This is a genomic window from Latilactobacillus graminis DSM 20719, from assembly GCF_001436415.1.
Lineage (GTDB): Bacteria > Bacillota > Bacilli > Lactobacillales > Lactobacillaceae > Latilactobacillus > Latilactobacillus graminis.
The window spans coordinates 173,015-285,493 of record NZ_AYZB01000058.1 but is presented as its reverse complement, the minus strand read 5'-3'; the positions used below and the strand labels follow the sequence as shown (position 1 = coordinate 285,493).

120 protein-coding genes, 1 tRNA gene, 1 other RNA gene, 2 pseudogenes and 1 other annotated feature are annotated in these 112,479 nt (G+C 40.2%); of the genes and pseudogenes, 24 read left to right on the top strand and 100 right to left on the bottom strand.

Annotated features, from left to right (window positions below; genetic code table 11):
• The 3 genes and pseudogenes from FC90_RS09525 to FC90_RS08480 form a co-directional block, all read left to right on the top strand.
• Positions 1-105 (top strand): annotated as a pseudogene (locus tag FC90_RS09525) (UDP-glucose 4-epimerase GalE); the annotation flags it as partial.
• A 110-nt stretch (positions 106-215) separates the two neighbouring features.
• Positions 216-581 (top strand): DUF1304 domain-containing protein, encoded by a 366-nt coding sequence (locus tag FC90_RS08485; RefSeq protein WP_057908804.1) that lies wholly within the window; start codon positions 216-218, stop codon positions 579-581.
• Positions 582-594: 13 nt separating this feature from the next.
• Positions 595-921 carry a heavy metal-binding domain-containing protein gene (locus FC90_RS08480; protein WP_057908803.1) on the top strand — a complete coding sequence of 109 codons (327 nt, stop codon included), beginning with the start codon at positions 595-597 and terminating at the stop codon, positions 919-921.
• A gap of 160 nt (positions 922-1,081) precedes the next feature.
• Here FC90_RS08480 and FC90_RS08475 read toward each other — a convergent pair whose 3' ends face one another.
• Positions 1,082-1,591 (bottom strand): DinB family protein, encoded by a 510-nt coding sequence (locus FC90_RS08475; protein ID WP_057908802.1) that lies wholly within the window; start codon positions 1,589-1,591, stop codon positions 1,082-1,084.
• Positions 1,592-1,718: 127 nt separating this feature from the next.
• Between FC90_RS08475 and FC90_RS08470 the strand changes: the two genes are divergently transcribed.
• Complete coding sequence (locus FC90_RS08470; RefSeq protein WP_057908801.1) at positions 1,719-1,913, top strand: hypothetical protein; 195 nt, start codon at positions 1,719-1,721, stop codon at positions 1,911-1,913.
• Between the two features lie 84 nt (positions 1,914-1,997).
• Here FC90_RS08470 and FC90_RS09650 read toward each other — a convergent pair.
• The 15 genes and pseudogenes from FC90_RS09650 to FC90_RS08405 form a co-directional block, all read right to left on the bottom strand.
• Positions 1,998-2,096: pseudogene (locus FC90_RS09650) on the bottom strand (transposase); the annotation flags it as partial.
• A gap of 731 nt (positions 2,097-2,827) precedes the next feature.
• Positions 2,828-4,666: a translation elongation factor 4 gene (gene lepA / locus FC90_RS08465; protein ID WP_057908800.1), complete on the bottom strand. Its 1,839-nt coding sequence runs from the start codon at positions 4,664-4,666 to the stop codon at positions 2,828-2,830.
• A gap of 269 nt (positions 4,667-4,935) precedes the next feature.
• Positions 4,936-5,305, bottom strand: a transfer-messenger RNA (tmRNA) gene (gene ssrA, locus FC90_RS09125).
• A gap of 53 nt (positions 5,306-5,358) precedes the next feature.
• Positions 5,359-5,811: a hypothetical protein gene (locus tag FC90_RS08460; RefSeq protein ID WP_057908799.1), complete on the bottom strand. Its 453-nt coding sequence runs from the start codon at positions 5,809-5,811 to the stop codon at positions 5,359-5,361.
• Between the two features lie 59 nt (positions 5,812-5,870).
• On the bottom strand, positions 5,871-7,064 hold the full coding sequence (locus tag FC90_RS08455) for an acetate/propionate family kinase (protein ID WP_057908798.1): 1,194 nt from the start codon (positions 7,062-7,064) through the stop codon (positions 5,871-5,873).
• 21 nt (positions 7,065-7,085) lie between these two features.
• On the bottom strand, positions 7,086-8,105 hold the full coding sequence (locus tag FC90_RS08450) for a class I SAM-dependent methyltransferase (protein WP_226789480.1): 1,020 nt from the start codon (positions 8,103-8,105) through the stop codon (positions 7,086-7,088).
• Positions 8,106-8,225: 120 nt separating this feature from the next.
• Positions 8,226-8,549: a hypothetical protein gene (locus FC90_RS08445; protein ID WP_057908796.1), complete on the bottom strand. Its 324-nt coding sequence runs from the start codon at positions 8,547-8,549 to the stop codon at positions 8,226-8,228.
• Positions 8,527-9,012, bottom strand: a complete 486-nt coding sequence (locus FC90_RS08440) for a ComGF family competence protein (protein ID WP_162258691.1) — start codon at positions 9,010-9,012, stop codon at positions 8,527-8,529. Before FC90_RS08440 ends, FC90_RS08445 begins: the two co-directional genes overlap by 23 nt.
• Positions 8,978-9,283 (bottom strand): hypothetical protein, encoded by a 306-nt coding sequence (locus tag FC90_RS08435; protein WP_057908794.1) that lies wholly within the window; start codon positions 9,281-9,283, stop codon positions 8,978-8,980. The genes FC90_RS08440 and FC90_RS08435 overlap by 35 nt, the downstream gene beginning before the upstream one ends.
• Positions 9,270-9,713 carry a type II secretion system protein gene (locus FC90_RS08430; RefSeq protein WP_162258690.1) on the bottom strand — a complete coding sequence of 148 codons (444 nt, stop codon included), beginning with the start codon at positions 9,711-9,713 and terminating at the stop codon, positions 9,270-9,272. The genes FC90_RS08435 and FC90_RS08430 overlap by 14 nt, the downstream gene beginning before the upstream one ends.
• A complete protein-coding gene (gene comGC, locus FC90_RS08425) occupies positions 9,694-9,999 on the bottom strand; it encodes a competence type IV pilus major pilin ComGC (protein WP_057908792.1) in 306 nt (101 codons plus the stop codon). Before comGC ends, FC90_RS08430 begins: the two co-directional genes overlap by 20 nt.
• Entirely contained in the window at positions 9,996-10,997 is a 1,002-nt protein-coding gene (locus tag FC90_RS08420) for a type II secretion system F family protein (RefSeq protein ID WP_057908791.1), read from the bottom strand. Before FC90_RS08420 ends, comGC begins: the two co-directional genes overlap by 4 nt.
• Positions 10,969-11,865 (bottom strand): competence type IV pilus ATPase ComGA, encoded by an 897-nt coding sequence (gene comGA / locus FC90_RS08415; protein WP_057908790.1) that lies wholly within the window; start codon positions 11,863-11,865, stop codon positions 10,969-10,971. Before comGA ends, FC90_RS08420 begins: the two co-directional genes overlap by 29 nt.
• 103 nt (positions 11,866-11,968) lie before the next feature.
• A complete protein-coding gene (locus FC90_RS08410) occupies positions 11,969-12,700 on the bottom strand; it encodes a YebC/PmpR family DNA-binding transcriptional regulator (RefSeq protein WP_057908789.1) in 732 nt (243 codons plus the stop codon).
• Positions 12,701-12,789: 89 nt separating this feature from the next.
• Positions 12,790-13,290, bottom strand: coding sequence for a VanZ family protein (locus FC90_RS08405; protein WP_057908788.1), 501 nt, complete (start codon positions 13,288-13,290; stop codon positions 12,790-12,792).
• A gap of 101 nt (positions 13,291-13,391) precedes the next feature.
• Between FC90_RS08405 and FC90_RS08400 the strand changes: the two genes are divergently transcribed.
• Together FC90_RS08400 and FC90_RS08395 are read left to right on the top strand one after the other, a co-directional pair.
• Entirely contained in the window at positions 13,392-13,769 is a 378-nt protein-coding gene (locus tag FC90_RS08400) for a hypothetical protein (RefSeq protein WP_057908787.1), read from the top strand.
• Positions 13,770-13,820: 51 nt separating this feature from the next.
• A tRNA-Ala gene (locus tag FC90_RS08395) sits at positions 13,821-13,893 on the top strand.
• A gap of 407 nt (positions 13,894-14,300) precedes the next feature.
• Here FC90_RS08395 and FC90_RS08390 read toward each other — a convergent pair.
• From FC90_RS08390 to FC90_RS08310, 17 genes are all read right to left on the bottom strand, one after another.
• Positions 14,301-15,203 carry a hypothetical protein gene (locus FC90_RS08390; protein ID WP_057908786.1) on the bottom strand — a complete coding sequence of 301 codons (903 nt, stop codon included), beginning with the start codon at positions 15,201-15,203 and terminating at the stop codon, positions 14,301-14,303.
• The gene (locus FC90_RS08385; RefSeq protein ID WP_057908785.1) at positions 15,184-15,840 is read right to left on the bottom strand and encodes a helix-turn-helix domain-containing protein; all 657 of its coding nucleotides are present in this window, start codon (positions 15,838-15,840) and stop codon (positions 15,184-15,186) included. The genes FC90_RS08390 and FC90_RS08385 overlap by 20 nt, the downstream gene beginning before the upstream one ends.
• A 9-nt stretch (positions 15,841-15,849) precedes the next feature.
• On the bottom strand, positions 15,850-16,617 hold the full coding sequence (locus FC90_RS08380; protein WP_057908784.1) for an accessory Sec system protein Asp2: 768 nt from the start codon (positions 16,615-16,617) through the stop codon (positions 15,850-15,852).
• Positions 16,568-17,995: an O-antigen ligase family protein gene (locus tag FC90_RS08375; RefSeq protein ID WP_057908783.1), complete on the bottom strand. Its 1,428-nt coding sequence runs from the start codon at positions 17,993-17,995 to the stop codon at positions 16,568-16,570. The genes FC90_RS08380 and FC90_RS08375 overlap by 50 nt, the downstream gene beginning before the upstream one ends.
• On the bottom strand, positions 17,985-18,629 hold the full coding sequence (locus FC90_RS08370) for a P-loop NTPase family protein (protein ID WP_057908782.1): 645 nt from the start codon (positions 18,627-18,629) through the stop codon (positions 17,985-17,987). Before FC90_RS08370 ends, FC90_RS08375 begins: the two co-directional genes overlap by 11 nt.
• An 18-nt stretch (positions 18,630-18,647) precedes the next feature.
• The gene (locus FC90_RS08365) at positions 18,648-19,307 is read right to left on the bottom strand and encodes a YveK family protein (protein ID WP_057908781.1); all 660 of its coding nucleotides are present in this window, start codon (positions 19,305-19,307) and stop codon (positions 18,648-18,650) included.
• Between the two features lie 13 nt (positions 19,308-19,320).
• Positions 19,321-20,457, bottom strand: a complete 1,137-nt coding sequence (locus FC90_RS08360; protein ID WP_057908780.1) for a glycosyltransferase family 4 protein — start codon at positions 20,455-20,457, stop codon at positions 19,321-19,323.
• Positions 20,447-21,676: a glycosyltransferase gene (locus FC90_RS08355; protein ID WP_057908779.1), complete on the bottom strand. Its 1,230-nt coding sequence runs from the start codon at positions 21,674-21,676 to the stop codon at positions 20,447-20,449. Before FC90_RS08355 ends, FC90_RS08360 begins: the two co-directional genes overlap by 11 nt.
• A 192-nt stretch (positions 21,677-21,868) precedes the next feature.
• On the bottom strand, positions 21,869-22,066 hold the full coding sequence (locus tag FC90_RS08350; RefSeq protein WP_057908778.1) for a hypothetical protein: 198 nt from the start codon (positions 22,064-22,066) through the stop codon (positions 21,869-21,871).
• A complete protein-coding gene (gene murJ, locus FC90_RS08345) occupies positions 22,063-23,562 on the bottom strand; it encodes a murein biosynthesis integral membrane protein MurJ (protein WP_057908777.1) in 1,500 nt (499 codons plus the stop codon). The genes FC90_RS08350 and murJ overlap by 4 nt, the downstream gene beginning before the upstream one ends.
• The gene (locus FC90_RS08340; protein WP_083482039.1) at positions 23,559-24,251 is read right to left on the bottom strand and encodes an acetyltransferase; all 693 of its coding nucleotides are present in this window, start codon (positions 24,249-24,251) and stop codon (positions 23,559-23,561) included. The genes murJ and FC90_RS08340 overlap by 4 nt, the downstream gene beginning before the upstream one ends.
• Positions 24,208-24,807: a sugar transferase gene (locus tag FC90_RS08335; protein ID WP_057908775.1), complete on the bottom strand. Its 600-nt coding sequence runs from the start codon at positions 24,805-24,807 to the stop codon at positions 24,208-24,210. Before FC90_RS08335 ends, FC90_RS08340 begins: the two co-directional genes overlap by 44 nt.
• Positions 24,808-24,812: 5 nt before the next feature.
• Complete coding sequence (locus tag FC90_RS08330) at positions 24,813-26,102, bottom strand: UDP-glucose dehydrogenase family protein (protein ID WP_057908774.1); 1,290 nt, start codon at positions 26,100-26,102, stop codon at positions 24,813-24,815.
• A complete protein-coding gene (locus FC90_RS08325) occupies positions 26,092-27,336 on the bottom strand; it encodes a glycosyltransferase family 4 protein (RefSeq protein ID WP_057908773.1) in 1,245 nt (414 codons plus the stop codon). The genes FC90_RS08330 and FC90_RS08325 overlap by 11 nt, the downstream gene beginning before the upstream one ends.
• Positions 27,337-27,768: a hypothetical protein gene (locus FC90_RS08320; protein ID WP_057908772.1), complete on the bottom strand. Its 432-nt coding sequence runs from the start codon at positions 27,766-27,768 to the stop codon at positions 27,337-27,339. It lies immediately after the preceding gene.
• A 70-nt stretch (positions 27,769-27,838) separates the two neighbouring features.
• Positions 27,839-30,688, bottom strand: coding sequence for an immunoglobulin-like domain-containing protein (locus FC90_RS08315; RefSeq protein ID WP_057908771.1), 2,850 nt, complete (start codon positions 30,686-30,688; stop codon positions 27,839-27,841).
• Positions 30,689-31,008: 320 nt separating this feature from the next.
• Positions 31,009-32,022 (bottom strand): YeiH family protein, encoded by a 1,014-nt coding sequence (locus tag FC90_RS08310; protein ID WP_057908770.1) that lies wholly within the window; start codon positions 32,020-32,022, stop codon positions 31,009-31,011.
• Between the two features lie 87 nt (positions 32,023-32,109).
• Here FC90_RS08310 and FC90_RS08305 point away from each other — a divergent pair, with 87 nt between their 5' ends.
• Both FC90_RS08305 and FC90_RS08300 read left to right on the top strand, forming a co-directional pair.
• Positions 32,110-32,958 (top strand): LysR family transcriptional regulator, encoded by an 849-nt coding sequence (locus FC90_RS08305; RefSeq protein ID WP_226789479.1) that lies wholly within the window; start codon positions 32,110-32,112, stop codon positions 32,956-32,958.
• A 10-nt stretch (positions 32,959-32,968) separates the two neighbouring features.
• Positions 32,969-34,288, top strand: a complete 1,320-nt coding sequence (locus tag FC90_RS08300; RefSeq protein WP_057908768.1) for an MATE family efflux transporter — start codon at positions 32,969-32,971, stop codon at positions 34,286-34,288.
• 130 nt (positions 34,289-34,418) lie between these two features.
• Here the strand turns inward: FC90_RS08300 and FC90_RS08295 are convergent, their stop codons facing one another.
• Positions 34,419-35,312, bottom strand: coding sequence for an RluA family pseudouridine synthase (locus tag FC90_RS08295; protein ID WP_057908767.1), 894 nt, complete (start codon positions 35,310-35,312; stop codon positions 34,419-34,421).
• Positions 35,313-35,516: 204 nt separating this feature from the next.
• Between FC90_RS08295 and FC90_RS08290 the strand changes: the two genes are divergently transcribed.
• Positions 35,517-36,068, top strand: coding sequence for an NADPH-dependent FMN reductase (locus FC90_RS08290; RefSeq protein ID WP_057908766.1), 552 nt, complete (start codon positions 35,517-35,519; stop codon positions 36,066-36,068).
• Positions 36,069-36,123: 55 nt separating this feature from the next.
• On the opposite strand, the gene FC90_RS09430 is transcribed toward FC90_RS08290, so the two are convergent.
• The 8 genes from FC90_RS09430 to miaA all read right to left on the bottom strand — a co-directional run bounded on the left by FC90_RS09430 (position 36,124) and on the right by miaA (position 42,670).
• Complete coding sequence (locus FC90_RS09430; RefSeq protein ID WP_164477412.1) at positions 36,124-36,291, bottom strand: hypothetical protein; 168 nt, start codon at positions 36,289-36,291, stop codon at positions 36,124-36,126.
• Positions 36,291-36,986 carry an NAD(P)H-dependent oxidoreductase gene (locus FC90_RS08285; RefSeq protein WP_057908765.1) on the bottom strand — a complete coding sequence of 232 codons (696 nt, stop codon included), beginning with the start codon at positions 36,984-36,986 and terminating at the stop codon, positions 36,291-36,293. The genes FC90_RS09430 and FC90_RS08285 overlap by 1 nt, the downstream gene beginning before the upstream one ends.
• 59 nt (positions 36,987-37,045) lie before the next feature.
• Positions 37,046-38,389 (bottom strand): type I glutamate--ammonia ligase, encoded by a 1,344-nt coding sequence (gene glnA / locus FC90_RS08280; RefSeq protein WP_057908764.1) that lies wholly within the window; start codon positions 38,387-38,389, stop codon positions 37,046-37,048.
• Positions 38,390-38,403: 14 nt separating this feature from the next.
• Positions 38,404-38,775 (bottom strand): MerR family transcriptional regulator, encoded by a 372-nt coding sequence (locus FC90_RS08275; RefSeq protein ID WP_057908763.1) that lies wholly within the window; start codon positions 38,773-38,775, stop codon positions 38,404-38,406.
• Between the two features lie 121 nt (positions 38,776-38,896).
• Positions 38,897-39,442, bottom strand: a complete 546-nt coding sequence (locus tag FC90_RS08270) for a DNA-3-methyladenine glycosylase I (protein WP_057908762.1) — start codon at positions 39,440-39,442, stop codon at positions 38,897-38,899.
• Positions 39,436-40,293, bottom strand: a complete 858-nt coding sequence (locus FC90_RS08265) for a helix-turn-helix domain-containing protein (RefSeq protein ID WP_057908761.1) — start codon at positions 40,291-40,293, stop codon at positions 39,436-39,438. The genes FC90_RS08270 and FC90_RS08265 overlap by 7 nt, the downstream gene beginning before the upstream one ends.
• Positions 40,294-40,461: 168 nt before the next feature.
• Positions 40,462-41,718 (bottom strand): methionine gamma-lyase family protein, encoded by a 1,257-nt coding sequence (locus tag FC90_RS08260; RefSeq protein ID WP_057908760.1) that lies wholly within the window; start codon positions 41,716-41,718, stop codon positions 40,462-40,464.
• A gap of 19 nt (positions 41,719-41,737) precedes the next feature.
• Positions 41,738-42,670: a tRNA (adenosine(37)-N6)-dimethylallyltransferase MiaA gene (gene miaA / locus FC90_RS08255; protein ID WP_057908759.1), complete on the bottom strand. Its 933-nt coding sequence runs from the start codon at positions 42,668-42,670 to the stop codon at positions 41,738-41,740.
• 106 nt (positions 42,671-42,776) lie between these two features.
• Between miaA and FC90_RS08250 the strand changes: the two genes are divergently transcribed.
• Positions 42,777-42,956, top strand: coding sequence for a DUF3042 family protein (locus tag FC90_RS08250; RefSeq protein WP_004265196.1), 180 nt, complete (start codon positions 42,777-42,779; stop codon positions 42,954-42,956).
• Positions 42,957-43,159: 203 nt separating this feature from the next.
• Here the strand turns inward: FC90_RS08250 and FC90_RS08245 are convergent, their stop codons facing one another.
• From FC90_RS08245 to FC90_RS08215, 7 genes are all read right to left on the bottom strand, one after another.
• A complete protein-coding gene (locus FC90_RS08245; RefSeq protein ID WP_083482037.1) occupies positions 43,160-43,582 on the bottom strand; it encodes a rhodanese-like domain-containing protein in 423 nt (140 codons plus the stop codon).
• Between the two features lie 23 nt (positions 43,583-43,605).
• Positions 43,606-44,577: an ROK family glucokinase gene (locus FC90_RS08240; protein WP_057908758.1), complete on the bottom strand. Its 972-nt coding sequence runs from the start codon at positions 44,575-44,577 to the stop codon at positions 43,606-43,608.
• Entirely contained in the window at positions 44,574-44,807 is a 234-nt protein-coding gene (locus FC90_RS08235; protein WP_057908757.1) for a YqgQ family protein, read from the bottom strand. Before FC90_RS08235 ends, FC90_RS08240 begins: the two co-directional genes overlap by 4 nt.
• 32 nt (positions 44,808-44,839) lie before the next feature.
• A complete protein-coding gene (locus tag FC90_RS08230) occupies positions 44,840-45,499 on the bottom strand; it encodes a rhomboid family intramembrane serine protease (protein WP_057908756.1) in 660 nt (219 codons plus the stop codon).
• 10 nt (positions 45,500-45,509) lie between these two features.
• Positions 45,510-46,055, bottom strand: coding sequence for a 5-formyltetrahydrofolate cyclo-ligase (locus tag FC90_RS08225; RefSeq protein ID WP_057908755.1), 546 nt, complete (start codon positions 46,053-46,055; stop codon positions 45,510-45,512).
• A 66-nt stretch (positions 46,056-46,121) separates the two neighbouring features.
• Entirely contained in the window at positions 46,122-46,271 is a 150-nt protein-coding gene (gene rpmG, locus FC90_RS08220; protein WP_011375028.1) for a 50S ribosomal protein L33, read from the bottom strand.
• 108 nt (positions 46,272-46,379) lie between these two features.
• Entirely contained in the window at positions 46,380-48,485 is a 2,106-nt protein-coding gene (locus FC90_RS08215; RefSeq protein WP_057908754.1) for a peptidoglycan D,D-transpeptidase FtsI family protein, read from the bottom strand.
• A 276-nt stretch (positions 48,486-48,761) separates the two neighbouring features.
• Here FC90_RS08215 and FC90_RS08210 point away from each other — a divergent pair, with 276 nt between their 5' ends.
• Positions 48,762-51,374, top strand: coding sequence for a YfhO family protein (locus FC90_RS08210; protein ID WP_057908753.1), 2,613 nt, complete (start codon positions 48,762-48,764; stop codon positions 51,372-51,374).
• 56 nt (positions 51,375-51,430) lie between these two features.
• Here FC90_RS08210 and FC90_RS08205 read toward each other — a convergent pair whose 3' ends face one another.
• Together FC90_RS08205 and murB are read right to left on the bottom strand one after the other, a co-directional pair.
• Positions 51,431-53,548, bottom strand: coding sequence for a cation:proton antiporter (locus tag FC90_RS08205; RefSeq protein ID WP_057908752.1), 2,118 nt, complete (start codon positions 53,546-53,548; stop codon positions 51,431-51,433).
• An 84-nt stretch (positions 53,549-53,632) separates the two neighbouring features.
• Positions 53,633-54,547 (bottom strand): UDP-N-acetylmuramate dehydrogenase, encoded by a 915-nt coding sequence (gene murB / locus FC90_RS08200; RefSeq protein WP_083482036.1) that lies wholly within the window; start codon positions 54,545-54,547, stop codon positions 53,633-53,635.
• 131 nt (positions 54,548-54,678) lie between these two features.
• Between murB and FC90_RS08195 the strand changes: the two genes are divergently transcribed.
• Together FC90_RS08195 and FC90_RS08190 are read left to right on the top strand one after the other, a co-directional pair.
• Complete coding sequence (locus FC90_RS08195) at positions 54,679-55,443, top strand: exodeoxyribonuclease III (RefSeq protein ID WP_057908751.1); 765 nt, start codon at positions 54,679-54,681, stop codon at positions 55,441-55,443.
• A 36-nt stretch (positions 55,444-55,479) separates the two neighbouring features.
• The gene (locus FC90_RS08190; protein WP_057908750.1) at positions 55,480-56,016 is read left to right on the top strand and encodes a 3'-5' exonuclease; all 537 of its coding nucleotides are present in this window, start codon (positions 55,480-55,482) and stop codon (positions 56,014-56,016) included.
• 194 nt (positions 56,017-56,210) lie between these two features.
• On the opposite strand, the gene FC90_RS08185 is transcribed toward FC90_RS08190, so the two are convergent.
• From FC90_RS08185 to FC90_RS08170, 4 genes are all read right to left on the bottom strand, one after another.
• Positions 56,211-57,110, bottom strand: coding sequence for a DMT family transporter (locus FC90_RS08185; protein WP_057908749.1), 900 nt, complete (start codon positions 57,108-57,110; stop codon positions 56,211-56,213).
• 178 nt (positions 57,111-57,288) lie between these two features.
• The gene (gene tsaE, locus FC90_RS08180) at positions 57,289-57,753 is read right to left on the bottom strand and encodes a tRNA (adenosine(37)-N6)-threonylcarbamoyltransferase complex ATPase subunit type 1 TsaE (protein WP_057908748.1); all 465 of its coding nucleotides are present in this window, start codon (positions 57,751-57,753) and stop codon (positions 57,289-57,291) included.
• Positions 57,754-57,865: 112 nt separating this feature from the next.
• Positions 57,866-58,852: a phosphate acetyltransferase gene (gene pta, locus FC90_RS08175; protein WP_057908747.1), complete on the bottom strand. Its 987-nt coding sequence runs from the start codon at positions 58,850-58,852 to the stop codon at positions 57,866-57,868.
• Positions 58,853-58,942: 90 nt separating this feature from the next.
• A complete protein-coding gene (locus FC90_RS08170; protein ID WP_057908746.1) occupies positions 58,943-59,629 on the bottom strand; it encodes a uracil-DNA glycosylase in 687 nt (228 codons plus the stop codon).
• A gap of 115 nt (positions 59,630-59,744) precedes the next feature.
• Here FC90_RS08170 and FC90_RS08165 point away from each other — a divergent pair, with 115 nt between their 5' ends.
• The 3 genes from FC90_RS08165 to FC90_RS08155 all read left to right on the top strand — a co-directional run bounded on the left by FC90_RS08165 (position 59,745) and on the right by FC90_RS08155 (position 62,042).
• Positions 59,745-60,632 carry a Cof-type HAD-IIB family hydrolase gene (locus tag FC90_RS08165; protein ID WP_057908745.1) on the top strand — a complete coding sequence of 296 codons (888 nt, stop codon included), beginning with the start codon at positions 59,745-59,747 and terminating at the stop codon, positions 60,630-60,632.
• A gap of 6 nt (positions 60,633-60,638) precedes the next feature.
• Positions 60,639-61,154, top strand: coding sequence for an LURP-one-related/scramblase family protein (locus tag FC90_RS08160; RefSeq protein WP_057908744.1), 516 nt, complete (start codon positions 60,639-60,641; stop codon positions 61,152-61,154).
• A gap of 159 nt (positions 61,155-61,313) precedes the next feature.
• Positions 61,314-62,042 carry a DUF554 domain-containing protein gene (locus tag FC90_RS08155; protein WP_057908743.1) on the top strand — a complete coding sequence of 243 codons (729 nt, stop codon included), beginning with the start codon at positions 61,314-61,316 and terminating at the stop codon, positions 62,040-62,042.
• A gap of 45 nt (positions 62,043-62,087) precedes the next feature.
• Here FC90_RS08155 and FC90_RS08150 read toward each other — a convergent pair whose 3' ends face one another.
• The 3 genes from FC90_RS08150 to FC90_RS08140 all read right to left on the bottom strand — a co-directional run bounded on the left by FC90_RS08150 (position 62,088) and on the right by FC90_RS08140 (position 64,830).
• Positions 62,088-62,651 (bottom strand): GNAT family N-acetyltransferase, encoded by a 564-nt coding sequence (locus tag FC90_RS08150; protein ID WP_057908742.1) that lies wholly within the window; start codon positions 62,649-62,651, stop codon positions 62,088-62,090.
• 62 nt (positions 62,652-62,713) lie between these two features.
• Positions 62,714-63,385, bottom strand: coding sequence for a beta/alpha barrel domain-containing protein (locus FC90_RS08145; RefSeq protein ID WP_057908741.1), 672 nt, complete (start codon positions 63,383-63,385; stop codon positions 62,714-62,716).
• 20 nt (positions 63,386-63,405) lie between these two features.
• On the bottom strand, positions 63,406-64,830 hold the full coding sequence (locus FC90_RS08140; protein WP_057908740.1) for an aminotransferase-like domain-containing protein: 1,425 nt from the start codon (positions 64,828-64,830) through the stop codon (positions 63,406-63,408).
• A gap of 117 nt (positions 64,831-64,947) precedes the next feature.
• Between FC90_RS08140 and thiD the strand changes: the two genes are divergently transcribed.
• Genes thiD through FC90_RS08125 form a run of 3 tightly spaced genes read left to right on the top strand, consistent with a single transcriptional unit; the run spans position 64,948 to position 66,811 of the window.
• Positions 64,948-65,745 carry a bifunctional hydroxymethylpyrimidine kinase/phosphomethylpyrimidine kinase gene (gene thiD / locus FC90_RS08135; protein WP_057908739.1) on the top strand — a complete coding sequence of 266 codons (798 nt, stop codon included), beginning with the start codon at positions 64,948-64,950 and terminating at the stop codon, positions 65,743-65,745.
• A complete protein-coding gene (locus tag FC90_RS08130; protein WP_057908738.1) occupies positions 65,735-66,235 on the top strand; it encodes an ECF transporter S component in 501 nt (166 codons plus the stop codon). Before thiD ends, FC90_RS08130 begins: the two co-directional genes overlap by 11 nt.
• 12 nt (positions 66,236-66,247) lie before the next feature.
• Positions 66,248-66,811, top strand: a complete 564-nt coding sequence (locus tag FC90_RS08125) for a TIGR01440 family protein (protein ID WP_057908737.1) — start codon at positions 66,248-66,250, stop codon at positions 66,809-66,811.
• Between the two features lie 47 nt (positions 66,812-66,858).
• On the opposite strand, the gene glmS is transcribed toward FC90_RS08125, so the two are convergent.
• Positions 66,859-68,673 carry a glutamine--fructose-6-phosphate transaminase (isomerizing) gene (glmS, locus tag FC90_RS08120; RefSeq protein ID WP_057908736.1) on the bottom strand — a complete coding sequence of 605 codons (1,815 nt, stop codon included), beginning with the start codon at positions 68,671-68,673 and terminating at the stop codon, positions 66,859-66,861.
• Positions 68,674-68,880: 207 nt separating this feature from the next.
• Here glmS and FC90_RS08115 point away from each other — a divergent pair, with 207 nt between their 5' ends.
• On the top strand, positions 68,881-69,216 hold the full coding sequence (locus tag FC90_RS08115) for a hypothetical protein (protein ID WP_057908735.1): 336 nt from the start codon (positions 68,881-68,883) through the stop codon (positions 69,214-69,216).
• Between the two features lie 107 nt (positions 69,217-69,323).
• On the opposite strand, the gene glmM is transcribed toward FC90_RS08115, so the two are convergent.
• The 7 genes from glmM to FC90_RS08080 form a co-directional block, all read right to left on the bottom strand.
• Positions 69,324-70,676: a phosphoglucosamine mutase gene (glmM, locus tag FC90_RS08110; RefSeq protein WP_057908734.1), complete on the bottom strand. Its 1,353-nt coding sequence runs from the start codon at positions 70,674-70,676 to the stop codon at positions 69,324-69,326.
• Positions 70,677-70,719: 43 nt separating this feature from the next.
• Positions 70,720-71,835 carry a CdaR family protein gene (locus FC90_RS08105; RefSeq protein WP_057908733.1) on the bottom strand — a complete coding sequence of 372 codons (1,116 nt, stop codon included), beginning with the start codon at positions 71,833-71,835 and terminating at the stop codon, positions 70,720-70,722.
• Entirely contained in the window at positions 71,832-72,671 is an 840-nt protein-coding gene (cdaA, locus tag FC90_RS08100) for a diadenylate cyclase CdaA (protein ID WP_057908732.1), read from the bottom strand. Before cdaA ends, FC90_RS08105 begins: the two co-directional genes overlap by 4 nt.
• Positions 72,672-72,742: 71 nt before the next feature.
• Positions 72,743-73,810 carry an ABC transporter substrate-binding protein gene (locus tag FC90_RS08095; protein WP_057908731.1) on the bottom strand — a complete coding sequence of 356 codons (1,068 nt, stop codon included), beginning with the start codon at positions 73,808-73,810 and terminating at the stop codon, positions 72,743-72,745.
• A gap of 1 nt (position 73,811) precedes the next feature.
• Positions 73,812-74,621 carry an ABC transporter permease gene (locus tag FC90_RS08090; protein WP_057908730.1) on the bottom strand — a complete coding sequence of 270 codons (810 nt, stop codon included), beginning with the start codon at positions 74,619-74,621 and terminating at the stop codon, positions 73,812-73,814.
• Positions 74,618-75,433, bottom strand: coding sequence for an ABC transporter permease (locus FC90_RS08085; RefSeq protein ID WP_057908729.1), 816 nt, complete (start codon positions 75,431-75,433; stop codon positions 74,618-74,620). Before FC90_RS08085 ends, FC90_RS08090 begins: the two co-directional genes overlap by 4 nt.
• Before the next feature lie 5 nt (positions 75,434-75,438).
• Positions 75,439-76,530 carry an ABC transporter ATP-binding protein gene (locus FC90_RS08080; protein WP_057908728.1) on the bottom strand — a complete coding sequence of 364 codons (1,092 nt, stop codon included), beginning with the start codon at positions 76,528-76,530 and terminating at the stop codon, positions 75,439-75,441.
• 155 nt (positions 76,531-76,685) lie between these two features.
• Here FC90_RS08080 and FC90_RS08075 point away from each other — a divergent pair, with 155 nt between their 5' ends.
• The gene (locus FC90_RS08075) at positions 76,686-77,669 is read left to right on the top strand and encodes a YhdH/YhfP family quinone oxidoreductase (protein ID WP_057908727.1); all 984 of its coding nucleotides are present in this window, start codon (positions 76,686-76,688) and stop codon (positions 77,667-77,669) included.
• 58 nt (positions 77,670-77,727) lie between these two features.
• Here the strand turns inward: FC90_RS08075 and FC90_RS08070 are convergent, their stop codons facing one another.
• From FC90_RS08070 to FC90_RS08015, 12 genes are all read right to left on the bottom strand, one after another.
• Positions 77,728-78,021 carry a HesB/YadR/YfhF family protein gene (locus FC90_RS08070; RefSeq protein ID WP_057908726.1) on the bottom strand — a complete coding sequence of 98 codons (294 nt, stop codon included), beginning with the start codon at positions 78,019-78,021 and terminating at the stop codon, positions 77,728-77,730.
• Positions 78,022-78,044: 23 nt separating this feature from the next.
• On the bottom strand, positions 78,045-78,677 hold the full coding sequence (locus tag FC90_RS08065; protein WP_057908725.1) for a response regulator: 633 nt from the start codon (positions 78,675-78,677) through the stop codon (positions 78,045-78,047).
• The gene (locus FC90_RS08060; RefSeq protein ID WP_057908724.1) at positions 78,678-79,742 is read right to left on the bottom strand and encodes a sensor histidine kinase; all 1,065 of its coding nucleotides are present in this window, start codon (positions 79,740-79,742) and stop codon (positions 78,678-78,680) included. It lies immediately after the preceding gene.
• Positions 79,739-80,497 (bottom strand): cell wall-active antibiotics response protein LiaF, encoded by a 759-nt coding sequence (liaF, locus tag FC90_RS08055; protein WP_057908723.1) that lies wholly within the window; start codon positions 80,495-80,497, stop codon positions 79,739-79,741. The genes FC90_RS08060 and liaF overlap by 4 nt, the downstream gene beginning before the upstream one ends.
• A gap of 144 nt (positions 80,498-80,641) precedes the next feature.
• The gene (greA, locus tag FC90_RS08050; RefSeq protein WP_057908722.1) at positions 80,642-81,115 is read right to left on the bottom strand and encodes a transcription elongation factor GreA; all 474 of its coding nucleotides are present in this window, start codon (positions 81,113-81,115) and stop codon (positions 80,642-80,644) included.
• 81 nt (positions 81,116-81,196) lie between these two features.
• Positions 81,197-81,829, bottom strand: coding sequence for a uridine kinase (gene udk, locus FC90_RS08045; protein ID WP_057908721.1), 633 nt, complete (start codon positions 81,827-81,829; stop codon positions 81,197-81,199).
• Between the two features lie 87 nt (positions 81,830-81,916).
• Entirely contained in the window at positions 81,917-83,068 is a 1,152-nt protein-coding gene (mltG, locus tag FC90_RS08040; RefSeq protein ID WP_083482035.1) for an endolytic transglycosylase MltG, read from the bottom strand.
• An 84-nt stretch (positions 83,069-83,152) separates the two neighbouring features.
• On the bottom strand, positions 83,153-85,573 hold the full coding sequence (pheT, locus tag FC90_RS08035; protein ID WP_057908720.1) for a phenylalanine--tRNA ligase subunit beta: 2,421 nt from the start codon (positions 85,571-85,573) through the stop codon (positions 83,153-83,155).
• A gap of 3 nt (positions 85,574-85,576) precedes the next feature.
• A complete protein-coding gene (gene pheS, locus FC90_RS08030; protein WP_057908719.1) occupies positions 85,577-86,623 on the bottom strand; it encodes a phenylalanine--tRNA ligase subunit alpha in 1,047 nt (348 codons plus the stop codon).
• Between the two features lie 39 nt (positions 86,624-86,662).
• Positions 86,663-86,867, bottom strand: a binding site (T-box leader).
• Positions 86,868-86,901: 34 nt separating this feature from the next.
• Complete coding sequence (locus FC90_RS08025; protein WP_057908718.1) at positions 86,902-87,258, bottom strand: winged helix-turn-helix transcriptional regulator; 357 nt, start codon at positions 87,256-87,258, stop codon at positions 86,902-86,904.
• 77 nt (positions 87,259-87,335) lie between these two features.
• A complete protein-coding gene (locus FC90_RS08020) occupies positions 87,336-87,842 on the bottom strand; it encodes an HD domain-containing protein (RefSeq protein WP_057908717.1) in 507 nt (168 codons plus the stop codon).
• A 113-nt stretch (positions 87,843-87,955) separates the two neighbouring features.
• The gene (locus FC90_RS08015) at positions 87,956-88,717 is read right to left on the bottom strand and encodes a TrmH family RNA methyltransferase (RefSeq protein WP_057908716.1); all 762 of its coding nucleotides are present in this window, start codon (positions 88,715-88,717) and stop codon (positions 87,956-87,958) included.
• Between the two features lie 123 nt (positions 88,718-88,840).
• On the opposite strand from FC90_RS08015, the gene FC90_RS08010 reads away from it, so the two are divergent.
• A complete protein-coding gene (locus tag FC90_RS08010) occupies positions 88,841-89,119 on the top strand; it encodes an acylphosphatase (RefSeq protein WP_057908715.1) in 279 nt (92 codons plus the stop codon).
• A 62-nt stretch (positions 89,120-89,181) separates the two neighbouring features.
• Positions 89,182-90,177 carry a membrane protein insertase YidC gene (gene yidC, locus FC90_RS08005; RefSeq protein ID WP_057908714.1) on the top strand — a complete coding sequence of 332 codons (996 nt, stop codon included), beginning with the start codon at positions 89,182-89,184 and terminating at the stop codon, positions 90,175-90,177.
• A gap of 60 nt (positions 90,178-90,237) precedes the next feature.
• On the opposite strand, the gene FC90_RS08000 is transcribed toward yidC, so the two are convergent.
• From FC90_RS08000 to FC90_RS07945, 12 genes are all read right to left on the bottom strand, one after another.
• Positions 90,238-91,728, bottom strand: a complete 1,491-nt coding sequence (locus FC90_RS08000) for a HAMP domain-containing sensor histidine kinase (protein ID WP_057908713.1) — start codon at positions 91,726-91,728, stop codon at positions 90,238-90,240.
• Positions 91,728-92,414 carry a response regulator transcription factor gene (locus FC90_RS07995; RefSeq protein WP_057908712.1) on the bottom strand — a complete coding sequence of 229 codons (687 nt, stop codon included), beginning with the start codon at positions 92,412-92,414 and terminating at the stop codon, positions 91,728-91,730. Before FC90_RS07995 ends, FC90_RS08000 begins: the two co-directional genes overlap by 1 nt.
• A gap of 251 nt (positions 92,415-92,665) precedes the next feature.
• On the bottom strand, positions 92,666-94,087 hold the full coding sequence (gndA, locus tag FC90_RS07990) for an NADP-dependent phosphogluconate dehydrogenase (RefSeq protein WP_057908711.1): 1,422 nt from the start codon (positions 94,085-94,087) through the stop codon (positions 92,666-92,668).
• Positions 94,088-94,249: 162 nt separating this feature from the next.
• Complete coding sequence (locus FC90_RS07985; RefSeq protein ID WP_057908710.1) at positions 94,250-94,810, bottom strand: DUF177 domain-containing protein; 561 nt, start codon at positions 94,808-94,810, stop codon at positions 94,250-94,252.
• Positions 94,804-95,982 carry a nucleotidyltransferase gene (locus tag FC90_RS07980; RefSeq protein ID WP_057908709.1) on the bottom strand — a complete coding sequence of 393 codons (1,179 nt, stop codon included), beginning with the start codon at positions 95,980-95,982 and terminating at the stop codon, positions 94,804-94,806. The genes FC90_RS07985 and FC90_RS07980 overlap by 7 nt, the downstream gene beginning before the upstream one ends.
• Positions 95,983-95,993: 11 nt before the next feature.
• Positions 95,994-96,725, bottom strand: a complete 732-nt coding sequence (locus tag FC90_RS07975; RefSeq protein ID WP_057908708.1) for a class I SAM-dependent DNA methyltransferase — start codon at positions 96,723-96,725, stop codon at positions 95,994-95,996.
• Positions 96,722-97,066, bottom strand: a complete 345-nt coding sequence (gene rsfS, locus FC90_RS07970; protein ID WP_057908813.1) for a ribosome silencing factor — start codon at positions 97,064-97,066, stop codon at positions 96,722-96,724. The genes FC90_RS07975 and rsfS overlap by 4 nt, the downstream gene beginning before the upstream one ends.
• A gap of 27 nt (positions 97,067-97,093) precedes the next feature.
• A complete protein-coding gene (yqeK, locus tag FC90_RS07965; protein ID WP_057908707.1) occupies positions 97,094-97,696 on the bottom strand; it encodes a bis(5'-nucleosyl)-tetraphosphatase (symmetrical) YqeK in 603 nt (200 codons plus the stop codon).
• Positions 97,689-98,330 carry a nicotinate-nucleotide adenylyltransferase gene (locus tag FC90_RS07960; protein ID WP_057908706.1) on the bottom strand — a complete coding sequence of 214 codons (642 nt, stop codon included), beginning with the start codon at positions 98,328-98,330 and terminating at the stop codon, positions 97,689-97,691. Before FC90_RS07960 ends, yqeK begins: the two co-directional genes overlap by 8 nt.
• A gap of 15 nt (positions 98,331-98,345) precedes the next feature.
• Entirely contained in the window at positions 98,346-98,663 is a 318-nt protein-coding gene (locus FC90_RS07955) for a YhbY family RNA-binding protein (protein ID WP_057908705.1), read from the bottom strand.
• A gap of 21 nt (positions 98,664-98,684) precedes the next feature.
• On the bottom strand, positions 98,685-99,800 hold the full coding sequence (yqeH, locus tag FC90_RS07950; protein ID WP_057908812.1) for a ribosome biogenesis GTPase YqeH: 1,116 nt from the start codon (positions 99,798-99,800) through the stop codon (positions 98,685-98,687).
• A 10-nt stretch (positions 99,801-99,810) separates the two neighbouring features.
• Entirely contained in the window at positions 99,811-100,341 is a 531-nt protein-coding gene (locus tag FC90_RS07945; RefSeq protein ID WP_057908704.1) for a YqeG family HAD IIIA-type phosphatase, read from the bottom strand.
• A 256-nt stretch (positions 100,342-100,597) separates the two neighbouring features.
• On the opposite strand from FC90_RS07945, the gene FC90_RS07940 reads away from it, so the two are divergent.
• Positions 100,598-101,533: an NADP-dependent oxidoreductase gene (locus FC90_RS07940; RefSeq protein ID WP_057908703.1), complete on the top strand. Its 936-nt coding sequence runs from the start codon at positions 100,598-100,600 to the stop codon at positions 101,531-101,533.
• Between the two features lie 70 nt (positions 101,534-101,603).
• On the opposite strand, the gene rplT is transcribed toward FC90_RS07940, so the two are convergent.
• The 10 genes from rplT to polA form a co-directional block, all read right to left on the bottom strand.
• The gene (rplT, locus tag FC90_RS07935; protein ID WP_057908702.1) at positions 101,604-101,963 is read right to left on the bottom strand and encodes a 50S ribosomal protein L20; all 360 of its coding nucleotides are present in this window, start codon (positions 101,961-101,963) and stop codon (positions 101,604-101,606) included.
• A gap of 88 nt (positions 101,964-102,051) precedes the next feature.
• Positions 102,052-102,252, bottom strand: coding sequence for a 50S ribosomal protein L35 (gene rpmI / locus FC90_RS07930; RefSeq protein ID WP_057908701.1), 201 nt, complete (start codon positions 102,250-102,252; stop codon positions 102,052-102,054).
• Positions 102,253-102,285: 33 nt separating this feature from the next.
• Positions 102,286-102,789, bottom strand: coding sequence for a translation initiation factor IF-3 (gene infC, locus FC90_RS07925; RefSeq protein ID WP_057908700.1), 504 nt, complete (start codon positions 102,787-102,789; stop codon positions 102,286-102,288).
• A gap of 302 nt (positions 102,790-103,091) precedes the next feature.
• Complete coding sequence (gene thrS / locus FC90_RS07920) at positions 103,092-105,059, bottom strand: threonine--tRNA ligase (RefSeq protein WP_057908699.1); 1,968 nt, start codon at positions 105,057-105,059, stop codon at positions 103,092-103,094.
• A gap of 308 nt (positions 105,060-105,367) precedes the next feature.
• Entirely contained in the window at positions 105,368-106,291 is a 924-nt protein-coding gene (gene dnaI, locus FC90_RS07915; protein ID WP_057908698.1) for a primosomal protein DnaI, read from the bottom strand.
• A complete protein-coding gene (locus tag FC90_RS07910) occupies positions 106,291-107,673 on the bottom strand; it encodes a replication initiation and membrane attachment family protein (RefSeq protein ID WP_057908697.1) in 1,383 nt (460 codons plus the stop codon). Before FC90_RS07910 ends, dnaI begins: the two co-directional genes overlap by 1 nt.
• A 17-nt stretch (positions 107,674-107,690) precedes the next feature.
• The gene (gene nrdR / locus FC90_RS07905) at positions 107,691-108,164 is read right to left on the bottom strand and encodes a transcriptional regulator NrdR (protein ID WP_057908696.1); all 474 of its coding nucleotides are present in this window, start codon (positions 108,162-108,164) and stop codon (positions 107,691-107,693) included.
• Between the two features lie 145 nt (positions 108,165-108,309).
• A complete protein-coding gene (gene coaE / locus FC90_RS07900; RefSeq protein ID WP_057908695.1) occupies positions 108,310-108,900 on the bottom strand; it encodes a dephospho-CoA kinase in 591 nt (196 codons plus the stop codon).
• Entirely contained in the window at positions 108,897-109,736 is an 840-nt protein-coding gene (gene mutM, locus FC90_RS07895; protein ID WP_057908694.1) for a DNA-formamidopyrimidine glycosylase, read from the bottom strand. The genes coaE and mutM overlap by 4 nt, the downstream gene beginning before the upstream one ends.
• An 11-nt stretch (positions 109,737-109,747) precedes the next feature.
• Complete coding sequence (gene polA / locus FC90_RS07890; protein ID WP_057908693.1) at positions 109,748-112,408, bottom strand: DNA polymerase I; 2,661 nt, start codon at positions 112,406-112,408, stop codon at positions 109,748-109,750.
• Between the last annotated feature and the right edge of the window lie 71 nt (positions 112,409-112,479).

The window sequence follows — 112,479 nt, the reverse complement described above, 5'->3', positions numbered from 1 at the left end:
GAAATGCTCGGTTGGACCCCTGAATATGACAATATGGAAGCAATTATTGAAACCGCCTGGAATTGGCACTTAAATCATCCTGACGGGTATACCGACCGTAATTAATGAGGCTATATCGACACGCCAGATATCATCTGGCGTGTTTTTTGATTACCTAATTTGGACGAATCATGCTGTTTTTGTTACAATGAAGCCACTACTGAGGAGGATTACCTATGCGCACACTAATTGTAACATTATCTTATTTAATCGCCATCGAACATATTGGTATCATGGGCCTGGAAATGTTTGGTGACGACCAAACCAAAGCAAAAGCCTTTGACATGCCCTTGAATTTTGTCAAATTGCCAAACGCCCGGGTAGCACTTGCCAACCAAGGTATTTATAATGGGATGTTGGGGGCTGTAATTATTATGGTTAATCTTCTATTGGCCGGTCAAACACTTAATATAGTGCTCGCATTATTGATGCTTTACATCTTCATTGTTGCCCTTTATGGCACATTTACCGCAACCAAGAAAATTTTCTTTTTACAAGGTTTACCGGCTTTAATCACATTATTGTTAATCCTATTCTTCTAAAGGAGCTTTAATTATGACAAATCCAATTCTCATCACTACGACCGAAACCATTCCCGGCAAACATTATGAAGTGCTCGGTGAAGTATTTGGTCTAACCACTCAATCCAAGAACGTCTTCAAAAACATTGGCGCATCATTGAAAAATGTCGTCGGTGGCGAAATCAAAGCTTACACCGAAATGATGACTGAATCACGCGATGTCGCAATCGACCGACTGCGGCAAAACGCACTTGCTATGGGGGCTGATGCAGTTGTGATGATGCGCTTTGATTCTGGTGCCATCGGAACAGATATGCAATCAGTTGCTGCTTATGGCACCGCAGTTAAATATTACGATTAATAAAAAAAGGCTCACCTTGCGAGATTCCTAAAATAGTATTTAAATTTCTTTTCTAGATAGCATATGATTGAGCATCCATGATGCAATGTTCTGTATTGATTTCTGCCAATCAACTGAAAGAGCGCCGCTGAAAACAGATAATTTTCGGCAACGCTCTTATTTATTTTCCAATCACTATTCTTCTAGTATAAACAGCTTGTCCAGAATGCATAATTGCATCATCAACAATTGAAACTAATCGTGCTTCACGAGTAACTGCCGGTGTCCAATCTTCATCAATAATATCCGTTAAGGCATCTGCAGTGATTTCCGCCAGATAATCGGTTGTCAATTGCATTGCATCGGCCAAATAACCAACTAACAAAGCTTTATCAGCAACTACTACTTTCGCTGCCTCTTTTGGTGAATGTGACCAGTCTTGAGTATCATCTGGCAAATCTAGCGCGAATTTTTGCGTCCATCCAGCACTCAACCACAATGGCTTAGTTCCCTTTAAATCAGCAATCTGATAATCCAATTCACGAGCAGTATGCCATACCAACCAGGTAACTGATTTAATTAACGGCTGCGGCATTGTATTGGCCGCTTCGACTGTCATTGGGGCGAGTGTCTCCAATAAGCGCTCTTGCGCACGTATGACCGTTTTACTTAATAAGTGAGTTGCTTGCATCTTGTCATCCTCCATTTTCACTTTACTCCGGTCATTATAGCACTTCCATTTGATTAATCACTGTTTTCGCTTGGTGATTTCTTTGCTATACTGCTTCTTAGGACTATTCATTAAAAGGAGTCTCACCATGTCAACTGGTCAATATTTAGTGCTATCATGCATTGTGCTCGTCGCAGCCGTCGGCGTTTTAAGCTCATCGATTATCTTATTAATCGCTCAACAAAAAAAGGACCGTCACCTGCAGAAAAAATCCAATATTCTCTTCTGGGTCAGTATCATCCTGTTAATGATTTTCTTAAAGATCATTAGCCTGCTTCAATAGCTAAAAAAACAGTTTTCTGGGTTGTAAAAATTTGGTGTTTAACCGGAATTTTACAACCTGGTTTTGTTTTAATTCTTGAAAAATTACAATATAAAAAAAACTCTCTATTGATGCATTATCTAAACAAGTTGCTTTGCGAGACATACTCTGAGTCAAGGTATTTTCATTCAAACACTTTTGATAATCTGATGTTGATACAAGATTCCTTGATTGGCTGTGTAGGCTAGCTTTAATATTACTTGGCGATTTCATAAGTAACTGATTGATACATAATTGGTGAAGTTCGAATATCGTATGCCAATACTTCTTTACTGTACAAATCAATTATTGCTGCTAAATATATTTTAGTCCCTAGTATATTGATCTGAGTAACATCTCCCTGATGTTGCAAGTGATAATAAGAAGTCTTTCTATTTAAATTTACGTAGCTAAGTAAGCCTTCTAAAGAATATTTACGCCTTAACGATTGCACGACATTAGCTAATTCTTTATTTGTTTGTTTAGTATCGCTAAGGCCGCTAGTTTTTTGAAACAGCTAGTTTCATCCTTGTTAAATGAAGATCTTGCTTTAATTTTATCAGCCACTGGTAAACGGAACTAGGTACTAGTCCAAACCTTGCAGCAGTTGTATGAAAGCTTAAATTATTTAATTCAATTATATATAGGCTTTGCCCGGTTGAGCAATAAGGATTCTATGCTATGAAGGCTCACTCGATAGATTCAACTTCTGATAGCATTTCGATCAATATCATACTTTTTTCAAGTTTTCGGGAGCTAGTTGTTTTAGATGGGTATTCGGATACAATAGTTTTCTTTAATTCAAAAGAGTATTTAGACACAAAAAGGACCCCGAGAAAGTTAGATAACATCAAACTTTCTTGGGGTCCTTTAAGGTCATTTCAAGTACGTCTTTTTTATTTACCTTTAGTATCTTCATCATTCATCTTCAAAATGGACATGAAGGCTTCTTGTGGAACCTCTACTGATCCCACAGATTTCATTCGTTTCTTACCGGCTTTTTGCTTTTCTAATAACTTACGTTTTCGGGTAATATCTCCGCCATAACACTTGGCAAGCACGTTTTTTCGAAAGGCTTTAACTGTTGAACGGGCTATTACCTTATTACCAATGGCCGCTTGGATTGGCACTTCAAATTGTTGACGCGGAATAGTCTCTTTCAACTTGCTAACAATTGCTTTGCCCCGTTCAAAGGCAAAATCACGGTGCACAATGAAGCTCAAGGCATCGACGGATTCGCCGTTCAATAGAATATCCATCTTCACAAGATCACTTGGTCGATAACCTGTTACTTCATAATCGAATGAGGCGTAGCCCTTCGTATTTGATTTCAAGTCATCAAAGAAATCAAAAATGATTTCAGATAATGGCATATTATAGATAACATTAACCCGATAAGTATCTAAATAATCCATGGTAACGAACTCGCCCCGCTTGCGTTGCGCCAATTCCATGACGGCCCCAACGTAATCGTTGGGAACCATGATAGAGGCTTTAACATACGGTTCTTTAACCTCAGAAATATTTGATGTTTCTGGCATTTCTGATGGGTTATCAATTACGACTTCAGTTCCATCGGTTAAATCAACATGATAATCTACTGATGGTGCGGTCATGATTAAATCAAGGTTGAATTCCCGTTCTAACCGTTCTTGAACCACATCCATGTGTAACAGCCCTAAGAAACCACATCGGAACCCAAAGCCCAACGCTTGTGAAGATTCAGGCTCAAATTCTAAGGCCGCATCGTTTAATTGTAATTTTTCCAAGGCTTCGCGTAAGTCATTAAACTTCGCGTTATCCACGGGATACATCCCAGAATAAACCATTGGTTGAATGTGTCGGTAACCATCAAGGGCTTTTGCTGCTGGATTGTCAGCAAGTGTCACAGTATCCCCAACACGCGTATCTTGAATCGTCTTGATGCTGGCCGTAATGTACCCCACATCGCCAACCATTAAGAAGTCCCGTTTAACGGCTTTGGGCGACATCACACCGACTTCAGTGACTTCGAATTCTTTCCCATTATTCATTAAACGAATCTTATCGCCAACTTTAACCATTCCGTCAAAGACACGTACATTTAACACAACACCGCGATAACTATCGTAGATTGAATCGAAAATGAGCGCCTTCAATGGGGCCTTTAAATCACCAGTTGGGGCTGGCACGTCGGTTACCAGTTTTTCTAAGATTTCTTCAATGCCAATCCCACTCTTAGCGCTAGCCAGCACGGCTTCTGAAGCATCCAAGCCAATCATTTCTTCAATCTCTGCTTTAACAACGTCTGGTTGTGCGGACGGTAAATCAATTTTATTGATGACCGGCACGATTTCTAAATCATCATCAATTGCCAAGTATACATTGGCTAACGTTTGCGCTTCAACCCCTTGGGCCGCATCAACAACTAATAAAGCCCCTTCGCAAGCTGCTAAACTCCGTGACACTTCGTACGAAAAATCCACATGTCCTGGCGTATCAATTAGATGAAAAATATATGTTTCACCATCTTGAGCTTGATAATGTAATTCCACCGCGTTTAATTTAATGGTAATCCCACGCTCACGCTCTAATTCCATATCATCTAAGACTTGCGCTTGCATGTCGCGCTTGGCAATCGTATCCGTCATCTCAAGAATTCGATCAGCTAATGTTGATTTACCATGATCAATATGCGCGATGATCGAAAAGTTACGAATGTGTTTTTGCCGATCTAACATTTCTGCGTAATCCATTTATTGTCCCTACTTCCTCTAACTATCCTTTAAATTATAACAAGCCTGCTCCGTAAAAGCGAACGCATTTACTGGTCCCCATAAGAAAGACATTTAAAATACTTACTATGCAGTGAACGCCTCGAGTTGCAAAATCTAACTCAAGGCGTTCATTGCATTTGTCACAATCCGCTTTTGTTTTTTAGAGAAAATAAAAACGATTAACATCGTTACGGTAATGTTAATCGTCCTGGTTAAACAACAATTAATATTGCTTAACGTTTGTTATTTAATGGAGCCGGCGGGGGTTGAACCCGCGTCCATGCGCATCGCCACGTCAATCTCTACACTCATAGTCGCACAATTTAGAAGTTCGCTAGTCCAAAACGCCGTCCGACAAAGGCTCGGATGAACTAGCTAGTTTGTAAATCTCTTTTAAACATCTCAAACGGCAGTGTTTAACGTAACCCAATTAATTTGAGACCCGGATCTAACCCTTGGGTGAAGTCAGGCGGATCACGCTATGCTGGTGTTTAGGCAGCTACAGCGTAAGAATTGTTATTGTTTGCAGTTATAATAAACTGTAACGTTATTAACGTAGACGTAACCTACGAAGTGCAATTCACGCTCACCTACACATGTCGAATCCGTAACGGCCCCGATATGCAAATACTAGTTTAGCATATCAGCCAGTAATATGAAAGACTTTAACCCTATTTCACCACTAAGCGTTTCTTAGGAAACCGGTCTTTTAAAAAGGTTTGTAATTTTTCTACTGTCGTTTTAAAGCGCAACTTGGCAATCCGAATTTCACCGACATAAAAACAAGCTTCGACTAAGTCACCTTGCGTTAGTAATTCAATCTTAGAAATCGCTGCAAATTGACGAATAGTATTTAAGTTTGCAATCAAACTTGTTTTGGTTAAACCACGGGGCCAAAAAGCAATCACAATTAAAATTACAACCGAGCCGATACCTGTGATTTGATCGCTGAGCGTTCTGCCCATCACTAACGTTAAACCTAGTAAGAGGACTCCAGCACAACATAAAAAAATCGTCCATAGTCGATTCCGTTTTGCGCGCCAAACCATTTTCGTTTCAACAATCAGCCAGATAATGAGCAAGGCAATTGCCAATAAGCCATAAAATAATGTAAAACCTGTCATATTCCCATTCCCTCCACTAAAAAATGACCAGCCATACGCTGGTCATTTTAACTGATGCCTTAGACGTGGCCAATTTCAACAACGTCTCTGGCAATCATTACTTCTTCATTAGTTGGTACTAACAATACTTTAACGCGAGAATCGTCAGCACTGATGACGCGTTCTTGAGCCATTACATTATTGCGTTCTGGATCAACTTTAACGCCAAAGAAACTCAAGCGATCGGCAATGCGTTGGCGCATTAAGATGTCACCTTCACCCATGCCGGCTGTAATCACTAAGACATCAAGCCCCCCCATAATTGCAACGTATGAACCAACATACTTGATTAAACGGTTAACGAAGATATCAATTGCTAATTGTGATTCTGGTCGTTCTTCACGCGTTTTTTCAAGATCGCGCATATCAGGAGATAATCCAGAAATCCCATAAATACCTGATTTAGTATTCAAAATATCGATCATTTCTGCTGGATCTTTAATATTTAATTTTTCCATTAAAAATGCAACGAGTGATGCGTCAATATCCCCTGAACGCGTACTCATTGTCACCCCTGCAAGTGGTGTAAAGCCCATGGATGTATCCAACGATTTACCGTCTTTAATCGCGGTCACTGAAACACCACTACCAAGATGCATGGTGATCATCTTTAATTCTTCCAATGGTTTGCCTAATATTTCAGCAGCACGGTGGGAAACATAACGATGACTGGTCCCATGGGCCCCATATTTTCGTGCCCCATACTTACGGTAATATTCGAGTGGGAGACTGTAAAGATAATTTTCCGCCGGCATCGTTGTGTGAAAAGAGGTATCAAAAACTGCAACCTGTGGTACATCTGGTAAGATACTGCGAAATGCCCGAATGACCCCTGCTTCCGCTGGATTATGCAACGGTGCATATTCTGAAAGTTCCTCAATTCGATTTAATGATTGATCGTCAATCAATACCGAAGTCTTGAAATCTTCACCACCGGCAACAACCCGATGGCCAATCCCACTAATTTCATGATAGTTACTGATAATCTTAAATTCAATTAACTTTTCCAATAACAGATTAACCGCAACATCTTGGGTCTTAATGTCTTGGGTTATTGAAAATTTTTGCCCGCTACCATATTTAACGGTAAAAACCGAATCCGATAAACCGAGCCGATCAACCATCCCTTGGGCAATAACTTGTTCTTCAGGCATGATAAATAGCTTCCATTTAAGCGTAGAACTACCAGCATTAATTGCTAATACTTTTGTCATTCAATCACCTTTTCCATTCGATTATTGTAAGTTTTCTTTTTGCCAAGTCCGAATTTTCTGTAGATACGTTGCAAATGCCTTTTGATCATTAGAATTGGGGAACTCACCTAATAAAACTTGTTGGGCTTGTCTAGCATCAGAACCTTGTTTTTGAAGTACTAAAATCGCCTTTTGACCCGCTTTAGTCTTAAATAAGTTCGTTGGCAAACTCAAGAGCCCCTGTAAATAGACGTGCTTTGTCACCCATTTAATCAATTGCTTAGCTTCGTCCGTTTCCAAAATAACATTGGGGACTAAGAAAAAGCCATAACCACCATCTTTCACATAATGCATCGTTTGTTCAATCAGTAAATGATGGGCAAATGAATGACCCTTAACTGCATGCGTCTCAAAATCGGCAGCCCGTTCATCAATCGGATAAAATCCAATGGGTAAATCAGCCACTGCAATATCCACCGGTTTGATTAACAAGGGATCCAGCGCATCTTGGTGAAAGAAGGTTGCCTTATGCTTTTGCAACTCACTACTAATGCCTGCAATTTCCAACAGACTATCGTCATTATCCACACCAAAACCTTGAACCGAATTGCCAGTTAATTTCTGAATATGATTAATGACCGTTGCTAATAAATTCCCAGTCCCAACAACTGGGTCCAAAACAGTCTTAATTTGATTGGCACCACCGAAAACCTCTGCCAAATAGGCCACTAAATAGCCAATCGCATCCGGCGTCATCTGTTTATTTGGTTCTACTTTAACTTGACGTAGGCCCTTAAGCGTTGCCAGTTGTAATGCTTGGCGGATCTCTTCTGCATCAAATTGACTTAACTTAACCGCCGCATATAATGGTTCTAATTGGGCAATGGTCTGAACATCAGGTAGTCCTGCTTCAACTTTAACCCGACCACCATCCGCAATATTCGCAATTGTCTCGGTGAGTGCGTCCAAATAAGTTGTTTCTAAATTCTTTTCAATTAATTGTGCTGTTTGGTCTAATTGATCAAACAACGTTTCTACAGCACTCTTAGGCAAAATAGCCACCTACCTCTATTCATTAGATTCCTGTTATATTCTAGCGGTATTCTAATAGCAAAGCAAGTCATACAGGTGGTTATATCTAGCATTATAAATCACGGTAAGCGCTTTATCAAATGGTAAATCTTATAATTGATCTATTTCATACTCATCTGGAAACTGTTTCTGATAGCCGTTCCTTAATTCAATGATGATTTGTTTATGTTGGTGGTCAATCCGACTCTTGCCGGTATTGGCCCGAATTCCGTTAATCGGCTTTTTTTGTCGTTCCTGAAGCGTCAATTTAAGTAGCGTTTGTACTTGATAATAATTGCTTAGGCTTAGGTAACTACGTTGCTGTTGTTGATAACTATTAGTTATAATCAACAAAGCACTCGTCACTAAGCTTAACATCAAAACTGCATTCAACAACGCCACTGCCGGCTTTTTAGTTAGACTTTTTTGTTTCATGGTACGCCTCCAAAAAACATTCATGTTGATAAACGGCACCATCCCTTAAGTGAATTTCGAGTTGTATGAATGGTTCATGGTACGTCATTTTTAAACGTGTTACCCCATCTAACAAGGGCATGTAACCATTATCAGCACTCGAAACAACTAACTCTTTTTTGACTTTCGTCACGGTATACCTCCGTTTTGATTGTTTAACAATTGTTAATTGCTGTCCATACCCTACATATTCAAGCGACGCAAATTTTGCATCATCCAAGAAGCGATCAAGCTCAATCATACTGATGTGCCAATTGATATTTTGCCGTTCCATTTGCGTCAACTGGGTCGTCTGTCTCAATGTCTTGACTGTCGCTAATAGTAATTGACTGCTTAAAATAAGAATGGTCAAAGCCACAACCATTTCAATTAATGTAAAACCTGATCGTTTAGTAACAATGCCATTTAACCGCAACTTGCTCACCTGTTTCACTCGTGACATTAATTGTCTGGTTTTTAATTGCTACTTGATACGTTTGTCGGTGCAATTGCCATTGCGTTTGATCGGGTAGATGATGTACCAAACGATTAGCAGTCATGGCAATCACTGCTTGTTCAGCAGTATTCGTTCGTCGGCATACCTGATGTGCTTTAAACTGGCTCAGACTTGTCGTTAAAATGAATACTCCGACTATTAAAAGCCCTAACGCTACTGTTTGTTCAATTAATAAAAAAGCCGGTCTACGTCTTAACATGTAGCATCCCCCACATCATCTGGACCCGGTACTCATACCGATGGCCATCAATTTTAGACTGACAAATTAGCGTCTGTGGTTTTGTTCCTGAGTCATGATTGAATTTGATATTAAACCAAGCATTCGGATTCACACAGATAAGTGTTACTGGAATCGGAACATTCATATTCCGATATTGTGGATCAGCACTTGTATAACGCAAGGTATGCTCAGCTTGATTCCAAGATAAGCGTACATTGTGTGGCTCTACGGCAACATACTCCCGGGTCGCATGCCAGGTGGCTTCAAATCGTTCAAAGAACAATCGTTCAGCCTGTCGTGCTCGATAGTTATGCATTTGTTGCATCGCAAATAAACTGATTAAGCCGATAATAAATAAGACGACACAGGTTTCAATTAAGGTGAATGCCTTATTTTGAATTTTTAACAACTTCATGTCCTTTGATCGTTATCCCCCGTTTTTCTGCATGTTCAACTTGCCGTTCACTTAAATAATGACCCGCAGCCAAATCTTTCAAACTAGCAGCCGGCTGATTATCTTCTTCAGCCAATTCTACTTGTGTTTGAATGGTTGCAATAAGTGCAGTGTCTGTCTTATTTTCAGCACTACTTCTTTGGGACATTAAATTAGGGGCAATTAACAATACTAGGAGCGATATCACAGCTAGTACGACAACCATTTCAATTAATGTAAAAGCATTTCTTTTCTTCTTCATGAAATTCCCTCCATTGTATGATACAGCGGCAACAAAATACTGAGATACGTACAAATTATGATGATTCCAATTAAGATAAACAACAAAGGTTGCAACCAATTTACCTTCTGTTTAAGTTGTTGCTGAAGCTGATCGTATTTCAAAGCAGCCAGGAAAGTAACTTCTTTTGCCATCTGTTGTAGTGAACTTCCCTTTGCGATTACTAAGCGCAATTCAGCGGGATAAAAAGCTTGCGTCATTAAAGCGTTGAGTAACGTCCCCCCTTGGTTTAAGGTTGCTTCAAGTTGGCTCATTAATTCAACTAGCCATGAAGTTTTGTTTAATTGCTGTGCTAGTTGATTTATTGCGGCTAAATTTAAACCATTCGTCAAACAAGTTGCTAAATCAAAAAGTAGACAATATTGATAATAAGCTTGTAATGACTTACCAATAAATGGCCATTTAAAAGCAGTCGTCAATCGTTTTAATCGTGGTTGGCGATGCCAGTAAATTAAATAGCAACCTAGCGATCCACTAATGATCAAAATTAATAAGCCAATGAGCCTAAAAAATATTTGTAATAGTGATGGTCCAGTAGTAGTCGGATTAAATTGACTAATTTCTGGAAAAAGGTAGACCTGCATAATTCCAATTAGTGCCCCCAAAAAGAGGAGTAGAAAACACGGATAAGCGATGACTCCCATTAATTCTTTACGTCGCTTTTGTTGAATCTGCTGCAATTGCCCAAGATGTAATAAACACGCGCCTAGATTCCCTTGCAACTCTGTTAATTCAATTTGGGCAACAAGGTGCGCTGGAAATGCTACAGTTGCTAAACTCGGTGCTAATCGTTGGCCGGCTTCCAAACTAGTTTGGACTTGTTTAAACCACGTTGTTTTTTCTGGAAAAACGACCGGCATAAACCCGATTGCTTGTTGTAAAGAAAATCCATTTTGCAGTAGTTGACCTAGTAATAACATGAACGCGGTATTAAATTGAACCGTTAACCGTGGTTTCACATGTCTCCTCCTCCAATTGTTGACCTGTTGCCAATTCATAATGTGCCGCGACCTTTTGACCATCTACCACCAGTGATTGATAAGCAACACCAACTAGACACGCCATTAATTGCGCCCGGCTAATACCTAAATCCAATAGCCGATCAATTACCCCAATCGTACTCCGTGCATGAATTGTGCTTAAGACTAGATGGCCGCTTAAGGCAGCTGAAATAGCATGCTGCGCGGTCTGCAAATCACGAATTTCACCAATAATTAAAGTATCAGGGCGTAAGCGCAGACTAATTTTCAACAATGCCGCATAACTTAAACCAGCGGCCTCATTCACTTGTAGCTGTAAAAACGCTGGCTGTTGAATTTCAATGGGGTCTTCAATCGCAACAACCATCTTATCTGCCATCACCTGTTCGGCTAAATAATATAGGCTAGTCGTTTTCCCTGAACCAGTAGGACCCGCAAAAAGCAATAACCCTGGCTGCTGAATCAACCGATTTAAGTGTGTTAAAATCTGTGAATCATCACAATGATAAGTTGTGCCGATGGGATAAATAAACCGTACCACGAGACTTTCCCGATTTAAAAAATCGCCAACCGTTGCTAACCGTAAATAAATAATTGCCTTTTCGACTGTTAAAGACATCCGGCCAGTTTGTGGGCGACGTGTCTCACTAATGTCCATCCCAGCTTGATATTTCAGCTGATTGAGCCATTGATGCCCCTCAGATTCCGTTACAGTTTGTAGTGTCTGCAACCTAGTGGCCAAGCGCGCAATAACTACCCACCCAGTCGGTATCGGGCGAAAATAGAGATCCTGTGCTTTTTCTTGCACACATTTTTGCAAAAGTACTGTTAGTGTCTCATTGGTCATCTCTACACCTCCTTTCTAACTAACCAAAGATACGCAAAGTACCAAATATTTTTTGCAAAAAAAGAAACGTTGCAATTAATTGCAACGTTTCTTCTTAAACAGATTAATCTTCGTCCGGAAGTTCCCCAGCCGTATAAACCTCTTGAACATCGTCATTGTCTTCCAAAGCATCAACTAAATGTTGAAATTGTTCTACTTTTTCTGGATCAACTGGTGTCGTATTTTGTGGAATCATCGTTAATTCAGCATTCGCCAATGTGTATTTCTTTTCAAGAATATCACGGACATTTGCTAATTCCTTAGGATCTGTATAGATTTCAAATACATCATCGGCAGTTTGTAAATCATCTGCACCGGCTTCTAAAATATCTTCAAACATCTGATCTTCGTCAACATCTAGCCCTTCACGAGCAATCGCAATATAACCGCGACGATCAAACATGTAAGCCACTGAACCAGCAGCTCCCATTGTACCGCCATTTCGTGTAAATGCAACACGCACGTCAGAACTGGTCCGATTCTTATTATCTGTTAATGCATGTACTAAGACTGCCACACCACCTGGTGCATAACCTTCATAAGTAATTTCATCGTAGTTCGCGCCATCACTACCGTCAGCCTTATCAAGGGCCCGTTTGATATTATCTTTAGGCATGTTAGCCGAACGTGCTTTATCCATAATTAAACGTAATGCGGCGTTAGAACTTGGGTCAGGACCACCACTTCTCGCAGCCATGAAAAGCTCACGGGATAGTTTTTGGAAAATCTTGCCGCGCTTTGCATCTTGTGCGTTTTTACGGCCCTGAATATTATGCCATTTTGAATGTCCTGACATATCTAACTCCTCTTTTCGATTATAGAATTCTGGAACTAAGTCGTTTTCTATGATAGCAAATTAACCGGCTAAAAGCAATGGTAGTCAGGCTATCGTCTCTTTTTTAACTTAAAAATCCACAATAGTGCGCAAACAATCACAATCCCAGTCAATGCACCAATACTGTCTAACATGACATCTTGAAAAAGCGGTGTCCGATCACCAGTTAACATCTGATGAAACTCATCAAACGCCGCATAACCAGTGGTTGCTAACCAACTGAAAACAAACGTTAACCCACTCCCAATCACCCGGGGCCGTAATCCTAAGTAGCTAAAGACGGCTAATAAGCAATAGGTGCCAAAATGAGCACCTTTCCGGATAAAAAATTCAACAAATTTAAAATAACCGGCTGCTTTCACACTTTGTTGGCTGCCTGCATAATGAAATGAAAATTGACTTAACCAATCTTTAAACGGTTCATTTTTCAATAAGCGTGCCAAGGTTGGGACAGATGTTTGTTCATGGTATGTCATCGACGAGCTATAAAATAAAATTGCAATCATTACCAACGCACCAACTAAGAACCAGTCACTTTTACGTTTAACCATTATTAACCTCCGAAAAACTAATATTTTTATTATACCAAAGTAACTAGTTGTCGCACACATGATTATTCGCTATACTAATTTGAAGGAAGAAGGAAAATATCATGCCTGATCATGAACGCTTTTACCAACCACAAACCGTCAAAGACGCGATGCGTTTCGTTCAAAAACTATTCAATCAGTATAACCAAGCGCCATTAACAGAAGAACTGATTGCTTACCATCAAAAATTATTATCTTATCTCACTAATGATCTCACAAGTGAGATACAAGCACAGAACAATCCTGAACAAGCGCCAAAACTAACTGAAATGATTGAAACGATGCAAAATTGGTTAAAGATTCGCCTTAGCGGTCAACCCTATGCCGGTAAAATGCAACATTTCAAATTCGTCGCTGATCATCAAAAAACCGTTTTTAAAACCCGTACTCTTAAAGGTGGTCAAAAAGCAAAACAGCTTAGAACGTCAGCGCGCCATTAATGTCACTTGCTATTTTTACCAAAAGTGATAAAATACTTTCTGTGAGCATTTGGGCCCGTAGCTCAGTTGGGAGAGCGCCTGCTTCGCATGTAGGAGGTCGCCAGTTCGAATCTGGTCGGGTCCATCAACAGTCTTAAATCATTGATATAAGTTCAAAAAAAGACATCAAAATTAATTTTGGTGTCTTTTTTGGTATGATTAAAATTAAACATTTTTATACGATCTAGCTAAAAATATTAGCAATTATAATTATCCCTGTTATTAAATTTTTTAACATAGCGCCATTAACTGAAATCATAATCCTTTCCTTTTTAGCTGTAACGGCGATAGTACTGAATCGATCACATATTTCCCCACAGGCTTCTATTATTTTTTAAACATAGCCGAAACTAAATAATAATTGAAAACAAGCTTGTTTGTATAATGTAGTGCCTTAATAGCACTATCCGCAATACAATTATCAAGACTATTTTTTAAGCCGTTAGGTTTAATAGTTTCACATTTACATATAGTAGCTTGCTGTTGCTATTACTAATCTCCGCTAGCCAGGTCATTGTCACGATGTAGCAGCTCTTCACTTAACTGATTAATCTTATTGACTAGATGATTAATCATTTTAGTGTTTAATGGAAAGTCAATAAAAAAAACGGGGGGTTTTTCCGAATAACTTCTGGTATAGCTTTCAAAAAATATTCGATTTGTAATAATCAAATCATACTGTTGATTCGTATCGAAACTGGAAGAAAACTGAATTCGAATATTTGTTTTCCGTCTAATTTCTTCTTGAATCACATATTTTACCGACAAAAAACTATCCTGAAAAATACCAATTTTTAAGGATTTTTCATATTTTTTAATCGGTAAATAATAATTTAAAATTGGCAGCGATTGAATTAAAATCATCGTCAGTACTTGGTCTGCATCCAAGAACAACTCATTATGGGCCAATACTTGATTGATAATTTGCGAAAAAGCTAACACAAAATCCGGATAATCACGGCAGTATTGTTCTAAGCGATTGCAGCCCGAATCATCATTGTCTTCCACTAAAAAACCCGATAACGTAATTGTGCGCATTAATGCATAATAAATTTTAGGTTGATTAAGTAACTCTTTTTCATTGGGATAAGTGACCATTAATTGCTCAATGATCCGCTGAGCTAAATAATAGGGTTGAAAATGGATCCGCCGATAATCAGTTAGTTCATGTCCAATTGCAAAATCACTTTTATAAGGAAACAAAATGGTACTCATTAATATTGTAAAATAGACACTTTCACGGATAGCTATTTCGTTTTCAACACTGAATCCCAACGAGACATTTGCCCGAACTTCTTGATAAATACCGATTTTTGGAAACTGACTTAAATCAAAATTGGTAAAATTAACTTCTATGAAATGATGTTGTTTGATTCTAGTTTTGAAACACGGCATTATAATATGCCGCTCCTACCAGTTCAACTGGGTTTACTCTAGATTTTAAAGCTTGATCAATCTTGAAGACTTCATCTACAATAGTCTGCTGTCGTAATTTGCTAAAGGGCCATTTCACATCACGATATGTATCATAAAAGAAATGGTAAAAAAAATGGCGTAATTGTTTTTCAGGTCCAATCAGTTTTGCTTGACTGATGTTCAACGCTAATTGAAATTTAATAAGATAGGGTTTAATCCGATTTAGCTTACGTGTTAGCGTCGCTAGACTTAAATAATGATTCAAACAATACTCAACTGTTGAAAGTTGATTTTCCTCAAACAACGTTTTTATAAAATCAAAAGCTATCGATTGCTCTAAATAATTAATTAACAAAGATTGTTCGGAGATTAAGCCACTAGTCAGCCGATAGCCTGGCTGGCGATGTTCAATCGTCGCTTCCTGTGGTTGATAGATAGCAGCCAAATCCTGGTTTAGGCTGGTAACTATTGCAGGTAAGGTCTTAATACTACAGCCAATTTCCGTAGCTAATACACGACCATCTTGCCACTCATTACCAATTTCCAGCAAATGCTTCAGCAAGTGGAATTTACGCGCATCTTTTGATTCTAAGAATAATAATATTGACTCTTTCAATGACGTCCCTCACTTCTTTTTTGTTCCTAGTTGCAACGATAATAAACTAGTTTGTAGATAACGTGGAAAATAATGGCGAACCGCTTGATGATCATTATAATGTGCTACGTTTAAATTAAGCGGTTGCTCTTTTTTGGTTAGTAATTCGATCAAAGTTTGAATATGTTCATGGTACGTGTGTTCTTGATCCGAATAATGTAAATAAATCATCTTTAACGTCGGAGTCTGCGTAATTAAATCCGGTAATAAATGATTTAAAAAATCAATACTTGATTGACAACTATTCCCCATAACACCTTCCAGAATTGGCTTTTTTAAAGGTTGATCAGATAAGTAATTGCCTAAATAATACTGTGGTGCCCCAGCAATCACACATTCAGCCCCCATCAAATGTCCATAATACAAGGCAGCGTACCCACCTTTACTAGAACCAACACAAATCAAACGTTGAGTTCCGACTTGTATTTTAATATCCCTAATTAATTCCTGAACCATTGAACGCAAAGTAAAATCACCATTATTTGCTAGATAGTAAGTCCCACGCTTTTGTGCTCCGAAACGATCTAAAATATAAAGACGATGCGCCGGGATACCTTCTAGCGTTTTTAAATAGTTATAGGTTGCTTCATAACCGGTTCGCGGGAAAGCACTAAAAATAACAATTAATGGCGCATTAACCGCACTCGTTTTTTTTAGAATGTAATGTAATTTTAACTGTTTTCTTTTCTTAGTCCGACTTTGCATCTGAAAATAATACCGCATTAACATTTTTTTCATGACTTATCTCACTTTTTATAGTTTGCTGATTCATTAAAAGCGCCAACCCTAAGCTAAACGCTATCCAGAGTGTTCTCATCTCCAAAATACTGCTACTGCCCACTGAAGCACTAAAGAAACAGATTAATATTAGACAAGGCACACTCGCCAAGTAATCTGTGGTAGATTGCATTAATTTAATGGCTTGATACGTGTAATACGCTAAGAGCAAGCTAATCCCTAATACTCCCAAAACACCGGTCTCAAAGAAAACAGCCAACACAAAATTATGCATCCCCATACTTTGCTGGTTAAATTCGGGTAAATTCATATAGCCTTTCAATAAATAATAGACATGGCGTAACGAGCTGCCAGCACCATATCCATAAGGCTTTTCTAAAATCGCAAAAAATGCATACCGATAGATGCGCATTCGTTCATGTGTTGAATTCATTTTTCCCATAAATGTATTTTGTAACTTCAACAATAACAGACTAATCATGCTCAAATGGCCCCGCACCAACTGTAAAATAGCGACACAACTCGCTAGCAAAAGGGTTATCAAACGCATTTTTAATGAAACAATATGCCCCATTAACACTAATGTCACTAAGACCAATGCCACAAAACCACTGCGGGAGCTGGTCTGAATGATTAAAAAAAATAACGTAAGCCAGATACTAGTTACTTTCAGACTCAGTAATCGCTGGTTTTTTCCCCGGCCAATTCTGGTTAATTGCGGGATCAGCCAAATCACATAGTATAAAACAAGAAAGACCGCAAAATCATTGGTATTAACAAGCATCCCCGTGGGCCGCATATCATAGCTTGAAGCGTATGCTTTGGAGAAACGCAAATGCTGTCCTAAGATGTATTCAAAAATTAGACTATAGCTCAAAATAATGAAGTAATTCAGGCCCAGATAATGGGCAAACCGTCTAACACGGTCTAATGTATTTAAATAATAAATTGAAAAACATATGAAATAACTAATTTCAAATTCATAATATAAAGCGAGTAACGTGGTGTGGGGAAAATCACTCCATGATAAACTCAATACTGAAGTACCAACCCAAATACCTAAACCAATCAGCGGGATTTTCCCCTGATGTATAAGTTGCATATGCTTTTGGTGGCACAAGAAATAAATGAGATGTAGCGGCATCATCAAACGAAATAAAAATAATGGTTCCCACCCTGGAAGCGCAAGATACGGGCCCCAAAAAGCAGCCTGAACGCTTAATAAATACCAGCTAAAACCTGACATTTCCAAAGGCCAGCGATGTAAGATTAGCGATACTCCCCAAACTCCTAATATCAGTCCGGCAAATAGTGGCTGAAACATCCCCAATAAAATAACCCCAGCTGCTAAAAAAGCCACATTGATGTTACTTTTCATTAAGAATCGCTCCAACAAAGTTAATTTTATTACGTCTTAGTTCTTGGTTGAGCTGTTGCACATGATTACGCTCAGTTTTTCCTTTTTCAACAATCAAAACCGCAGCATCCAGATTCTCCAATATATAATGATTCATATAAAATTGTTGAGCATTAACTTGAATCAAGATGACATCAAATTGCTGCCGGTATTTCGTTAATATTGTAGACAACTGATTCGCATTCAAATTAAGCCGTTCAGTGTCAATCTGCGTCCCAATTGGTAGCAACGATAAAGCACTGTTTATTTGATACAATGGACTATCGTCACGATGCGGATAAATCAAGGCGTCACTAAGCCCCCACTTATTTTGTAATTGGAAGAATTGAGTCACTTTCGCGTTCTCCCAATCAGCATCAATTAATAGTGTCCGTTGCTCTTTTTGCTGGATAATTTGCGCAAATTGATTCAGAAAACTAGCAATCGCGATTGCATTGTCAAATAGAAAAAAAGTGATAATGGAACAGACCTTTTTCTTAGCAGCCGGTTGTCTCAATTGCCGATAAAGTTCTAGATAAATCAGTTGATCTTCTTCTAATTTGCTACTTGACTTGCGTTGACGGGTCCGTCGCATCAATTTAGAGTCTTTTATCATGCTAAGCCCTCCTAAATGCTATATTTTTTGGCGTCCTAAATAAGTAATCCCTAAACTGGTTAAATCTGCCTTAAAATCAATTTTTTGATTGCCTAAACTAATTGTTACAACATATAACAGACTGACTAATAACCCAATCAGCCCCGCCATGACAATTGATTCAACTGCCGACGCTCTTTGTGGTTCGGATGATTGTTCAATAATTGAAATCGCAACGTTCGGAAATAACTTGGGAATTTCATGTTTCACGACTTTAACCATTGCCGCGCTCACCAATGCCGTCTGGTGGGCATGTTCACTGGTATAATTAATATCAATGATTAATGAATTATTATTCGAAGTGACATTAGTCCTTTTTTGGATATCCTCAATAGATAAATGTTTAATTTTTACCTCTTGGCGAACCAGTTTGATCATCTTACTGCTCTTAATGATTTCAGAATAAGTATTCATCAACTGAATATTGGTTTTTAAATCATCAGTTGATAATCCCTGACCGGTTTGTTTAGCCTGTAAATTAACTAATATCCGTCCTTCAGATGTATATGCTGGTTTTTGAATTTGGGTTTTTAGTAAAAAGGTCCCACCGATTGACACAATGATAATCAGCAATACGATAATTAACTTTTGTTGCAAATTCTTAATTAGTTTTGCAATGAACAACTGCTCGTTTAGCAATTTGGGTCCTCCTTTATCTGTTATCCTGATAAATTGCCAATAATTTTTGTGCTTCGGATTCCCAATTAAAAACCTGTTCAAAGGCTTTTCGCCCAGTCTCACCATATTGTTTGCGGCGTTTGGGTGCTATCAGCATCGCTTTAATCAGATTAGCGACAACTTGTGCATCGTCCGGTTTAACAACAACCCCACATGGATATTGTTGAAATAAGCTTTTAAAATTTTGAAAATCACTAGCGACAATTGGTAAGCTGGCGGCCATATATTCAAAAAGCTTCGTTGAGACTGAATTAACATTATTCGGCGTTGGTGTCAGTAAACACAGACCAATATCTGCCGATTGATAAATCGCCTCCAACGCATCATAAGGTAATCGTCCGGTCAACTGGCAATTAGCGCCTAAATGCTTAGTGCTAATCAGCTTTGCCAAGCGCCGCTCATCATCATTAAGCGGACCGACTAATTTAAGTTGCACGTTAAGTGCCATTTGATTAACCAAAACATCCAATGCGTTCAACATGTTATCCAATCCTCTTTGAGCAGTTAATACGCCGACATACACAAGGATAAATGGCGCTTGTGGTTGTTTATCGCTAGGCTTGCGAGGCGTTTTTAGTGGATAATTTAAAACGTCCACTTTTTTTAGATTTAACGTTTGATAATACTGTTTATACGCGATTTCTGCGAAGATTACCGTGTGACAACTTTTCATTAGGCCTTTTTCAATTTTTGCAAAAAGTGATGCTGCTAATCGCCTTAATCCATGTGGTATCCAAGGCTTAGTTAAAATTGCAGCCGGTAAGTGTTCATGCATGTCATAAACAATATTTAATCGATCACCGAAACGCCACTTCAGTAACCACCCCACTACTAATAACTCTGGATCATGAATATGTAGCCAAGTCACTGGCTGTTGATCATAAGCGTGATACAATGTCCACCAATGCCGCCAACGCATGAACCGCCGCCGCTTTGGTAAATAGTGCATTTCAAGATTGACATCATCTGGCTTTGGACTTTTAAAATCTTGCGCATAAAATATAACTCGGTGGCCAGCCTGTGCTAACGACTGTGCTTCTTTAAAATAAATACGCGTATCTGTCCAAACATGCACAGCACTGATCATCATAATCGTTTGTTCATTTCGCATAACAGGTCCTCGCACTAAGTTCATCGTATAATTGTTGATTCAAGACACGGTTATTAAAATCAGTTTCAATTTTAAGTCTAGCAGCCTTACGGATTGGTTCGATTTGCGCCAGATTTGTGGCAATTATCTTTAGCTGATCAGCAGCCGCTTGATAATCATCGACGGGAACTAACCAACCGTTTTCCTCGGATTGAATCAGTTCGGGAATCCCACTATGATAAGTCGATAAAACTGGCTTAGCCTGCGCCATTGCTTCCATTAACACGACTGGAATTCCTTCCATATCACCTTGACCACTAATATGGCTCATTAAAATGACGACATCCGCTGCTTGAATTACTTTTTGCACAACAATTTGATCTTGTTCGCCCATAAAATAAACATAAGCATCTAGTTTCAGGGCATGAACTAAAGCATGTAGCTGTGCACTTAAAGCCCCCCCTCCGATAATCGTCAACTCAGCAGTTATGGCACGTTGTTTTAGCGCAGCTAAAGTTAAAATCGCTTGATCCATCCCCTTTTTTTCGACCAATCGACCGACCGTCACTAAGCTTAACGTTTTTGGTGACTTAATTATTGATTTTTCAGGTTTGATCTTTTCACAATCAATTCCCATATGATGCACCGCTAAACGTGCATCGGGAATCCCTAAATCTGATAGCTGTTTTTTAAAATAATGACTAATTGCTCGAATTTGACAATCCGACTGAACCAGAATCTGGTAGGGCTTATGCCCCCAACGTCGTCTGAAGGCCGTTAAATCATAGCCGTGAAAGAACGTATAATGCTGACTGTTTGGCCAAAAGCCCGCTTGTTTCATTTGTTCAACCACTACCCCATTGGGACCATAGTGGCTAATAATCACATCGTAAGATGGGTCTAAATTCCCCATCTTAGGGAGCAATGATAATGATCGGAGCGTTAAAGCATACCACCCATTTTTTAAAATATTTAATTGTTGCAGCGCTTGTTTTGGATGTTGTAAACAAATTTTGAGCCCAACTGCTAATCGCTTTAAATACGATTGTGGCAGATTCACGTAATGTACTTTTTCCAGTAAATGATACTGAGCCACTGTCGGATGATTCTCAATGTTATAGATTGGTTGAAAAGCTAGTATTTCAACATCCACACCAAGATCAATTAATCCGGTTATTTGATTTAAAATGAAGGTTTCTGATAATTTAGGGAATGATGAAACAACAAATAATATTTTCATAACACCACATTTTCTATTTTTTTTGATAGAGTTGACAATATTCTGCATAACTTAAGATGACCAATTCAAATTTATTGTTTCTAGTAACAAATTGTGGCGCCTTTTGAGCTTTATCATAAACGGCTTTCCAATTTTTTTGCACGGACGTTGCACTGATAATATTTCGCGGGTCAATTTTAACTGGCTGCATCGTTAAACCAACTCAAATTTATCTAATTCACCATTTAATACCAGAACTAAATCGGCATAAGAAATAATCACAATATCCATCTTACCTTTATCCATAATGAAGACTGGATTTTTTTTAACCTTTTTTTTAACCGTATTAAACATCTGATAAACCTCACGATTACTAATCAATTGCGCTGCTATAATTTTAGGCTCTTTCATTCAACTTTCCCCTCTCTAAAATACTGCCAGAAATACCGTCCCTGGCAACTTAGTGTTAAGCCACCGTACAATAACGCACCAATTATAACGAGACTTATCAAGCGTAAAAGCGGCGGTAGCGTTAACCAACCAGTACACTTTTTAACAACAATCATCATGATGCCACCGTTCAAAAAACTAATTAAGCTATGCTTAATCATCAATTTATGCGCATCCATTTGAGGTAACACACGTTTAATCTGCCATAGTCCTAAACTTACAGAAAAGCCAGCTGCAACTAATGGGGCACTCATCACGGCCACAATACCAAAGACTTTTGCACCAGCAATGACATAGATCATCTGTAAACTAATCGTTAATAATGAATTTTTAACCGGTGTTTTAGTGTCTTGAAGACTGTAAAAGGCGCGATAAATAAATTCACGAATCACAACTAACGGTAGGGATAAACTACCAAAACATAGAAATTGCCAAACCGCGTTTGTCGCCGATGCTGTAAAATTGCCCCTTTGAAACAATATTTGAATCAGCAAAGGCCCAACTACAATCGCCCCAAACGTAATTGGAATCACAATGGTATTTGTCAGAATAATGAAAAAAATTAATTTTTCCTGCCCTGCTTGCCGATCGTTTTGCATCGTTCGTGCTAACTCTGGATAAAGCATCGTTAAAATATTCGTTAAGATTAATGTTTGCATAATATTCAATATTTGATTGGCATAACTGTTAATCGAAACAAAACCGGTACCAAAAAAACGAATAATTACCGTTGGAATGAGTAATGAGATTTGATAAATAAATGAATTTAAAACCACCGGTCCAGTTAAGTTTAGGAGTTCTTTAACCCCGCGATGATGAATCGCAAAGTGCCATTTAAAATGAAACTTAGCTGCTTTTTTACGTGTACTCAGATACCCCCATTCAATCCAATAAGAGAGGGTTATCATCGCAGCTGCGAGCCTAATGGTCAGATAGTGATGCGCTAATTCCAAAGCGATTAAACTACTCACGGTGGCCAATATGGCCCCGACCTTAATCACCCCAAAGCGATTTTCAGTTTGGAAAATGGCTGTTTCTATACTTGTCAGTAGGCGCACATACTGTCCTAACGCTAGTACGAGCGATATTGAAAACATCATCGTTGCAAACAGGCTTTGACTGCTACTAAATTTGAAATACAAGTTTCCAACAATTAAATATCCGCTTAAAATAACCCCAACAACGGTACTCATCACGCTAATATAGCTATTAAAAATCAAACGATCTTCAGCGTTATCTTGCATTTGCGTTAAAAATGGGACAAAAACAGTCGCGACTGAGGCACCCAAAACATTAATTAAACATACCATTAACGTATTCGCCATATTAAAAGCATCCATTTGATTACTAACCCCAAATTGGGTCGCCATAATTGACGCGCGCACCAGGGTTAATGTTTGATTAAGCAACGTTAAAACAGTAACAATCCCAAATATTTTAACTAAATTCCCTTTCATGGCTGCCCGACAGCATTTAACCTTGGTTTAATGACACGAATTGGACTACCATATGCCACCACATTATCGGGTAAATCATGTAAAACCAATGAGTTAGCACCTACTAGCACATGCTGTCCGAGATGTAAGCACTGCACAATTGTTGCGCCGGCCCCAATGAAGCTTTCAGCACCGATTGTTACCCCACCACAAATAACCGCTTTCGGTGAAATTGAAGTAAAATCGCCAACTTGACTCTTATGTTCCACAATACTAGCTGAATTTAGAACAAGATGGTTCCCTAACTGAGCCCCGCTATTGACGATCGCATACGGCATGGCCAAAATCCCCTGTCCAACAGTGACGTTATCGGCTATGAAGGCTAGCGGATGAATCACATTCGCAAATTTTGAAAGTGGTAATTCATATCGAGTAATAAACGACTGCCGAATTGCGGGATCTCCAATCGCAAGCACAAAATAGATATCAGGTTGCGGTACTAACTCACTTAGATAACCAGGTGCGATATTCAATTTTCCATGATGAATATTTATGCCTTTGTAAGCATCATCACAAAAGCCAAGTACCTCATATTTATTTTGCTGTTGAGCGACTTGTTGAGCAACTTGGCCCAAGCCACCTCCGCCAATAATCATCAGCTTAGGTTTAGTCGTCATTCCCTGTAAAACGTGGCATATTGACATGTCCATCTTGTTTCACACCTTCCCTCACTAACACTTTATAGACTGTTAAGCCTAAAATTTTAATATCAAACCATATTGACCAGTAATCCACATAATAACAATCTAGTTTAAATTTTTGTTGCCAACTAATCGTATTTCGTCCGTTCACTTGTGCCCAACCAGTAATCCCAGGTTTAACCAATAAACGTCTTTTTTGTTGTCGATCATAAAGCGGTAAATAATCGACTTCCAATGGTCTGGGACCAACAAAACTCATTTGCCCGAATACGACGTTCAAAATCTGCGGTAACTCGTCGAGACTACTTGCTCGCAATATATTCCCCCAAAAACAAACACGCTTCTGATCCGGTAATAAAGCCCCGGTTTGATCAACTAAAGTTCGCATTGTCTTTAATTTATAAATTATAAAAAGATGGCCCTTTTGACCGGCACGATAACTTAAGAAAAAAGGATTTTCATGTAACCAAAGGATACTGATGATTGCCAAGATAGTAATCATCACTAAACAAATAGGCGCGATAACAATGCTTAACATTAGATCAAAAAACCGTTTACGATTCATGTTGATCAACCTTTCTGTCCAACCACTGCATACTCGATATCATTTAGTTCAGCTAATGACAACAATGCTGCTCGTCCATCTAAAATTAATGGCCGCCGCATTTTATTTTTAATTGTCACCGCATTTAATTTCTGGATTGAAGACCATTCAGTCGCAATTAAAGCGGCTTCACAAGCTTCTAAAGCGGTTTCGATTTTTAGACAGTACTCAATGGCTTCGCCGAATATTTCACGAACATTATCGAGTGCAATCGGATCATAAACCGCTACTCGGGCACCTTTTTCAAGTAACGTTTGGATTATTCTCAAAGCCGGAGCCTCACGAATATCGTCTGTCCCTGGCTTAAACGCCGCACCCAAAATAGCTATTTTTTTCCCCGTTAAATCGGGATAATATTGCATTAGACGTTCAACCAAATGCAATTGTTGCTGTTGATTAGTTTTAATCGTCGCTTCCAGAATTGGAAAATCAATCCGATTTTGTTGCGCAATTTGTAATAAGGCAGCTGTGTCTTTAGGGAAACAAGAACCGCCGTACCCGATTCCGGCTTTCAGAAATTTATTTCCAATTCGCGTGTCAAGTCCCATTCCCTGGCTAACGGCTTGAATATTCGCTCCAGTTGCCTCACAAATATTTGCAATTTCATTTACAAAACTGATTTTAGTGGCTAAAAAAGCATTAGAAGCGTACTTAATTAATTCTGCACTTGCAAACGTCGTCTTAATCACTGTTGTTTTATAAGGTGCATTGACTGCTTCAACGACAGCCATCGCTGCTTGGCTATCAGAACCGAGAATCAAGCGATCAGCATGAAAAACATCATGTACCGCACTACCTTCGCGTAAAAACTCTGGATTTGAGACGACTTCAACTGTGTAAGCGCCATTCTGGTTTAACAATGCTTTAATTTTCGCATTTGTGCCGACTGGTACAGTACTTTTAGTTACCACAATTGTTGCATGCTGCAAATCTTGCGTGATTCGATTAACCGTTGTATTTATATAAGTTAAATCAGCTGATCCATCTGGATTTTCAGGGGTTCCAACAGCTAAATAAATTAAATCAAAATCATTGTAGTTAACATCCTGGTCTAGGCTAAAAGTTAATCGCTGGGCAGCTAGATTTTTATGCATCATTTCTTCAATCTGTGGTTCATAAATTGGTGATATTCCTTGCTTTAATTTATTAATTTTAGCTGTATCAATATCAATACAAGTCACATTTTGCCCCATTTCGGCTAAAGAAACCCCGGTGACTAATCCGACATAACCGGTACCTACCACACTAATTTTCATGTATATTCCTCCATTGTTGCACTAATATTGTTTCCACTTGATCAGTCAAGTGCTCAGCACTGTAATTCTGCTGTGCAATTGCTCTAATTTTAGGCGCTAGGGCCCTTAGCGCTTGTTTCTTATTCTGTAATGTCACTAACAGTAGCGCTAAATCTTCTGGATGGGTTGGGCGCACATAATAACCAATTTGATTTTTTTCAACAATTTCTTTGGTCCATCCATTAGCATTGACGATGATTGGTTTACCCGCAGCCAAAGCATCAAAAAATTTATTTGGAGAGTTAGTGGCTAAAACGGGTAAGTTTTTAAAACTAGTCATCGTAATGTTCGCAATACTAGTCATCGTTGGCACATTTTTACGTTTAATATAACCTGTTAATAAAACATTCGTTAAACCTGCTGATTGACATGCCTGCTGTAAAGAAGCCCGTACTTTACCATCACCACCAATAATGATGACAATTTGTTGCTGCCCTTTTTTTTGCAATATTTTGGCGGCTTCAATTAAATACATCAACCCATTGGCTTCCCCCATTGCACCTAAATGGAGTAACACAAATTTATCTTGCAACTTTAACTGCTTAATCAGTTCTGCTTGTAACTCGGTTTGAATATGTTGGGGTTGAAATAAACTAAGATCCGAAAAATTAGGAATCATCGTCACTTTTTGCCGCTTAATCCCTTGCGCTAAGATGCCTTCAGTCATCCCTGGTGAGAGACTGATAATATGCTTAGCGTGGCGGTAAACAGTTCGCTCAAGGTAACTTAATCCTTTTAATAGAATTGGATTTTTGATTATACCCATTTGTTTTGGAGCTTCAGGCCACAAATCACGCACTTCAAAAATATAATCTAAAGATTTGCTAACGTGTAACATGAGGGTCGGAATCGCTATTGTCAATGGTGTCGAAGTGGCTAATAATAGGTCACCGTCGCTTTTTCGACCTTGTATATAAGCAAAATGCATATATTTTAGAAAAGCCCAAGTCCTTCTGTAAAAACCCATCTTATTTTCATAATGGTTACGTTGTGCCTTGACTACTATGCCGTCAATTAAATACTCACGATAATAATGCGTCGTTTTAAAAGGGATTTCACTTTCTAAAAAAGCATCAGTGGTAATCATTGTAACCTGATGTCCTTTTTGGACTAATTTTTTAGCAATTTCATAGGTGCGCGTTGCGGTGGTTGAATTCCGTGTTGCAAAGTATTGATGTAAATAGATAACTTTCATTTACTTAACCGTAACTTGCCACTTAGCTGTTTGATTCACATCTAATGGTTTATACAATAAAGTAAATCGCCTAGCTCTTGCTGGGATTTCATAAAAACCATTCCCTTTAGTGGCTTTGCTTGGCGCTAAAGTGGCGGCGAAGTTAATCCCTTCGCCCATATAAAAGTAATGAGTTTCATATTTAATGATAAAATCGCTAGCTCCTACCTGGAATTTTTTGACGCTTTTATTTTTTACTTTAAATTGAATCTGAACAATCTTCTTTTTCCCAGCATGACTAACCGTTTTGGCACTAATTGGCGTCATGACAAGTTGCTTAGTCTGTTTCGCTTGTCCAAGATCATTCGTCGTCTGTTTCACACGCTTACTTTGGCAGCCGGTTAGGGTAATGCCAATTACTATCAATGAAATAAAATAAATAAGTTTCCGCATAATTTTTTAACTTCTTTCCAAAATTTAAACACATACGAATTATTCGCATGCGTTCAGTTGTTGCTTTAACTTATTCGACAATATTAACGAGTTTTGTTGCTTGAACTTTATACCCCGCATCAACGCCGACAATTTCTAATTTATCTGTAACCGTCATTTCGATATTATCTAATCCCTTTAGAGCATACGTACCTGTTGCTGAATTTAAGACAGCATTCTTGACTACTTTTCCATTTAGCATCAAGCGTACCGCATGAATGTCACTACCCATGGTTCCAATCATTTGGCTAGTCCCTACTTGAAAAGAATCTGGTCCGGTTAAAGTATAATCGTGTTTTTCTTCGCCTTCATTAGTAACCGTAACTGCAGCTTGTGCTTGTTCATGGTACTGATTATCAACACCAACAGCTTCGATCTGATCACCATAAGCTACTAATTCTTCCATCCCTTTAGCTGCAAAATTTCCTTTATTTAAATCAGCTTGTTTCAAAATCTTATTACTTTTTTTATTGCGAATTCTTACATATGCTAAATCCTGGCCGTAAGTCCCAGTAATGGCATTCGTACCAACTAAATATTCATTAGTCACTAAAGCATAGTCGTGAACAATTGTGCCACTAGTCGTAACGTTAATTGTGTTGACCGTTTCATATTGACTGTTTACGGCACGAACTTGAACTTGATCGTCATTACTGGTCACAAACTTATTAACTTCCGTAAATTCATAACGTCCTGTCTTTAATTTAGCTTGTGAGACAACTTGTCCATTCACCACTAACCGAACTTTAGCGACATCTTTACCAAAAGAACCCGTCAAATTGCTAGTTCCTAATGCGTAGTTATCAGCTGTTAAACGATAATCTTTGGTCTCTTCACCTAAAACTTTAACCGTTTTCCGATTTTGTTCTCGATAATTTTTATCAACTGCCACGACTTCCACTTTATGCTTTTTATCTGTAATAAACTGTTTAGCATTCTTAACGCTGAACAGGCCGCTGGTACTAATCGCTTGGGCCACTGTCTTCCCATCAAGTTGTAATCTTACTTTATAAACATCTTTGCCATAACTACCGGCAACTGTACTATCACCAAGCGTATAGTCATTAGCCACTAAGTTATAATTTTTTTCATCTTCACCGGTAACCGTTACTGATTTTCGATTTTGTTCTCGATAATTTTTATCAACCGCCACGACTTCAATCTTTTGAGTCTTGCTTATGACAAACTTATTAGCATTATTAAAGGTATATTGACCATTTTTTGTATCTGCCTGGGCAACAACATTACCATTAACCAACAAGCGTACTTTATAAACATCCTTACCATATGAACCGGTTAATGTTTGATTCCCTAAGCGATAACCGTTAGCAGTTAATGTATAATCGCGTGCTTGTTCGCCGGTAACTTGTACAGTTCGTCGATTCTGTTCTTGATAAGTCTTGTCTACAGCAACAACTTCAACTGTTTGGTTTTTACTACTAATATATTTATTAACATTAGCGAAAGTGTAATGTCCATTACTAGTACTTGCTTGAGTCATAACTTGACCATCAACCAATAAGCGAACTTGATAAACATCCTTACCATATGAACCGGTTAATGTAGAATCCCCAATACGGTAACTATTAGCAGTTAATGTAAAATCTTTGACTTCTTCACCGGTAATCATTACTAGCTTCCGGTTTTGTTCCACATTATGTGCATCATATGCAATTACTTCAACGGGTTCGTTCTTCGTTGTGATGTATTTATTAGCCCCGGAAATCATAAATTGGCCATTTTGTAATGTTGCATTAGCAACCATTTGGTTTTTCACAGCTAAACGAACATAAGCCACATTTTTACCATATAGACCAGTTAATGCCGAATCGCCGATGTTATAACGATTGGGTGATAGTGAAAAGTCATCAGCCGCTTTTTCAACATTAACAGCTGCAGTTGCAACCGTTGTTAACCCTTGGGTATCTGCTACTTGATACGTCACTGTGTAAGCACCTGGTTTAGTTGTATTTACATTGTTATTAACGACTTGAATTTTTTGGGTTAACCAACCGTCTTCTTTATCGTACGCAGAAACACCAATTAAAGCTGCTGCTGTGTCATACACTGAGCCTTCTGGTACAGAGTGTTTATAGTTGTTATCAAAATTAATTTCTGGTTTGGTATTTTCTGGAATGTCTTTACCTGGATCCATTTGGTTCAAACGCAGATCAACACCACTATCGCGACTACCTAAACGCCAATCGATAATACTACCAGTTGTAATCATGCCACCTTTAAAGTGATAAGCACCATCATAAGCATCATCAATATGAACGCCTGAATTAGTTACTGCTTGCCCTAAATCCATATTTAGATTTAAGACTGTATCCGGGAAGAGCCCAATCAGGCTTACCGCTGGATTATTGAAAACTAATTCATTCCGCGTAGCATCAACAGTGATTTCACCTGCTGAATAGATATGATCAGTTACAGAGCCAATTCCGATGCCCGCTGAAACATGAAACTCACCAGAAATCGAGCGTTTAAAAGCATCGGTTTGTGCTAATGCTTTAAATTCTTCAGGTAATTTTATCCGATAATCGGTTCGATCATTTAAAGCTAGGGAACCTAACGATGAAATATCAAGTTTTAAAGCTAAATTTCCTCTTGTTTGCTTGCCTGATACAGTTAAACCCCCAGCGGCACTTCCTGAATAGCTCATCTTACCAAATTCACCAATATCAATAGAATTGGGCTTGGTTTGATTACTTGTTGCCGATGGATTATTCGCTGTTTGTGCATTTTCCGTTGCCACACTTGTGGCAGTTGACGTTTGTTGCGTTGTCGCAAATGCACTCGTTGGTGCGGCTAACGATCCCCCAAGTGTGATTAATAATGCACCATAAGTAAAAAACTTAAGTTTGTTCTTCTGATTCATTGTCATTCCTCCAAAATTAATAGTTTATGTGATGAGTAACATCATAACAGTTAACGCTATTCATTGGTTTGCATGATTTTCTGCCACTTTAGGATTTTTTTGCGTAAAGCATTCATTTTATTCAATTTATAGCCATTCATAATTATCGCTCAGCTTTGTTTTAATTCATGCTTTATTCAACCAATCACTCATGATCCAAGTATAATTTGCTGTAATTTCATTCCAACTATTTGCCTAAACAAGCTATTCAAGTGACTTTTATGTAATTAACCGTATTAAAAAAAATCTGCATTCAACAATTCAGTTGAATGCAGATCTTTTTAGAACAAAATCGTAATTAATATGAGCGCCATAATGACTTGGATTGTCACTAATCCCCCAGCATATGTTAACAAGCGTTTGCCTTGACTAAAGAGCGTCTTTAAGTTCAACCGCAACCCAATTGCTGCCAGGGCTGTTGTCTCACACCAAGTACTCAAAAAATGGCATAATGCCCCAAATTGACTTGGAAAAAGCTGTAAACTATTCAAAATACAAAATAATAGAAATCCAATTACGTACCAAGGAACTAAACTACTTTTCTTAGCCAATAATTGTTCACCAAGTTTCGAATCACTTACTTGGCTTTGTTGCTTTTGATGCCAATAGCCAAACCCAGTAACTACAAATACCAAACAAATAATACGTAAAATCTTAAATAAGGTAGCTGTTACAACCGTCCCTTGGTTAATCATCGTTGCACTGGCCACCACTTGACCAACCGATTGGACAGTCCCACCGATGAGTACGCCTCGTAACTCGTTATTATGTCCCCAAATAAGGGTCCCCAAGACTGGTAATAGTAGCATGAGAATCGTCCCCATCAAATTGACCATCGTTATCGCAATGCCGGTATCTTCATTATCGGCATCGATGATTGGGGCAATCGCACCAATTGCACTTGATCCGCAGACCGCATTCCCACCTGCCATCAATAAATAGGTTCCTTCGTTAAACTGTAAACGGCGCCCTAACCAGATAGCAAATCCAATCGTACAACTCATTTGCAACACGGTAAACAGCACCCCGCGCCAACCAATTTGAGCAATACTTTGGAACGTAATCGTAGCGCCCAGTAACATCACTGAATATTCTAATAATTTTTTCTCAGAAAATTTGGTTCCCATTGCTAATCCAGGTTGTTGCAACCATGTATTTCCTAAAATAATCCCGATAAAAAGTGCCACCGTTGCCCCACCTAACATTGGTAACCACAACTTGGCGATATAATAACTAACAACTGCAATCCCCAATGATACGATAAAACCAGGTAATTCCTTAGTTATCTTCTGCATAATGTTACTCCTTCTCACTTATTATCTTAAACTATACCGAAACTCTTTCAATTAATAAAATAAATCTTTATAATAGTTGTTATTAAGATGACGAATAGAAGTGATGGTATGTTCAAGATTCTAACGACTTTTAAAACAGTTTATGAAACCAAAAATTTTACGACGGCCGCACAACTGCTTTTTTTATCGCAGCCAACAATCTCTGTCCAAATTAAACAATTAGAAGCTTCGTTAAACGTCGTGCTCTTTGAACGCAACGGCCGCCAACAAATGACGCCGACTAAAAGTGCTGATTTATTCTACCAACAAGTTCAGCAACTGCTCGATCTATGGGATCAGGATTTATACGCACTCCATCATCCAGATGGCCAGCCCAAAACTCCTTGTCGTATTGGGGCGTCACATACAACCGCAAGTTATTTACTCCCTGCATTGCTTAAGACGCACCGCTCAGAGCTAGAAACCTTAGCACTTGATATTAGCACCCTCAATTCTTCACAAATTGTTCAAAAGCTCACCCAACACAAATTAGACTTTGGCTTTATTGAAAAACCACTAACGGAAAAAGACCTCATTCGAACGCCTTTGCAAACTGACCAGTTAGTCTTAGCAGGGCGCCCAACCGAGCCGTGGCTATTACGCGAGCCTGGTTCTGGTGTCTACCATTACACAATGAATTATGCCAAAGAAAATAATTTACCATTGGAAAATACGATGACCATCAAAAGTAATGCCATGATCGTCCAATTATTACGACAAGGTATCGGGCAATCATTGGTTTCAAGTGCCGCGTTACTCGATTATCCGGAGATTCCGAGTCGACCACTTTCACAACAATACCAACGTCAATTCTACCTTGTCGCTCGTAAAAATTTGCCCGAACCTCTCCAAGCATTTGTCGCCTTATTAATGGCAACCCCACTACCAATCGAATAGGAGTGTTATTTTGGAAAACGCATCACAGATCAAAAAGGAACTAACTGGCTATATCATTCGTGATGTTTTTAGTTCGCTTGGTTTATCAATTTATATTTTAGCAGACACATACTTTATTGCTTATGCAGTTGGCCCAATTGGCTTGGCAGCCTTGAACATTGACTTACCGATTTTTAATTTATTTAATGGTCTAGGGCTGATGCTGGGCATTGGCGGAGCGACCATTTTCTCAATTAATAAAAGTAAGCACCCTGATAAAAGTCGCGCAATTTTTACTGAAGTCCTTACTTTTGGCATTTTATTAGGCCTGGTTATCATGGCATTGGGTTTAATTTTTATTCAGCCGCTCTTACACTTACTCGGGGCTAATCAAGAAACCTTGGCTCCTAGTTTGACATATTTACGGGTTATTTTAATTGGGAGCCCTTTATTTATCATTAATAATTTGGTTTTAAGTTTCGTTCGCAATGACAATAACCCGCACTTAACGATGATTGCGACCCTTTCACAGAGTTTATTTGTGATTATCTTCGACTATCTCTTGATGTTCCCACTCCACATGGGAATGCTAGGGGCGGCCATGGCGACAATTTGTTCCCCACTGGTCAGTCTAATTATCTTGACGCAACATCGCAAACATCCCCAGCGATTATTGACATTGCAACATTTAACCTTACACTTCAAGCCCACTTTGAAAGCCATTCAACTTGGTTTTCCTTCATTCTTAACTGAAATGAGTACTGGGGTCAGTATTTTCGTATTCAACATCGTTATTTTACACCTTAGTAATAACTATGCCGTTGCTGCTTACGGGATTATTGCTAATATTTTGCTTGTGGGACTTTCACTATTCAATGGGGTTGCGGTTGGTATTCAACCAATTGTCAGTCGTGAATTTGGCAAACAGCACTGGGCCAATATTAAGATCAGTCTCAAAATCGGCTTATTAACTTCGGTTGCAATTGCAGCTGGCTTATATTTGGTATTAATCGGACTTAAATTCCCTATCATTGATCTTTTTAACCACGAACATAATCAAGCCCTTGTCCATTATGCAGCAACTGGAATTCCATTGATTTTCTTAAGTTTCTTCTTTTCAAGTATGAATATTGTCAATAATTTATTTATCACAGCGATTGCCCAACCGCGCCTATCATTTTTCGTCGCCATCATGCGCGGATATGTATTACTAATTGCTAGTGTCTTAGTTTTATCAGCACTTTTCGGTTTAACCGGCGTTTGGTTAAGCGTGCCATTAACAGAAATTTTGATTTTTATTATGGGCATGCTGATTACACGGAGTCTACTAAAAACAAACAATAGCGTCTAAAAAAGGAATGGTACTTCACGCGGCATATAACCGTCTGAAGTACCATTCCTTTTTAGATTTCAAGCCAAAAAATTACCAGATCGCTCTTCTAACTAAACTAAGCCTTAATTATAATTAACAGCCATTCCGACTAATCAATAATCGGTAAGGATTTCGGTAAGATTGCCTGAATATCCGTTGCAATCGGCGCATTAATTGTGCATAGTTGTTGACTAAAAGGATCTTTGAATTGTAGTTGATAGGCGTGCAGTGCTTGTCGGGTTATCCCTTGATCAAGGGGGCCGCCGTAGAGCTGATCACCAATCAATGGATGCCCCATTGCACTAAAGTGAACTCGAATCTGATGAGTCCGACCGGTATGAATCTGAACTTTAACAGCCACCAATTGTGCAGTCCCACCTAAACGCCAATAACTGGTCCAGGCTGCTTGTCCATCGGCAATGACCGCTCTTCGTGGTTGATGATCAATTTTTCCAATTGGTGCTCGAATTTCTCCAAATTGTGGTAAATCACCACCAGCAACCACTGCTAAATAGAATTTTCGCAGTTGATGATGTTCAATTTGTGGTTGCAATAAACTCTGTGCCACTTGATGCTTAGCAATTAAGACCAGCCCACTGGTATCAAAATCTAACCGGGTAATAATATGTGGCACTAAATCTGTTAAACCTTGCGATTGCCAATATCCCTTAATCCGATTCAATAATGTATCGGTTTGATTGGTGGGCCCTGGAATCGTCGCTAAGCCAGCTGGTTTATTCACCGCTAACCAATAATCATCCTCATAACAAACTACAATCGGTTCATGACTAACAATGACTCGCTGATCAGCTGGTTCTGCGGGTAAGTGTACCGATACTACATCCCCAATGTGCACTTGATCACTAGGCTTACTTTTTTGTTCATTTATTAGTATCCGCTGGCCAGTCGCCTTTATTTTAGTATACAATCGTTGACTTATACCACTAGCCAATAGAAATTGTTTAACTGATTGTGTGTGCTGCACATGCCATTTAATTTCCATAATTCATTTCCCATCTGCGTTCTGATTATTGTTATTATACGATTTATCGTACTTAAATTTCAATCTATATCAAACTTATTGTTTGCTAAAAAGGCTCGGAATTCGCTATGATTAGATAGTTAACTTTTATGGTTGCCTTTTCACAAAAAAGTGCTATAATTAAGTTACTTACTAATAATAAGTAAAGCTATTGGAGGTTTCACTATGACAAAAAATATCGCAGTTTTAATTGGTAGTTTACGAAAAGACTCATTTAGCAAAGCAGTTGCTAAATCATTAATGCCTTTATTCCCATCAGATTATAATCTGGAAATTGTTGAAATTGGTGATTTGCCACTATACAATCAAGATTATGATGATTTAGATCAGGTTCCAGCAGCTTACACTACATTCAGAAATAAAATGCAAACAATGGACGCCGTTTTGTTTGTCACACCAGAATATAACCGTTCAGTTCCAGCTGTATTAAAGAATGCGTTAGATGTTGGTTCACGTCCTTATGGTGCTAGTGTCTGGGATAATAAACCAGCCGAAATCGTCAGTGTTTCACCTGGTGCGATCAGTGGCTTTGGCGCTAACCATCACTTACGTCAATCACTTGTTTTCTTGAACATGCCAACTGTTCAACAACCAGAAGCCTACATTGGCAATGTTATGAACTTATTGGACGACAACCAAGCAGTTACTAATGCAGATACCCTCAAGTTCTTCCAAGTAATCGTTGATGCGTTCGATACTTTAATCAAACGCTACTAATCAATCAAAATAAAAACGCCCCGACTTCGTCGAGGCGTTTTTATTTTGGTTGAAATTACCAATTCGTCGCATTCCAAATTCGGCCGTCAAGTTCACCTTGACGTTGTTCAATCCGTAACGCTAGTTCATCACTTGCTTGTTGGAGCGCCGTATAAAAAGCTTGCTCCTCATAAGTCGTGGCTTGCTCTTTTTGCAGTTGAATTTGTTCCGTTAACCAATCCATTAGCCTTCACCTTCTTCTTCACGAATCAGTTGGACTTGCCAATTCAAATCGGTTAATTCCGAGCGCTTATCGGACAATTGTTCACTCAAAAGCGTGATACGTTGTTGTGCCTTAGGTGACGTGGCTTCAGCAGCCTTTTTAATAAGCATCGTTTCAAACCACGCTAATTTCTGATCAAAATTAAACTGCGCTTGCGTCAAATAACGTTGATAATCGATGACCAAGTGCTGTTTATCGGTTTCTTGCCAATAACCTAGTTGATGTATCGTAAGTGGTGGTAAATAAACCATCCCTAACTTACGCGCCACCAATTCATATGGGCGCAAAATTTCAGAAAGTGTTACCTGTTCACTACCACCAGCTTGAAAATGTTTAGCGGCCGTTCCCGTTGAAACGACAATCCCAAGCGTTTTTCCCGCCAGTGGTTGGCGGCCATTAAAAGCAAATTGTCCCGTTAAAACCGTGTCCAACCACGCTTTTAGGCTCGCTGGGGCGGCATACCAATAGAGCGGAAATTGAAAAACAATCCGCTCATGCTCCCGTAATAAGGCTTGTTCAGCAGCCACATCTAATGTATCAATCGCATCTAGGTGATGCCAAGTGATGTCTTCCAGTGGTGCTACACTCGCTTTTAAAAAATTTTGGACCATCGACGTCTCGATTTCGGGATGGCTGATAATCACCAATGTTTTCATACTCTGCCAACTTTCTATTTCTAAAGTTTAATTGTACAAAAAGATGGCGCAAATAGCGACTAATAGAGTTCCAAATACTGTTCACGTTCCCAATCAGAAACTTGTTGCCGGTATGCCGCCCACTCCAATGACTTAGAATCCATGAAACTCTGGTAGAGATACGATCCCATTGAAGCTTTAATAACTTCATCTTGTGCTAGCTCTTTCAACGCATTGTGAAGCGTTGATGGTAAATCTGTAATGTGATTTTCTTTCCGTTCGGCTTCATCCATACTATAGATATTACGATCTACACCCGCTTCCGGTAATAATTCTTGTTCTAAGCCAGACAACCCAGCGGCTAAAATTGATCCAATTGCTAGGTAGGGATTAGCACTTGGATCCACACTCCGCAATTCAAGCCGCGTTGATAAGCCACGTGATTGGGGGACCCGAATTAATGGTGAACGATTATGACCAGACCACGCCACATAAACCGGAGCTTCAAAACCAGGGACTAGTCGTTTGTAAGAATTGACTGTTGGGTTGTTAATCGCCGTAATTGCGCGCGCATGTTGCAATAAACCAGCTAAGAAATGGTAAGCCGTTTCTGAAAGGTGTTCAGTTCCCTTCTCATCATAGAACGCATTAGTACCATCTTGATTAAAGAGCGACATATTAATATGCATCCCAGAACCGTTAACACCGTGCAAGGGTTTTGGCATGAACGTTGCATGTAGGCCATGCTTTCGCGCAATGGTTTTAACCACTAATTTAAACGTTTGAATATTATCGGCAGCGTCAACAGCATCTGCATATTTAAAATCAATTTCATGTTGGCCAGGGGCAACTTCATGATGACTGGCTTCGACTTCAAAGCCCATTTTCTCAAGCTCTAAAACGATATCGCGCCGACAATTTTCCCCTAAATCAACGGGGGCAAAATCAAAGTAGCCGCCTTGGTCATTCAACTTCAACGTCGGTTTGTTGTATGCGTCCAATTTAAATAAGAAAAATTCTGGTTCCGGACCAATATTAAAATCTTGGAACCCTTTAGTTTGCATTTCGCGCACTAATTTTTTTAAATTATTCCGCGGATCACCTAAGAATGGTTGCCCATCGGCCGTATAAATGGAACAGATTAACCGTGCGACTTTCCCATGTTCAGCTTCCCATGGGAAAATGAGCCATGTACTTAAATCAGGACGCAAATACATATCACTTTCTTCAATCCGCACAAAGCCGTCAATTGAGGATCCGTCAAACATCATTTTATTACTTAAAACTTTATCTAATTGACTAATGGGCACTTCCACATTTTTAATAATCCCGTTGATATCCGTAAACATTAATCGTAAAAATTTAACATTCTCTTGTTCGACTAACCGTTTAATTGCTACTGCCGTCAATACTTTTCGTGCCATTAATCCGTCGCCCCTTAATATAATTTAGATGATTGTGAAATGGTCGACCGTTGTCCAACTAAGCCACCAACCGATAATAATTCATTAGCCAATAACCGCCGTGCCTTCTCGTCTGATAACTGTTTATCACGCTGCCGATCCGCCTTCTTCTGATAAATCTGGCGAATCTGCACCATTGTCGTCCCTTCAGCTAAGTAATCCTTAATTTCCAACAAACGATCAACATCGTTCAACGAAAACATGCGTTGATGTCCGATTGTCCGTTCTGGAAAAACAAGCGCCTGTGTCTCATAATAGCGAATTTGGCGCGCAGTTTGCCCTGTCAATTTCATTACCGTCCCAATTGGTAAAACTGCTAAGTTGCGCCTTAACTGTTTTTCAGCCATCCATTTCACCTCACTTGCGTTTTATCTTACCAGTCGTCATTTAAACGGTCAATATTTGATGTTAGCTTTTATAACATCAGTCAACCAAAAAGGTAAAATAATTTGGTTTATCTTTTTAGAATTAGTCTTCATCGATGATTTGAATTAACCCACCCGCAAGCATAAACAAATGTGTTACCACCGGTCCAACAAATTTAAACTGGCGCTTCTTCAAGTCTTTAGCAAGTTGCGTACTGATCGGCGCTGATTTATCGGACACACCAGTCATTTGTGAATCAAGCAGTTGGGGCTGACCATCAACAAATGCCCACAGATAGGCTGAAAAGCTACCATATTCAGCTTGGATGGCTTGAATTGCCCGCGCATTTTGAATCGTTGCTCGAATTTTACGCGAATTACGAATCATGTCTGATTCTTTTTGCAGGCGTTCAACATCCATTTCATCGAATTGTGCGACTTTTTCAATCACCATCCCCGCCATTTGTTGCCGCAGAACTGGTATTTTACTTGCAGCTACTTTCCAGCTCAACCCCACTTGGAAAACCCCAACTGTTAAGAGTTCAAACCAAATGCGATCATCGTGCGTTGGCGTGCCAAAATAATTGTGATAAGCCTGAACCCCATCTGTTGCCGTTTCAAAGTTGTTTTTAACTATTTCATCTACCATCGATAAACCACCTGTCCTATGCTTTCGGATGGAAACCCAACTTTTTCCGCCAATCCACTGTAATGTGCGTCTAAATAATTAAAGTCAGTTGTGTCATGCGTCCTAAAATAAGGCAGCAAAGCCATCTGATCATCAAATTGAATGTGTTCCTGTTGCGTATAAGCCTTCAAAACTTTTGCCAACTGATAAAAATCTTGATTAGTGATATAGTATGGCACTACGGATTGCTTTGTATCAACTGTCACGACGGCCCGATAAGCGCGCCCGATGCCTTGTAACCCGCCAACGGTTGATGGTCCAGCAGTCTGCATGACCGCATAATGAATTGCTCGAATTTCCGGTGTCGCAAGTTGTTTAACAACTTTCATGGGCATGACTTTTAAAACATCTGTCTGCTTTAAACAAATTTGGCGCGGTTCTAATGCAATTAAATAAGGACTCCGTGCTTGGCGCCAGTGAGCTGGCATTGTTTGGCCATCGCTCACAACACTAACATCCGTCAAAGCTGCGCTGAACTGTTGTGCCAAATCAACATAGTGTCGCTCCGGTTGGTGCATGATTCGCCCCAAATCAGACACCGGCTTTGGGTTTTCGCTTGCTGCCAAATGCCAATGTTGCCGCAACCGCCCAAAGAATGAATTCGGTTTAGTGACCGTTTCAACCCCGAGCAAAGTATTCAAACTTACATTATACAACTTGGCAAGAGCAACCAATGTATTCAAGTCTGGTGCACTTTTATCCGTCTCCCATTTAGAAATGACTTGGCGTGACACATTAATCTGCTCCGCGAATGTCTGTTGCGAGTAGCCCGCATCCAAACGAAATTGTTTTAATTGTTGACCAATTAACATCTAACCACCTCCAAGACTTACCGTAGCGAGATTGACACATTTATACTAGCAACAATCCAAAGCATCACTTAAAACCGACCGCTACGATTCGTTGCATCCTTATCATACCACGCTTGATGTACAAAAAAAGCGGTCAATTAAACGCGAATTTGATTGACCGCTATGAATTTATTTTTCAAAAAAAGTTGTTTGCACCGCTCGACTAATCGCGAGTTTAACGTGCGCGTAAGTTAACCCACCTTGCAAGTAAAGGGTATATGGTGCGCGCAGTGGTCCATCGGCTGAAAATTCAATACTAGCACCTTGGATAAAGGTCCCGGCAGCCATTACGATCTGGTCTTCGTAACCAGCAAAATCACTTGGAATCGGGGTCACAAATGAATCAATTGGTGATTGTGCTTGAACACAACCAGCGAACTTAACCATATCATCTGGATTACCGAAGTTCACCGTTTGAATCAAGTCAGTTCTGGGCGCATCCCATTTCGGTGAGACACTCAAGCCCATTTGTTCCAAGAGCGCTGCTTCAAAAACAGCCCCTTTAATCGCATTACCAGTCACACTTGGGGCTAAGAAGAAACCTTCAAACATCAATTGTAAATTACCTTGGGTGGCCCCTTCACTAGCACCAACACCTGGCACAGTGAGCCGATAACCAATCATTTCGATTAATTTCTCAGTGCCGACAATATAACCACCCGTTTGCGCGATACCACCACCAGCATTTTTGATCAAAGAACCCGCCATGACGTCAGCTCCGAACTCCGTTGGCTCCGTTGTTTCAGAGAATTCACCGTAAGCATTATCGACAAAGACAATCAATTCAGGGTTAATATCTTTGACAAAGGTAATCATTTCTTTGATTTTAGCAACTGTAAAGCTATCGCGATCAGCGTAGCCCCGTGAGCGTTGGATAGCAACTACTTTTGTCTTACCGGTGATTTTGGTCCGCGCTGTTTCAAAATCTACGGCCCCATTCTCTAATAATGGTACGAAATCAAATCCAATTTGGAATTCTTTTAGTGAACCAATTCCATTGCCGGCCATTCCGATGACTTCTTGCAACGTATCATAAGGTTCACCGGTTAGATATAAAAGGTCGTCGCCTGGACGCAACATGCCTAATAAAGCCGTTCCAATTGCGTGCGTGCCAGAAACTAGTTGTGGCCGCACAAGGGCAGCTTCAGTTTTGAAAACGCGGCGATAAACAGCCTCTAATTTATCGCGCCCCTGATCATCGTTACCGTAACCAGTTGTCCCGCTTAAATGTGATTCAGAAATATTTTCTGTCTGGAACGCTTCGAGCACCTTTGCTTGATTATTGATGATTTGTTCATCCAGTGCCTGTAAACGTGGTGCGATTTGCGCATCAACTGCCGCGATTTTAGCTTGTAATTCTGGTGCTAAGCTTGCTTGCCAATCCATCTTAACCACTCCATTTCTATTATTGCTGTAACCATTGTTGTAAATCAGTTTGAATCCGGGCTAAATCGGCTTCTGGTTGTTCAACTAAATTGTACCAGTTTACCGGAATCTGGTTTCTAAACCAAGTTAATTGCCGTTTTGCATAATGCCGTGAATTCTGTTTCACTTGCGCAATTGCCGTTTCTAACGATCCGGTACCATCAAAATAAGGAAAGAACTCTTTATAGCCAATCCCCCGTACAGCTTGCGGGCTCGTTTCACGATGTGCATAAGCTAACCGTGCTTCTTCGATCAACCCCGCTGCAACCATCTGATCGACCCGTTGATTAATGCGATCGTACAATAACTGGCGTTCGCAGTTCAACCCGATAATAAACGAATCATAGCGTAATTTTTTTGGTCGTTGCTGCGAAAATAATGTCCCAGTTGTTTCATAGACTTCTAGGGCACGAATCACACGGCGTGGATTGGTAGCTGAAATTTTACCAGCCGCTTGCGGATCAATCTGATTAAGTGCTTGCCATAAATCTGCTTCAGAATGCTGATCCAAAAAAGTTTGCCACTTTTGACGAATTGTAAAATTCTGTTCCGCGTCTTGCGCGCTACCCAGAGTCATATCATACAGTAATGCCTGCAAATACAATCCCGTCCCACCAACAATTAAGGGCATATGTTGGCGACTGATAATTTCAGTGACGAGTTGTTGCCCTTGCTGTTGAAAGTCAAAGGCGGTAAACCGTTGATCAATATCTGCCACATCAATTAAGTGGTGCGGCACAAGCGCTTTTTCCTTGGGGGTCACTTTCGCCGTGCCGATATCCAATTGGCGATAAACTTGCATCGCATCCCCGGAAATAATTTCACCGTGCAACTGCTGCGCGAGTTGTAAGCTTAATGCCGTTTTACCAACGCCAGTCGGCCCGACAATTACAATTAACTTTTCTTTTTTCATATTTTCACCACATTAATTAACGTATTTTACTAGCTATTCGCACCCAAATACGCGATAATAAAGTTGTACTTGAATGAATGTATTGAGACTTGAGGAGGCTTTACTTATGAAACATAAATTTCTAAAGGGTTTCGTGATTGGGACCGTTTCAACAGTCGGTGCAATTGCCGGTTCACTCTTAGCGTTTAAGAAGACCGTCGTTGATCCAATCGAAGAAAAAGAAAATCAAATTGAAGAAAGTCGTCGACGTGCAAACCGGAAGAGCCATTCAGCTCACCAAGGCTAAGTCACATGCAACGACTGAGCCCGTTACTTCGTGTAACGGGCTTTTTTTATAGCAACTCAATCCCCCGCTATCTTGAAACGTGTCCGTAAGCCAGTCTCTAGGTTATACATCAATCGCTAAAATATAACCGCCTGCTGTTGTACACTAACATAAAAACCCAACAGTCGACTAGTTTCTTTGCTAGCAACTCTTGGGCTTTTTGTTTAATTCACATGCTTTTTACGTTTTGTTTTGCCGGTCCACCCAGCATACCCCTTTTGCAACCACTTAATATCAGTAAAACCAGCTTTTTTTAACTTCAGCGCTGCTCGGATGCTAAGCGTAATGCCTGCATCATATAAGTAGACTGGTAAGTCCATCCGTAATTCACTCATATTTTGTTTCAACATTGAATAAGGTAAGCTGCGGGCTCCTAAAATATGGCCAGCATCAAAATCTTTTTTTTCTCGCAAGTCGACAATTTGGGCCTTACGCATAGTTTCTTCAAACGCCGTCTCAGTTAATTCGCCGCCTAACCGTTTGCGTTGAATTCGATAATATGCCCAGTCGCCAAAGAACCATAGTAAAATAACGATTAGAATGCTATTAATTATTACCCATACATTAATTGTCCCTAATACAAGCATTGATAAGACTCCCTTATAACATATTATTGTTGATTAAATTGAAGCGCAAGTGATGCAGCACCGATGACACCAGCGACATTTCCTAAGTTTGCCAAACGAATCTTAGTCGTTTTTTTGACATTTGGGAACGTGAATTCTTCAAAGTACGATTCAACTTGCTGACGTAAAAATTCACCCGCAGCCGAAACGCCTCCACCGATAACGATATACGATGGGTTCAACATATTCCCCACATTGCCTAGTGCTAAACCAAGGTAATAAGAAACTCGATCGACCACTTTAATTGCCAATGCATCTGCATCTTTTGCCATGTCAAAAACCAGTTTAGAGCTGATTTCTTCCCCATCATCTAACATTGTTTTTAATTTTGAGTTACCAGCGTATTCTTCAGCCATATCACGTGCTACCCGCACAACACCCGTCGCGGAAGCATAGGTTTCTAAACAACCTTGTTTACCACAAGTACAATCATAGCCATGCGGTTCAACCGTTACATGGCCAAGTTCGCCGGCAGAGCCAGCCACCCCATGTAGTAAATGACCGTCAGCCACGATGCCACCACCAACACCAGTGCCAAGGGTCACAAAAGCAACATCAGGTTGGTTCTCACCAGCCCCTTTCCAACGTTCACCTAACGCAGCAACGTTGGCATCGTTATCAATTGCCAACTTCATATGTGTGCCAGCTTCGATATCACGACGGAGGTATTGCGGTGTCTTCCAATTTAAATTATACGCACCGATAACGGTCCCCTCTTGGCTATTAACACTACCCGGGGTCCCCATGCCAATCCCGATAAAATCATCAGGTGTCATGTTATATAAATCTAAATGATGATTAATCGATTCAATGATATCAGGCGTAATATGACTACCTTCATCTAAAATATCCGTATCGATACTCCAGCGTTGTTGGATTTCGCCATCCATTGTCATAATTGCAAATTTAGCTGTTGTTCCACCTAAATCGACGCCAATTAACTTTTTGTCTGTCATTTAAATTTCTCCTCCAATAAATTGTGATTAAACGCTTCATTTGTTTCCAACCGATGTTCACGCACTAAAACTAGCTTGGCATCACGATATACTTTGCCATCAATCAACCCTGCATCATAAATATGCCGTAATTCGATGCTGGTCAATTCAATATCCCAAAGTCGCTTACCCAGATGGACGTAAACGCCAAATTGTTTTAAAAGTTGTTGTACGTCATATAGTGTTCTCATCAACTTCACCTTTAATATTATACATAAATTGATTAATGATTCATACCCAGGAAACCAAATAATATTAGCGTACCAACATAAATTAATCCACTAACGGCACGGTTGAGTGGGTTAATTCTCCCCACCTTAGGTGCACCAAGTGCCATACTACTTAAAAATCCACCTAACACGCCACCAACCATTGCGTACAGTGCATTGTGATTAACAATAAATTGGAGACCAATGGTTAAAAATAGAAAAACCCAATATTGGCGGGCAATTTGCCCAAACACAGCTTCTTCTTTAAAGGCATCTCCCAACATTAAAAACCCACCGAACACGCCTAACATAGCGGTTCCGGCCATAACTGTTGGCGTATTAATCCCTAAAAAAGCACTCGCTGTAAATAAACTTGCTAAACTACTTAAAAAATAAACGGCTAATAGACGCCAGTGTCCTAGTAATCGTTCTAGTTGTCCACCAACAAAATATAAAATAATCAAATCCATCAGGAGATTCAAAAAGCGGCCGTGATTAACAGAAGCCATGATAAATCCAATAATATGGCCATTCAACAAGGCTTTAACCGATATAAATCCATTCAACCAAAGCGATGGTCTCAAAAAAAGCGTCACAAACATTAAAATATTTAAGAGCATCAATGCATATGTTACAAACGGAATATCTTGCCAACGTTCTTTAAAATTAGTCATTTTTTCTCCTTTAGGCTTGAAAAATGTGATCGATTGGTACATCAAATTCATCAATGGCCCAATCAGTATTTCTTTGTTGCGGCTTAAGCGCGAGTGCAATCGTTGACATTGGATGATGCATCAAATATCGATCATAATAGCCACCGCCAAAACCAACACGCCAGCCATCGCTACTAAAAGCTAGGCCTGGCACAAGCATTAAATCTGGAACCACAGCAACGCTATCTTCCGTCACGATTGGTTCTAATACGCCGTAGAAACTCATTGCTAATTTAGTGGCTACAGTGAATGGATAAAAAGCCATTTGCCGATTTGGCAGAGTCTTAGGAATGACTACTTGCTTTTTCGCTAGTCGCATGGCTTCAATTAACGGCTGAGTATCGACTTCAAACACCTGACTCATTGTCACACCAATCACGGTTGCTGTTTGAAACGCCTCGCTGGCAACGAACAATGCCAATAATTGCGCTTCTTGTGCTTGCTTAATATTTGGCGTTTGGGCCAATACTTGTAGCGCTTCAATCTGTTGTTGGCGGATTTGCTTTTTAGTTTGCATTCCCACACCCTCCTTAACAAAAAAAGCCCGAGCGCAAAGCGCCCCGACTCTTAATTTGCGTCACTACTATTTAGTTTCGCGGTGTAAAGTTACTTTGCGTTCGCGTGGGCAATATTTCTTTAATTCCAAGCGATCTGGATTGTTACGTTTATTTTTGTTTGATAAGTAACTACGTTCATGACATTCTGTACATTCCATTGTAATGTGAACACGCATTGATATAGCCTCCAAGCTGTAAGTAAATTTCTAAAAAACTGTTTAATTCTTAGACTCTTAGTATCATACCATTTTTTATAGAATCTGAAAAGGTTATTTCGGAATATTTCATTTGGTAATGTTATTTAATTTGTAATAATCAGTAATCATCTCACGAGCCAATAATGTATTGTAGTGGCCTTCGTCGGTGTTGAGATTTGGAAAAACAATTGCAATCGCAATTTGTGGATTATCATAAGGAGCAAACCCAACTAAACTAGAGGTTACAGTTTCAACTTGCTTACTGGTTGAATCATTAGGATCTTGACGGGCAAAGGATTGGGCTGTCCCGGTCTTAACACCAAAGGTTGGTTTGATATCTTTCAAAGTATGTGCCGTTCCCCAAGCATTGGTCCCGTTGACAACGTTATACATCCCTTTTTTAACCACATTAAAGTAGCTTTCCGGCGCATTAATTGTACTTAAAACAGTTGGCGTTGTCTTAGTACCAATCTGCCCAAACGAACCATCATTGCCGGTTTGTTGAATAGAATCGACCAGATAAGGTTGCATCCGTTGTCCTCCGTTGGCAATTGTTGAAATATATTGAGCTAATTGAATTAGTGTATAGGCATCATAGTTTCCATAAGACAAATCAAGCAGTGATCCGACGGCTTGCTCACCATATTCATTGACAGTTGGTCCTTCAATGCCACTAGCTTCACCTGGCAAATCAATCCCCGTCTTTTGTCCTAACCCAAACTGATTAAAGTAACCACGCATCTTCGTAAAAATATCCGGTGCCATCGTCATTGTTTGATTTGGTACGTATTTAGCATGTCCTTCAAGCATTGCAAGGTGCATCATGTAAATATTAGAAGACACTTCTAAAGCTGATTCCGCATCCAGTGCGCCAAAAGTCCCCACAGGGTAAACTGATTTTTTAACCGGCGTTCCAGTTAAGTAGATTGGGGTATCAGGTAATGTATTGTTGGTTGGTGTAATAACGCCGTCCATTAAGCCCCCCATCACAGTTGCCCCTTTGATTGCCGACCCCATGACAAAGGTATGATTAATGACGCCAAGTGCGTCATCAGCAATTTCACCTGATTGACGATCATTTGATTCACCGGCCATCGCCAAAATAGCACCTGTTTTAGGATTCATAGCAACGGCATAAGCACCATCTGAATATTGTGTTGTTCCCGTTGACTTAGCTTGGTTATAAACCTTTTTCAGAGCTGCTTCAACTTGCGTTTGATAAGCTTGATCAATGGTTAAATTTAAATTACTGCCTTTTTGCCCCTTAAAAAGGACACTACTGGAGAGAATTTGATTATTCGCACCAACTTCAACTTGCGATTGTGACTTAGAACCATGTAGAACACCTTCATATTGCTTTTCTAAATAACTTGTCCCAACCCGATCATTTCGAGAATAACCTTGAGCCAGCAAGGAATTGATGCCATCTTCTGGTAAGCCCTGTTCTTCCGTTGATACGTGTCCAATGATACTGCGCATTGAATTACCATTGGGATATGCGCGCTCCCAATCAGTACCGACATTGACTCCTGGTAAACTCGTCAAATGTTCACTAACTTGGGCAATTTCTTGATCAGTTACATCGGAATTTTTAATATAAACGGTTGAGAGCTGGTAAGCCCCACTCATAATTTTAAAAATTGCAGCGGCTTGTTTTTGCTGATCGTTTAAACCTTTGAAGGATTTTTTAACCAGTTTAATCGTTGATTGATAAATTTCTTTTTCTGGCAATTCAGAACCATCACTAGCAACTTTAGCAGATTTGGGCAGTTTAGCATTCCATTTTTTAAGTTGCCGGGGGTTACTGAGATAATAATCAATCTGATCACGTTCAGTTAATTTATCCGTTGAAACCGTTAGATATTTAGTTAACTGATTGGCTTCAGTATACATTTTATCCGCTAAAACATTCATGTTTTTAGTGTAGGTAATCGCCGGTTTGGCACTATTACCAACTAACACACGTCCTTTAGCATCAAGAATCATCCCCCGTGGCACATTGCCGGTGACAATTTTCTTATCAGTACTATTAACCATCGCTTGGAAATTAGCACCTTCCATCACCTGCAGACGCCCCAATTGCATAATTAACGCAGCAAATAACACGAAAACGACGAATAATAGGAAGTTCAGGCGGAATGGAATGTGTGATTTTTCACGGTTTTGTTTACTTTTTCTCTTAATAATTTTCACGGACGGTCAGATACTCCTTATTGAGCGCTACCTAACGAAGAGAAAGCGCCCTTATATGCTTCAAAAAGTCGCTAGCGACCTTTTGAGCGATTTTGTGTTATATCATTTAAGTTTAGCAAAATTATCTTAAACAAGCTATGCCAAATCTCTAAATTCAAGCGAGAATATGTTATGCTTAGTCTCAGTCATTAACTGGTTATATTCTACAGCTTTTCCTCAGTTAAAACTGGACTAGCAACCTAATTTTTAGATTTTTTTATTAATTGGAGGATTACCGTGAGTCGATTTAACACATTTATTCGTCGTCATTATCCATTAGCCCTAAGTTTCATACTACCATTTGGTATTCTATTCATTTATGGTCTTTTACGTCACGTTTTTCCATTTGGTGGTCAAACAATCTTAACGGTGGACTTAGGTCAACAATACATTGACTTCTACGCTTTTTTTAGAAATACATTATTACATCATCCAGAAACATTCTTTTATTCCTTCGCTAAGGGCCTAGGTGGTGACATGCTTGGTGTCTGGGCTTATTATCTGATGAGTCCTTTCAATTTAATTGTACTCTTAACACCGCGGACTTGGTTAAGTTTTGGTGTTTGGCTAATTATTTTGTGCAAAACTGGTGCCAGCGGCCTAAGCTTTGCATATTATTTAAAGGCCAATCGCTTGCTTAACAGATGGTGGTTACCGCTGCTGAGTATTACGTATGCCTTATCTGGGTTTGCCATTGCCAATCAATTTAACGTCATGTGGCTTGATGCACTTGTTTGGTTACCATTGATTATTTTAGGTATTGACCGGCTGTTTACGCGCCGTTATTTTTGGTGGTATCCTCTTAGCTTAACAATCCTATTAATCAGTAATTACTATATGGGGTATATGGTTTGTCTATTCGTCATTGCTTATTTCGCCTGGGCCTGTGTCCATCATTGGCAAAATTGGCAACATCTATGGCGTAGCGTTGGTAAATTTGTCAGCGGCTCCCTCTTGGCCGGTTTATTTTCAGCATGGCTTTTATTACCGACTTTCTTCCAATTAACCCAAAGTAAAGGGCAATACACGATTCAAAAAATCAATTGGAAATTTGAATATAATCCCCTTAGAATACTCTCTAAATTGGTTATTGGTAATTTTAATTTTGATCAAATGCCGAAAGGTGAACCTAATCTCTTCGTGGGGAGCTTCGTTTTAATTGGTATGCTTTTATATTTCGTTACTCGACAAATCCCCCGTAAAGAACGCTTGGTAGCCTTGTTGGTCACCATATTCTTAGGCGTTTCAATGTGTTATGAGCCACTTGATTTATTATGGCACGGTATGCAATTTCCAGTTTGGTATCCTTATCGTTTTTCATACGTCGTTAGTTTCTGGATGATAATACTTGCTGTTCAACGCCTGCACTATCATCCACAGTTCAAAGGGACCCAACTCTTGCTACCCTTTTTGATCATAATGGCTATCTTTGGCTATACCGCTAAGCACCTTAAGTCTTTTACTGCTTTAAGCGCTAATCAAATTAATTTAAGTATCGCTTTTTTGATCATAACCTGCTTAATATTATTACTTAAAGTGCCACTTAAAAACTACTATCCATTTCTATTGTGCCTATGTGTTGGTGGTGAAATGGTCACCAATGCGACGATCAGTCTCAATCAGATTAGTTATGTCTCCCAAAAAGATTACGCTGACTACACGGCTCATTTACAAACGGCAATCGCCGCAATTCCAAATCAAGACGCCTTTCAGCGGATTGGTAAAACATTTATGCGTACTAAAAATGACCCGATGCAAGCTGATTATTTTGGCGGTTCCCACTTTAATTCAATGCTTGAACCAAGTTACCCAAAATTCATGGGAAGTATCGGTGAACCCGCTGGTGACGGTGTAGTTGCAGACACTAACCAGACGCTTTTTACCGATGCACTCCTTGGATATCGCTACTATCTCAATCACACTGGGAGTCTAGCAACAATTCCACTAAGTACTAATAAGCCAGACCTAGCCCGCTATCATTTGCGCAAGGTTAAAAAACAAATTGCGATCTATCAAAACCCAAACGCCTTAGAGCTTGGCTTTGCTGCTTCTGAAAAAGTACTAAAACACCATGTAACCGCTGATTATCCCCTGCTTGAGCAAAATCAAATTGCCGCTGATTTAGTCAATTCACCAGTGGATCAACCACTTTTTACATTAAAATTTTTCAATACCGTCACTTATAAAAATGCAAAACAAAAGCCGAAATTCAACGAAACATTTTTGCGCATCAATCCGAAAAACACGGCTCATGTAATTTACACATTTACCCCAACCACCAGTGACCCTTGTTATCTGACTTTGGGATCAAATCTTGAAAAAAATGCGGTGCAAGTGACGCTCAATGGTCATCCAATTCAGCAATATGATACATTCCGTGATACTGTTGTTTTAAATCTAGCAAGTGACGCCATTGGTCAGAAACAAACAATTGATTTAGCTTTCTCAAAAAAAGAAATATGGCTCCAAAATATCAATTTGTATCAGTTAAATTATCAACGCTTCTCCCAGTTGATCACTCAATTAAAGACACACCCCTTAAAGATCAGCAACTTTTCGAATACCTTAATTCAAGGAACCATTAAAATCCCACAAAACAAGTATGTTCTGATGACTACTGTGCCATATGCTGTTGGTTGGCACGCGACTGTTGATGGTCATCCGACTAAAATCAAACATGGTTTGAAAAACTTCATTGCTATTCCGCTAAAAAAAGGCCATCACACGATTACCCTCAGATACTGGCCGCCTTATTTTTACTGTGGCTTACTGATTTCTTCAGTCACCGTTATTTTGGCGGCTAGCGGTAATTATTGCTTCCGATACTACCGCCGCCGTCGTCTATTCTAAGTTTTAAAAAAAAACGCCACATGCTCAAAGAAAATGAGCGTGTGGCGTTTTGACCTCTATTCAGTATCCGTTCGTGCTAAAATCAGGGCATTTTCAGAATAGTTGATATCTTTGCGTAATTCATCCGCAAGCTGCCATGTGATTTTATGTTGTTCAAGTAGTTCCTGAATCGCTGCTCTTTCACTAGTAAGCGCCGTTACTCTTAATCTTTGTAACTGCCGCTCATAAATGGCTGTCTTATTATGGCGACCGCCATTTTTCATATGCTCAATCTGATTGCGATACCGTACAATAATTTGATAGATGACTTGGCGATTATAATGACGTTGCCGATTTTCCGGCTGTTTTAAAAAAGATGATAATTGCTTAATGCCGGATTTGGCCATCTCTCGTTCGGTCAACTGCCATTCGGTTACATTTGGTGCATCAGCATGGTGTGACCAAAGATGACTCACCAACCGTCTGATCAGCGACCAAGCCCGATAAATTTGCAATTGGACATGATGCCAGTTAAAGCTTGTTCCAATCACCGATAGCATGACCTGCTTTTGACGTAATTTCCGTCTACCATGCCGATAACTTGTTGTCCCAATGGCTTTTTCAGACCACAGTGACTCTAATTTCTGTCGTTCACCATCAAAGGCAACTTGTCGCAAAATTAACTCTTCTGTAATTAAAGGTGGCAATTCATCGCCAACTTCAGATTCATTTTGTTGACTTTCCAAGCGCCGAATCATCAATTGGTATTCAGCTAGCAAATCTAGTGCTGCCCGATTATTATCAATATGGCGCTTTGATTCAACCATACTAGCTGCTACTTTATACATATAAATTTTTGCTTCCATTTCATCCAAGAAGCGCGAATCAATCGTTTCTTCGACAGTTGATTCGGTCTCAAAATCACGTTGCATCCCCCGCATCTCAATTGGTGCTTTAACCTTCGTTAATTTAGGGATTAACACCACCGCCATCACTAAACTGAGAATAATGACGCCCGCGGCAATAAACAGCATCAATCCGCGTTGTGGAAAGGGCGAGCCATCTGCTAAAACGGTCGGCACAGATAAGACTCCGGCCATCGTAATGGCCCCGCGTACTCCCGATAAACCGGATAATACCGCAATTTTAATATTTTCATGGAGCGTCTTGGGATTCGTTTGGTTGGTAAAAAGCAAATAGGCCAGTGTCCATAATCCACGAACCAGCACTAAAATCAACCAAACAGCTAATACGAGCAAGATCTCTTCACTCGTATTAATCAAAGGATTGTGAACCGTGTTGTGCATTGCCACCGGTAACTCAATACCCAGAATTAAAAAAACAATCCCGTTTAATAAGTAAACACCAATCGACCAAGTCTGTTCGGTAACTAACTTTAATTCCGGTAAAAAATCGAGGAAAATATTTCGCGAAGAATGACTGACAATTCCCGCGACAACGACGGCAATTACGCCAGAAGCATGCAATAAATCTTCAACAATAAGGTAGATAATAAACGGCGTCACTAACTGTAAAATAGTGTGAAACATTACATCTTCAAATCCTTGTTGTAGCATAAATAACCGTATAAAGTGAATGACTAACATCAGTGCCATCCCAGCTAAAGCGCCGACAATACTAATATATAAAAAATCACCTGCTGCTTGCTGCCATGAAAAATAGCCAGTAACAGCTGCTGCGATACCATATTTGAAACTGATTAGACCACTTGCATCGTTAATTAAACTCTCACCACTCACTAAATGCAAAACTCGCGATGGTAAGTCCGCCTGTTCAGAAATTGATTGAACCGCTACCGGATCGGTTGGTGACAAAATCGCGGCTAACGCAAAACTCGCGGCCAACGGTAACGTGGGTACTAACCAATGGATAGCTAAACCACCGATTAACGTCGTTACAAAGACTAAAAAAATCGCGTTGCCGATGATTGGCCCACGTAATGCCCAAAGTTCTTTTTTTGGGAAACGACGCCCATCATTAAACAACAATGGCGCGACAAACACTAACATAAACCAATCTGTTCGCAATGGAATCTTGACGGAAAAAACTAACGCCACCACTAACCCCAGACCAATTTCGATTAAACTAACCGGTAAATTAGGCAAATAATGCCCGATGATGTTGGCAACAATCACCAACGTAATTAACAAAATAACAGCTTCAATAATTGCCATCCCATCACCCTTTTCTGATTTTGATATTTTGTTTAAAAAAAGCTGTGATAAAATCAGTTTTTACCATAGCTTCTCAAGCTTACTTCAATTTGATTGCTGACGGCCAATAATCCGCACTTCCGGCTCTAATTGAACATTGAATTTTGCCCAAACTGTTTTTTGAATATAGGCAATCAATGTAAGATAATCCGTCGCTGTTGCGTGGTCTATATTCACAATGAATCCAGCGTGTTTCTTTGAAACCTGTGCACCACCAATTTGATAGCCTTGCAGACCTGCCTTTTGAATCAAAGGCCCAACAAAATATCCCACCGGTCGTTTAAAAACACTCCCACACGAAGGATATTCAAGTGGTTGTTTAGCGGCTCGTAAAGCATTAACCTCATCCATCCGCTCGCGAATGACTGGCGCGACGCCTGTTGCCAACTCAAAATAAGCCGCCAAAACAATGCTGCCATTTTCTTGAATCAAACTATGCCGGTAGCCAAAATTCAACTCAGTCGTCGTTAAGGTTTGCACTTGATTATCACGAGTTAAGATATCTACCCGGGTCAATACGTCACTGATTTCACCGCCATAAGCCCCAGCATTCATGAAAACAGCGCCTCCGACACTACCTGGGATTCCAGCCGCAAATTCTAAACCGGTTAAACTACCCGAATAAGCTGCTTCAGATGCCTGAATAATACCGGCACCTGCTTGAGCAGCTACTAGCTGACCTTCAACTTGAACAATATTCATTGCCGTTAAGATAATGACCACCCCTTCAATCCCACCATCACGAACAATTAAATTACTAGCATTACCAATAATGGTGATGGGTAAGTTCAATTCGTTGGCGCTGGCCACCAATTGTCGCACTTCTTCAACTGATTTGGGGAGCGCGAGGACATCCGCCGGTCCACCCGTTTTGGTAAACGTATATCGATTTAATGGCTCAGCCTGATGCGTTTCAATCGTTTGATTTGCTTGTAAAAATATTTCAATTTGACTTATCACAATTGTCGTTCCCCTCAAAAAATAATCTCTTTCTAGTTTAACAAAGACGGCTTGAATTGAACAGCCAACACTTTTTTTGCGTATTATTGGGTAGACCGTTAAAATAGAATTTAGAAACGAGGTGTCTAATTATGAAATTTATTTCATGGAACGTTAACGGCTTACGCGCCGTTTTAAAGAAAGACTTTATGACCGTTTTTAAACGACTAGACGCGGATTTTTTTTGCTTACAAGAAACTAAAATACAAGCCGGTCAGGTTGCCTTAGACTTACCCGGTTACCATCAATATTTTAACTATGCTGATCAGAAAGGTTACTCTGGAACTGCCGTTTTTACTAAGCACGCACCCCTGAATGTGACTTACGGGATCGGTCAAGATGAACATGACCATGAAGGCCGCGTGATCACACTCGAATATCCGACCTTTTATTTAATCACTTGCTACACTCCCAATTCTCAAGACAAGCTGAAACGATTAGACTATCGGATGCGCTGGGAAGAGGCCTTCCAAGGCTATGTTCAAAATCTCGCAACGCAAAAACCAGTCATTTTCTGTGGTGATTTAAACGTCGCCCATGAAGCCATTGATCTCAAAAACGATCGCACTAACCATCATAATGCTGGTTTCTCCGATGCAGAACGAAATCAAATGACAACTTTGTTAAACCGGGGATTTACCGATACTTTCCGTTACTTCTATCCCAATCAAACTGAAATTTATTCTTGGTGGGGTTACCGATTCCATGCGCGTGATAACAATGCTGGTTGGCGAATTGATTATTTCATCACCTCGAACGATTTACAGCCTAAGTTACTTGATGCTAAGATTCATACAGAAATTCTTGGTTCTGATCACTGTCCTGTTGAACTTGACACGCAGAACTTATTCGCTTAGAATTAGCGAACTTTATAAAAAGCGAGGTTCAAAATAATGAATTTTGTCGCAATGGATTTTGAAACCGCCAACGGTCAACGTCATAGTGCTTGCTCACTTGCCTTAGTTGTTGTGCGTAATAATCAAATTGTTGATAGTTTCTATACGTTAATTAAGCCTGAAACTTATTTCAGTGCCCGTAACACCCAAATTCATGGTATCCATGAAGCGGATGTTGCCCAAGCACCTAAATTTAACCAAGTATGGCCCCATATTGCAACTTTTTTTACCCCTAATAAGTTAGTGGTCGCCCACAATGCCAATTTTGATATCGGTGTTTTGCGGAGCACCCTACAACATTACGATATTCCAGAGCCACATTACTTAGCCTTGGATACGCTCAAAACTAGTCGTCGCTTATACCCTCAATTCGAAAACCACAAGTTAAACACGCTATGTGCCAACTTAGCAATTCCACTTGATAATCATCATAATGCACTTGCTGATAGCATCGCCTGTGCCAAAATTTTAATTAAAGAAGCTAATGATTTTGGAGTTGAGCCGTTAAAAACGGCGACCAAATTAATTGGTTAATCAAAAAAAGAGCGGTTAACGTGTCGATAAAGACAGGCTAACCGCTCTTTTTAGCGAATGATGGATTAAAGCTAAATTGTCATTAAGGTGTTAACAAGCTTAATAACTTCATCATAATCATTAATTTGTTTTAACCAATGTACGAGCTTTGTTTCCAACACTAATTGTACCACAATTAAATTTATGATGTTAACTTATTTTGGTTTTACTTTTGCAAAACTTAAAATAAAAACAGTACTAATTACAAGCAATCCACCGATAACTTCCCACACATTAAAACTGGTCTTAAGAAACACTACCGTCCCGATAGTCGCCGCTAATGGTTCAAACGTATTCAATAGACCGGCCGTTGTAGGTGTAATATAGCGTAGACTACCTAAAAAACATAAATTAGCCAACGCTGTGCCAAACAAAGCAATGAATAAGACACTACCGATAGTCGCCACATTCAATGGTGGAACGTCGATCCAAAATGGATGAATAATCGTAAAAACAAGCCCGCCGATTAACATCGCCCAACCGACAATGATTAAAGTAGCATATTTTTGAAATAACTTTCCTGGAATCAAAGTATTTAAAGCACCAGAAAAACCTAAGTACAAGCCTAAACCAAGTGCCGTTTGCGAAATCGCTAAGCGGGTCAACTGCCCTTTGGTCACTAGCAACCATGTGCCAAGTAGCGCGATTATCACCGCAATCAATTCGGCGTGGCTGGGAGCCCTTCGATACACAATCAAACTGATAATGATAATCATAATCGTTCCCAATTGTTGCAAAATCGTTGTTGTCGGTGCATTGCTTGCTTGGATAGTTAAAAAATAAAAGTATTGTACGGCCGATAAGCCGAACACTGCAAAAATCAACAAGCGCACCACATCACGTGGCTGATACCAAACTTTAAAAACCGCCTTTGGCTGTTGAATTAGTGCGTAGGCCAACAAAAACAATCCTGATAACCCCATTTTGACACCCATTAGCCATTCCGGTTTAATACCAGTATCTGTGAAAAGCCATTGTGAAACGGGGCCTTGTACTCCCCAAAAAATCGATCCTAAGACAGCTAAGTAAATTCCACGTTTTCTTTGTTGTGGCATATTAAATCTCCTCATTCATCTTGATTAGTTGATTCATTTGAATTACCGGTGTAAAACTGATATCCATTGCAGCATAAAAGCCAGCCGGCAATCAATGTACTATGTTTCTTGCAGTCTTTAAAAAAAACATAAATAAGCCCGCGCATCTGCGGCTTGCACGGGCCGAATGTCAATGACACTAATCTGCAAAACTAGCACGCACCAATGCTTCATAGTGCGCGCCATGCGGTTCAAGTACTAACGTTCGAACTTGATCATCGCGAACGTCCTTGTTAAAATGAATCGTCAAATAATCGCTCGGTAGCTCTTCAGCAATAAATTGACTCCATTCAACCACGGAAACCCCGTTTCCATCGAAATACTCTTCCAAGCCTAAATCGCTGGCACCCGTTTCTTCCAATCGATACACATCCATATGATAGAGTGGTAACCGACCGTCTTGATATTCACGAATTAACGTAAACGTTGGGCTCTTAACATAGCGCTCAATTCCCAGACCGGCTGCTAAGCCTTTAGTAAACGTTGTTTTACCAGCGCCTAAATCACCATCCAATAACAAGACGTCACCGGCTTGGACTTGTTGACCCAACTGTTTGGCAATCGCAATCGTTTGTTCTGGATTAATTGTTTTAAATTCTAACATGTTCTGCCTCACTCTAATTGTTATCTGTGTCATTATACCGAAAAAAGCCCTGTTCGCAAAGTCAAAAACGCCAGCACAATTTTTTTGTGCTAGCGTCTTTAATTGCCATCAGTTAGTTTTGTAATGCTTGAGCAGCCGTGATGATGGCCAACTTATAAACATCTTCTTCGTTACTCCCACGTGATAAATCAGAAATGGGTTGATTCAAACCTTGTAAAATTGGCCCGATGGCTTCGAAATTTCCAAAACGTTGGGCAATCTTGTAGCCAATGTTTCCTGATTGTAATTCTGGGAAAACAAAGACGGTGGCTTGACCCGCCACTTTTGAATCTGGTGCTTTTTGGTTCGCAACAACTGGTACGTATGCGGCATCAAATTGTAATTCACCATCAATCGTTAGGTCTGGTGCGATTTCATGCGCAATCCGGGCGGCCTCTTGAACTTTCGTGACTTCGTCTGCTTTAGCCGAGCCCAATGTTGAAAAACTCAACAAGGCAACTTTCGGATCGATGTCAAACAACTCAGCCGTCTTAGCAGATTCCACCGCAATTTCAGCCAGTTCTTGGGCATTCGGATTGATATTAATCGCACAATCCGAAAATAAGTAGCGTTCGTTATCCCGACCACGTTGCATAATGAAGGCGCCGCTAGTCCGTTGAACGCCCGGTTTTGTTTTAATAATTTGAAGTGCTGGTCGAACCGTATCACCTGTTGAATGCACGGCGCCTGAAACCATCCCATCAGCTAGGTTTAAATAGACCATCATGGTGCCAAAATAATTCGGGTCTTGTAAAATGGTTTGTGCTTGCTCAGGGGTTATCTTGCCTTGACGGCGCTCAACAAAAGCAGTAACCATTTTTTCGAAGTCGGCTGTCGGGTATTTTTGTGGATCAATAATCGCTATTTCGTCCAAATTAAATCCTTTAGCAGCGGCGATTTGTTGAATATCGTTCGTTGCCCCAATTAAAATCGGTTTCAAAATCCGATCAGCATTCAACCGCGCTGCTGCGCCAATAATCCTTGGCTCTGTCCCTTCCGGAAAAACAATTTTAAATTGCCGATTGGTAATCTTTGCTTTTAAGCTTTCAAATAAATCCACAATTGCAACCTCCAGTAAGCGTTTTATTATTGCTAATGTAATCATACAACGTTTCTAATAGCGCGACAAGTCAATAATGATAGCGCTTCATTAATCTGCCGTGACTGTTTGTGGTAATTGCCAATTAATTGGCGCCATGCCCCATCGTTCAAGGGCCATATTGGTCTGTGAGAACGGTTTAGAACCAAAGAACCCGTGATAGGCTGACAAGGGACTAGGATGTACCGCTGTAATGACCACATTTTGCGTCTCATCAATTAGCCGGCGCTTATTCTTTGCCGCGTTCCCCCATAAAATGAAGACCACGTGGCCCCGCTTTGACAATGCAGCAATCGCTGCGTCTGTTAGTTGTTCCCAACCATGGTTACGATGCGAATTTGCTTGGCCTGCTCGCACAGTCAATACGGTATTCAACAAAAACACCCCTTGATCTGCCCAATTCTTTAAATAGCCATGATGAACCGGTTGAAATCCAACATCCGTCTGCAATTCTTTATAAATATTTTGTAATGACGGTGGTACTTTGACGCCTGGTAAAACGGAAAAACTACACCCATGTGCTTGGTGCGGGCCATGATAGGGATCTTGCCCTAAAATGACGACTTTAACCTGTTCAAACGGTGTCCATTCAAAGGCTTGAAAAATATGATGCATTTCGGGATAAACCGTCGTCGTTTGATATTCCTGTTTCAAAAAGGTGTGAAGCTGACCATAATAGGGTTTAGCAAATTCTGGTGCGAGAATCGTTTGCCACTCATTGTGAATAATTGTTTTCATCTGCTCACCTCGTTAACTAGTTTATCGTGTTTTGTCATAAGTTGCTAGAAGAAAAGTAGCTTGCATGCTAAGATAGAGATAAGTTTCGAATAATACGTTTTCAGGAGGAATTCCTTTGATTTCAATGATTGCATCTGATATGGACGGTACTTTATTAAACGACAAAATGCAGGTTTCACACGGGAACATAACCGCCATTAAAGCTGCTCAAGACGCTGGCATCGAATTCGTGGTGGCTACTGGCCGCAGTCGCTCGGAAGCCCTCCCACTAATTGACAGTGACGACATCCACCCAACTTTAATCACGATGAATGGCGCCCAGGTTTTTGATTCTTTAGGCAATGAAGTTTTGAACGTCCCGATTGATGCCCAAACGGTGACGGCCGTTACAGAAAACTTACGCGAAAATCATATTTACTTCGAACTCATGACGACTGCCGGTAATTATTCAGATAGCAAGGTCAGTCGTATCCAAAATGTCGCTGATCTACTCGTCAACCTCAATCCTGATACAAGTTATAAAATTGCGGTTGCTTTAGCTGCTGCCCGTTTGGAATTGATGAACATTAACTACGTCGATGATCACTATCAAGGGATTATTAACGATCCAACGGTTAAAATTCTTAAAATCATCGCTTTTAGCACCCAAGGAATGACTGAATTAGCACCAATTAAGATGTTTTGTGAAGCTCGAAGGGATTTAGTTGTGACTTCCTCTTCAAGTAACAACATCGAAATAAACCATATTGATGCGCAAAAAGGGCTTGCTTTGGCCGCGTATGCTGAACAAAAAGGGATTCCAATTGAACAAACAATGGCGATTGGTGATAACTTAAATGACTTTTCAATGATTAAAACAGCCGGTATTGGGGTGGCCATGGGCAATGCCGTCCCAGCCATCAAAGAACTTGCTAATTATCAAACCGTCACTAATATTCAAGATGGTGTGGCACAAGCCATTTATCATGCTATCAATTTAAATGGCAACTCTGAAAAGAAGTGAAATAAAATGCCAATTTTCTATATTAAACACCAAGCTAGTAGTTCTCGTGGCGTTTCAACCGTAATCGATGACCACCAGCAACCTCGTTATCTACTCGTAGGCAAGCGCGGTTTGCGCCATGATGTATTTAGTCTCTATTCGTTAACTGGCGATTTGCACGGTGAAATTCATCAAAGTACGATTAGCCCCTCGCCTAATTTTGAATTATATCAAAATCAAGCACGTATTGGGCAACTCAAAAAAATCTGGGGGGTCTGGCATGAATTTGTTTACGTTAAGCAACTCAATTGGTTAATTATAGGCGATTTAACTCAGAATCAATATCGTATTATTTACCACACGCAAACAATCATGCAAGCAAACAGCATTCTAGCTAGTAATGGTCCTGCTTTCCAATTAACAATCAGTCAAGAATCTGACGTGGTCCCTTGCATTTTAATCGCTGCTGTTTTAAACCATTGGGCATATAACCAACCTACTGCTCTAATCCGCCGAGTTAGACCTAATTTACGTTTTGAATAATACTGCAACTCGATCAGTCAAAAAAGGCTGATCGAGTTTTTGGTCTATATCGAAAATATTTTATATTCGTCTAAGCGCTAACATTTAAAAATAAATTGCATCTTTTATCTTAAATTGGTATGGTTGAATATGAAAATCTCAATTAAAGGAGTCTTAACCATGCCAATTGGCGTTATTATCAACTCGTCAGCCGTTTTTTTCGGCGGTCTTTTAGGTAGTTTATTAGGCGATAAATTGCCTGCCAAGTTCAAAATGGAACTTACATTAATCTTTGGTGTTTGCTCCATGGGAATGGGCATTAATGCCATTATTTTAATGAAAAATATGCCCGCTGTCATCTTAGCTATCGTTTTAGGTACCGGAATCGGTTTATTTGTTCATTTTGGTCGTTGGATCGACCGCGGTGCTGTTTTGATGGAACGGCCAATTTCTAAATTATTGCCTAGAAAAACAAAAAACCTTTCCGATACAGAATTCATTTCGGCACTAGTAACCGTGATTGTCCTTTTCTGTGCTGGCGGAACCGGCATTTATGGCACTCTCGATGCGGGGATGACCGGCAACAATACGATTTTAATTTCTAAATCGATTCTCGATTTCTTTACCGCTGCCATTTTTGCCTGTAACCTTGGGCCAGTCGTCTCAGCGATTGCCGTTCCACAATTTATTATTTTTTACATTATTTTTCTGCTTGCTAAGTTAATCCTACCACTGACTAACCCGGTTATGCTTGCTGATTTCAAGGCTTGTGGTGGCATTTTAATGCTTGCAACTGGTTTTAGAATTGCTAAAATGAAAGAATTTCCAATTGCGGATATGATTCCAGCCATGGTCCTAGTGATGCCGCTCAGCTGGCTTTGGACCACTATCGTAATGCCACTGCTATAATCCCAAAAGTCCACCAACAATTTGCTGGTGGACTTTTTAATGTCTTTAAATTGTTTTAATCATATGGTCATATTGATGACTACCAATCATTAGGTCTCCTTGTTTAACAAAGCCCATACGTTCATACAATTTTTTAGCTTTAGGATTTTGTAAATCAACACTCAGACTAATCACTTTTTCACCACGTTCTTTTAATATAGTGGGCAACGCTTTAAGTAACTTAGTCCCGACTCCCTGGCCTTGTGCATGCTTTGCGACCGCTAAAGTATCCAAATACCATTCACCTTTTCGAGCCTCCTTATCATTAAAGAAACGTGTTGTTGCGGGCAAGCCAATTTGCGGAAACAACGGCGCCAGAGCATCATCAATATGAGCTTCTTTTTCCTCTGGAAATCCCACCACTAATCCCAATACTTGACCATCTTCTTCATAAACCAGTGTATTAGCATAACTATACCGATATTCTGGCATCGCAAAAGCTTGCTCTAAAATACTGAACAAGTCCTGTAACGGAATCTTCTGGAAAAGGGGCATCTCCATTTCTTCAAAAACAATATTAATAATTGGCAAGACGCTCTTGGCATCTGAAATAGTTGCTTGACGAATCATTCAAAAAACCTCCTCTGTTCACTTAATAAGCATACGGGGGATTGCACGACACGTCAATATGCTCATTGTAAATTGGCCCGGTAATCTGCCATTTTTTGGGCAAATAGCTCACCATTTGTCGGTGGTGTATACGTCAATGCATTTGCCCCAGCTTCAATCGTGGCTAAAATGCTAGTTTCATTTTTTCCACCAGTCGCCATGATTGGTATTTCAGGATAATGTTGTCGAATTGCTTTGATAATTGTTGGTGTCTTCGCAGCTCCACTCACATTTAGAATCGAAACCCCCGCCGCAATTTGTTCAGCGTATGCCTGTCGTTCAGACACAACTGTACAAATAATCGGGACATCAACCACCCGGTTAATCATTTTAATTGTGTCCACTGAAGTCGGCGCATTGACCACTACGCCGATTGAACCAGCGGCCTCAGCCAAAAGACCCATATAGGCTGAGCGGCTACCGGAGGTTAGTCCGCCGCCGATTCCGTTAAAAACAGGAATCGTCGCGACATTGCTAATCGCATTCATGACTGCCGGATGTGGCGTAAAAGGATATACCGCCAAAACTGCATCGGCACTCGTGTTATTCACAATCGCAACATCTGTGGTAAATATAATTGTTTTAATCTTCTTACCAAGAATCTTAATACCGCCAACTTGCCGTGCTACGGCTGGTGGGCCTACAACACTCGTTTTTAATGGTGTATAAATTTCTGGAATAAATTGATTTGTCATTTTAAACTACCTCCTTAATTTTAGTGATCGTAATCCGCTAGGATAGTCCTTAAGCGCTGCGCAAGTTGACCTAATAATGGTGCATCGAGCCGCGCAAAATTAATTCGCAGCGCGTCTGTTTTAAAGCCAAACAGTGAGCCAGGCGCTACGGCTAATTGATGTGCAAGTAAGCTTTTTAGCCGTAGTTGGTCCTTATCCCGAGTCACCCAGATATAATAGCCTCCACTTGGTAAAGTAACTTGCCACTCCGGCAATACCTGTGTAAGCATCTGATAAGTCGCCTGCGCCCTTTTTTGAAGAATTCGTTTTAATTGGTCCAATTGTACTTGAAAATGTGGATCCCCCATTGCTAGTGTCACCATTACTTGAGCCGTAATGCTGGGAACCAAATCAGTTTCACGTTGCACATGAATTAACTGCTCGATAACTTGTGGGGTAGCCACCACCCAACCAATTCGACTGCTAGCCCCCATAATCTTCGATAACGAACTAATATAAATAACATTCTCTGGATCTAGTTGTTTCAATGATGGCAATTGCTTAGACGGATTAAAGCCTAACCAAGCAAAAATATTATCTTCAACAATTGGAATCTGATATCGTTGGCAAAGCTTAATAACTGCATATCGCCGCCCAAGGCTCATCACTTGCCCCGTTGGGTTTTGATAGTCTGGATTAAGAATTAATAATTTAATTCGATGTTGGATTACCAACTGTTCTAACGCCGACAACTCAATACCATCAGCATCAATTGGGGCTTCGTACACCCGGATACCAGTTGTTTCAAACAACGTCGAATCGTGAAAAAAGGAAGGGCTTTCAATTGCTACAGCATCACCGGGTACCAATAAACCTTGTAAGATTAAAAACAACGACTGTTGAACACCGGCCGTTATCAAAAATTGATCTTCTGAAAAAGCAAGTTGTTCGTTATGCTGATCAAGCTGATTAATCGCTTCAATTAATGGTAAGTAGCCATGGGTTGTTTCTAAAGTTTGCGCCGTAATAAAATCTTGCCAAGTCAATGCGGGAAATTGAAATTGAGGCACTAGTGCCAACGGTAATTCGCTCGAATAAACGTCGATTAAATTTACTGCCTGTTGTTCAATCAACGCACGAATGTGTCGCTGTTCTATTTGAATACGATGGCGCTTTTGCCGATTTAAATAAGTATGCCAATTAACCCGCTTTTTTTGTGGGTACATTTGCTGACTTATAAATGTTCCGCTACCAATCCGTCGTTCTAGCACACCATCTACGACTAATTCGTCAAAAGCGCGGGTGACAGTTGAACGATTAACACGCAATAATTGCGCTAACCGACGCTCTGGTGGCAATTGATCATCAGGACTTAATTGATTTTTCTCAAGCAACTCGATCACTATTCTTTTTATTGCCTGGTACTTTGGCTTGGGCAATGGTCTATATTGTGACCATCTAATCATCACAATCACCTCATTCATAGTGTACAAATTGGATGGTAAAAAAACAAGCCAATTGGTTGTTGTAACTAAGTCATTTTAATTCTATGCTGTTAACAGCATAGAATTGGGAGGATGATGATGCAAAATATTTTAACAATAGCCGGCTCCGATACACTTGGTGGCGGTGGAATTCAAGCAGATCTAAAAACATTTGAAGCATTACAAACTTTTGGAGTAAGCGCACTAACCTGTGTTGCTACGGTACTGCCAAATGGTCATCTACAGATCCATGACTTACCTAAAGATACCATTTTGGAACAGATTGACGCTATTTTAAACTACGTGCCATTAACCCATGTTAAAATCGGATTAATTCATCAGCCCGACACTTTACACGCAATCTGTTCGCGTTTACGCCAACATCCTGAATTAACAATCATTACAGATCCAGTTCTCGTTTTTAAAGAAGCTGCGGTTTCGGCCCACCAAGTATATCTCGATATATTAAAGCACGAACTACTGCCATTATCGACCGTTGTCACCCCCAACTTAGTAGAAGCCCAGCAGCTTAGCGACACCCCGCCTATTACTACCCGTGCCAAAATGCTAGCTGCTGCGACGACAATCCAAACACTCGGACCACAACACGTCATTATCAAAGGTGGCCAACGATTCCCTGGTGAACAGGCCGTTGATTTATTAAAATCGGGCGCAACAACCCATTATTTAGAAGCTCCACGATTGGAAACAACTACAATTGATGGTGCGGGGTGCACATTTTCAGCAGCGCTTACGGCAGAATTAGCAAACGGAAAATCGCTTGAAAGTGCCGTTGCACGCGCAAAGAAATTTGTTTACGCCGGTTTAAAAGATGGTGTTCATTTGCGCCATGGCCTGGGGAACGTCTGGCAGGGGGCAGCTCAACATGCACTTTAATAAACATCAGTTACCGTTACTTGCGATGCTCACCGCATTAACCGTAGCACTCTCGTTGTTAATCATCATCCCGATTCCGGCGACAAAGGGCTTTGTGACGCTCTGTGAGGTCGGTATTTACACAACAGCGATCATGCTTGGGAATCCCGGCGGACTCGCTGTTGGAGCCACAAGTGGCCTATTAATCGATCTATTGTCTGGTTACCCTGAGTGGTGTCTCTTCTCACTCATCATTCACGGGGCACAAGGCTTTGTTGTGAGCCACTTGACGCACGGCGCACCGCGGCCACAAAAGTTAATCATCCCCTTCATTTGTGGCAGCATTGTGATGGTGCTTGGTTATTTCTTAGCCACGCGTTTGCTATTTGGGTGGGCAGCTGGAATTACTTCTATTTTCAGCAATATTGTTCAAAACGGTATTGGGATCGTAGTCACTATTCCATTAGTCACGAGTTTATCCCGTATTCGACCACAATTATTTAACCACTAGGAGATTTTAAAAATGACAAACGATTTACAATTAAACCAAATCCAGCAAAACTTAATCCAAATAACACAAGATGTTTTAAACGAAGCCCATTTAGAAAACGGCGATTTATTTGTTCTCGGCTGTTCAACTAGTGAAGTTGTCGGAGGCCATATTGGTAAAGCCTCAAGCAAAGAAGTGGGTGAAATCATTATTGCAACGCTTCGTGGGATGCTTAATCCACTGGGGATCCATTTAGCCGTACAAGGCTGTGAACACATTAACCGTAGTTTAGTTGTTGAACAGCAAGTTGCCCGCGCACACGACTTTGAAATTGTATCGGTTGTTCCGGCTATGCATGCTGGGGGCGCCTGCTCTATTGCTGCTTTTGAGCAATTCAGTGACCCTGTCGAAGTTGAACATATCGTCGCACAAGCTGGCTTAGATATCGGGGATACAGCGATTGGGATGCACGTGAAATTCGTTCAAGTCCCCGTAAGACCAACACTTGATACATTAGGCAGTGCCCATGTTACAGCTTTACGATCACGACCAAAATACGTCGGTGGTCCACGAGCAACGTACGCACCAACGCATTAAACGCAAAAAAAGCCGCGTTCAAAATAACGCGGCTTTTTGCATACTATTTATTCAACGGTGACACTCTTAGCTAAGTTTCTTGGTTGGTCCACATCATAGCCTCGATGCAAACTTGCATAGTAAGCAATTAATTGGCCAGGAATAACACCTAATAACGGCGTTAATAACGGATTGACGCTTGGTAAGATAACTTGATCACCTTCTTGAGCAAACCGCTCACTGACAATCGTTAACGCCTGTGCCCCTCGTGCTGTGACTTCTTGGAGATTTCCACGGGTGTGCGCAATCGTTTTTTCATCCACCAAGAATGCAATGACTGGTGTTCCGGCTTCAATTAATGCAATCGTTCCATGTTTTAATTCACCAGCAGCAAACCCCTCGGCTTGAATATACGAAATTTCTTTTAATTTCAAGGCGGCCTCCAAGCTTAGTGCATAATCTTCACCGCGACCAATATAAAAGGCATTGCGTGTTGTTTGCAAGTAATCAGTCGTCAAGGTTTCAATCTGTTCTTTTTCGCTCAATAAAGCTTCCATGCCAGTAGCGACTAATCCTAATTCATGATGTACATCGAATTGTTCTGCTAGCACCAGTTGATTGTGGCGTCCAAGTGCGACAGCCAAGAATAATTCAACTGCAATTTGTGCAGTATAGGCTTTCGTTGAAGCCACCGCAATTTCTGGGCCCGCATGCAATAATAATGTGTAATCAGCTTCCCGTGAAAGTGTTGACCCTTGGCTGTTAGTGATGGTTAAGCTTGGATAATGTAAGGCATTAGTTTGGACCAACACTTGTCGACTATCAGCCGTTTCGCCACTTTGGGTGAGAAAAATGAAAAATGGTTTTTCAGATAGTAAGGGCATATGATAGCCGAACTCACTGGCAACATGCACTTCTACTGGCTTTTGCACGAGACTTTCAAATAGTGTCTTGCCAATTAAGCCAGCATGGTAACTGGTTCCGGCAGCTACAATATATAATCGGTCTGCTGCGTTCATTGCTTGCAGTAGTTCCGGACTAATGTTAAGTTGACCATCTGCATCAAGATATTCATCCAGCAAACGTCGCATGACCGCTGGCTGTTCGTCGATTTCTTTTAACATATAGTGTGGATATGCACCTTTACCCGCTGCATCGGCGTCCATTTCAATATGGTAGCTGTTGCGATGAATGAAAGTACCGTCTAGGTCTTCAATTTGCACGTCATCTTTCGTGAGTACTACCATCTCACGGTCATGAATTTCAATAAAGTCTTTTGTCTCGCTCAACATTGCTAACGCATCAGAGCAAACAACATTAAACCCATCACCGACACCAATTAACAATGGCGCTTTATTCTTAGCAACATATAATGTATCCGGATCATCACGGTCTACCATCACAAAAGCATATGAACCTTCAATTAAAGTCAGTGCCTTGCGAAATGCTTCTTTTGCTGACAATTGTTCCGTCTTGGCAAGATACGCGATCAATTGAACTGCTACCTCAGTATCGGTTTGACTGACAAAATGAACGTCTTTTAAGTATGTTTCTTTTAAAACTAAATAGTTAGTTAACACGCCGTTGTGAACCAAGTAAAAACGACCATCTTCAGAAACATGCGGATGCGCATTATCACGACTAGCAATTCCATGTGTTGCCCAACGTGTATGGCCGACACCGATTGTTCCTTGTACTTCAGGCCCAACCGCTGCTTCTAGAACGCTAATTTTACCGGGTTCTTTAACTAAATAATCATGACCCGTACGACTGTTGACATAAATACCAGCTGAATCATAACCACGATACGCCAACTTCTCTAACCCATTTAATAATATTTCAGTTGTATTTGCTTTACCGATAACCCCGACAATTCCACACATCTTAAAACCCTCTTCTCAACTTTGGTTTATTCATTATTTTCAATTGGTATAATACATAAATAATATAACACCAAAGGTTTTATCCGTCAATATTTTTATTGGTATATATCAATTCAACATTTTGGTATAGTCCTGAAAATGATATTCTTTAACTGTTGATTTATGCTATACTACCATTATTAATATCTTTAAAATAGGGAGACTACAATGAAAAAAGCCATTCTAATAATTCGCAGTATCTCATTGTTAAGTTTACTCATCAGCATCGGGTTCATCATGAACGCACCAAACATAGTTGCATTACATATCACCGCGGACAACGTTGTCGATTCGTCCGGTAGTAAATGCATATTGCTGCTAGAGTCAACTTTGTTAATAATCATTAACGAAATTAACATCTTCAACATAAAACGCTATCGGCAAAGTCAAGCACTAAGCGAAATGCCAATCATCCTCATCAAAGAGTGGTATCTTATTTCCATTGCTATTATCTTATTAATTATCTTTAGTTTCGTGATGTATCAACAAATCACATGGCGTTAAAAAAGCAATTTATCACCACTTTCGATCCAAAAAAAATCCCGTCAGCTAAATGACTGACGGGATTTTTTGTTGATTTATTTATTTTAAAATTAAAGTCTATTTTTCGCTTATGCGCCAATTTCAGCTTTGACAACCGCTGCAATTTGATCAGCATATTGATTAACCTTTTCTTCTGTTGCAGCTTCACACATTACTCGTAGCAATGGTTCTGTCCCACTTGGACGAACCAAGACGCGGCCATCACCATTCATTTCTTTTTCAACAGTGTCAATTGCTGCTTGAATCTTATCGTTGGTTGCCCAAGCATCCTTATCCTTGACGGTTAAGTTAACTAGTTTTTGAGGATAAGTTTGAACTGGCGCTGCTAACTCAGATAATTTCTTACCAGTTTGTTTCATGACGTTTAAGAGTTGAATCCCTGTTAACATCCCATCACCTGTATTGTGGTAATCAAAGATGATGATGTGTCCTGATTGTTCGCCACCAAGGTTATAGCCTTTTTCACGCATTTCTTCAACAACATGTCGGTCGCCAACATCCGTTTGAGCTGATTGCATATTGTTAGCCTCAATCGCCTTATACAAACCGATATTACTCATGACAGTGGTCACAATTGTATCTTGTTTCAAGCGACCTTTTTCTGATAAATACTTTCCCAAGATAAACATGATTTTATCCCCATCAACAATATGCCCCAATTCGTCAACCGCGATACATCGATCGCCATCGCCATCAAACGCTAAACCAACTTCTGCACCAGTTTCTAAAACTTGCTTAGCAACATTTTCAGGATGGGTCGAACCGACCTGATCATTGATATTTAAACCATTCGGATGGGTTGCAGTCGTTGTGAACTCTGTTTCTAAATCCGCGAATATTCGGCTAACCAAACCACTTGTAGAGCCGTTAGCACCGTCTAATACGACTTTAATCCCCGCTAAGTCATCAGGAATCGTGTGTTCCAAAAATTGCGTATATTTTAAAGCCCCTTCTGGATATTCCTCAACCGTTCCCAAGCCTTCTCCATCTGGGCGCGGTAATGTATCTTGTTTGGCATCAATGATGGCTTCAATTTCTGCTTCAGTTGCATCTGGTAATTTGTAGCCGTCTGCGCCAAAAAATTTAATGCCATTATAGATAGCGGGATTATGTGATGCTGAAATCATGATACCCGCACTGGCTTCTTGTACCTTAATTAGGTAAGCAACCGCGGGAGTCGTAACCACCCCTAGTGACAAAACTTCAATCCCAACAGATAACAAGCCAGAAATCAAAGATTGTTCTAACATTTGCCCGGAAATCCGCGTATCGCGGGCCACTAAAACTTTAGGACGTTGATTCTTGTCAGCGTGCTTGGTCAATACATAGCCTCCAGCACGGCCCAATTTAAAGGCCATTTCTGGGCTTAATTCTAGATTGGCAATCCCACGTACGCCATCCGTTCCAAAATACTTTGTCATACTTAATTATCTCCATTCATCCTGCTAAAAATTTTAGCGCTGATTATTGCTTTGCAGCGGTACTTGCGCCACTACTTTTACTTGAGCTAGCTTGACTACTCGATTGGCTACTACTTGAACTGGACGCATCTGTCACACGACTGGCATCTTGTGCTGCACCATTTTCAGCAGGAGTTTCAACTAAGTCGGTGCTGTCACTGGTCGTATTGGGCGTCACATTAATCGTCACTTTAATCGTGTTTGGATCACTCTCGTAGATATTATCCGGTAAGGCTAGTTTAACGGTTTTAGTTGTTGAAGCGGTAATTGTTGATAAATCGACACTTACTGGAAATGACGTCATGCTCGTTAATGCTGTTTGGCCACCATAAACAGTCACTGACTTCGTTTCAGTAGTGAGACTATAGTGATAGCCACTTTTTTCGCCTGTCTTCTCCAGACTAATTGGTAATGTTTTTTTACTCATTTGCACTAAAATTTTAACATTAACAGTCTGCGGTGAAATTAGGACGTTCAACGCTTTACCATTCCGATCAATAGCTTGTAATAAGACCTCTTCATTAATGTCTTTTTTAGTACCTTCGTCAGGATCAACCGTTGCTACCACTTGTGAAACAGCGTTAACCGCTGATTTAGCCCCACTGACTTCAACCACATCTTGACTTAATTTTGGATTACCAATACTGTAACCTGCAGCCAAGTTTTCTTTTTTGACATTAACTTGTACTGGAAACTGTTTCGTTACCTTATGTTCAATGTGCACTTTAATGGTTTTGGGCTCAATCGATACTTTAATATCTTTATTAATTCCGGTTTGTTTTAATTTAACGGTGTGGTCGCCTGTCCCTAGTTTGGTTAAATCTCCGATAATCCGAAAATTTAAAGTATTGACCGCTGAGGTGACCAACGCATTGGGTCCTGATAATTTCACCTTTACTTTTTGTGGATAACCCGTAATAAAATAACGGTCAGTATCCGCATTAATCTGCAATGGAACTTTCACTGTCTCAGCACGGGTCGCCAACATTTGTGTATCGTTGTTATTCGTCTGGCGAGTAGTATTGATTTCATCCAAATTAACGTAACCGAATAACAAAAGTGCGAGAAATAACGCTAAGATTCGATAGAGCCATGGGCCTTCAACAAATTTTTTCATCATTTGTGGCCTCCTTTTTTGAAGCCATCCACAAACTCTTGTAAGAGACTCGTCTTACCTTCTTCTTGAGTAATTAAATGTGAATTAAAATACTTCAAATAATCTTCTTGCGTTAAATCGCGCATTAACTCATTATTACGCGTTAATGTGACGCCCCCTGTTTCTTCAGAAACAACGATTGTCAAAGCATCTGTTACTTCGCTAATCCCGACTGCTGCGCGATGGCGGGTTCCTAATTCCTTGGGAATCAAGTTACTCTCGGAAAGCGGCAGGTAAGCGGCAGCAACAGCAATCTTATCATCGCGAATAATAACAGCCCCGTCATGTAATGGCGTATTCGGGATAAAAATATTAATTAATAATTCTCCCGTAACATCTGCATCTAAATCGATTCCTGTCTCAATATAGTCTTCTAACCCAGTATTCATCTGAATCGTAATTAATGCGCCAATACGCCGTTTTGACATATACTGAATCGCTTTATCAAGTGCTTTTATTAGATTATTTTCTTGCTCAATCTTGGGATTGACGCCCCGTCGCAAAAGTGATCCGCGACCAATATGTTCCAAACCACGACGAATTTCGGGCTGAAAAATGACAATTAACGCAATCACAATCCAACTTATAAATTGATCCATAATATAAGAAACAGTCCGGAGACCCATATACCAACTTACAATTTTAATCAATGCAATTACGATAATACCTTTAAATAATTGGACGGCTTTAGTGCCGCGAATTAACATAATTAATTTATACACAAAATACCAGACAACAATAATGTCCAATATATTTGCTAACATACGCCAGGTCAATAACTGTGACCATTCAAATGACATAGGCAACCTCCATCCAAAAAATTTCTGTATTTATTATACCATGAACACATTTAATCTGCTCATGGACCTAGCTAATGTTGCATCTTAAATTCTAAGAATAGATCATTATAAAGACCGACTGTTGTTGGCGATAGATCACTATAGACTTGCAGTCGATTAAGCACTTTTTGACTTGGATAATAGCCTGGATTCGTTCGCGTTGACTTTGGTAACAATGATTTAGCCGGAATATTGGGTGTTGAGTAACCAATGTAGGCGGCATTTTGGGCCGCATTCTTGGGAGTTAACATAAAGTTTAAAAAAGCATAAGCCGCTTTTTCGTGTTTAGCTGTCTTAGGAATCACTAAATTATCAAACCATAAATTACTACCCTCGGCAGGAATCACATAGTGTAAATGCGGATTATTAGCCAACATCTCAGCCGCTTCACCAGACCATGTCACCGCAACACTGGCTTCATTTTGGACCATGTACATCTTAATCTCATCCGCCACAATTGCTTTGACATTTGGGGCCATTTGATCCAGCTTATCCTTAGCTGCTTTTAATACCACAGGATTGGTACTATTGACAGATCGACCGTTACTAATTAAGCCCACAGCCATCATATCACGCGCACTATCAACGACCATCAGTTGGCCACGATAATCGGGGGACCATAAATCAGCCCAATGCGTCACCGGTTTTTTTACCAATTGATCATTATAGATAATTCCTAATGTTCCCCAAAAATATGGTAGCGAGTATCGATTCCCAGGATCAAACGGTTGATTCAAAAAATTAGTACCAATGTTCTGATAACCGGTCAATCGGTGATGATCAATCGGTTTTAGTAAGTTAGCTTTACGCATCTTTTCAATCATATACTCACTGGGGACCGCCAGATCATACGCAGTTCCACCTTGTTTAATTTTAGTATACATCGCTTCATTACTGTCAAATGTTTCGATCGATACGTGATAACCGGTTTGTCTTTCAAATTTTTTAACTAATGCCGGGTCAATGTAATCCCCCCAATTATAAAGGGTTAAAGTATTAGCTTGTGTATAACCTTGCGACTTTTGTAATTCAACAGTCCCTCCAAAAAGAGCGGCACAAACAACTAAAATTACTAGCGTAATTCGTCCTAATTTATTCATTTTAAGCCCCCGCTTTCCGTTTGCGCCGTGCTTTTTGGGCTTGATTTCTTTGATTCAATAGATAATAACCAGCCACAAGAATTAACGAAAAGACAAACATTAAGGCCGATAATGCATTAATTTCTAAGCTAATCCCTTGGCGTGCTCTTGAATAAATTTCTACCGAGAGCGTTTCAAACCCGTTTCCAGTAACAAAAAAAGTAACAGCAAAATCATCTAATGAATATGTGAAGGCCATAAAAAACCCCGCAAAGATACCAGAACTAATATATGGCAGAATTACTTTACTGAGCACTTGCCAATCGGTCGCACCTAAATCACGAGCAGCATCCACAAGGGCCGGGCGCATTTCATTTAACTTCGGTAAAATCATTAAAACTACGATTGGAATTGAAAAAGCAATGTGACTCAGTAAGACCGAGCCAAAACCCAAGCCTAAACCTAAAAACGTAAAGAAAATTAAAAAACTCGCCCCAATAATAACATCTGGTGAAACCATTAAAATATTATTAAGTGCTAAGACCATATTTCGGACACGTCGGTGCTTAGTTTCATAAATGCCCAACGCACCGAACGTTCCCACAATCGTCGCACATAACGATGATAAAATGGCAATCAATAAGGTTTGAAGAACAATTTCAATCATTCGTTTATCAACAAATAATGCTTGATAATTGGCCCACGTAAATGACCGGAAGCCATTCATATTATCACCGCTACTAAATGAGTAAAAAATCAGATAAAAAATCGGAGCATATAGCAAAATAAAAATCCCGACTAACCAAACATTTTGCCATTTCACTTTTTTCATTTGTTAGTCACCTTCTTCTTTGCCTTTTGTTCACCGGTCATAAGCATAATTAGCCCCATGGCAACGATCAAAACCACCCCGATTGTCGAGCCCATGCCCCAGTTCATGGTCGTTAGAAAATGCTCCTCAATTGCAGTTCCCAAAGTAATCACCCGATTGCCCCCAATTAAACGCGTTAACATGAAAAGTGACAAGGATGGAATAAAAATCGCTTGAATCCCAGCTTTCACCCCCGCCATTGTCAACGGTAATATCACTTTGGTAAAAGTTTGCCAATTGCTAGCACCCAAATCACGACTAGCATTGACCAGTGAAGGGTTCAACTCTTCTAAACTATTAAAAATCGGAAGAATCATAAACGGAATTTCAATATAAGTCGCAACGACCAAAAAACTGAAATTTGTAAATAGAATTTGCTGTGGTCCAATCCCAAACCAGCCTAAAAAATGATTAATCGCCCCATCTTGACTGAAAATCCCGATAAACGCATAGGCCTTCAGTAATAAGTTAATCCAAGTCGGGAGAATAATTAATAGTAGCCAGAGCTGCTTGTGTTTGGTTTGATGGAGCCAATACGCTGTTGGATAGCTAAACAACAATGTTATTAACGTAATTAAAAATGCATACCACAGCGAGTTTAGCGTCATTTTTAAATACGTACCTGATTGAAAATAAGTTGCGTAGTTTGCTAAGGTCGCCTGTCCATTAATATCAAAAAAAGACTGATACACAATCAATGCAACTGGTGCCAAAACGAATAGGATAATCCAAAGGATATATGGTAAATAGTATAACCATTGTTTTTTGCGCAATTGCCTTAATCCTCCTCTTCGTAGCTTTCAAGTCGTGCATCAAAATCTTCTTCTGATTCACCAAAGCGCATTATGTGGACATCTTCTGGTTCAAAAAATAGCCCCACTTGCTGTCCATCTTGCGTTGGATTCGTTGAATGAATCAACCATCGATTTTGGTCAGCATCATAAGCCGTAATCTCATAATAATCACCACGGAATAACTGCGTATCAACTGTCACCACTAACTGCCCCTGATCGACTGCCACAATATCCAAATCCTCTGGGCGCAGCACGACTTCGACCGCTTCATTGGGTTTCATTCCCGCATCAGCACATTCAAATTGTTTCCCCACCATTTCGACTTGGTAATCAGCGACCATTTTACCAGGTAAAATATTACTTTCCCCAATAAAATCCGCCACAAAATGGTTGATGGGTTCATCATAAATATCAACTGGTGATCCACTTTGAAGCACGCGTCCTTCATTCATCACAAAAATCTCATCGCTCATCGCCAAAGCTTCTTCTTGATCATGGGTCACAAATAAAAATGTGATGCCCAACCGTTGTTGTAAATCACGTAATTCATATTGCATATCTTTACGTAATTTCATATCAAGCGCTGATAGCGGTTCATCTAATAATAGTACTTTTGGTTCGTTGGCCAAAGCTCGTGCGATTGCAACTCGTTGTTGTTGACCACCAGAAAGTTCACTAATCTCACGATTTTCATAACCAGCTAAACGTACTAATTTGAGTGCTTCAATTACTTTTGCTTGAATAACTGCTTTTTTCACTTTGCGGAGATTAAGCCCAAATGCAACATTTTCAAAGACATTCAGATGTGGAAATAAAGCATAGTCTTGAAAAACTGTATTCACTTGGCGTTTATTAGCTGGTAGATCATTTATTTTCTGTCCTTCAAATAAAACATTTCCGGCAGATGCATTGGTAAATCCGGCAATGATTCTTAAAATGGTTGTCTTACCACAACCCGACGGACCAAGTAAGGTATAAAACTTACCTTTTTCCAACGCAATGTCGATACCCTTTAAAATTTGTACGTCATCATATTCTTTAATTACATTTTTAAATTCCACCATTGGTTGCTGCATCTTCTTTTCGTCCCCTCTATTCTTTAACGCTTAGACCGATCATTAGTAATTAACATCCTATCAATTATACCGTTTCCACAGCTAGTTGCCAATTCAAAGCGCGGATTGTTGTATAATGGAGTTAAACAAGCATTAAGAAATGGAGTTGAAATGATATGGTTGCCTATCAAGCCCTCGTATTAGAACAAAATGGTTCGACCGTTAGTGCCACTTATCAAACTAAGTTAACCCCGGACCTCGGCAAAGATGGCGTGTTGGTCAAAGTTGCCTACTCCGATATTAATTATAAAGATCGCCTCACAATGAACCCGCAAAGCGGTGTATTGCGGCATTATCCGATAACTCCTGGAATCGATTTTGCCGGCATCGTAGTTGAATCAGATAATCTCTTTTTTGAAGCCGGTGATCAGGTGCTCTGTACTGGTTATGCTACCGGTATCAAAATCGACGGTGGTTACGCCGAATATGTTAAAGTTCCGAGTGAATGGCTCTTTAAGCTACCCGAAGGTCTTACATTAGCTGAAGCAATGCAATTCGGAACTGCTGGTTTCACAGCTGCGATTGCACTCACTAAGCTATTACGGCAAGCCTTTACCGCAGACCATACGACACCCCTCCTGATCACTGGTGCGACCGGTGGTGTCGGCAGTTTTGCACTTACAATGCTTGCTCAACTCGGTTTTACAAATTTAACGGCGACAACGCGTGATTTACATCAACAAGCTTATTTAAAACAACTTGGCGCTACACAAATTATTAATACCGCCGACTTAATCGCTACACCACCTAAGGTACTCGACCACCAAGCTTTTAGCGGTGTTATCGATACCCTCGGCGGGCCTGTTTTAGCCCAAATTCTACCACAGATCCAGTCAGGGGGGTTGGTAGCGACCTGCGGCAATATTGCCGGAGCCACGCTCAATACCACCGTCATGCCATTTATTCTACGTGGAATCACCTTAGCAGGCATCGACTCGGTCACTTACCCACGTAAAGATCGCAAGGAACTCTGGCAATTGCTTGCCACAACTTTTAAACCACAAACTTGGCCAACAACAACGTTAATTGCGTTCACTGATTTAGCCCAAGAGTTGACTACAAATACGCATCAAGTTGGTCGCTGTTTAATCGCCTTTTAATCTAATATAAAAAGCCCATCGAAATGAGACATACCTCATTTTGGTGGGCTTTTTATATCTAACGTCGTTTAAATTGATACTTAGGTTCTTCTAATTGTGGATCGTAATCAACAAGCAAATCATAGTCAGCAAAAAACCAATCATCGGCTTGACTAGCAAAATAGGTAACGCCATCTTTAACCGCTGAGCCAATTGGCTGATCAACTGCCGCTCGTTCCATACCGAGTGAAAACCCATCATGAACAGTCGTTTTACCATATACTTTCCCAAAAAAGCGGACACCATCGCCCGTTTTTAATACTAGTTCATCACGAAACCACTGACTTGCTGCATCTGACACTTGAATTTGCATATTGAAACCTCCTCATTACCTCATTAATCAACCAATTGATTCTTAATAGCATAAATCGCAGCTTGCGTGCGATCATCAACCTGTAGCTTAGCTAATATATTTGAAACATGCGTTTTAACCGTCTTGAGCGTAATAAAAAGCTCGTTAGCAATTTCTTGATTACTACGACCTTTGGCGATTAATCCCAGCACCTCTTGCTCACGCTTGGTCAAATCTTCATATAACTTGGGCTCCACCGGGTGAGTCAAACGATTCATCATCTTATTGGTCACCTCTGGTTCTAAAACAGATTGACCCTGTGCTGTTTTACGAATCGCATTGGCAATCTCTTCAGCTGTCGATGTTTTTAATATGTAACTAGCTGCACCAGCTTCGATGGCCGGATAAACTTTCTCATCATCGATAAAGCTGGTTAGAATGATAATTTTGGCTTCCGGCCATGGCTTCAAAATGGCTTTAGTCGCTTCGATTCCGTCCATCACAGGCATTACTAAATCCATTAGGATTGCATCTGGTCGCAAGGTTAAGGCTTTTTCGACACCTTCTTTACCGTTAACAGCTTGGCCAATCACTTGAATGTCATCTTGAACACCTAAATATGTTGAGATGCCTAAACGTACCATCTCATGGTCATCTACTATCAATACATTAATCACTTAATTGTTCTCCTTTAATAAAGGTACGCGAATTTCAACACTTGTTCCCTGTTGGGGTAGGCTGATAATCTTAGCCGTTCCACCGACACTGTGGGTTCGTTCAACAATATTATTCAACCCATAGCTCCCCGCTTTTTGTTCAGTCTTTGGATTAAAACCAATGCCGTCATCAATTACTTTTAGTAAAACACTCTGGCCAAGTTGTTTCAAGTATACTTCGATTTCTTGTGCCTTCGCGTGGCGCAAAGTGTTTGACAATAACTCTTGAACGATTCTAAATAAATGGTCTTCAATCCCACTTGGGAGTCGAATATTATCAATGTCCCAGGTAATCTGAATAGAAATTTTAGTTTTTAACTCATTCAACAACTGAATAATGCCATCACGCAGGCTCTTGCCCTCCAAGTTAACCGGACGCAAGTGTAATAACAGTGCCCGCATTTCTGATTGGGCTTCGTTTAAAACATGTTCCACCGTCGTTAATGATTGCAAAATCTGCGCGTTGTTTGTCTGCTTTTGGGCACCTTCACGCAATGCTGACAACATCATGGTCGCCGCAAATAACTGTTGGCTCACCGAATCATGCAACTCACGTGCTAAACGATGGCGTTCTTGGGCTAATATCGCTTCCTTGGTTTCACCGACAATCACTGTCGGCCGATCACTATAACTTTGAATTTCTTGTTGTAAGCGTATCATTTTTTGCCGTAATTGTTCAACTGTTTGTTCAACCGAAATCGCATAACTATTTTCTTCGATAGGTTCCGTTTGAAAAACGGGCGATTCATATTGACCGGACACTAAAAATTGTATTTGGGTTTCAATATGTGATAATTGTTGACGCACCACTAAATAAACAATCACTGTGACAATAAAACCGACCGCAATCGCAGCGACCACCACGTATACAATTACAGGAACATAAAATAACTGGTTAGTTGCTAAACTAAATAACCAGCGTTCTTGATTGGTACTAGAGAAATACGCAAAAAATAACGCTACTGAAAACAGAAGCGTTAGTAAACTAGTGCTGAGCCATATAAAACTTTGGGTTAGCTTGCTCATACTAAAATCACCTCAAGATCACCAATCATTACGTTGGTAATGATTTTAAGATGGCGACTTTCTTCATCATAGTTGGTACTATACAACTGAATTGATTCGTTTTTTAAATTATAGTGCTGATTATCAATCGTGACACTGCCAAACATTGCGGAATGATTAAGGTAAACTCCAGTGCCAACTGGAACAAGAATCCGTGTCTTACCAACCCCTTTGCGAATCACAATATGATTGTCATCCTTGGGTAAAATCGTACTACCTAAATCGATAATTGTATCACCAGCAGCCACGGCAAAATTAATATCATCCCATTCAAAAATATTGGTCCCAATCGTCTGATGGCCAAACCAACTATGCCGCTTAATTGTCGCTTTTTTAGCCGTTGGTTCCTTGGCATTAACCGGGATAAATTTTTTCTTACGCCACGGTGTATTATCAAACAACTGATTCAGATTGCGGCTAGTGAATTGGCCCATTCGATTATGATTCAAAGCTAAAAAGACGACTGCAACAATCACCATCAGCCACAAAGAGAAATTAATTAACAATGGAACCGCAACTGACACGCAACCAGTCATCGTTAATAGCGTCGTCCAAGCGCCCATCAAATTCTTACGTCGACGTTTGCTAGCCCATACTAATACCAAAATACCAGCGATGATGAACACCAAATTACCTGGTATCATTATCATCTGCCAAATGAACGTTCCAAAGATAATTGCTTCCAGGATTAAAAAAATACGCCAGGCAAACGGCATGTTCTGGCCCCCCTTTCAATTGATTAATACCATTATACAAGCAAAGTTACTAAACGCCAATCCGTCTCAAGGCTGATTAAACATCAACCAAAATCATCAAAAAAAGCCGCGGAATTTTTCCGTGGCTTTTTCTAACAACGTTCTTTACTGCACCTCAGTAATTGTGACGTGCATATCGCCACCCGGTGTTTTGATTATCACTTGATCACCTACATGCTTGCCTAATAATGCCTGAGCAATTGGTGAATCATTGGAAATTTTTCCGCTAAAAGGATCGGATTCTGCAGCACCAACAATTTGATACGTTTCCACTTCACCGTCTTCATCCTCTGTAAAGCTAACCGTTTTGCCCACAGCGATTTCATCCGCCGCAATACTATCAACATCAATCACTTCGGCAAAACGTAACATGTTTTCCACTTCGGCAATCCGGGTTTCCAATGCACTTTGTTCATCTTTAGCTGATTCATATTCTGAATTTTCTGATAAATCACCAAAACTTCGTGCAATTTTAATCCGATCAATGACTTCTGGTCGTTTCACCATTTTAAGTGTTTCTAATTCTTCGGCTAACTTTTCTTTACCTTCTTTAGTCATTGGGTAATTTTTTTGTGCCATTGTTATCCACCTCTTTAATTTAATTAATCATCCGGGATGATTTTTTTAATGTCTGTAGCTGATTTAAGAGACCTACAAACTTTAATCAGCATTTAAAATTGATTGAATCTTAGTTACCAATAAATCGATAGCCACGCGATTGTTCCCACCTTCTGGAACAATCAAATCAGCATAACGCTTAGTCGGTTCAATAAATTCGTGGAACATTGGTTTAACCGTTTTAAGATACTGTCCCACAATATCGTCAAACGACCGTCCTCGACTTTCCATATCGCGGTGCATCCGACGCAATAGCCGAATGTCATCATCTGTATCAACATATACTTTGATATCCATTAATTGACGTAGACGAGGATCAGCTAAAACAAGAATGCCTTCTAAGATAATCACATCTTGGGGTTCCACATGTTGGACTTCATCCGTCCGATTATGAATCTTATAGTCATAGATTGGTTGCTCAATGGCTTGATGATGCTTCAACATCGCGGCTTGTTCGATTAACAAATCAGTATCAAAAGCATCTGGATGATCGTAATTGGTTTGTTGCCTTTGTTCAAACGGGACATCTTGATGTTTATAATAGGCATCTTGGGGTAATAACATCACTGAATGATTCGCAAATTCTCTGGCAATCGCTTGACTAACTGTGGTTTTGCCACTACCGGAACCGCCAGTAACGCCGATAATAATTGGTGCTTTTTTTTGATTGGACATGGGACGCTCCTTTATTCTCAACTTCTTTGGGGCACACAGAAGTCGACCCCCATAGGCGGTCGACTTCACTGATACTAAACAACAAACCTAATCGTCAATCGAATCGGTTGTATCATTATGTTGTTCGAAGGTTGTTGAGTAATAAACTTTACCCGTCTTCAAGTTAGCAACAAAATAGAGATAATTTTGATCACGATCAGCTGGGTTCAATACGGCCGTGATTGACTGTAAACTTGGCGAATTAAACGGTCCTGGTCCATAGCCTTGATTGATATATAAGTTATATGGAGAATCAACCTGTGTATCTTTATTATACAAATGGGTCTTATGCGTGTTCAAAGCATACATGACTGAAATATCAGATTGAATTGGCATGTCGATATCTAACCGATTAAAGAAGACCCCCGCAATTTTTTGCCGATCCTCTGCTGTTACCCCTTCTCGTTCAACCAATGAAGCCAAAGTTAAGGTTTGTTGAACCGTTAATTTTTTCTCCTTAATGGTTGCATAATAAGGTTGCATTTTTTGATCCATCGTTGCGACCATTTCAGTAATAATTTCTTTTAAAGTACTATCTTTATAGACTTCATAAGTCGCTGGAAAAAGGTAACCCTCTAGATGATAACGCACGTTTTTTTGTGCCATTGAGGATGCCAACAGTGCTGGATATTTCTTGGCTAAACTGGTTAAAAATTGCTTATCATTCGCTTGTTTAATGAACGCTGCTTTGGAGAATTTTGTCTGTTTACCAACCTCGGCTGCAATTTTTTCTAAAGTAACGCCTTCTTTAACTAGTAATTTACCCTTCACATCACGTGGCCGGTTTGGCGTTCCTTCTTTTTGTAAATTAGAGATTATTTTGTCTAGTCCCATTGATTGTTTTAATACATGGTATCCGGCTTGGAAATCCGAAAAATTATGCGTTTTTACATAATAGTTAAAGACTGGTGCACTCCGAATTAACTTTTTATCTTGCAAAATCGCAGCGATTTGTTTATTCGTTGAACCATTGGGAATATGCACTGTCAATTCCTGATTAGCACTTCTATTATACGGTTTGAGTGACGTTTGTACGTATCGATAACCCATGAATCCAATAATCACAACTAGCGCTAATAAAATCCCAATAATCCAATAAACAATTTTATTAGCAGCTTTTTTTTCGGCGCGTCGTGCTTCATATAAAGTTTGCGCTGTTTGTTCTTGATTGACTGGCTCCTTTTGATCAACATTCTTCAAAGGATGACCTCCTACTTGCTCTTTTAAATACAATCCTTAAAACATTATACCAAATTATTCAAAAATTGCATTAAAGATTCGCAATTAACGGATTTTAGCATCGAAAGTCGCTACCAATTCAGCAACTACTTTTTCAAAAGCGAGGTTAACTTCTTCTTCCGTTAACGTCGCTGATTCATTAAGATAGGTCAAAGTATAAGCCAGCGACTTCTTACCAGCATCTATATGACTACCAGCATAAACATCAAACAGTTCAACAGAGCACAAATATGCGCCTCCCTTGGCCTTGATGGCTGAAACAATTGCTGCATTTGAAACTTGATCAGCCACTTGAATCGCAATATCCCGTGTTATTTCAGGAAATTTAGGGGCTGGTTTGGCAGTTACCGATGAGGTTGGCAGGGCTAAAATTTGTGCTAAATCTAATTGAAAAACATAAGTTTCTTTTAAATGATATTCTTTAGCAACAGCCGGATGTACTTGACCAACAAAGCCAACTAACTGCTCGCCAACATAAATGGCGGCTGTTCGCCCGGGATGCATTTCTGGATAATCTTGAGTTGGGCGATAATCGACAGCGGCCGTTAAATTATAAGTAGCCATTAGTCGCTCAACAACCCCTTTAATCGTATAAAAATCAACTGGTACGGCGGTAGTTTGCCATGTCTTAATTTGTCGCTCACCACTCATTAAACCAGCGACATATTCGATTTCAGTAGGTCGAACTTGCGCTTTAGCTTGTTTCAAAAATACGCGTCCTTGTTCATAAAGTGCCAGATTTGTTTGCTTACGCGCGACATTGTAAGCCGCATCGTCTAATAAGCCAGTAATTAAGTTCATCCGTAAATGAGCGTGATCTTGGGTCATCGGCCAATCAAGTACTGTCAGCGCCGAATCAACGAGCGTAAATTGACGCGCTTTTTCAGGGGTCGTTAATGCATAACTAATTGCTTGCGTTAGACCAGCACCTTCAAGGGTATGCCGCGTTTGACGGAGGGCCTTTTGTTCAGTCGTTAATGCCCCGGTTGTCATATCGCCAGTTGGCAATGTACTTGGTAAGTTATCGTAACCGTATAAACGAGCGACTTCTTCAATGATATCCGCTTGGATTTCAATATCCCAACGACGTGGTGGAATCGTTACTGTTAAATGATTATCAGTATTGACCACACCAAAACCAAATCGCTCTAATAATTCAACTATTGTTTGCGTTGCAATCTCTGTGCCTAAAACGCGGTTAATCCGGTCAGCTTCGATTTCAATCACTTTGTCAGTTGGAACTAAGTTAGTTGGGCTAACTGTGCCAGCAGTCACTTGCCCATTACCAAGGTCTGTCATCATCGCAGCAGCGGCATCTAAGGCTGTTTGAACATCAGCAACATTCACGCCTTTTTCAAACCGTGATGACGCATCTGAACGCAAGTTATGGCGTTGGGCCGTTTTACGAACTGCGGTTGGTGCAAAAACTGCGGCTTCGATAATCATATTTTTCGTATCAGCCGTAATTTGTGAGTTCAAACCACCCATAACCCCTGCTAGCGCAATTGGTTGATGACCATCTGTAATTACGATATCTTCATTTGTTAAGTCATGTTCGCCTTCATCAAGGGTCGTTAATTTTTCGCCCGTCTTAGCTAAACGAACTTCGATTTGCTTGTGATCACCCATTAAAGCATCCGCGTCAAACGCGTGTAAAGGTTGACCATACGTTAACATCATGTAGTTCGTCACATCAACTAGGTTGTTAATGGGGCGAATGCCAGCATTCCATAAACGCGTCTGTAGCCACATTGGACTTGGTTGGACGGTCACGTTTTGCAACATACGCAAGTGATAACTTGGTGCCAATTGTTCATCGGCAACTTGAGCAGTCAATTGATCAGCTGTTTGAACGTCGCTTTCGGTCACCACGATATTTTCAAAATGAGGTGTCAATGATTCAATAGCTGCCACTTCATGAGCTACCCCATGCATGCCAAGCGCATCAGCTCGGTTAGCAGTTAAATCAAGATCAATGATGTCATCATTCATGCCTAGTGCTTCGTAAACTTCTGTCCCAGGTTCAATTGCTTCTGGGAAGACAAAGATGCCATCGACATATTCCTTAGGCACAACACTATCGGCAAAGCCAATTTCCTGTAAGCCACAAATCATCCCCATTGAAACCACACCGCGCATTTTACCTTTTTTAATCTTCACGTTATCCGCGATCCGTGAATTAGGCAATGCCACAATCACATATTGTCCAGTAGTCACATTCGGTGCACCACACACAATTTGGAACGGTTCATCTTGGCCAACATCAACTTGGCAAATATTCAAATGATCTGAATCTGGATGTGGCTCACAGCTTAATATGTGTCCCACCACAATTTTTTTTAACCCCGCACTCATTTGTGTCACTTCAGCGACTTCAATCCCAGTTCGGGTAATTTTTTCCGCTAACGCTGCTGGGCCAGTGGTTAACGCTAAATAATCTTTTAACCAACGATAAGAAACTTTCATGTTTTAACCCTCCTGTGTGAATTGATTCAAGAATCGAACATCGTTTAAATAGAAGTTACGAATATCGTCAACTCCATACTTCAACATGGCAAACCGATCGATTCCTAAACCAAAGGCAAAACCGCCATAAACTTCAGTATCAACCCCACCTGCTTTTAAAACGTTGGGATGGGTCATTCCAGCCCCTAGTACTTCGATCCAACCAGTTTGCTTGCAGACATTACATCCTTTACCATTACAACGGAAACAAGCGATATCAACTTCAACAGAGGGTTCTGTGAATGGAAAGTAACTTGGCCGGAAACGTAAGTCACGGCCCTCACCGAAAATATGGTGAATTGTGTATTCTAAGGTCCCTTTTAAGTCCGCCATTGTAATGTTTTTATCAATCACTTGGCCTTCCATTTGATAAAATTGATGCGAATGCGTCGCATCATCTGTATCCCGGCGGTAAACACGGCCGGGACTAATCATCTTAATCGGACCATTAGCAAAATCGTGATTTTCCAAGTCACGCGCTTCATTAGGCGACATATGTGTCCGCATTAATAAATCATCAGTAATATAAAAAGTATCTTGCATATCACGGGCTGGGTGGTTTGCCGGCATATTTAACATTTCAAAGTTGTGTTTTTCATCTTCAACTTCATAACCAGCGACAACTTGGTAGCCCATTCCAATGAATAGATCTTCTAAATCATCAATCACTTGTGTCAACACATGCGGGGTTCCTTTTTTTACCGGTTGACCAGGTAAAGTCACATCTAGCGTTTCATGCGCTAGTTGGGTAGCTACTTTTTTAGCTTCTAATTCTGCTTTGCGGGCTTCAATGGCCTGGGCCAAATCACGCTTAATTTCATTTGCAAAAGCACCAACTTTTGGTCGTTCTTCATTACTTAAATCACGCATCCCACGTAATACTTCCGTAATGGGCCCCTTTTTACCTAACACTTCCACGCGTATTTGATTTAAAGCATCTAGATCCACAACTTTTTGAATATCTTGCAGACTTTTTTGCTGTAAGTTTTCTAATTGTTCCTTCAATGACATGTTATTTCCTCCTTTTTCAACAAAAAAAGCCCGTCCCTAAAAAGGGACGAAGCTTCGCGGTACCACCCTAGTTTACGCCTATCCTTCAGTCGTACACTTAAGTTTGCGCTAACGGGCAATTCCGGACCAATTGGTCAACTCAGAAAGTGAACTTCACCTAAACTTAGTTGAATAACTTGCAGTCAACCGATTATTCTCCCTGGAAACTAAGGATTAGGGTACTCTTTTTCGTCTTCATTTAATAGTTATATTTTAACGTAAATCACAATAATTAGCAACTAGCCTTCGGCAGCATACCAATCATTTGACCAGTCATGAACGGCGGCCATTACAGGTGCTAGTTCTTCACCTTTAGTAGTTAAACGATATTCAATTAATGCTGAATCATCACTCGTAATTCTTGCAACAATTCCCGCCTGTTCTAATTCTTTTAATCGTTCAACTAAGACCCGATCACTGCACTTGGGTACACTATGCACTAAGTTTTTAAAGCGTTGCGCACCATTTTCTAATAAAACATCGATAATCAAGCCGTTCCATTTCTTGCCTAAGATTGAAAAAGTCTTTTCAAATTTAGGACACAGTTGGAAGGCTTCTTGATAGTCAGCAGTTGTGTTTTCTTTTGCAATCGCCATTATTTTCACCTCACACTTATTAATAAGAAGTGTACTGAAAAAGGCTGCAAAAAGCAACCTTTCAGCTTGAAACTACCTTACTTGCTAACCGAGGGTGCTTGGTGCAAGATTTTTTGTTTGAATTTCGTCCACATTGGTGTACAAAATTCTGTTACGGCACAATAATCATCAACTAACGACACAATATAGCTTTCTCGATATTTGGGGCGGCTAATCGTCGCTCCCCACATGTGCTTAACAATAATATCTTTTTCTTTTGGTGAAAGTTCAGTTAATTTCTCAGCATTTCGCAACGCAATCCGTGGATGAATATAAGCATGCGTGCCTAAATCAAATTTAGTATCGCGCCAATCATAGTAGAATAGATCATGTAATAAGCCTGCACGTGCAATTGCTCGCGTATCAAGATGCCATTTTTTAGCAAGTTCATAACTACGATAAGAGACGCTCAACGAATGTTCCAATCGATCAGAATGATGATGTTGCGTATAATTTGCTAGTTTTTGGACTTCGTCTTTAGCTAGTAGGTCGGCAATCAATGCCATATAATCCGCATTATCATACCATTTTACTGTTGAATTCATTCAAAGACTCCTGACTTTTTTTAAATTCAAATTCTGCCATCAGAATAACAGCATTTCAATTAAAAAAGAAGTGAAACGGCTTAAAAAAAAGCTTTATTAGAAAAAATTAAGAATTAAGCCTCAATTAACTTAAACATCAGAATTCCAGCGGCCACTGCTACGTTTAATGATTCAGCATTACCAGGAATTGGAATATAAATGTTTTGCGTTGTAGCTGCTAAAACATCCGCATTCACACCATTACCTTCATTGCCTAAAATCAATGCCATATCATATGCCTTAGGCACATCTTGGTAACTGATGGTTTCTGGATTTAATTCCGTTCCATAAACCGGAATCTGTTGTGCATTAAATTTTTTCATCCAGTCCATTAAGTTGCCTTGATAGATTGGCAAATGAAAGTGACTGCCTTGCATTGCCCGCAATAGTTTAGGATTATATAAATCAACACTCCCATTGCCTAACACGACACCGGAAAATCCAGCAGCATCCGCGGTGCGAATCATTGTCCCAACATTGCCAGGATCTTGAACCGCATCCAGTAATAAATAGCGCCCGGTTAATTTTTCCGGAACCAGTGTTTCAGATATTTCAATCACCGCAAAAATTCCTTGTGGGGCTTTGGTTTCGCTTAGATGTTGGGCAACTTCTGGTGCGATTTCAAACGTTACATCATATAATCCGCGTAAAACACGTTCATCGACATATTTTTCGGTCGCAAAAATTTGACGAATCACCGCTTTATTTTGAATGGCTTCTTGAACTAAGTGCCAACCTTCTAGCAAATAAGTATTTTCCTTCCGTTGATTTTTCTTAACCGTTAATTTTTTTGCCGCCTTAATCTTTGTATTTTGATTTGATTGAATGTATTCCATATTGTGCTCCAGTCTATTTAGTATTTCTCATTATACGCGACTTGTCGGGTAAATTCTATCAATCGTCACTTATTAATCGCCAAATTCCGCTAAACGGATTACAATAAATGAGAGGTGAGTAAAATGCAAAATGCAATTCAACTTGAAGTATACGGGCGTGTTCAAGGTGTTGGTTTCCGTTGGATGACTAAACTTGTAGCCGATAAGTTCCATATCACTGGTACAGTAGCTAACCGTGCTGATGGTTCGGTAAAAATTATCGCCATGGGTCCAACAGATGCACTCGAAAAATTTATTGGGGCCGTTAAAGCCTCACCTACACCCAGTGGACACGTTGACCGGCTTGTTCAGACGCCACTTAAAAATGTGTCAGTGTGTCATAAATTTTCAGTTGTCAGTTGAAAAAACTAGCCCCTTCAAGTATAGTTACTCTTATTGAAACTTATCTTGAAAGGGCTAAATTTATGAAAAATTCGAAACGTATCACGACACTCGCGATGCTTGCAATGACCGTTACTTTCTTTCTCGCTGGCTGTGTCCCACAAAAAATGAGCAGCCATCCCAAAATCCCAACCGGTTTAATTTATGGTTCATCGTATAAATACATCGCAGTCCCACTCCAACATATTATGGAGCGGATCGCAGATATTTTTGGTGGTATCAATGGCTATGGTTGGGCAATTATCATTATTACATTCGTTGTCCGGATGATTTTACTCCCATTAATGCTGAACCAATCAAATAAAATGACAGCCCAACAAGAAAAGACTCGCCGCTTAAAACCACAATTGGATATCATCCAAGCACAACAAAAAGTGGCCACGACCGCTGAAGAAAAAGCTGAACTGAGTCAATTAATGATGCAAGTTTATAAAGAAAATAATTCAAGTATGATGCCGAGTCTAGGTTGTTTAACTTTATTAATTCAACTCCCCATTTTTTCTGGTTTGTATCAAGCGATTCAATACTCACCTGAAATTTCAAGTAGTCACTTTTTCGGTATCGGCCTTGGGAGTCCTAATATCATCATTACTGTAATTGCGACGCTCTTGTATGTTGGCCAAAGTGCTCTTTCATTGATTGGCATGCCTGCTGAGCAAAAGAAACAGATGCAAACGACCGTCTTAATGAGTCCTGCCATCACATTCTTCATTTCTTTATTTGCACCAGCTGGCTTAGCACTTTACTTCTTAGCCGGTGGGATTATCATGGTAATTCAACAATTGATTACTACCTTTATCATCATGCCACGCGTCAAACAACGGATTGACCTTGAAATTAAAGAAAACCCCATCGTAACTGTTGTGACTAAAGAAATGTTCACGCAAAAAGCGGGCACTGAATCGGCGGCTACCGCTACAACATTAGATAGCCAACAAGCTAACACAAACACTACGGTATCATCTAGGTCAAATAACCAACGTAATGCGGGTAAACAACGCCACAAACCACAAGCTTAATCAAAAAGTGGTACGTCTTAATCAAATAACTGATTAAGACGTACCACTTTTTTTATCCATCTAAGTTTGATCTACTGATTTCGATTCAACTTCGCGAATTAATGGTAGTTCAATTCGAAAAACAGAACCATGGCCGACACTACTTTCAAGCGAAACATTACCATCATATCCTTCGACTAATTGTTGGGCAATTGCCAAGCCTAATCCATTACCACCCTTTTCACGGCTTCGCGCCTTATCGACTCGATAAAAGCGATGAAAGACCTTTTTCTTATCAATTTCGGAAATCCCTTCACCAAAATCTTGCACCGCAACTTGCGCATAACGCTCATCACTAGCTACCGCGATATGCACTTCTTTGCGCGTCGTCGAATATTTGATTGCGTTATCTAATAGAATAATCATAATTTGTTCTAAGTGATTCCGATTGATTTGCACCAACGCCGGCTGATGCAAATCATTATCAAGAATAAAATTAAATTCCGGATACAACATCTCGAAATTGTGATAATTTTGCAAGACGACTTCACCAACATCAGTCACTTCAGTGGTCCCTTCAGTCACAACTTTGTCAGCGCGGGTTAAATCGAGCATTTCTTGAATCAAATTTTTCATTCTCAAAACTTCTTGTAAAGCAGCTGTCAAAGATTCTGCCAATACTTCGGGATCATCTTTTCCCCAGCGATTAAGCAATTGTAAATGACCTTCAATAATTGCTACCGGCGTTCGCAATTCATGTGAGACATCACTAACAAATTGATCTTGCTGTTCGAAATAATGTTGAATCCGATTCAACATGTCATTAAAAGCACTGACCAAATCTGAGACTTCATCCTGACTGTGCCCAGTTTCAGGAATCCGCGCATCTGAATTAGGTTCCAAGTTAATTGCTTCAATCGTCTGCTTCATCACTTCGATTGGCTGTAAAAATTGGTTAGCTAACAGGTAGCCAATCAATGCACTACATAACATGGCAAAGCACACAACAACAATTAAAACAATCCGTAATTCAATCATCGCGTGATTATAATCACGCAAATGGTTAACGACTTCTACATAACCAATTACCTGTTTTTGTCGCGTTTTAATCGAACTTATCCCAATTAAACGGATTTTACCAAAAATAGACTGGCGTTTTAATGTATCCGTATCACCCTTGGGAAAAGTCCCTATCGCCCCCCGAGAAGCAAACAGTCCTTGCTTATTTGCATCATAAATTTTTACGATTACATCTCGTTGGGCTAAACGTGTTAAAACCGCATCTTGATAAATAGCCTTTGGACTATGCCGATTTGGATCAAGTTGCTCAATAACAAACGCCTTAGTTAACTGTGGTCCACTATTTGCTAGTCTGGCTTGAACAACTGCCACTGTATCGTGAACATTATCAACTTCCTTATGCAATAAAATGTTCGAGATGCTACTAAAAATCACAATTGAAAAAATCGCAAAGGTGATAAAAATGGCCAGCCCAACCGCAGCTGCCCACTTCACCTTCAACGATATTTTTCGACCTTTATTGACGGCCACTGTTACCGGTTCATCCTGCATCACGAGCGCATCACGTAACCTGTTCCACGCACGGTTTGAATGTAGCTCTGTTCGCCAGCGCGGTCAATTTTATTCCGGAGATACCGGATATAAACATCGACAACATTGGTTTCAACATCCGAATCATAGCCCCAAACTTTGCTAAGAAGTACGTCACGCGCTAAAACCACATTGACATTTTCCATCAAGGCTAATAATAATTCATATTCCCGTTTTGTTAACTCAATGACTTCATCGCCACGACGGACAACCCGATTTTCCTTTTCAATCGTTAAATCACGGTACGTAACTGTTGTTTGCTTAGTAGCATTATGCTCCCCTTCAATATCAATCCGTCGCAATAATGCCCGCAACCGTGCCAACAATTCTTCAATCGCAAAGGGTTTAACAATGTAATCGTCCGCCCCATGATCCAAACCAGAAACACGATCAATCACTGAATCTCGCGCCGTCATCATAATAATTGGTGTATTCTTAACTTGCCGAACACGTCGACAAACTTCTAACCCATTTAATTCAGGTAACATTAAGTCTAATAGTATTGCGTCCCATTCTTCATTTAAGGCAGCTTCCAGACCAGTGCGCCCATTGAAATGGACCTCTGTTTCGTATCCTTCATGCTTTAATTCAAGTTCCACAAATCGAGCTAAATTTTTTTCATCTTCAATAATCAATATGCGACTCATTTAGTCACTCCCCAAAAAAGAATTTTAATGGACTCTCTAAATTCTAATCATTGCTAAGAATTCTCTAAGAAACCTTAAGTGCCAAAAACCACTTACTTTCCTATTCTAGCATAGTTCTAATTAAATAACTAACTAATCTAGCTCTCATCTGATGGCGATTTAGTAACAATCAAAAAGAGTGCCTTAAACCCGAGATCGCGGATTAAGGCACTCTTTTAAAACATTCTTAGTCGCTAATCGGCTAAAATTTTTTATTGTTCTTTATACCAAGTATAGTGGAAGGTACCTTTGCGATCTGTTCTTTGATATGTGTGAGCACCAAAGTAATCGCGTTGAGCCTGAATCAAGTTAGCTGGTAATACTTCTGAACGATATGAATCAAAGTATGTGATGGCAGCTGAGAAACCAGGTGCAGGTACCCCTTGTTGAATAGCCATTGCAGCTACGTCACGAACCGCACCTTGATACTTCTTAGTAATATCTAAGAAGTAATCATCCAACAATAAATTATTTAGATCAGCTTTTTTGTCAAAAGCATCCGTAATCTTTTGTAAGAACCGAGCCCGAATAATACAGCCGGCCCGCCAAATTTTAGCAATTTCCCCATAATTTAATGACCAGTCATATTGATCTGAAGCAACACGCATTTGTTCGAAGCCCTGTGCGTAACTCATAATTTTACTAAAGTATAATGCCTGGCGAATTTTTTCAATTAACTCTTTTTTATCATCAGCTAATTTAGCCACCATTGGTGCAGGCAAAATCTGGCTTGCAGCAACCCGTTCATCTTTCATTGCTGAGATATACCGTGCATAAACAGATTCAGTAATCAAAGATTGTGGCACTCCTAATTCAAGGGCACTTTGTGAGCTCCATTTACCAGTTCCCTTATTACCAGCAGCATCTAAAATAACATCAACAATTGGTTTATCAGTATCTAAATCATCCTTACGCGTTAAAATATCAGCGGTGATTTCCATCAAATAGCTGTCTAACTCGCCGTGATTCCATTCGTTGAATACATCGGCAATCTCTTCGACAGATAATCCAACCACGTTGCGCAATAAATTATAGCTTTCTGAAATTAATTCCATATCGCCATATTCAATTCCGTTGTGGACCATTTTCACATAATGACCAGCACCATTAGGTCCGATGTAAGTAACACATGGTTGCCCATCTTCGGCCTTAGCTGACATTTGTTCTAAAATTGGGGCTACTAGTTCATAAGCTTCTTTTTGTCCACCCGGCATCATTGAAGGTCCTTCTAGCGCTCCTAATTCACCACCAGAAACCCCCATGCCAATAAAGTTAATCCCAGATTTGTCAAGTTCGGCATTCCGACGAATTGTATCGCCAAAGAAAGTATTCCCACCATCGATTAAAATATCCCCTTTATCTAGTAAAGGTAATAATTCGTTGATGACTGCATCAGTCCCCGCACCAGCTTTCACCATTAAGATAATCCGACGCGGTTTTTCTAATGACTGCACAAATTCTTCGATTGTATAACTTGGTACCAGTTTCTTTTCACTATGATCTTGCATAACCGCTTCTGTCTTAGCACCAGTCCGATTATAAATAGCCACCGTGTAACCGCGACTTTCAATGTTTAACGCTAAGTTCTTGCCCATAACTGCCATCCCAATAACACCAATTTGTGGTTGACTCATGAAAAAAGGCCTCCTAAATGATTTCTATATTTAAACGTTGCGTCATTTAAAACAACAACGCGTCTACTGTGTTTATGTTAGCAGAATTAGGCATTAAATAAAAGTATTTTACCCATTTTGGTCCGGTCCATTTACAAAATAATCAATAAAAAAACGCCAACCTTAGTCAGCGTCATCACTTTGATCTTCTAACAATTGCTTCAACTTAGCAAATTCAGGATTTGGCGTGATTTCTTCATCAGCTTGTTGTTTAGCATAGGCTTCTTCTGAAATCACTGTCCACGACTGCCCCGCTGGCATCACATCATCATGCTCTTCTTCTGGCGTCAGGATGTGACTTGGAATATGCAAGAGAATGTGATCTTCAATGGCGACTTGTAATTCAAGCGCTTCACCTTCAAACGGGAACAAAATATCTTCGTCCGTAAACCGATTCAACTGCTCGTCTTCTGGATCAACGTAGATTTCAGTGAATTCAAAATCCATTGGTAAGTCCACTGGCTCTAAACTCCGTGTTGAAGGCACCGTTAATGCCCCAACCACGTGTACCCGTGCAATGACGGCCCGTTGATCGACGGTTAACTCACCATCAACGACAAACGGGGTAGCGTTTAGGATGTCTGCTTCTCTTTTTTGCAAACTTTCTTTTAACATCAATGTCTCTTTAAACATCAATGGATGGTCGCGGTGTTTTAATAATGATTGGACTGCCCATTTTAACAATGCTCGTCATCCTTTCTTTTGTAAAAAATCGGTTGGCGGGCAAAATTTTGTGACTGCCAACCAAACTGTTCTTGTAATCGATCAACGCGTACATCTAACCCCAACGGTCCACCTTCAGCCCCTAACTTAGCAGAGACCTTACTAATTAACGGCTGCGCTAACGTTTTTTTTAACGTATGTAAATGGGTTTGACCCACTGCGTTAAAACCTAGCAAGTGTATCGGTTGTTGGGCTAGCGATTGTGCGATAACCGTTGAGGAAATGTTTAATAAGACGTACAGACAAACTCGTTGTAATCGTGCATATGTGTAGCGCTTAGTTTTGAGTGCTCGCAGTAATTCCGAATAGCTGTTGGCCGTATGAATGACCTTTTTAAACCGATATTCAAGCCCTTCTGACATCTGGTAGATCGCGCGCAATTGCCTCAGCGAAGTGCTCTCAATCCGATATTTCAATAATGGCCACAGTTGCTCCCAATCTAAATGCGATTGCCTTTGTAAAGCCCTAAGTGTGTCGCTTGGCATCACTTGAGCCAGTTGGTGCCAATTGGTAGTCGCAGCCTTTACCGACCGTCGAATCGCACTAGCACTTGCATACTGACCTGCCTCAATCATCTGATCACCATGTTGGGCTTGTTTACGTCCAACAGCAAGCAAGTGTAACGGCGTTGTCAGTTGGGCATTGGCCACCGCATAACTCACACCCAAGAGGTGATTTGGTTGATCTAAATTTAAATTCAATTTGGCTTGATAAAACTCATTGAGCTGGGTTGCATAAGTTTTTTGATAATCAATAAACGTTTGGGCTTGCGCTTTTAAAGCCAGAATTTGCTGACCAACTTGTTGATAGTCAAACGTAGGATACTCGCTTCCAAACGCTAGTGTCTGACAGCCAAGTGCCGCCAATAATTTGACAGCCCCCTCGGCAAACCGCTCTGCAGGTTGAACTGCACTGGCAAACGGTAATTCGACAACCAGATCGGCGCCATTGCTCAAAGCAAGTTGCGCACGCGTCCATTTGTCCAAAATCGCGGGTTCCCCCCGTTGCACATAATTACCACTCATACAAACAATTACTAAATCGGCACACGAAGCCTCCCGTGCCTGTTGTAACTGATAACAATGTCCATTATGTAGCGGATTATATTCCGCAATAATCCCCGTAATTTTCATGCATCCTCCGACTACTTCACGGCACTAAAGAACCAACGCACGCTATCTGCTTGAACCGCTTCTTGGCCAAAATCAGCACTAACCGTTACGTCTTTGAATCCTACTGCTTTTAACGCAGCAACATAATCTGAAATAGCATACGTTCGTTCATAGTGTAATTCGTTAAGTGCTTGATAACCGTTAATTTTTTCATCCCAAACAAAAAAGCTTAGATCATGTTCAATTGAATGGGGAACTTCGCCTACATAACTCGTCCACATAAAAGCTGTTTCAGCCGTTTTATCATTATACATAAAGCCTGGAAAAAGTTCATCCATTTGATAAAGTGAGTGCGCATCAAATAGAAATTGGCCCTCCGGTTCGAGGCTTTGATAAACCTGTTCAAAAACTTGTTGAACATGTGCCAAATCCGGCATGTAACAAATCGAATCATCAAAACAAGTAACGGCTTCAAACGTCCCAATGTCATCTAATGCTAGCATGTCCCCTTGTAATAAGGGCAATTCGACCGCCGCTTCAGAAGCTTTTTCGGCAGCAATACTTAACATTTCTGCTGACAAATCGAGCCCAACGACCTCTAATCCAGCTTGTTTGAGTAGAATCGCTAAATCACCCGTCCCGCACGCAAGTTCTAACACACGATGTTTAGCTTGTAATGTCTGTAGCGTATAATCTCGCCATTGTTCATACAGTGAGCTATCCATTAAGCGGTCATAAACTGCTGCAAAACTTTGATAAATCATTCCTCAGCCAACCATTCAGAAACATCAACAAGTGGTGCTTGATCCCAAAGCTTTTCAAGGTTGTATAAGGCCCGTTCTTCTGGCATGAAGGCATTGACAACGATATCGCCAAAGTCCATCAAAATCCAACGTGAACCTTTTTTACCTTCAATGTGTTTTACGAAAACCCCATTTTCTTCTTCGGCGTCTTCGATAGCATCAATGATTGCGCCTAATTGACGTTCTGAAGTCCCCGTCAACATTACGAAGTAATCCGCCAATAAACTGATGCCTTCCATGTTCAATGCAACAATATCTTCTGCTCGTTTGCTATCTGCTGCTTGTACAGCAATTTTTAACATTTCTAAACTTTTCACTAAAGTTCTCCTTTATTTGGCTTGAGTCGGAACCCAAGCATTATATGTGTCGATCGTTTTCGGGTAAATCTGCTTCTTACCCTGAATTAAAAAGGTCAATGTATTTAAAACTTCATACCGCACACCGGCTGCTAAATCAGTCATTGCTGTCTTACGAGCAGCTTCGACACCCGGAAAATGACGACCAGGTTCGATAAAATCCGCCACAAATAAAATCTGATCGATCAAATTCATTTCTGGTGCGCCAATCGTATGACACCGGACGGCATTTAAAATCGTTTCATCATGAATCGCTAAATCACGTTCAATGAAATAAGCCCCAACAACACCGTGCCAAATTGCATTGCCATAATGAAGTAATTCAGGGTCAAAGCCTTGCGTTTTAATCGCTTCGATGAACGTTTCATCCGGTAATTGCTTGGCATAGTCATGAACTAGGCCGGCAATTGCCGCACGTTCAACGTCTGCACTATTTTTTTTTGCTAATTGAATTGCGGTGGCTTCCACTCGCAAACAATGTTCAAATCGGCTTTCAGACAAGTTAGCGGCCACTTTAGCCACTAACTCAGCCCGTGTATACGGCACGATGTTTTCTTGATAAACAAAATCACTCATGATAAAGGCCCTCTTTTTGAATATATTCAAAGACTAGATCCGGTACCAAGTATCGCACTGAACAGCCTTGTTGAAGCTTGTTGCGAATTTGCGTTGAACTGATGTCAATCACCGGCGCATCCACCCATAAAACCGGATACGGTGTCTGTTGCTTATATCCTGTCCGTTTAACACCAACAAACTGGACGAGCTTTACTAAATCATCAATCCGATGCCAAGTTGGCAAGTAATCGACCATATCGCCGCCAATAATAAAATAGTAGTCAATCTCAGGATGCTGTTGCTTTAACGTCACAATTGTATCGTAGGTGTAACTGACCCCACCCCGTTCAATCTCCATTAAGTCAAGCTCAAAATGCGGATTATTAGCGATAGCACGTTCCACCATTGCAACACGATGCTTGGCTGGCAATGTTTTCTTCTCATCAACGTGTGGTGGATTAGCATCTGGCATGAACAATACTTTATCGAGACCCAGTTGGCTACGAACTTGTTCTGCCATCACCAAATGGCCGATGTGCGGCGGGTTAAAAGTGCCGCCCATAATCCCAACTTGCAAGCGATGTCCATCTTCTACGACCAGTACGTCCGGTTCAGTGACGTGATTTGTCTGCTTTAGCGTTGCACTTTGCATTTAATCACCGCCTTATTAGCGTCCGAGCTTAGTAACAATCGTTGAAATTTTTTGGTATTTTTCTTTACGTGATGCTTTATAAACCACCAATGTGCGCCCAATTTTTTGCGCAATTTCAATGCGATTATCATGTTGCTTTAAAAAATTAGCTAATTCATCAACTGTTACTTCTGTCGTTTGCAACAAGTTAATCTTAACGAGTTCTCGTTTTTCAATCGCCTCTTCAATTTGTTCGAAATAAGTTTGACTTAAACCATTTTTGCCTAATTGAAAGAGTGGTTTAGTCGTTTGGGCTAAACCGCGTAAGTAATGTTTTTGTTTACCTGTTAACACGTGCGCTACTTCCTTCCCTGATTAAATTAATGCTTTTCGAATCATGACTGAAACTCCTTTAGGTGCATAACCGGCAACCACTACATTTTCAGGTAATGTAATCCAGCCCAATCCAGCAAATACTAAATCGCTCTTTTGTTTAGTTGAAAACTCATAGCGTTGTAACTCCGGAAATTCAGCTAAATCTTCTGGATGTGGTGGCTGTAACATATCGCCTAATTGTTTAGCGTAGAATTGATCCGCATTTTCAAGTTTGGTGCGATGTATATAGAGCTCGTTATCAAAATAACCAACAAAGCCATGACGCGCGCCTTGAATAAAATCAAAGCGGGCTAAGCCCCCCAAGAAAAGTGTTTGTTGTTCATTTAATTGGTAGACTTTCGGCTTAATCCGTTTTTGTGGTGCAATTAATCGTAAATCCTTATCATGAAGATAATGTGCCATTTGCTGAGCATGCATAATCCCTGGTGTATCAATCAATGCATGGTCATCCTCATATAACGGGATATCAATGCGGTCTAACGTTGTCCCTGGAAATTGAGATGTCGTAATGACGTCACTGTCTAAAATCCCGGTTTGCTTGATAATTCGATTAATTAACGTTGATTTACCAACATTGGTTACCCCAACAACATAGACATCCCGGCCTTTGCGTTCACGTTCAATGACGGCCAATAATTCATCAACTGAATTGCCTTTTTTAGCACTCACGAGCATTGTTTCCACCGGATGTAAGCCATGTTCTTTGGCTTCTTTTTGAATCCAATTGATCACTTTATGCGGATTGAGTGCAGCTGGTAAGATATCGACCTTATTTCCCACTAAAATCACGGGATTATCGCCGATGAACCGGTGCAACCCAGGAATCAAACTGCCATTAAAGTCAAAGATATCGACCACATTCACGATGAGGGCATCACTGTCCCCAATTTGATTCAATAGCGCCAAAAAATCATCATCATTTAATTTAATATCACTGATTTCGTTGTAATGCCGTAATCTAAAACAACGTTGGCAATATAATTGACCTGTTTCTAAGCCTTTTTTGAGTGCTGAATTAGGTGTGTAGCCGAGCGCTTCTTTGTCCGTAGTTTGGATGCGAGCACCACAGCCAATGCAAAATAGTTCTTCCTCAATTTGTTGTGTTTCAGTCATTTAAATCCTCCCGCCAAGTTAAATCTGCGTCTTTTTTTAGTAGTTGTTGCATAATATATTTTTCAAAAAAACGATTAATCGATGTATTCCAGGCGTCACTATCAATAATCGGTTTAACTAAAATGGTCCGCACACCAGCTACATTGCCTGCGTGCATATCCGTAATCAGTTGATCACCAACCATCACCACTTCATGGCGTGAAAGGCCCAGTTGTTGCTTTGCTTTAATAATGCCGGTTGCCAGTGGCTTATTTGCGCGTGCAATAAAAGGTAATTGCAACTCAGCTAACGCGCGTTGTACCCGTTGGTGATTATTATTCGAAACGACCATTACGGTAATTTCAGCGGCTTGCATCTTTGCTAACCAAGCTTTTAACTGTGGTGTCCCATCTGGATTATTCCACGCAATCAAGGTATTATCTAAATCAGTTAAAACTGCTTTAATCCCCTTTTTTTTAAGTTGTTCGGGCGTTAAATCATAGATGGCCTTGACCATCCAAGTGGGCTTAAAATTCTTTAACATGCACTTGTCTCCTCGACTCTAACGTGCTTTTTGAAACTGATTTTTATGCTTAGCAAAGTCAACCTGTTTCAAACGCACTTCTTTTCAATCTAGTTACTGATTAATTATAGGTTATTTACGCCTAAATTGCACCTTTACACGGCTAATTTTCATATTTTCCAGCAAATTCACAATCCTGAACTATCTGTAAGTCAAACTAATCGACTTTTTCCCCCTATTCTGTTACGTTTAAAGAAATTGAGAGGATGTGTTTGTTATGGAAAAATTTGGTTTTAATCATTTTGGTGGCCCAACTGTTTTTGAGCGTTTCGACCAACCACAACCAACTCCTAAGGACAATCAAGTCCTCATTAAAGTGCTCGCTGCTGGATTAAATCCATACGATGTTGCACTGCGGAATGGTTCACAAGCTTCAGTGCGCCCATTACCTTTCCCAATCTTTCCTGGTACTGATGTCGTTGGCGAAATCGTTAGTCTTGGTGCTGACGTCGCCGATTACCGCGTTGGCGAAATTGTCATCAATCACCGTTCAATGGGTGCTTATAGCGAGTACGTAACGGCTAGCACGTCCAAAATTTTACGCAAACCAGCTAGCATGACTATTGCCGAAGCGGCCGGACTGCCCAGTGCTGGGATTACTGCTTACAATATTCTGATGCACTTCACTAACTTTAAACACGGTGATACAGTTGCCATCATGGGAGCAAGTGGCGCCGTTGGTAGTTTACTCGTCCAACTCAGCTTAGCAGCACACCTAAATGTAATTGCCATTGCTAACAGTGAAAATCTCAATTACCTACAATCGTTCGGCGTTCAAGAGGCACTTGCTTATAATCAATCAACTGATTTAAAACGTCTCACCCATACCGCTAAAATTGGTATTAATTTAAGTCACAATCCGGAATCAACGCAACTATTAAATCAATTAATTACTCCGGCTGGTACGTTCACATCGGCAACCATCTTACCAACTACCAGCCAACAAAGTGCTCAAATTCACTACCAAACGATTTACTCTCGTAAAGACTACACGGACTTGACAGCATTGCAAGATTTAAGCGAATTAATCGATCAAGGATTGCTCTATAATCATGTTTTACAAACCTTCCCATTTACTTTAGCCGGGATTATCGCAGGCCATCAACTCCTTGAGAGTCATCATAAACCTGGTAAGATCGTTATTACCCATTAATTTAATGTTGAAAAAGAAAGAGTCTAGGACAAAACGAAGTTTTGTCCTAGACTCTTTTTTCGATTTACAATTATTTGTTTAACGCAGCTTTAGCAGCATCAACAACAGATGTAAAGGCAGTCGCATCGTTAACTGCTAAGTCAGCTAACATCTTACGATTCATATCGATTTCAGCAACGCGTAATCCGTGCATTAATTGGCTGTATGAAATGTTGTTCATCCGAGCAGCAGCATTAATCCGCGCAATCCATAATTTACGGAAGTCGCGTTTACGTTGACGACGATCCCGGAAGGCATAACGGTATGAAACCATTACTTGGGTATTGGCTGATTTGAATAATAAATGTTTAGCACCGCGATAACCCTTGGCTAATTTTAAAATCTTTTTACGACGTTTGCGCGTCACTGTTCCACCTTTAACACGTGGCATAAGAAATTCCTCCTTGAATAACAAACAACGTCAAAGCGTTGCTGTACTGATCTAATTTTTGCTGATGGTCAAACGGATTCTGTTACCCTTATTTAAGGCCAGTTAGCATTTGACGGATACGTCTCATATCGCTGTTTGAAACCATTCCAGCTTTTCTTAATTGACGACGTTGTTTCTTAGTCTTGCCGTGGAAACGGTGACTTGTATAAGCATGGCTGCGTTTTAGTCCGCCATTACCTGTACGTCTAAAACGTTTTGCTGAAGCACGATGTGTCTTAAATTTTGGCATGATATTTCCTCCTAATAAATCAGAAACAGATTTTTATTTTTGGTCCTTTAGCGGTTCTAACAATAAGAACATGCTACGGCCATCCATTTTAGGACGTGCTGTAACTTTAGCGATGTCCTCTGTTTCTTTAGCAAGTCTTTCCAATACACGTTGCCCAATTTCTTTATGCGTAATTGCGCGGCCCTTGAAGCGAATAGAAACTTTTACCTTATCACCCTTGCCAAGGAACTTACGTGCATTATTCAACTTAGTATTAAAATCGTTTTGTTCAATTGTGGGACTAAGACGAACCTCTTTGAGGTTAATGGTTTTCTGCTTCTTACGAGCGTCACGTTGTTTCTTTTGAAGCTCAAACCGATACTTACCATAATCCATAATACGAGCAACGGGTGGTTTTGCGTTTGGCGAAACCAAAACAACATCCATATTAGCTTGATCAGCCAAGGCAATTGCATCTTGAGTACTTTTAATACCCAGTTGTTCGCCATCTTGAGCAATCAAACGCAATTCTCGTGCACGAATACCATCGTTAACCATCAAATCTTTTGCTATGACTCTTCACCTCCATAAAGTTTAGAGAGAAAATGCAGCTAAATAACAAACAAACGGCCCTCTCATTACAGAAAGGCCCGCTTATTCGGTTACTTAGTTCGTCCGAATTAGAAACTATCAGCCCAGAGACATCAAGTGTCTACTAAGGCGAGAAGCGGGAACTTCTGCTTTATTTCTCAATAAATTAAAGTATACTCGATTGGTAAATCAAAGTCAAGACTGTCTCGTGTTTTATCCTAATCTGTCCCTTACACGTCGAGTACTAAACTCAATCACTAACTAATTATTTAAAGACTGATCGTTTTATGATCTTTACCATCACGGCTGTAGTTCCCAACTTCAGCAACAATTGCATCGACAAACATATCTGAAGCTTCTTCGTTGGCACTTTCTTCGCCATACTTACGAACTGAAACCGTTGCATCCGCCACTTCTTGATCCCCGACAACTAATGTATAAGGAATCTTGCTTGTTTGAGCTTCACGAATCTTATAACCCATTTTTTCATTACGATCATCAATACGAACGCGCAAACCATGTTTAATCATCGCATCTTTGACGTTCTTTGCGTAGTCATAATGTAATTCATTCTTAACGGGGATAATCACAGCTTGGGTTGGTGCTAACCACGTTGGGAAAGCCCCCTTATAAATTTCGGTCAAATAAGCTGTGAAACGTTCCATTGTTGAAACCAAACCACGGTGAATCATCACTGGACGGTGCATTTCGCCATCTTCGCCAACATATTGTAATTCAAACCGTTCTGGCAACATGAAATCTAATTGGATTGTGGAAAGTGTTTCTTCGTTGCCCATGGCCGTCTTCGTTTGAACATCCAACTTAGGACCATAGAAGGCAGCTTCGCCTTCAGCTTCTACGTAATCTAAACCAAGATCATCCATAGCACCTTTTAACATTGTTTGTGCCTTGTTCCACATTTCATCATCAGCATAGTACTTTTCGGTATTAGCAGGATCACGATAACTCAAACGGAATGTATAATCATTAATATTGAAGTCTGAATACACTTCAATCATTAATTTCAAAATTGACTTGAATTCATCTTGAATTTGGTCAGGTCGAACGAATGTATGCCCATCATTTAAAGTCATTTCACGCACCCGTTGTAACCCTGAAAGCGCACCTGATTTTTCATAACGGTGCATCATCCCTAGTTCAGCCAACCGAATTGGTAATTCCCGATATGAACGTGGCTGGTGTTTGTAAACTTGGATATGCGATGGGCAGTTCATTGGGCGTAATTCAAGCATTTCGCCATCACCCATATCCATTGGCGGGAACATGTCTTCACGATAGTGATCCCAGTGGCCTGATTGTTTATACAAATCTAAGTTCGCTAGAATTGGTGTGTAAACATGTTCATACCCATTGGCAACTTCTTTGTCAATGATGTACCGCTCGATTGAACGCCGAATGGTAGCCCCATTTGGTAACCAATAAGGTAAACCCGCGCCAACCTTAGGATCAACGAAGAATAAGTCTAATTGGTTTCCAATCACACGGTGATCGCGTTCTTTAGCTTCTTGACGACGCTGTAAGTCAGCATCTAAGTCAGCTTGTTTGTTGTAAGCCGTCCCGTAAATCCGTTGTAACATCTTATTACTTGATTTACCTTGCCAATAAGCGCCGGCAACCGATAAGAGTTCAAAGACCTTAACGTCGCTCACTTTAGCTAGCATTGGTGCTAACCCAAAATCAGCAAAGTCGCCTAATTTGTAAACTAAGACTTGGTCTGTTTCCGTTTCATCTAATAATGCTAATTTGTAAGTCTGACCAGCAAATAGTGCTTTAGCAGCAGCTTTGTCTAAGCTGACACGTTCGATCGCCCCGCCAGCTTGAATTAACTTACTCATTGCTTTTTTAATGTCTGGTAAGTCGGTCACTGCTACTTGACCAGCTTCGTTTTCGGTGTCGTAGAAGAAGCCATCTTCAGTTGCATGTACTTCGCCGAATTGCATCTCGGGATAAGCACGATCCAACGTTGCAGCTAAAACAAAGGCTGCCGTATTCCAAATTGCCATCAAGTCTGTTGCTTTGTCGTCTTTAGTAATGATTTCAATTGCCCCATCTTCTAAAATTGGTTGCTGTAAATCAACCAATTCACCGTTGAATTTACCGGCAATTGCCTTTTTAGCTAAGCTTGTACTAATTGATTTAGCAACGTCTAAAAGACTTGTTGCTTGTTCAAATGCCTTTTTGGTACCATCTGGAAAAGTTAATTGAATCTCTGCCATTTCTATCCACTCCTTCTAATTTATCATCAACAATAAAAAAAGTCCCTGAAATACACGGTTCGTGTATCTCAGGGACGAATTAATTTCGCGGTTCCACCCAGATTGAGAATCTTTAAAAAATTCTCCAACTTTAAGCGTCTTTAACGGAAACGACCCGATCAGCTGTGTTGCCCTTGAAAGTGGTCAATTAAATGGGATGAAAAACTTTCAGCTCGTGTTTTTCTCTCTGCAAAAAATCATTTAAAAGGTGTCTTTCATCATTGATTGATTCTATTAAACCATTTAATTACTTTTTTAGCAAGCTTAATTTACAGTGGCTGTAGACGGCGATTTTGCCCACCAACCTCAATTTCTTGTGCCAAATAGCGCACGCGTTGCATGATGCGGGCAGCTTTAACCGGTTCATCGCCTTGATTACTAGTCGTTAGATGTTTCTCCAACTCAGCCATTGTGAAATTCGAACTAAAAAACGTTGCCAACTGTTCCTGCATTCGATATTGCAAGATAATCCCTAGCACCTCATCTCGCACCCAAGCACTCATTGCATCAGCACCAATATCATCAATCATCAGAATTGACGCTTTTTTTATCACATTAACCTTTTCTAAAACGTTATTTTGGCCAATCGCATTCTTCATTTCAACAGCAAACGTTGGAAAATGAATGAGGGTTGTTTCAAACCCAGATAACGCCAGTTCGTTAGCAATGGCGCCCAACAGATAAGTCTTACCGACCCCGAATTGTCCACTCAAGTATAACGCTTGATGAAAATTGCTTGGTGCTTGGCGATAGATTTCAATGAACTCGGTTGCCTTAATCAGAGCTTCAAAACGATTCGTTGGATCGTACGCATCAATTTTCGCCTGTTCAATATCCTTAGGCATATTAATTGATTTTACACGGGCCTGCAACGCAGCTTGTTCGCGTTTTTGTAGCAAGTTAGCCGTTGGTTCATAACTGACATCAATAAAATGGTTATTTAACACTAATTTAGGTGCATACCCTGGGGCGAGCGTCGTTTGTCCATTAGCTAACTTCTGTTTTTCGGTAACATATTCGTAAATTTTGGCAGCACTACGTGTGACGGTCTCTTGTGACAGATGTTCTTTATTAGTTTGAATAAATGCTTGGACGTCCGGATCATTTAAGGCATCTTCAACCAGGTGATTAAACTGTTGATTTAATTTTCGGCGATTCATATAACCCGCTAAGTCTTTACCCATATTTTCCATTACGCATCCCGCCCTTCACGAATTTTTTTCAGCGCATCTTCCAACGCATGCTGATTTTCAGGTGTCGTTATTTCCTTTGGCACTTGGTAATCGGCTTTTGCCCACTTAGGTACTGGTTCTTTTTTAATTTTATTTTGATACCGTGTTGACCGCTTCGTTTGGCCCTTAGTGGTTTGTTTGGTCTTAAAACCACGAATCTGCAAAATTGCATCCGCTGCCGTTTTAACTCCTTGTTGAGCCCATTGATTTGCAATTCGGTCCACAAGCGCTTGTGTTAATCCATCGTATTGTGTGATCACATACACGACTAATATATTGAGTACGTCGTTGTTAAAAATATACCGATTTTGTAAATCTTTCAAAGCACGAATTTCATTTTTGGCAACAAATCCATGATTTTTTTGCTTTAAATATTCTAAATAGTCGACTGGTAAACGCCCTTGACTTTCGGTTAACCACTGCAATTCTTGTTCATTAAAACCCGCTTTTTGCCATTCTTTTTGCAAATCTGCTAGTGGTTTCTTTACAGTCGTTGCCGCTGGCGTTTGGCGCTTACTTTGACGACGCGTATAATTATTTAAAACATTTTGTTCAAGGGCCGTCATATTAATCGTGCTGTCAGCGACGTTCATGGTCAATCCAATTAAACGGGCCAAATCCATCTCATCTAAGCCATAAAAATAATGGAGATTGAATAGACCTTGTTCATACTTGAGAATTTGGTCCGAGTCAATTTGGTATTGGGCCGTTGCATCTTGTAATAAATCCCAATCAAAAGTTCGCAACTCGACTGACGTAAATTGCGGAGAGCGCGCTTTTTTTTGTTGATAAATCGTTTTAGTTTCAGCAACACTAGTTGGTATAGTTGTCAACATCTCATTGGAGACGTGAAAAACCGTTAAGAAATTTTTAGTGACTTCTTGATAGTCCTTGGCATATACGGGGCGTAGCTTAAAGTTATCGCGCAGTTCGATAAAGCGAGTTTCGCGAACCGCCTCAAACAAGGCCACACTTAATAAATCATCATTAAAAAAAGCTTGGGGTGGCATTGGGGCATATAACTCATACACCAACTTCCGGCCTGTTCCCTCGTTTTTTTGGTAAGTTCGCATTAACCCAAGTGCTTCTAGCTTATTGCGGCTATCATAAAATGCAGGTAGGTCAACACTCAATAAATTTAGTAAAGTTGCATGCGTTTGAAAATATTGCTCAGTTTCTTTTTGAGTTTGACTCCATAACAAAAGATAGAGACTGTACGCAACAGCCCCCATCAATGGTTGATATAAGTAAGTGACGACTGTTTGATCGAAATCGGTCAAATAGTTAGCTTTTGTCACTGAAAAACCGTCTTTGGGACTTAGAAAATCAAATGCATCTGACATCGGCTAACTCCTCTCCCTTATTTCGATTTCTTTAACTCTTCTTTGTCCATCATTTCTTGTAACTCATTCATGAAGACGTTCATATCTTTGAATTCACGATAAACACTTGCAAAGCGAATATAGGCAATCTGATCAATGTCTGGTAATAAGCGCATTACATATTCCCCGACGGCTTGTGAAGAAACCTCGTTTTCGCCTAACGAACGAATTTTATTTTCAACTTCATCGACAACTTCGGTCATCTGCTCCATTGTAACCGGCCGCTTTTCAGCAGCTCGAATCAAGCCTCGTAGTAACTTATCTCGGTTAAATTCTTCGCGTGTCCCGTTTTTCTTAATCACCAACAATGGTGTTTGTTCCACCCGTTCGAAAGTCGTAAACCGAAAACGACAATTCTCACATTCGCGTCGGCGCCGAATCACACGCCCCTCATCTGTCGGACGACTATCAATCACTCGCGAACTATTTTGATGACAATGCGGACATAGCATATTGACACCTTCTTATCCTTTAATTATTTCATTTCAGAATTGACCTCAATTTAATCAATCATTATAACAGTAGTATAACACGCCAGGCAAGTACGCTAAACAAAAAAACAGTCGAACAAATTATCTAGTTCGACTGCCGGCATTATTATTGTACATGCAATTGCTGCAATAATGCCAAAACATTTGCTTTTAGGGTTGCTCGGCTGCCTTGATTATCAATGACAAAATCGGCTTGCGCCTTTTTAATTGTTAAGTCATCTTGACTGTCAATACGTAAGGTTGCCTGGTGCTTTGTCAAGCGGTTGCGCGCCATTAACCGTTTTAATTGAATAGTACGATCAACGTATACTACTGCAACACCGTCGCAAAGCTGTTCATAATGTTGCTCATACAACAATGGTATATCCAATACCACTAACGGTGCATACTTAAAAGAACGCATTTGCTGCTGAATAGTTGCTAAAATAATAGGACCAGTAATCGCATTTAGCCTGTTCAATGCTGCTGAATTACCAAAAACAAGGTGCCCCAACGCCGAGCGATCAACCTGCCCAGCCTTAATAATTGCCTCTCCAAAGGCCCTTTGTAACTGTGCCTGAACAGTTTGATCCGTTGCCAACACCTGATGAGCAATCTGATCAGCATCAATCACGGGTACGCCTTGTTCTTTAAATAAGACTGAGACGGTAGACTTACCGCTAGCAATTCCACCCGTTAAGCCCAAAAAATAAGTCATTCAACCGTCCCTTTCTTAATTTGACAGTACGGACAAAAATGAGTACCTCGTTGGGCAACCTTGATTTTTTCGATTGGTGTCTGACATCGTTCACAAGGTTGTCCTTTTTTTCCGTAAACATGTAACATTTCTTGAAAAGCGCCCGCGTGCCCGGTCGCATTCAAAAAAGTATTCACTGTCGTCCCGCCATGTTTTATCGCCAAGTCTAATTCCATGATAATCTTATCATGTAAACGATCCGCTTCAATCCGTGACACCAAGTTTGCTGGCGTTTCTGGATGAATCTCACTTAGCCATAGTGTTTCATCAACATAGATATTACCAAGACCGGTCACGATCTTTTGATCCAGTAACAATGGTTTAATGGCTTTTTTATGTTTCTGGAGTGCTTGGTAAAACGCAGCCTTCTTAAAGGTGGCTGGTGTTGGTTCAACCCCCAAATCCTTCAAACCCGAGACCGTATTTTCTTGTCCCGTTTCAATTAACAACATGCGTCCAAATTTACGAGAATCTAGATACCGTAGCTGGTGTCCATCTGTAAACGTCCAAACAACGTGCGTGTGCTTGGTCATAGGATCCGATGAGGCGTCCACTTCGTACTTGCCTTCCATACGTAAATGACTGACTACCGTTAATCCCTGATCAAGTCGAATTAGTAAGTACTTACCACGCCGATCAATTCCAATAATTTGACGACCAGTAAGCCCCGCAATAAAAACTGCATCTGGGTTACTGATAATTTTTGACCAACGAATCTCAATCTTTTGTATGGTCTTACCAACGACTAATCGTTCCAAGCCCCGACGCACATTTTCAACTTCTGGTAATTCTGGCATTATGTCTCCCCTTACTTCTTAATATCGTACCAAGTTGGTCCGAAGCCACTTTCTACTTTTAACGGTACCATTAATTGGACTGCAGAATCCATTACATTGGGCACTAATTTTTCTAAAATTGGTATTTCTGACATCGGTGCTTCAAAAATCAATTCATCGTGAACTTGTAAGAGCATCTTAGCTTGTAAATTAGCCTTCTTCAACGCCGCTTGCATCAAAATCATCGCCATTTTGATGATGTCCGCAGCACTCCCTTGAATAGGCGTATTCATCGCTGTCCGTTCCGCAAATGAACGCAGATTGAAGTTTTTTGCATGAATATCTGGTAAATAACGACGGCGATGAAAGAGCGTCTCGACATATCCTTCTTCGCGGGCCTTTTGCACGATGTCTTGCATAAATTGATGGACTCCTGGATATTGTTCAAAATAAGCATCAATAAAACGTTTAGCCTCAGCCCTAGTAATCCCAATATTTTGGGATAAACCATAATCACTAATTCCATAAACAATTCCAAAATTGGTTGCTTTAGCTTGACGACGCATATTTGGCGTCACTTCGTCAGCACTAGATAGGCCAAAAATTTTCATTGCGGTATTCGCATGAATATCACGGTTCTCCTTGAAGGCTGCTTGCATATTCTGATCACCTGAAATATGGGCTAAAACTCGTAACTCGATTTGCGAATAGTCAGAAGCAAACATCTGCCAGTCAGGATGACTAGGTACAAAAGCTTGCCGAATCTTGCGGCCTTCCGCCAATCGCACCGGAATATTTTGTAAATTAGGATCAACTGATGATAGTCGTCCAGTTTGCGTTAAGGTTTGTAGATATCGCGTATGAATTTTATTATCTTGATGAATCGACTTCAACAATCCTTCAACGTAGGTTGATTGAATCTTAGCGATTTGACGATAATCTAAGATAGTTTGGACAATTGGCGCTGTTTTTTTCAGCTGTTCTAAGACATCAACCGCAGTCGAATAACCCGTTTTAGTTTTCTTGATAACAGGTAAACCCATTTTCTCGAATAAGATAACACCTAATTGCTTAGGTGAATTGATATTAAAGATCTCACCAGCTTCGGCATAAATTTTTTCTTCCAAAATTTTGAGTGTTTGACTGAACTCGCCACCCATTTGCTGTAGACGACTTGCATCAACCCGAACGCCCGTGATTTCCATATCAGCCAAGACAAGTGCTAAAGGCAATTCCATACTGGTAAATAGATCGAACTGCTGATGCGCTTTTAACTGTGCCGTTAATTGCGGTTCTAATTGGTAAATAGCGGCTGCTTTTTGAATCAAATGTTGATAGAGAATAGTTAGTTCAGTTGGGCGTGCCCGTTTAGCGCCCTTACCATAAACGGCCTCGTCAGTTTGCACATTTTGATATTGGTGCAAGGCAGCAATCGTCCCCAGATCATTACTATTATTGGTCGTGTTCAATAAATAAGATGCTAGTAGTAAGTCAAATTGAACTCCTGATAATCGAATTCCTAAGCGATTGGCCGCTACTTGATTTCGTTTCACATCAAACACCGCTTTGGGACACTTGTCATCTTCTAGCCAATTTTTTAAAACCGGTTCAGCTAAAAGCGTGACATCATCGCTGACATACCAGTGATCTGGCCGACCAATATAAAAACCAATTAAATCTGCGGTGTGATAATTATCCGATAACATTTCAATACCAAAAGCGACATTTTCTGTAGTCGCTACAACCTCAGCAATATTTTCAAATGTTAATACAGTAAACTGATAATTTTCAGATGCAACCGATTCAACTGGGACATCATCAAGTTGGTTCAAAAACGATTTAAAACCCATTTCTTGATAAAAAGCAACCAAAGCAGTTTGATCTGGTCCATGAAATGCAAGTTCATCTAAGCCTAATGTAATCGGCGCATCACATTCGATAGTTGCCAAGTTCTTGCTCATAAAGGCCAATTCACGATCTTCAATCAAGTGCTCCTTTAACTTGCTTTTTTTCATCTCGTCAATATGTGCATAGACCCCTTCAAGGTTGTCATAGGCGGTAATTAATTTTAATGCGGTTTTTTCACCAACTTTATTGACGCCTGGATAATTATCCGAAGTATCCCCCATTAACCCTTTTAAATCAATAATTTGGCTGGGGTTTAAGCCTAATTTTTCGCGAACGTGGGCTGGCGTATAGGCCTCGATTTCATTGACACCTTTAACCGTGATGTTGACAGTTGTCAGATCGGTTGTCAACTGGGTTAAATCACGATCGCCGGTAACGATATCGACTGTAAATCCGGACAACTCGGCTTGTCGAGCAAGGGTCCCAATAATATCGTCAGCTTCATAATTGGCAAGATCGTAAGACTGAATTCCATAGGCAGCAAGTAACTTTCTAATATACGGAAATTGCTCTGTTAATTCAGGTGGCGTTTTTGACCGTCCCCCTTTATAGTCGGCAAATTGTTCTGTTCTAAAAGTCGTTTTACCCGCATCAAAAGCAACTAACACATGCGTAGGTTCGATCTTTTTCAAAATAATATCTAACATGTTCTTAAACGCATAGATTGCATTAGTATGCAGTCCAGCCTGATTAGTAAAGTGGTCCAAAGCCTGATGCATCGCAAAAAAAGCCCGAAAAGCAACGCTATTACCATCAACTAATAATAATTTTTTTTGAGAACTCATATTGTTCCTCCTACATTCGTAAAGTAACTAGTTCTATTCTAACAAAGAAAGTGTCAGGCGTCATTAAGTGC

Bases quoted from the DNA above. Each gene is read 5' to 3' on its own strand.
- FC90_RS08485 (WP_057908804.1), top strand. From the start codon at position 216: ATGCGCACACTAATTGTAACATTATCTTATTTAATCGCCATCGAACAT.
- FC90_RS08480 (WP_057908803.1), top strand. From the start codon at position 595: ATGACAAATCCAATTCTCATCACTACGACCGAAACCATTCCCGGCAAA.
- FC90_RS08475 (WP_057908802.1), bottom strand. From the start codon at position 1,591: ATGCAAGCAACTCACTTATTAAGTAAAACGGTCATACGTGCGCAAGAG.
- FC90_RS08470 (WP_057908801.1), top strand. From the start codon at position 1,719: ATGTCAACTGGTCAATATTTAGTGCTATCATGCATTGTGCTCGTCGCA.
- lepA (WP_057908800.1), bottom strand. From the start codon at position 4,666: ATGGATTACGCAGAAATGTTAGATCGGCAAAAACACATTCGTAACTTT.
- FC90_RS08460 (WP_057908799.1), bottom strand. From the start codon at position 5,811: ATGACAGGTTTTACATTATTTTATGGCTTATTGGCAATTGCCTTGCTC.
- FC90_RS08455 (WP_057908798.1), bottom strand. From the start codon at position 7,064: ATGACAAAAGTATTAGCAATTAATGCTGGTAGTTCTACGCTTAAATGG.
- FC90_RS08445 (WP_057908796.1), bottom strand. From the start codon at position 8,549: ATGAAACAAAAAAGTCTAACTAAAAAGCCGGCAGTGGCGTTGTTGAAT.
- FC90_RS08435 (WP_057908794.1), bottom strand. From the start codon at position 9,283: ATGTTAAGACGTAGACCGGCTTTTTTATTAATTGAACAAACAGTAGCG.
- comGC (WP_057908792.1), bottom strand. From the start codon at position 9,999: ATGAAGAAGAAAAGAAATGCTTTTACATTAATTGAAATGGTTGTCGTA.
- comGA (WP_057908790.1), bottom strand. From the start codon at position 11,865: ATGACCAATGAGACACTAACAGTACTTTTGCAAAAATGTGTGCAAGAA.
- FC90_RS08410 (WP_057908789.1), bottom strand. From the start codon at position 12,700: ATGTCAGGACATTCAAAATGGCATAATATTCAGGGCCGTAAAAACGCA.
- FC90_RS08405 (WP_057908788.1), bottom strand. From the start codon at position 13,290: ATGGTTAAACGTAAAAGTGACTGGTTCTTAGTTGGTGCGTTGGTAATG.
- FC90_RS08400 (WP_057908787.1), top strand. From the start codon at position 13,392: ATGCCTGATCATGAACGCTTTTACCAACCACAAACCGTCAAAGACGCG.
- FC90_RS08390 (WP_057908786.1), bottom strand. From the start codon at position 15,203: ATGCCGTGTTTCAAAACTAGAATCAAACAACATCATTTCATAGAAGTT.
- FC90_RS08380 (WP_057908784.1), bottom strand. From the start codon at position 16,617: ATGAAAAAAATGTTAATGCGGTATTATTTTCAGATGCAAAGTCGGACT.
- FC90_RS08375 (WP_057908783.1), bottom strand. From the start codon at position 17,995: ATGAAAAGTAACATCAATGTGGCTTTTTTAGCAGCTGGGGTTATTTTA.
- FC90_RS08370 (WP_057908782.1), bottom strand. From the start codon at position 18,629: ATGATAAAAGACTCTAAATTGATGCGACGGACCCGTCAACGCAAGTCA.
- FC90_RS08360 (WP_057908780.1), bottom strand. From the start codon at position 20,457: ATGCGAAATGAACAAACGATTATGATGATCAGTGCTGTGCATGTTTGG.
- FC90_RS08355 (WP_057908779.1), bottom strand. From the start codon at position 21,676: ATGAAAATATTATTTGTTGTTTCATCATTCCCTAAATTATCAGAAACC.
- FC90_RS08350 (WP_057908778.1), bottom strand. From the start codon at position 22,066: ATGAAAGAGCCTAAAATTATAGCAGCGCAATTGATTAGTAATCGTGAG.
- murJ (WP_057908777.1), bottom strand. From the start codon at position 23,562: ATGAAAGGGAATTTAGTTAAAATATTTGGGATTGTTACTGTTTTAACG.
- FC90_RS08340 (WP_083482039.1), bottom strand. From the start codon at position 24,251: ATGGACATGTCAATATGCCACGTTTTACAGGGAATGACGACTAAACCT.
- FC90_RS08335 (WP_057908775.1), bottom strand. From the start codon at position 24,807: ATGAATCGTAAACGGTTTTTTGATCTAATGTTAAGCATTGTTATCGCG.
- FC90_RS08330 (WP_057908774.1), bottom strand. From the start codon at position 26,102: ATGAAAATTAGTGTGGTAGGTACCGGTTATGTCGGATTAGTCACCGGG.
- FC90_RS08325 (WP_057908773.1), bottom strand. From the start codon at position 27,336: ATGAAAGTTATCTATTTACATCAATACTTTGCAACACGGAATTCAACC.
- FC90_RS08320 (WP_057908772.1), bottom strand. From the start codon at position 27,768: ATGCGGAAACTTATTTATTTTATTTCATTGATAGTAATTGGCATTACC.
- FC90_RS08315 (WP_057908771.1), bottom strand. From the start codon at position 30,688: ATGAATCAGAAGAACAAACTTAAGTTTTTTACTTATGGTGCATTATTA.
- FC90_RS08310 (WP_057908770.1), bottom strand. From the start codon at position 32,022: ATGCAGAAGATAACTAAGGAATTACCTGGTTTTATCGTATCATTGGGG.
- FC90_RS08305 (WP_226789479.1), top strand. From the start codon at position 32,110: ATGACGAATAGAAGTGATGGTATGTTCAAGATTCTAACGACTTTTAAA.
- FC90_RS08295 (WP_057908767.1), bottom strand. From the start codon at position 35,312: ATGGAAATTAAATGGCATGTGCAGCACACACAATCAGTTAAACAATTT.
- FC90_RS08290 (WP_057908766.1), top strand. From the start codon at position 35,517: ATGACAAAAAATATCGCAGTTTTAATTGGTAGTTTACGAAAAGACTCA.
- FC90_RS09430 (WP_164477412.1), bottom strand. From the start codon at position 36,291: ATGGATTGGTTAACGGAACAAATTCAACTGCAAAAAGAGCAAGCCACG.
- FC90_RS08285 (WP_057908765.1), bottom strand. From the start codon at position 36,986: ATGAAAACATTGGTGATTATCAGCCATCCCGAAATCGAGACGTCGATG.
- glnA (WP_057908764.1), bottom strand. From the start codon at position 38,389: ATGGCACGAAAAGTATTGACGGCAGTAGCAATTAAACGGTTAGTCGAA.
- FC90_RS08275 (WP_057908763.1), bottom strand. From the start codon at position 38,775: ATGGCTGAAAAACAGTTAAGGCGCAACTTAGCAGTTTTACCAATTGGG.
- FC90_RS08270 (WP_057908762.1), bottom strand. From the start codon at position 39,442: ATGGTAGATGAAATAGTTAAAAACAACTTTGAAACGGCAACAGATGGG.
- FC90_RS08265 (WP_057908761.1), bottom strand. From the start codon at position 40,293: ATGTTAATTGGTCAACAATTAAAACAATTTCGTTTGGATGCGGGCTAC.
- FC90_RS08260 (WP_057908760.1), bottom strand. From the start codon at position 41,718: ATGGATTGGCAAGCAAGCTTAGCACCAGAATTACAAGCTAAAATCGCG.
- miaA (WP_057908759.1), bottom strand. From the start codon at position 42,670: ATGAAAAAAGAAAAGTTAATTGTAATTGTCGGGCCGACTGGCGTTGGT.
- FC90_RS08250 (WP_004265196.1), top strand. From the start codon at position 42,777: ATGAAACATAAATTTCTAAAGGGTTTCGTGATTGGGACCGTTTCAACA.
- FC90_RS08245 (WP_083482037.1), bottom strand. From the start codon at position 43,582: ATGCTTGTATTAGGGACAATTAATGTATGGGTAATAATTAATAGCATT.
- FC90_RS08240 (WP_057908758.1), bottom strand. From the start codon at position 44,577: ATGACAGACAAAAAGTTAATTGGCGTCGATTTAGGTGGAACAACAGCT.
- FC90_RS08235 (WP_057908757.1), bottom strand. From the start codon at position 44,807: ATGAGAACACTATATGACGTACAACAACTTTTAAAACAATTTGGCGTT.
- FC90_RS08230 (WP_057908756.1), bottom strand. From the start codon at position 45,499: ATGACTAATTTTAAAGAACGTTGGCAAGATATTCCGTTTGTAACATAT.
- FC90_RS08225 (WP_057908755.1), bottom strand. From the start codon at position 46,055: ATGCAAACTAAAAAGCAAATCCGCCAACAACAGATTGAAGCGCTACAA.
- rpmG (WP_011375028.1), bottom strand. From the start codon at position 46,271: ATGCGTGTTCACATTACAATGGAATGTACAGAATGTCATGAACGTAGT.
- FC90_RS08205 (WP_057908752.1), bottom strand. From the start codon at position 53,548: ATGGCAATTATTGAAGCTGTTATTTTGTTAATTACGTTGGTGATTGTT.
- FC90_RS08195 (WP_057908751.1), top strand. From the start codon at position 54,679: ATGAAATTTATTTCATGGAACGTTAACGGCTTACGCGCCGTTTTAAAG.
- FC90_RS08190 (WP_057908750.1), top strand. From the start codon at position 55,480: ATGAATTTTGTCGCAATGGATTTTGAAACCGCCAACGGTCAACGTCAT.
- FC90_RS08185 (WP_057908749.1), bottom strand. From the start codon at position 57,110: ATGCCACAACAAAGAAAACGTGGAATTTACTTAGCTGTCTTAGGATCG.
- tsaE (WP_057908748.1), bottom strand. From the start codon at position 57,753: ATGTTAGAATTTAAAACAATTAATCCAGAACAAACGATTGCGATTGCC.
- FC90_RS08170 (WP_057908746.1), bottom strand. From the start codon at position 59,629: ATGAAAACAATTATTCACAATGAGTGGCAAACGATTCTCGCACCAGAA.
- FC90_RS08160 (WP_057908744.1), top strand. From the start codon at position 60,639: ATGCCAATTTTCTATATTAAACACCAAGCTAGTAGTTCTCGTGGCGTT.
- FC90_RS08155 (WP_057908743.1), top strand. From the start codon at position 61,314: ATGCCAATTGGCGTTATTATCAACTCGTCAGCCGTTTTTTTCGGCGGT.
- FC90_RS08150 (WP_057908742.1), bottom strand. From the start codon at position 62,651: ATGATTCGTCAAGCAACTATTTCAGATGCCAAGAGCGTCTTGCCAATT.
- FC90_RS08145 (WP_057908741.1), bottom strand. From the start codon at position 63,385: ATGACAAATCAATTTATTCCAGAAATTTATACACCATTAAAAACGAGT.
- FC90_RS08140 (WP_057908740.1), bottom strand. From the start codon at position 64,830: ATGATTAGATGGTCACAATATAGACCATTGCCCAAGCCAAAGTACCAG.
- thiD (WP_057908739.1), top strand. From the start codon at position 64,948: ATGCAAAATATTTTAACAATAGCCGGCTCCGATACACTTGGTGGCGGT.
- FC90_RS08130 (WP_057908738.1), top strand. From the start codon at position 65,735: ATGCACTTTAATAAACATCAGTTACCGTTACTTGCGATGCTCACCGCA.
- FC90_RS08125 (WP_057908737.1), top strand. From the start codon at position 66,248: ATGACAAACGATTTACAATTAAACCAAATCCAGCAAAACTTAATCCAA.
- glmS (WP_057908736.1), bottom strand. From the start codon at position 68,673: ATGTGTGGAATTGTCGGGGTTATCGGTAAAGCAAATACAACTGAAATA.
- FC90_RS08115 (WP_057908735.1), top strand. From the start codon at position 68,881: ATGAAAAAAGCCATTCTAATAATTCGCAGTATCTCATTGTTAAGTTTA.
- glmM (WP_057908734.1), bottom strand. From the start codon at position 70,676: ATGACAAAGTATTTTGGAACGGATGGCGTACGTGGGATTGCCAATCTA.
- FC90_RS08105 (WP_057908733.1), bottom strand. From the start codon at position 71,835: ATGATGAAAAAATTTGTTGAAGGCCCATGGCTCTATCGAATCTTAGCG.
- cdaA (WP_057908732.1), bottom strand. From the start codon at position 72,671: ATGTCATTTGAATGGTCACAGTTATTGACCTGGCGTATGTTAGCAAAT.
- FC90_RS08095 (WP_057908731.1), bottom strand. From the start codon at position 73,810: ATGAATAAATTAGGACGAATTACGCTAGTAATTTTAGTTGTTTGTGCC.
- FC90_RS08090 (WP_057908730.1), bottom strand. From the start codon at position 74,621: ATGAAAAAAGTGAAATGGCAAAATGTTTGGTTAGTCGGGATTTTTATT.
- FC90_RS08080 (WP_057908728.1), bottom strand. From the start codon at position 76,530: ATGCAGCAACCAATGGTGGAATTTAAAAATGTAATTAAAGAATATGAT.
- FC90_RS08075 (WP_057908727.1), top strand. From the start codon at position 76,686: ATGGTTGCCTATCAAGCCCTCGTATTAGAACAAAATGGTTCGACCGTT.
- FC90_RS08070 (WP_057908726.1), bottom strand. From the start codon at position 78,021: ATGCAAATTCAAGTGTCAGATGCAGCAAGTCAGTGGTTTCGTGATGAA.
- FC90_RS08060 (WP_057908724.1), bottom strand. From the start codon at position 79,742: ATGAGCAAGCTAACCCAAAGTTTTATATGGCTCAGCACTAGTTTACTA.
- liaF (WP_057908723.1), bottom strand. From the start codon at position 80,497: ATGCCGTTTGCCTGGCGTATTTTTTTAATCCTGGAAGCAATTATCTTT.
- greA (WP_057908722.1), bottom strand. From the start codon at position 81,115: ATGGCACAAAAAAATTACCCAATGACTAAAGAAGGTAAAGAAAAGTTA.
- udk (WP_057908721.1), bottom strand. From the start codon at position 81,829: ATGTCCAATCAAAAAAAAGCACCAATTATTATCGGCGTTACTGGCGGT.
- pheT (WP_057908720.1), bottom strand. From the start codon at position 85,573: ATGAAAGTTTCTTATCGTTGGTTAAAAGATTATTTAGCGTTAACCACT.
- pheS (WP_057908719.1), bottom strand. From the start codon at position 86,623: ATGTCATTGAAGGAACAATTAGAAAACTTACAGCAAAAAAGTCTGCAA.
- FC90_RS08025 (WP_057908718.1), bottom strand. From the start codon at position 87,258: ATGGCGATTGCAAAAGAAAACACAACTGCTGACTATCAAGAAGCCTTC.
- FC90_RS08020 (WP_057908717.1), bottom strand. From the start codon at position 87,842: ATGAATTCAACAGTAAAATGGTATGATAATGCGGATTATATGGCATTG.
- FC90_RS08015 (WP_057908716.1), bottom strand. From the start codon at position 88,717: ATGGAATACATTCAATCAAATCAAAATACAAAGATTAAGGCGGCAAAA.
- FC90_RS08010 (WP_057908715.1), top strand. From the start codon at position 88,841: ATGCAAAATGCAATTCAACTTGAAGTATACGGGCGTGTTCAAGGTGTT.
- yidC (WP_057908714.1), top strand. From the start codon at position 89,182: ATGAAAAATTCGAAACGTATCACGACACTCGCGATGCTTGCAATGACC.
- FC90_RS08000 (WP_057908713.1), bottom strand. From the start codon at position 91,728: ATGCAGGATGAACCGGTAACAGTGGCCGTCAATAAAGGTCGAAAAATA.
- FC90_RS07995 (WP_057908712.1), bottom strand. From the start codon at position 92,414: ATGAGTCGCATATTGATTATTGAAGATGAAAAAAATTTAGCTCGATTT.
- gndA (WP_057908711.1), bottom strand. From the start codon at position 94,087: ATGAGTCAACCACAAATTGGTGTTATTGGGATGGCAGTTATGGGCAAG.
- FC90_RS07980 (WP_057908709.1), bottom strand. From the start codon at position 95,982: ATGAAAATTACGGGGATTATTGCGGAATATAATCCGCTACATAATGGA.
- FC90_RS07975 (WP_057908708.1), bottom strand. From the start codon at position 96,725: ATGATTTATCAAAGTTTTGCAGCAGTTTATGACCGCTTAATGGATAGC.
- rsfS (WP_057908813.1), bottom strand. From the start codon at position 97,066: ATGTTAAAAATTGCTGTACAAGCAGCAGATAGCAAACGAGCAGAAGAT.
- yqeK (WP_057908707.1), bottom strand. From the start codon at position 97,696: ATGAGTGATTTTGTTTATCAAGAAAACATCGTGCCGTATACACGGGCT.
- FC90_RS07960 (WP_057908706.1), bottom strand. From the start codon at position 98,330: ATGCAAAGTGCAACGCTAAAGCAGACAAATCACGTCACTGAACCGGAC.
- FC90_RS07945 (WP_057908704.1), bottom strand. From the start codon at position 100,341: ATGTTAAAGAATTTTAAGCCCACTTGGATGGTCAAGGCCATCTATGAT.
- FC90_RS07940 (WP_057908703.1), top strand. From the start codon at position 100,598: ATGGAAAAATTTGGTTTTAATCATTTTGGTGGCCCAACTGTTTTTGAG.
- rplT (WP_057908702.1), bottom strand. From the start codon at position 101,963: ATGCCACGTGTTAAAGGTGGAACAGTGACGCGCAAACGTCGTAAAAAG.
- rpmI (WP_057908701.1), bottom strand. From the start codon at position 102,252: ATGCCAAAATTTAAGACACATCGTGCTTCAGCAAAACGTTTTAGACGT.
- infC (WP_057908700.1), bottom strand. From the start codon at position 102,789: ATGGTTAACGATGGTATTCGTGCACGAGAATTGCGTTTGATTGCTCAA.
- thrS (WP_057908699.1), bottom strand. From the start codon at position 105,059: ATGGCAGAGATTCAATTAACTTTTCCAGATGGTACCAAAAAGGCATTT.
- dnaI (WP_057908698.1), bottom strand. From the start codon at position 106,291: ATGGAAAATATGGGTAAAGACTTAGCGGGTTATATGAATCGCCGAAAA.
- FC90_RS07910 (WP_057908697.1), bottom strand. From the start codon at position 107,673: ATGTCAGATGCATTTGATTTTCTAAGTCCCAAAGACGGTTTTTCAGTG.
- nrdR (WP_057908696.1), bottom strand. From the start codon at position 108,164: ATGCTATGTCCGCATTGTCATCAAAATAGTTCGCGAGTGATTGATAGT.
- coaE (WP_057908695.1), bottom strand. From the start codon at position 108,900: ATGACTTATTTTTTGGGCTTAACGGGTGGAATTGCTAGCGGTAAGTCT.
- mutM (WP_057908694.1), bottom strand. From the start codon at position 109,736: ATGCCAGAATTACCAGAAGTTGAAAATGTGCGTCGGGGCTTGGAACGA.
- polA (WP_057908693.1), bottom strand. From the start codon at position 112,408: ATGAGTTCTCAAAAAAAATTATTATTAGTTGATGGTAATAGCGTTGCT.